The sequence below is a fragment of the uncultured Desulfosarcina sp. genome (genome assembly GCF_963664155.2).
Taxonomy (GTDB): domain Bacteria; phylum Desulfobacterota; class Desulfobacteria; order Desulfobacterales; family Desulfosarcinaceae; genus Desulfosarcina.
On sequence record NZ_CAXXXH010000001.1, the window covers coordinates 172,522 to 287,864 of the forward strand.

Consider the following 115,343-nt stretch of genomic DNA (forward strand, 5'->3'; position numbering starts at 1 on the left):
GCACACTGGGGTCATCCATCGGGAAAAAACTGATGATGGCCATCACGGGGTTTAGTTTTTGCGGTTTTCTGGCAGCCCATCTGGCAGGAAACCTTACCATCTATGGGGGCAAGGATGCCTTCAACGGCTACGCCGCCCATCTTCACGCGCTGGGGCCGTTGCTGACGGTGGCTGAACTGGGCCTGCTGACCTTCGCCCTGGTTCATGTGATCACCGGTCTGGCCCTGTTTCTTGGGAATCTCAAAGCCCGGCCGGTGCGTTATGCGGTAAACAAATCCGCCGGCGGCCGAACGGTCGGATCCGCCACCATGCCTTACACCGGTGTCGTTTTATTGGCCTTCATTATTTTCCACCTGATGAATTTTCACTTCGTGGATAAAACGAACACCACCATATTTAACATCGTTGCCAACGCCTTTTCCAATACCGGCTATGTGCTGGTCTACATTGTGGCCATGGTGGCCGCCGCCATCCATGTGAGCCACGGATTCTGGAGCGCCTTTCAGACTGTCGGCGCCAACCATCCCAAGTACATGCCCCTGTTTCGTACGGTGAGCATCGCCTTTGCCGTGGTGGTGGGCATTGGGTTCGGCTTTCTGCCCATTTACATTTTCCTGCTGGCCTGATGGGCCAATTGGCACGACGCCCAAGCTTCGGCCGCCTTTAAAACACATTACGGGGTTGCCCACCCCCAACCTGTCCAGAAAGGAAATACCATGGCACTTGACGCGAAAATACCCGGAGGACCGATTGCCGAGAAATGGGACCGGCACCGTTTTGAACTGAAGCTGGTCAATCCGGCCAACAAACGTAAATTCAACGTCATCGTTGTCGGCACCGGCCTCGCCGGCGGCTCTGCGTCGGCCACCCTGGCCGAGCTGGGTTACAACGTGAAGTCCTTCTGCATTCAGGATAGTCCACGGCGGGCGCACAGCATCGCGGCCCAGGGCGGCATCAACGCCGCCAAAAACTATCCCAACGACGGCGACAGCATCTGGCGGCTGTTCTACGATACGGTCAAAGGAGGCGATTTTCGAGCCAGGGAGGCCAACGTCTACCGTCTGGCCCAGGTGAGCAACGACATCATCGACCAGTGCGTGGCCCAGGGCATCCCCTTTGCCCGGGATTACGGAGGCCTGCTGGACAACCGATCCTTCGGCGGCGCCCAGGTGTCACGAACCTTCTATGCGCGGGGGCAGACCGGCCAGCAGCTGCTGCTGGGTGCCTACAGCGCCCTGATGCGCCAGGTGGGTGCCGGTAAAGTTGAAATGTTCCCCCGGCGCGAGATGCTGGATGTGGTGCTGGTAGACGGTCACGCCAAGGGCATCGTCGTTCGTAACATGATCAACGGGCAGGTGGAGCGCCATGCCGCCGACGCCGTGGTTCTTTGCACCGGCGGCTACGGGAATGTGTTCTTCCTCTCCACCAACGCCATGGCCTCCAACGTTACCGCCGCGTTCAGGGCCTATAAAAAAGGTGCCTTTTTCGCCAATCCCTGCTTCACTCAGATCCACCCCACTTGCATCCCGGTGCATGGCACCTTCCAGAGCAAACTGACCCTCATGAGCGAAAGCCTGCGCAACGACGGACGGGTGTGGGTGCCTAAAAAGCCTGGCGACACCCGCAAACCGGATCAGATTCCCGAGTCGGAGCGGGACTACTATCTGGAAAACAAATACCCCAGTTTCGGCAACCTGGTCCCCCGGGATGTCGCTTCCCGCAACGCCAAGGAGCAGTGTGACATGGGCAAGGGCGTCGGCGAAACCGGCCAGGCCGTCTATCTCGATTTTGCCGATGCCCTCAGCCGCGACGGCAGGGATGTCATCGCCAAAAAATACGGCAACCTGTTTCAAATGTACGAAAAGATCACGGCGGACGACCCGTACGAAACACCTATGATGATCTACCCGGCCATTCACTACACCATGGGCGGTCTATGGGTGGATTACAACCTGATGAGCACCGTCCCCGGGCTCTTTGTCCTCGGCGAAGCCAACTTTTCCGACCACGGCGCCAACCGGCTGGGGGCCAGCGCGCTGATGCAGGGCCTGGCGGACGGCTATTTCGTGTTGCCCTACACCATCGGCGGCTACCTGGCCGGCACCGCCAAGGCGGACGTCACCACCGGCCATAAGGCCTTCGATGAATCGGAAAAGGAGGTCACCGGCCGCATCGATCGGCTAATGTCCATCAACGGTAAACGGACGGTGGACGATTTTCACAAAACCCTGGGACGCATCATGTGGGAATACTGCGGTATGGCCAGAAACAACGAAGGTCTCGCAATGGCCCGCGGGATGATCCAGGAACTTCGCGCCGAATTCTGGGAAAATGTCCGGGTGCCCGGGACTGCGGCCGACTTCAACCAAAGCCTGGAGCGTGCCGGACGGGTGGCCGATTTTCTCGAATTCGGTGAATTGATGATCATTGATGCGCTGGCGCGTCAGGAGTCGTGCGGCGGACATTTCAATGAAAAATTCGAAACCGAGGAGCACGAGGCCCTCAGAGATGATGACAATTTCTGTCATGCGGCGGCATGGGAACATACGGGGGACGGTCAGGAACCTGTACTTCACAAAGAACCCCTGGTATTTGAAAACGTCAAACTTACGCAAAGGAGCTACAAGTGACAAAGACGATTAATTTGACACTGAAAGTGTGGCGCCAGAAGGGATCCAAAGACAAGGGACGATTCGATACCTATCATGCCGAGAACATATCCACCGACATGTCCTTTCTGGAAATGCTGGATGTGGTCAACGACCAGTTGACGATCGACGGCAAGGAACCCATTGCCTTCGATCATGATTGCCGGGAAGGCATCTGCGGCATGTGCGGTTGTGTAGTGAACGGACGGGCCCATGGCGCGGAAAAGGGAACGACCCTGTGCCAGCTGCACATGCGCCATTTTAATAATGGCGACACCATCGCCATCGAGCCCTTCCGGGCCAGGGCCTTTAAGGTGATCAAGGATCTCGCCGTGGACCGCAGCGCCCTGGACAAGATCATCCAGGCCGGCGGTTATGTTTCGGTCAACACCGGCGGCGCCCAGGATGCCAATGCCATCCTGGTTCCCCAGGAGGTGGCCGATCTGGCCATGGATGCGGCCCAGTGCATCGGCTGCGGTGCCTGTGTGGCATCTTGCCCCAATGCCTCGGCCATGCTCTTTACCAGCGCCAAAATCTCGCAGCTGGCACTGCTGCCCCAGGGAAAACCCGAGGCGGCCAAACGGGCGCGCAACATGGTCCGGACCATGGATGAGCTGGGTTTTGGCAACTGCACCAACGAAAGGGAATGCGAAGCCGAATGCCCCAAAGAGATCTCCATCACCAATATCGCCCGGCTGAACCGTGAATATTTCAAAGCCGGGTTCTTCTCCAGATCGATGTAGCCAGCGTCGAATCGCAATGGATTGAAGTCCAAGGTTCTGCCGGGTTGGCGGCCCGTCGGCCGCCAACCCGGCAGAACCCATTCTTTTCCCCAAAGCCTGCCCCGAATTGACCTGCCTTTCCTGTTTGTCTTTTGAAACGCTCAATTCTCGCGAATTCATCAGGCATCCCACCGAAGTTGTATTTTCTTAATTTTGGATATCTTAAAAACACCTAAAGTTTTTCACGGGGTTGCGGATATAAGTTCATAGAAAATGCTCGGTGGTTTCTCATGAACGCAAAATGATCGAAATTGAAGGATCATTTAATCGTTGGTAACGCCGGTCACAAACCGGATTTCAACTGGTTGGGGGCATCCGCCCTGGGCCTGTGTTAGGAAATAATAACTTGAAATAAAAAGATAAAATTATTCACAGGCAGGTTTTCGGACAAGACGCTATCATTTTTTGGTAAAAGGAGCATACCATGACCATTCAGGACGACGAAACTTTACAGATGTATCTGGAGGAATCCATCGAGCATCTGGCGGATATCGAAACCGATCTGCTGGCCATCGAGGAGGCCGGCGCCGACATCGATGAAGATCTCGTCAACAAAGTATACCGGGCCGCCCACTCCATCAAGGGAGGCGCCGGATTCATGGGTTTGACCACCATCAAGGACCTCACCCACGAGATGGAAAATATCCTCGGCAAAATCAGAAGTCGGGAGATGGTTCCCACGCCTGAAATCGTCAATGTGCTGCTCATGGCCTCCGATACCCTCAAAGCCCTGATGAACGATGTGTTCACCAGCAACGATGTGGACATCTCGCAGCATATCGATGCTCTCCAGGCAATCGCCGAAGGCAAACCGCTACCGTCGGCACCCGCCGCGTTGCCGCCGGATGCGCCACCTGTCCCGGAATCGACGGCGGATGTGGAGGCCGGACGGATTTCTGAGAAGGAACCGGAAAGCAAGATAGAAATGGTGACCGTCGCCTCCGCTGATAACCGCGTTGCCATCGATGCGGACCGCACCATGATAGAAGGCCTGATGAACGAAGGCAAATTTGTCTACCTGGCAAACATCGACCTGATAGCCGATGTGATAGACAAAGGTAAAAAACCCAGTGCAACCATCGAAGAGATGGAACAAACCGGCACCCTTATCGCCTGCAGCACGTCCCCTGACAGGGTCCGGTCCATGAAGCTGAAAAAAGGACAGGCCGCGGATCCGCTCATTGTTCTGTTTGCTACGATCTTAAAACCTGAAGATATCAATGTCCTGTTTGAAATTCCGGACCATCAGATCCATCAGGTCATGCCGGATTTGGCCGTCCAGTGCCTTGGGCAAAAATTAGCGGCCGATGTGACGGCAGACGACACACCTGAAGCGGTGAGTGCCGTCAAATCGGATCCGATGCCCGCAGCCGAACCGGAACCGACCGCATCCCTTGCGCCGGTGGAGATTCCTGCGCAGGTGCAGCCGAAAACGACCGGCAAGAAATCAGAAACAGAAACCAGCCTGCGCGTCCATGTGAGTCTGCTGGACCAGTTGATGACCCTGGCGGGCGAATTGGTGCTCAGCCGCAATCAGCTGCTCCAGTCCATGAGTTCAGAAGATCACCGGGGGTCTGAAATTGCCGGTCAACGTATTGACCTGATCACATCCGAGCTTCAAGAAGCAATCATGCTCACCCGGATGCAGTCCATCGGCAACGTATTCAATAAATTCCCGAGGGTAGTCCGTGATCTCTCCCAGACACTTGGGAAAAACGTGGACCTGCACCTGGAGGGCAAAGACGTCGAGCTGGATAAAACCATCATCGAAGCCATCGGTGACCCGCTGACCCACCTGGTGCGAAATGCCGTTGACCACGGCATCGAGATGCCGAACGTCCGCAGAGGTGCAGGGAAGAATCCGGTGGGAAAAATTTTCCTGAAAGCCTACCATGAAGCCGGCCAGGTAAACATCGAGATTTCCGATGACGGCAAGGGATTGGACGGCCAGGTGTTGACCCAGAAAGCCTTGGAAAAAGGATTGATCAGCGAAGATCAGGCCAAGGTCATGTCCGAAAAGGAAAGGACCAATCTCATCTTTCTGCCCGGTTTTTCCACGGCCGAAAAGGTCACCGATGTATCCGGCCGGGGCGTGGGCATGGATGTAGTCAAAACCAACCTGGACAAGCTCGGCGGCATCATCGACATCGACTCGGAACTGGGCAAAGGGGCTACGATCCGAATCAAACTGCCCCTCACCCTGGCCATCATCCCCTGCCAGATTGTCATGACCGGTCAGGAGCGCTATGCCATTCCCCAGGTCAACCTGGAGGAGCTGCTTCGAATTCCCGCGGACCAGGTGAAAGACCGGATTGAACGGGTGGGCGATGCGGAAGTGGTCCGTCTCAGGGGAAATCTGCTGCCGTTGATCAAACTGGCCAATGTGATCGACACCGATGCCATCTACGTCGATCCGAAAACCGGCAAGAAGCGATTGGATCGACGAAAATCCATATCAGACAGGCGGTCCAAAGAGAGTCCCCTTATCGCCTCAGCAGAGCAATACACCCAAGAGAGGTCCCCTGGAGAAAACGGTAGCCAGGAAACCGATACCCGGCAACCGGAAGATCGTCGGTATCATGCCGCCAGCGCCCTGAATATCGTAGTCGTGTCTACCGGTGCCATGAAATACGGCCTGGTGGTGGATGAGCTGCACGACTCGGAAGAAATTGTCGTCAAGCCATTAGGCAGAGATCTTAAAAAGTGCAAGGGTTACGCCGGTGCCACCATCATGGGAGACGGCCGCGTCGCTCTGATTCTGGATGTGGCCAACCTGGCCCAGATGGCCGGCCTGACCTCCATCGAAGGTTCTTCTCGAGCAGCGGAAGTGATACAGGAGAACCTGCGTTCCATCCGCGAACAGAAGGATCGCCAGTCCCTGCTGGTTTTCCGTAGCGCAGAAAACGAGCAGTTCGCGACACCGCTTAACATGGTGGAACGAATAGAAAAAATAAAGGCTACCGATATTGAATCCGTAGGAGGCAAGCGCGTCATCCGTTACCGCGGCAGCAGCCTGCCACTGTTTTCGGTTGACGAAGTCGCCATGGTCCAGCCCCTGGCCGACGTTGAAGACCTGCTGGTCATCGTCTTCATCATCAACGGCAAGGAGATCGGTCTGCTGGCCATCGGTCCGGTGGATGCCATTGAGTTTTCGCTGGATGTAGACGGCCGGACCTTGAAGCAGGCCGGCATCATGGGCTCAGCCATCATCAACGACCACACGACCTTAATGGTGGACGTGTACGAGATCGTTCAGACCTTGAATCCACAATGGTTTGAAAACATGGAAGCGGCAACCAATGACAAAGGCGAGGCCGCCAAAATTCTTTTCGCCGAAGATTCGAATTTTTTCCGCAACCAGGTAAAAAGCTACATGGAGGACGAAGGATACGCGGTGATCGAGGCAGAGGACGGAGCCATCGCCTGGGACCTGTTGCAGAAACATGCCGATGAGATCTCGCTGGTGGTGACCGATATCGAAATGCCGAATATGAACGGATTCGAACTGACCCGGCGTATCAAAGCAAACAATGCCTACTCCCATCTCCCCGTCATCGCACTGACCACATTGGCCGGTGAAGAGGATATCGAGAAAGGACGTCAAGTGGGAATAAGCGACTATCAGATCAAGCTTGACCGGGAGAAATTGGTCCGCAGTATCTACGGATTTCTAACCAGCATGTAAGCAATAGGGGCATAACCAATCCCGCTTGCCGGTTGCCGACCGCTACGACGCACCGGCAACCGACGCGACCGTTGATTGGACAAGGAGACGTGTGATGGAAAGACCGGAAGGAAAAAAAATGGCAAGTCGAACCGTTGAAATGGCCACTTTCTATGTAGGCAAAGCCCTTTGCGGCATGGACATTCTCAATGTACAGGAAATCAACAAACTGATGGACATGACAACCGTTCCCCAGGCACCGGAATATGTGATGGGGATCCTGAATCTGCGGGGACAGATCGTTACCATCATCGATTTGGGTAAGAAGCTCAATCTGGGGGAAACCGAGATGGGCGACACGAGCAGGAATATCATTGTCAACTCTAAAGACGAGTATATCGGCCTGCTCGTCAGTCGCATCAGCGATGTGGTGGAAGCGGATTGGGACAAGGTGGAACCGCCGCCGGCTAACATCGGTGGTGTCCAGGGTAAGTTTTTCAAAGGGGTATTCAAAACCAAAGAACGCCTTATCGGCATTTTGGATGTGGAAAAGGTGCTGGATAATGAAAAATAGACAAACTGTCGTCAATCCTTTTGGATTTTCCTCCTCAGGGGATATCCAGTCTTCAATGAGGACAGCGCGCCGATGATGAATCGCAAACCGCTGCGGGTCATGGTGGTGGATGACACCGTCCTGTACCGCAAAATAGTCAGTGATACGCTGGCCACACTTCCCGGCGTGGAAGTGGTAGGCAGCGCCCACAATGGGAAAGCCGCAATAGCCAAACTGGCCACCCTGAAGCCCGACCTGCTCACCCTCGACATCGAAATGCCGGAGATGAACGGCATCGAAGTGCTGGATCACATCCACCGGCATGCCCCGCATATCGGGGCCATCATGCTCAGCACGTTGACCCATGAGGGCGGCGCAATGACCATGAAAGCCTTGGAACTGGGGGCATTTGACTTTATTCCGAAGCCCCAGACCGGCACCATGGCCGAAAACCGGGAAAAGATCGAATCCGCCATCGCCCCCATGATCCGTGCCTTCCAGAGAAGTGCCCGAATCCCCGGAATATTGAAAACCGCTTCACGACCGGGCAAAACAGCCATCACCCCGGCGTTCGAAAAATCGTCGGCATCGGCATTGAACACGCTGCGTACGCCGTTCAAGCATTCCAAGTCGGAAATCATCGCCATCGGAATTTCCACGGGCGGCCCCAATGCATTGGCCAAAATGCTGCCCATGATTCCCGGGGACATAGGGGTACCCCTTCTGATTGTTCAGCATATGCCGCCGATGTTTACGCAATCACTGGCCAACAGCCTGGCGTCCAAATGCGCAATTGCCGTGAGAGAGGCCAAACAGGGAGACCCCCTGCTGCCCAACACCGCTTTCATCGCACCGGGTGGCAAGCAGATGAAGATCGTCGCCGGGGCAGATGGAAAAAACCGTATCATCAAAATCACCGACGACCCGCCGGAAAACAGCTGTAAACCCAGCGTAGACTATCTCTTTCGATCCGTGGCTCACCACTATGTGGGCCGGTCCACCGGCGTGATCATGACCGGCATGGGATCGGACGGGACCCAAGGTCTAAAACTGTTGAAAAAAAACGGGGCTACGATCATCGCCCAGAACGAGGCGACCTGTGTGGTGTTCGGCATGCCGAAAGAGGCGGTGGAAACCGGTCTGGCGGATACGGTTCTGCCGCTGAATCAGATTGCCGACATGATCGTAAAAACCGTACGCGTGGGTTAATCCGCACTATCTGAAGGAATAGGGCCGCCGCCGGCCATTGCGGCAGGAAAGAACATGGTAAAAATCAAACCGGAAGAAATTAAGGTTCTCTCCAACTACATTTATAATGTATCGGGCATCACCATTGATGCGTCTAAAGCCTATTTGCTGGAGACCCGGTTTGGCAAACTCCTGGATGAGGAGGGCTGCAAATCCTACAGTGAGTTTTACCACAAAGCTAAATCAGACACCCGAAGAATGCTGGAAAAAAAGATCATCAATGCCATCACCACCAACGAAACGCTATTTTTTCGCGACACCAGCCCATTTGACCTCTTAAAACATAAAATCCTGCCGGATCTGATCGATGTCCGTTCCGGCAAAGGAACCCGTCCGGGAATCACCAATCTGAAAATCTGGAGCAGTGCCTGCTCCACCGGCCAGGAATTATACAGTATCGCCATCGTCATCAAAGAACTCCTTGGCAATAATGGCACCCATAAAACGACCCTGATGGGCACGGACCTTTCCGACGCCGCCGTTGCCCAGGCCAGTGCCGGCACCTACAACAAGTTTGAAATCGAACGGGGACTTCCCCAAGAAAAACTTCAGCGTTATTTCACCCCGGCAGGTGGAAACTGGAAAATAAAGGATGAGATCCGCGCCATGGCCTCCTTCCGGCACATGAACCTGATGCAGCCGTTTGTGGGATTAGGCAAATTTGACATCATTTTTTGCCGGAATGTGGCGATTTACTTCACCCTTCAGGATCGCAAAAAACTGTTCGACAAAATTGCCGACGTACTGGAGCCCGACGGGTATCTGCTTATCGGCTCCACCGAATCGCTGACCGGGATCTGTCCGCGATTCATCCCCAAGCGTCACTTGCGATCGGTTTACTATCAGTTGCAGTGATAGCAGGATGAATGGTGGAGGCACCGACCCTATTGTCTGGACGGCTTAACCAGGGAGAATGATCAATGACATTTCTTAAGATTCTTGTAGTCGATGACGATCCGGTTACCCGGACCCTGTTAACCAAACGGTTGATCCATGAGGGGTACACCATAGATACCGCCGAGGATGGTCGGGTTGCCATCGAAAAACTCGCCCGGCAGTTTTACGATGTGGTGCTCACCGACCTGATGATGCCGGGCGGGGTGGATGGCATCGGGGTATTGGAAGCAGCCAAACGGATCAACATCAAGACCGAAGTCGTCCTGATCACGGCCCATGCCTCGGTGGACAACGCCATTGAAGCCATGAAAAAGGGTGCGGTGGACTACCTGCAAAAACCCATCAATTTCGACGAACTGTTCCTGCGGCTGGATAAAATCCGCAATCTGAAAATGCTGGTCAAAAATGCCAGCGATCTTCGCGAAGCCATGGATGTCACTGAAAAGACCTCCGCCGAGACCATCCAGGATCTGGAGATCCTGGTGACCGAGTTAAACGGACGATTGTCTGCCATCAGGAGCACCCTGCTTCAGTCGGACATGGCCCCGGAATCCAGGATTCGCCAGGTCCTTGATGGCCTGGATGAAAAATAGTATATCGGTGCCGGTCCAAAGCCTGATGGCCGGATCCGGATAATCCATCATCCCCACAGCGAATCCCGCCGGCCATGCCCGAGACTTCTCCTGCGATCGTCTATAGCCCGATATCGCACCGGCTTCCCACTCCTGATGATGGCACTCCATACCCTACCGTCATGGTATGCCTGCCACGAGATTCCGAATGCATGCAGGTCCGGTTTAATCTTGACGACAGGTCTTTTCCCATTAACAATCGGACTAAAAAATGATAGGGATCCCCAGCAGTCGACCGACGGTCTCCCCTCTTCCAAAGGTTACCCATGGACACCATCACTATCTATATCGATCGGGTCATTTCGTTTTTCGGCACCGAGGCGTCCCTGTCGAAAAGTTGGGCAAACGCTCTCTTAACCCTGCTTGCCGCCTTGATTTTGTGGCTGGTCATCAAACGAATCCTTGCCACTTTGGGAAATAAGGTCGGTCATTTCAAGCTCATTCAAGTGCGCAAAGAATTGTTCGTCATCCTGCAGAAATCGACCGGTCTTCTGCTGATATGGCTGGTGGGGGTGATGTGGATCCGGCTGTTTCATTTGAGCGTGGTCGAAAAGATGTTCCACGCTGTCTTCATCATCGTTGCCGCGACACCTGTCAAATCGCTTCTTCTTATTCTTTTGGAATACCTGGAACGCAACCTGGCCAAACGCACGGAAACCGCTATAGACAACATCGTTATCGATCTGCTCAATAAGTTTTCCGGCGCCATTGTTTATGCCACGGCAGCGGTCATCGCCCTTGATGTGCTTGGCGTAAACGTGATGCCCTTTATCGCCGGTGCCGGTGTTATGGGGGTTGCCGTAGGTTTTGCCGCCAAAGACACCCTGTCTAACCTCATCGCCGGAATCCTGCTCATCATCGACCGGCCCTTCGAAATCGGGGATCGCATCGAAGTGTGGAGCGCGCCGGCCGGCAGCGCTTCGTGGGGAGATGTCATCGATATCGGATTGAGGGCCACCCGCATCAAAACAACGGACAATATCGTGGTGATCATCCCCAACAACGAAATCATGACCCGGGATATCGTCAACTACACGATCATCTCTTCATCCATCCGGGTGCGCGTCAATATCGGTATCGCCTATGATGCAGACATGGTCAAAGCCAAGGCGTTGATCGTTCAAGCGGCTCAGTCGGCCGACTGGATTCTGCCCGAACCGGCACCCAAGGTGGTGGTGCGGGATTTTGGAGAGTCATCGGTAAGCCTTCAGCTCAGAGTATGGATCAAGGATGCCCGCAAACGCATGGATACGATCTCCTATATCACCGACACGGTGAAAACCCTGTTTGACGAAAACGGCATCGAAATCCCCTTTCCCAAGCGGGACATCACCATAGTCGACCGTCACGCCGGTAAACCCTTTAGACAGAAAAAAGAGGACGAAGCCCCTTGATTATTCCACAATATCAGCGTATTTTTTTTGTTTTTAGATTTTTCAGGAAGTCTTTGATCGGAATGCAGCCATGAAACTACCTATAAAAACGGCGGCCGAGGCACTTAATCTTCCCGTGTCTACGATTGAACGATGGATCCGCCAGGGAAGAATCCCGATCCAACGCAGCGGCACCGATGTGGTCTTTTCACACGCGGCATTGGAAAAATGGGCTGCAACGCATAATCTGCCCTTTTCACCAAACGGTGATCCGGCCGATGATCACTTACCGGAAGCCCTCGAATCCCTGGTTTTAGCAATGCAACGGGGAAAGGTCTGTCATCGGGTTGCCGGAGATGATGCCGCTGCTGCATTGAGATCGGCAGTCGACTGCATCGACTTTCTCGCCGAAGATATCCGGGAGGAACTTTTGGTAAAACTGATGGAGCGCGAACGGTTGGCGTCCACCGGTATTGGCAATGGTATCGCTATCCCCCACCCCCGGGATCCGCTTTCTCGGCCACCCGAAACGCCGGTCATCACCACCTGTTTTCTGGAAATGCCGGTAAAATTCAACGCTATTGACGACCAGCCGGTGTTTGTCTTCTTTTTACTGATCAGTCCGACGGTCAAACATCACCTGCACCTGCTTTCCAGACTTTCCTATTGCATCCGGGACAGGGCATTTGTGAGCTTTTTAAACCAGCGCCCCGACGCAGTGGCGCTCTATTCGCGTATTGCCGAGTTTGAAAAACAGCTCGACGCCCTTTGATTACCGTGATTTTGAATAATCCATACCCCGGGATAAGCAACACCTCCCGGACCGACTTGATTTTCTATCCGGATCGGCGCCCTTCGCCACCGAAGAATCCTCCTGAGAACAGAACCAGCGACGCCCCATGACACGCCTTTTTAAAAAATTAAAATACCCGGGCAGTTGGTCCCTGTTCAGGTCCGATGACCGTCTGCTGCTCATACTCTTCGCCATTGTCGTCGGCATCTGCAGCGGTCTGGCAGCCCTGATTTTAAACCGCAGCCTGGAAACCATGCTGGAGTGGCTGCAACACTATCGGACTTACTGGTGGGCCATTTTCCTGCCGGCAGCCGGAGCGGCCCTCTCCTCCTTGTTTCTGGAAAAAATCGTTAACGAAGGCGCCGGCCACGGTGTCCCCGAAGTCATCTACGCCGTCTCCCGATATGGGGGGCTGATGCGCCTGCGATCCAGTTTTTCGCGATTGATCTCAAGTTGTCTGACCATCGGCAGCGGCGGATCCGCCGGACCTGAAGCCCCGGTGGTGATGAGCGGAGCAGCCATTGGGTCAAACATCGCCCAAGCCTTTTCACTCAACGACCGCCAGCGGGTGGCACTGGTGGGATGCGGTGCGGCAGGCGCAATCGCCGCCATCTTCAACGCACCCATATCAGGAATGGTGTTCGCCATCGAGGTCATTCTCGGCGAGTGGAGCACCATGAACATCATCCCCATCGCCATTGCCGCAGTGGCTGGTACCGAGGTGAGCCGTCTGCTCAAAGGAAACCAGATCGCCTTTGCACACAGGGATTTCAACATCCACTTCAACGATATTCTGGCCTGTGTGGGACTGGCCATATGTTGTGCGCTGGCCTCCATCCTGTTGACCCGGGCGCTGCGGTCTATCCATCACGTGTCCAAGGATGTTGCCCTGCCCAAGTGGGTCCGTGCCGCCATTGGCGGCAGCATGGTCGGCGCTATCGGTTATTTTCTGCCGTATGCTCTCGGCGAAGGCTATCATGCCATCCGCACCGCCATCGAAGGGAGTTTCTCGGGCGGACTGCTCCTGGTGACACTAATCGCCCTGGTCAAGATTCTGGCAACTTCGCTGACCTTGGGATCGGGCGGTTCCGGGGGTATCTTTGCCCCCTGTCTGGTCATCGGCGCATTCGTAGGGCTGAGTTTTCATCGGTTCCTGGCAGCAGTTTGGTCCTCCGCACTTTGGGTCAACGAGGGCTGTTTTGCCCTGCTGGGTATGGCCGGCCTGATCAGCGGTATCCTTCAGGCACCCCTCACGGGCATTTTCCTGATCATTGAGATAACCGGCGGTTACGGCGTCATCCTCCCCTTGATCGTCGTCTCAGCAATTTCCACCACGCTCTGTCACTATCTGGAGCCGGCTTCCTTTTACTTGAAGGACCTGGTGGAGCAGGGCCAATTGCTCCGTCCGGGCACCGATGCCCGGGTGCTGACCGACCTGAGCATACAGGAGCTTTTGGAAACCGACTGTATCTGCGTTCACCCCAATATGCGTCTGGCGGACTTCATTGGCATTGTCAAATCCTCCCACCGCAACTATTTCCCCGTGGAAGATCAGCAAAATCAACAATTTGTGGGAATGATTCACCTGGATGACATCCGGCCCTACCTGTTCGATCCAGCCATGCACCACGCCGTGCTGACCGGCCAGCTGATGAACACTCATGTAAAAACCGTATCCCTGCATGATGACCTGTCCGAAGTCCTGCAGAAAATGGATGAAGGACGCATTTTCAGCATGCCGGTGGTTTCGGACAACCGCTTTCTGGGCATGATATCCAAAGCCACCCTGCTGGACCAGTACCGAAAAGAACTGATGGTGCAGACCGGCCGATTTTGAGAGGGAAACACGTGTCGGACCCGGATAAGGACCGAGGAAAGAAAAAAGGAGAAACAGGCATGGCACAAAAATTACTTCATATATTCAGAAATACGCCGCTGGGCAGAGAGACCCTGCTCCAGTCCATCTATTTCTGCCAAAAGATGGGCGTGCTGCCAACCATTTATATTCCAGAATTTACAAAATTTTTAATGTATTTCGAAAATGAGGTGGTTCAGGTGGATCTGGATCCATCGTACCTCAACGATCCGGACACCGCCGCCACGCACGCGGAGCAGCTGCTGCAGAAGGCAAAGATCAAGCCCGAGCTGCTCACGCCGAAGAACTATACCGCCTCCACCTTGCCTGACATTCCCACCAGTTTCGAGTTCATGTGCTGTCCGCGAAGCATCAGCGATCTTTCCTCGAAGATCGGCCTGGGCTATATCGGCCCGCGGGTTCGCCGCATCATCCAGGCGGCCCGGTTCCCGGTGCTCATTACCAGCCCGGTATACAAACCCTGGCAGAATGTCGCCGTCTTTTTCGGTGGATCCGCCAACGCGGTCAATGCCCTCCGCCTGGGGATCCGGATCGCCAAAGCGACAGGCATGCGCCTCGACATCTACACCCAGGTGGGAGGGAAAAAACCCTCGGAATACCGGGCCGTTGTCCAGGAAAAAGGCCTGGAAAAGCCGCTGGAAAGTATTCTGGGTCAATGGAAGTTCTTCGAAAAGGGCCGCTTCGAGGACAATTTGTACGAAGTTCCCCACGACGCCCTGGTCGTTCTGGGGGCATACGGCCATGGGATTATCAGAGATATCATGTTCGGCAGCATGATGGAAAAGATTCAGTCCACCATCTCCAATAATCTGCTCATCGCCGGTCCCAGATACACGATAATCGGATGAAGACCGGCGTTTCATCTGGGCTGCGCGCACTTAAAAAACAAATAAACCTCCCGACGGCCATCGTAGCCGTCGGGAGGTTTATTTTTTTAACATTCGGATGGTGAACCGACCGCGTTTTACATCAATACTTCATGTACTCCTGCGGTGTGTTTTCAGCAATGAACTTGGTCGCATTGTAAAGGCAGGTCCGGATGGCTTTTTCCATGGGCGTTTTTGCGTATCCGCCCAAACCGCCACCCATACCGCCGCTGCCACCAAAGCCGGCCAGCGCCGCCCCGAGGTTCACATCCTTGGCCACGCCTTCCACGCGAGTGGCCGCCAGGACCTCAGAGGTATGGGTATCGACGATACGGATATCCATGGCCATTGAAGATTTGCTGTAAGCCCCTCTAACGGCGCCAAACAGCGCCGAGGCCTGGCCCAGCATTCCGCCGCCCCCAAGGCCGCCACCGCCGCCGGATGTGCCCGGTTCCCATCCGGTGACCGCACCCATCACCAGAAGATCCGCCCCCTTGACGCCGCCTTTGGTAACACCGGTCTTGTCAGTATATCCCGATCCGGAAAGCGCCATTTCGCTTTTCAAAGAATCCAAATTCTGGCGCTCCAGCACCCGGTACCGTTTGGTCTGAACCATGGCCGTGGTAAGCATGTCCCGCAGGCCGGTGGAATATCCGGAGCTTTCGGAGGAGGAGATGGTCATGGTCTGGCCGCCAAAACCGATTTTGGTGGTGCTGCCGCTCTCATCGACCTTCCATTCAAAATCCGCCACGGCTACCCGGGCACGCGGGCCACTGTATGGGGGGAGTCCCATTTCTTCACCCGTATCGGTTTTTGCCTCGGGTTTGACCATGCTCTCCATGCACCCGCAAAAGGTGAGCAGAACCAAAAGGGAAAGCAGAATTCTCAACATCGCCTTCTTGTCCATCGCATGTCCTCCATGGGTTTTTACAACTGTTTGTTTTGCCATAAAAAAAACCGTAATCAGGCATTGTTTACATTTTGTTGCATAATTCTTCCAAGGTGTCAAGGCGACGTTTGGACAATAGGGAAAAGGTCTTGCATATCCCCATCGATTGTGCTCCATTTACTGGCAACACTATCCAAAAATAGCTGTCTGTCAGGAGAAAATCATGAATCGCGATTCAGCGACACCGGCCATGAGCCAGAAAATATTTTCCATGAAGCTTGGTGTTGAAACGGTGTCTCTCTACCTGTTGTGCTGCGCGGTGGCCGATGCGGGAGCAACGATCACCCGATCAACGCTGCAGGAGAAATGGAACGGCAACCGGACCGCCCTTGAACAGGAACTGCGCCGGCTTGAGGGCAGAAATATCTTAAGCAGCCATGACGAAGAGGCGCAAGAGGAAACGGTGTATCGAATGGTGGATGAGAATAGATGGCGTTGACAACTTCGGTGCCCTTCCCGTTTTTGACTCCGATCTACCGATCATTTTATCAGGGGGGTCATGAGTCAAGGGCTTTTTTCACACATTCGAGAATTTTTTGATCCGGTGCGTCAGCATCCATTCCCGGGCAGGATGACGCCATGGCCTTCCAGTTGTCCACATCTATTAGAATGCTGCGGATAAAGGGCCACTGCCGGCACATTTTCGGCTTTACCGGATGGATGGTGCACACCTTGTCCCAAAAGATACAGTAGCCGTTATCCCCCTGCGCGATCAGTCGTCTACCGCCTGACTGGCGGGTATAGTGCGCCACAAACCAATCCGCCGAAACCCCCAGATAACACGAAATCGTATCGATGTCCGTTCCTGACAGGTAAGTCCCGCCATATCCCTTGCAGCATTCGCCGCACTGGGTGCAGACAAACAGCGCTTCGCAGGTCCCGTCATCATATCCCATGGCGGCTCTCCATCGCACGCTTCAGCGTTACCTGGTCCACATATTTTAAATCTCCACCCATGGGCACCCCCGATGCGATACGGGTCACTTTGACCGGCATAGGGGCCAGAATCCCGGCAATGTATGCAGCCGTCGATTCCCCTTCCACATTGGTTCCGGTAGCCAAAATGATTTCCCGTAAATCTTCTTTTTCCACACGGGCCACCAGTTCTGCAATTTTAATATCATCGGGCCCGATCCCATCCATGGGCGAGAGCCCCCCCCCCAAGATATGGTAGCGTCCCCTAAAAGCACCGGACTTTTCGATGGATGCCATGTCGGCCGGCTGTTCCACGACACAGATCAGGCCGCTTTCACGGGAGGGGTCATTACATATCCGGCAAAGGACATCGTCACTGAGGGAATAGCACCGGGAGCACAGTCGCAGCCTTTTTTTCAGTTCCACAATGCTTCTGGCAAGTTGATGGGCAACTTCGTCAGGTTGTTGAAGAATATGCATTGCCAACCGCTCGGCGGTTTTCTGGCCAATGCCGGGCAGTCGGGCCAGGCTTCTGATCAGTGTTTTGATTGAGCCAGGGTAGTAGTCCATCACATCAGGCCCGGAATTTTCATTCCGCCGGTGAGTTTCCCCATCTCTCCTGAAACCATCTCCTGGGATTTTACCAGTGCATCATTAACTGCGGCAAGAACCAGGTCCTGGAGCATCTCCACATCATCGGGATCCACGACTTCCTTTTCAATCTTAATCGAAACGATCTGCTGAGCTCCGTTGGCCACCACCTTGATCATACCGCCGCCGGCTGAGGTCTCAATGGTTTTAATAGCCAATTCTTCCTGCATGCGCAGCATCTTGGATTGAAGTTTCTGGGCCTGCTTCATCATATTTCCCATGCCCTTCATAGGCTTTCCTCCTTTCTGATTTTTATTTCTTCTATTTTCCCGCTGAAAATCTCTACCGCATCCGCCACCAACGGATGATTGAGCAGTTGCTGTCTGATGTCATCCGCCTTCCGTTTCGCCGATGTCGCATGCTTCTCATCCGTGTCGCCGCTGGAAAAGTCGACATGGACCCCCTTGCCGGCAAGTTCGCGGCAGGCAGCGTCGATCACGGGCAGATTCTTTTTAACCAGGTTCATCGAGTAGTCGTTGTCACGTATCCTCACCGTAAAAGCCTGTTCCGACACGGATATCAATTGAGACCGGGAAAGCGCCGCGGCAATGGACGGTTTGGTTTTCTCGATATGGGCAATAACCGAAAGCCACTCTTCTTGGCCAGGGTCATGAACATCCGGCCGACCCCCATCTGGATTACCGGGGGGTTCATTGCCTGCGGATTCCGGTCCAACGGCAGTGTCATTTGCCATTGGCATGCGGTGTCGTTCGGCCGGGGGAGGGATGGCGGCGCCCCCATAGCCGGACTGAGCCTCGACGATACCAGACACCGGCTTCAGGCTCGGACCGTGCAAAAGACTGTCCAGCCGTTCAATCAACCGATCAATGGGCAAGGCCGGTGTGATTTGTTGAATCTTGAAAAAGGCCATCTCGATAGCCAGCCTGGGCTGGGCGGCATACCGAACGCTGGATTCGGCGTTAAACAGCAGGGTGAACACCTGATCGATAAAAGTTATTGGAACCCCTTCCACCTGAATGGCCAGGGTTTCAATTTCGCTGGGGGAAAGATCCACCAGCATGTCGGGGCGGGCATTCATTTTTATCAGCATCAGATGGCGAAAATGCATCAACAGGTCTGCATAGAAGCGCTTCAAATCCTGCCCGTTTTTATAAACGGTGTCGATGGCGGCCAATGTTCGAGAGATATCTCTGGAAAAGGTTGCATCGGAAAGATCGAAAAGCACCTGACGATCCATCCCCCCCAGCAGATTCAACACATACTCATCGTCCACCTGACCGTCTCGGCAGGCCAAAATCTGGTCCAGCAGGCTCAGGGCATCTCGCATGCTGCCGCCTGATTCACGGGCAATGGTCCACAGATTATCCGGAGAAATGGACACCGCTTCGTGGCGACAAAGCGCTTCCATTTGCTGCGAAATGGCGGCAATATCGATTCTCCTCAGGTCATGGCGCTGACAGCGCGAAAGAATCGTAATGGGGATTTTGTGGGCCTCGGTGGTGGCGAAGAAAAACAATACATGGGCCGGCGGCTCTTCGAGGGTCTTGAGCAGGGCGTTGAAGGCAGCAATGCTTAACATGTGGACTTCATCGATAATGTAAATCTTATAGCGGCTGTGAGCCGGCATGTATCGACTGTTGTCCCGGAGTTCCCTGACCTGGTCCACACTGTTGTTGGAGGCGCCGTCGATCTCGAACACATCCACACCACGGCCGGCCGTAATGTCCTTGCAGGAGCGGCAGGTATTGCACGGTATCGGTGTCGGTCCGGATTCACAGTTCACGGCCTTGGCCAGTATCCGGGCAATGGTTGTTTTTCCGGTCCCCCGGGGTCCGGAAAACAGCATGGCGTGTGCCACCCGGCCGCCACTGATGGCATTTTTAAGGGTCCGGGTGACGTGTTCCTGTCCGACCACCTCCTCAAATGTCTGTGGCCGGTATTTTCGTGCTAAAACCAGATAAGCCATTTTACACAGTTCCTTGAACGCTGTTTTGCTGCCTTAAGTGTATCCCATGCGTCGTCGGGTGGCAACCCACCACCTCCCGGGCACCGTCTGTCAGGGGTCGGGAAAAGCAGTCTGAAAAAACGGATATCTGTGAAGTGGGGTGGGACAGGTCAACAAGGTTGTGGCGGAGAGAGAGGGATTCGAACCCTCGGTGCCGCTATAAACGACACACACGATTTCCAGTCGTGCTCCTTCAGCCAACTCGGACATCTCTCCGCATAGGGCAGACAAAACTGAACGCTGCTGGTACGGGGCCCTCTCTCAATAAGGCGGGCGCCTGGAGCGCTCTCCCCGAACCGTGAAGAGAACCGGCAATGGCGGAGAGGGTGGGAGTCCACCTGAACCCCACTTTCCAGATCCCCGTCAGCTCCCGACTATCAATGATCGGGCTCTTACCAGCACTCCAAAAACTCCACAAAAAGTACACTTGTTTACCTACAGTGTAGTTTTGAAGTGGACTTATGTAACTGATCATGGGTTTGGTGTCAAGCTCAGAAAAAAACAGAGCCCCTATTTTCCTAAACAGGAGTCCTGCCTTCTCCAGACTTGATCTGGTATCATTTTCGGGGTGTGTGCGCCTCTAACCTAGTAAGGTCTTGCCCATCCTGCCCATCACTGAATTTCCCCCGAAACAGTGGACACCGAGTTAAGCCGCAAGCGGAAAAGTTTCGTATTGCTGCGGCGTTGCATAATCAAGCACGGAGTGACGTCTTTTTCGGTTGTAGAAGATTTCAATATAGTAAAACAGGCTGCTGACAGCTTCGGACCGGCTAAGGTACCGGTGATGATTCACCCATTCGGTCTTAAGCAGATGAAAGAAGCTCTCAGCGACAGCGTTATCGTAACAGTTTCCTTTGCGGCTCATGCTGCAAATCATGCCATGCTTGGAAAGCAGTTTCTGGTAATCACCGGAAGCGTACTGGCAGCCTTGATCCGAATGATGCATCAACCCCGGTGCTGGGGCTTGTTGGTCCAGTGCCATCTCAAGTGCATGTAATGCAAGCTGACGGTTCAGCCGGGATGAGGTGGCCCAGCCGACAATTTTGCGGTTAAACAGATCGAGCAGAACGGCCAGGTACAGCCAACCCTGTTGGGTGTGGATGTAGGTGATATCACCAACCCAGGTACGATCCGGAGCATCCACGGTGAACTCCTGGTTCAACAGGTTTGGTGCTACCGGCAGGTTGTGCCGGGAGTTGGTTGTGGCTTTGAATTTCTTTTTGATACGAGACCGGATACCGGCTTCACGCATGATCCGGGCGACACGGTTTTTACCACAGCGAACGCCATCATCGGTAAGATCCCGGTGTATCTTGGGTGAACCGTAGATGCCATGGCTGGCAGCATGCAGGACACGGATCTTGTCCTCTAAAGCCCGGTTTTCAATGCTTCGACGGCTCTCCGGACGTCTGAGCCATGTATAAAAACCAGAGCGGGAGACCTTGAGCAACGCGCACATGCGGCCTACCTTGAACGTCTCCCGGTGGGCAGAAATGAATCGAAATTTCATTTCTGATCCTCCGCAAAGTAGGCCAGCGCTTTTTTTAAGATATCACGCTCTTCTTTAACCCGGTCCAGTTCACGTTGAAGATCTTTGAACGCCTGGTCTTCAGGATTTCGCTTCCCTTTTCCGGGGAAGGCGTTTTGAGGATCATCGGCCAACTGCATTTTCCAGCGACGTAGGACACTGTATTCGATACCCAGATTTCTGGATGCTTCGGCGATACCGTATCCCTTTTCAGTGATCAGCGCTACGGCCTCCTTTTTAAATTCTCGGCTGTAGCTCCTTCTTTTTTTCTTTGACATTGGAACACCTCCTGTTGCCCATATACATTGGGCTTTTTGAGGTGTCCACTAAATTGGGGTAAATGCACACCTCCCCTGCCCTCTAAGCCAACTTCCAGAGCTCATCCTGAACTGTGGCTTGTGAGTCAGTCCGCTCAAGGAATCACCAGATCGGGCAATAGATCACAGACAGCGAACTTCCTGAAACTGCGGACGTTGAAAATTGGTATGTATGACTGGTGATGAGTTGGAGTTATCGCAACTTATTGACATCATAACATTTTATAGATAACCATTTACAAATCTGGATTTTGACTTGGGCATTGGCAGGCAGGCTTAAAACCATCTATTTACAACATTTGACAATATGTGGTGACGGGAAATAAAATCAATGTATCTTCATTGACGTTGAGAATCAGGCGTTTTATGGGCAGCGATTCTGTCGATATTTTCCAGATTTCAATATCCAGACGTAGTACTATTGACAACATCAAAACGAGAGGAGGAATCCATGGTTATGTTTGTTGTAAAATGGGACGTTCTACCTCAATCGGTTGATAGTTACGCTGAATGGGCTAAATCATCAATACCTAAGGAACTCTCTATCCCCGGAGTCACTGAGTTTAGAGCATATCGCCCGGCCACAGGATCATCTCAAGTTGTAGCAACTTATGAATTTAAGGATATGGAATCTTGGGCTTCATGGTATTCCAGCGATGATATTCAAAAGATTTTTGATGAGCTGAGACAATACACAACCAATGTGTTCACTGAATTATGGGGTCCTTCACCAGTTGTTCCTGAACCCATCAGGCCCTATAAATACAAGTTTTAAAGATTTAGTGATTGCCACTAAACGGCGAATAGATTGCTGGCTCCGTTTATTCTCGAGATAAGTATTTCAGCCAAGTATGAGTGTATGGTCATGTTTTTTCATTTTGGGGATCTATGCCCTGCGGAATAGAGTTTTTCCTATCCCAATGAAGGAGCGCTATAAATGATACTATTTCCTTGTAGAGGTGAAATAAAAGAACTTGGGGATGATGCAAGAACGAATGCATCTGGTTCATTTTCTCGGCTATCTAAAGGTCTGACGCACTATAAATTGTCCGGCCCTTCAGATGGTAAAGTTGTGGTCCTAATACATGGAATTGGTGGTCCTTTCGGCATATGGTCAAAAATTGTAGATTCATTAACCAGCCATGGATTTAGAGTTTTACAATATGACTTATACGGGCGAGGTTATTCTGATCGTCCTGATTTGAATCACGATATCGATCTGTATATCAACCAGCTTGATGATATTATTAAAGAGCTTTCGATAAAAATTCCGGTTACACTCGTTGGTTGGTCACTCGGCGGTATGATAGCCATCAACTATGCAGCAAAGTTTCCCAAAAAAACTGATCAACTCGCACTAATCGCACCGGCAGGTATCGCGGTATCAAAACCCATGATCGCTAATATTCTTACAATCCCGCTGTTGGGCGAAATATTGATGTCTCTTTTTGGACAATCGTTCGTTATAAAATCTCTTCTTAAAGGATTGTACAGAAAGGAACTTGAGGATGATTATCGTATCCTTTTAAGCGAACAAATGCGATATAAAGGGTATCTTCGATCATTCCTTTCTACCCTCCGACACTGTGTTTTTAAAGATGCAACAGAGCAATATCAAATCGTAGGAAATTTAGAGATTCCTGTCTTGCTTATTTCCGGGTCTGAGGATTCTTTTATAACACAGCATTCACGTAGCAGAATCCGTGAGCTTATTCCTACTTCAAAATTCAGCGAAATCTCAGGCAGCGGGCACTTGCCAGTCTTTGAGAAACCAGAGGAAGTTAGCCATATCTTGATAAATTTGATCTCCTCTTCCTAACGATGATTACAAGCATCAAGGACCAAGTTCATAAGTACCTGATTTAGCCACATACGTTAAAACCGAAATAGGTCTCAGAACCGGTACAGATACATTGGGATTATCTTTATTTCGCTAAATTTGTCCATACCGGTGATTCGTTGCAGTTATCGCAACTTATTGACATCCTATCATTTTACAGATACCCATTTTCTTATCTGTATCCGTACCAAATTATCGGTGACCGGACAGAAGCCCAGCTATCAAAATGTTTGACAGGGCTGACCAACACAAACTATTCTCAATGAATCACAGATTTTTTCACGAGGAGTGATTGCCCGTCATTGGTTTCAGCCAGGATATTCTCGAAAGGTGGCTCCAGGTGACAGATCCATCCGGTACGAATAAAAAACTTATCGAAGAGAACGCCTTTTTAAAGATGAAACTCCAGGAACTGGAGCAAGGGGAATCTGAGCGCAAGCAGATGAAAGAGGCGCTGAGGGAGAGCGAAGAAAATTATCAAACATTAATTCAAAAGATTCAGACAGCTGTAGTTGTTCATGGACCGAATACGCGAATATTGACCTGCAATCCCATAGCACAAGAGTTACTGGGACTGACCGAAGCTCAGCTGCTTGGGAAAACAGCGATTGACAAAGACTGGCATTTCTTCAACGCGGATGGAACCGTAATGGATGTTGAAGAATATCCGGTCAACCAAGTTATTGCAACGCGCCAGCCGCTAGGGAACTTGGTTGCTGGAGTGCACCGTCCTAATAAAGGGCTGGAAAATGATGTGTGGGTTTTGATTAATGCAAACCCAGTGATTGTTAATGGTCAAATAGTTCAAGTAATCGTGACATTCGTCGACATCACCGAGCGCAAGCGCGCGGAGGAGGCGCTGCGTGAGAGCGAACGGAAGTATCGCAATCTTTATCATTACGCTCATGTCGGTCTCTTCGAGACAGGCATGTTAGATGCGAAGATCATCGCCTGCAATCAGCGATATTGTGACTTGGCCGGATTCCCTACCGTCGATAGCGCGATCGGTATGGATACTATACACCTTTATACCAATCCTTCAGACCGTGAGGAATTAAAAAAACTCTTGCGAGAACAAGGATATATAGCAGATCATGTGTTACAGTTAAAAAATCGTCTGACCGGTGAGACCTTTTGGGCAGAGTTCAGCGCCCGGACAAATCCATCCAGTGATGTCATCGAGGGAACAATCATTGACATCAGCGAGCGTAAGCAGGCCGAGGAGGAAAGGTTAAGGCTACAGGAGCGACTGAGTCGCGCCGAGAAGATGGAGTCCTTGGGAATTCTGGCAGGTGGTGTAGCCCACGATCTCAACAATATCCTCGGCATAGTCCTTGGCTATGCTGAATTGCTCCTGCTTAAAGAAAATAAGATGAGCGCAATCAGGGCAGAACTTGAGGCGATTATGAAAGGAGGCAAGAAGGCAGCGGCGATCGTCGACGATCTGCTTACCCTTGCCAGGCGCGGGGTTCCCGGAAGGGAGGTTCTGAATCTTAACAAGGTCGTCTCCGATTTTAAACAGTCACCTGAGTTTACGAAGTTATCCTTTAACCATCCCTTGGTAAAGATCAAAACCGATCTTGAGCCTGACCTGCTGAACGTCTCCGGCTCTTCCTTACATCTCAGCAAGTCTGTATACAATCTGGTTTCTAATGCAAGCGAAGCAATGCCGAAAGGCGGTCTCGTCACCATCAAGACGACTAATCAGTATCTGGACATGCCGATTCACGGCTATGACAAGATTTCTGAGGGAGACTATGTTGTCCTTTCTGTGTCCGATGAAGGGGAAGGTATCCATGCAACTGATATAAAACGGATCTTTGAGCCATTTTATACGAAAAAAATCATGGGGAGAAGCGGAACGGGATTGGGGTTGGCGGTTGTCTGGGGTACGGTGAAAGATCATGATGGCTACATCAACGTACAGAGCAAAGAGGGAAAAGGAAGTACATTTAAAATTTATCTCCCTGTGGCGAGGGAAGAATTATCCGCCGAACATGTTGCCGTAGCAATTTCTGAATACATGGGGAAAGGCGAATCTATCCTTGTCGTGGATGATGTCAAGGGACAGCGGAGAATTGCAACTCTGATCCTTGAAAAATTAAATACGGTTCTCTATGAAGCTCCAGTTGTCAGGAAATACTCAGAGATGGGGTCCACATCCCACGGAATCTCTGGCCAGGATATCCGGGGCGTCTTCAGCACCTGTTGAACGATACGCATGAACTTTTTGCCAATGCTCTTCGATTTGCGGCGATTGAAGCGAAACACATACTCGTCAAGATAGTTTTGGAGGTATTTCGGTTCGAATCGTCCCTGGTAGGTTCCTCTGATCAGTCGTTTGATCAAGGTCGTTACCAAATGGACACCATATAGTTTTTCGTAATCCTTGCTTTTGCTTTGGTTCGTTATCTCGCGTCGATACTGATCTTTATCAATGATATTATAGCTTTGCCAATCGTCCGTAGCGATGGTCGAACCGGGCTCGATATTGTCGAGGATGAAGGTTTCCAATGAATATCCTGAGCAATCCAGGGCGACATGCAAACGAATGCGACCCATTCGTTTTTCGATGTCTCACCGTTCCACGGCAATCGCAACAATGGATTTGCCTTCAGCCCCCCGGCCCCGTTTGCCTGGGCTTTGCCCCCCGATGAAAAACTCATCGACCTCGACGCGGCCGGAAAGCTTTTCGCGCTCGTGGCGAATGGTACAGCGACGAAGCTTTTGAAGCCAGGTCCAGGCGGTTTGATAACTGCCAAAGCCCAGCAGTTCCTTCAGGTTCACCGCATTGATGCCGGATTTGCGAGTCGTGAACCACCACATGGCTTTAAACCAGTAGGTGATCGGTTTTTTGGAACTGTCCATGATCGTTCCGGCCGTCAACGAATGTTGATGTTCGCATTGGGTGCAAATATACAGGTTTCTTGAACTCAACCAGTACCGTGTGTGGCCACATTTTTTGCACACAAAGCCATCGGGCCATTTTTGTTGGAACAGATAATCGAAACAGGCATCCGGTTGTGAAAAACGTTGATCGAATTCGATTTCGGATTTCGGGAAATCCTCGGCAATGGTAAAATCGGTCATGGTGGCGGCCTCCTGTTTTGGGTTATGAGGCCACATTACCGCGGGGCTGTGACAGATACGGTCACAACCAATCAAACTGGAGCTTCATAGAGAACCGTAAAATTAAATTACAGCGTCTCGAGTGTACAAAGTGGTGAAGAGGCAGTGGATTTTTTGAAAGCGCACAAGGTTGACTTGATAGTTCTGGATATGATCATGGACCCCGGCATGGATGGACTGGACACATATAAGAGTGTGCTTGAAATAAATCCGCAACAAAAGGCGATTGTCGTCAGCGGTTTTTCTGAGTCTGATCGAGTAAATGCCAGCGGCGTTCTAAAACTGTTTTCTTCCTGGCGGTTTGAAATAGTCCAGGTCCTTCCCCGTCCATTTTCTTCCATAATGTAAATTTTAAACGATCTTCTTCTCTTTTTCTTCTATCATTTTCTTGCCGCACCCGATTATTCAAATCGATCTCAATTCCTGTATCATTGGTACGCAGGAGGGCTGCGACCGATGCCAGGGATTAAGCGTAAAAAATGTTGTCATTGCCATATCTTATTCGTTCCCGATCCTCGAAATAGAGATAGACAACGCTACTGCCGCCAACCTGAATGCCGCAAGGCCAGCAAGGCTGCCAGTCAGAGGCGATGGCTCCAAAAACCAGACAACCGCGATTACTTTAGCGGGCCGGAGAATGTGCAACGGGTCCAACGCTGGCGAGACGACAACCCTGGCTACTGGCTCCGAAAACCAAAAATCACCTCCGATGCGTTACAAGATCCCTTGATCCAACAAACTCTTGAAACAATTGATAATAATACCGATTTTGCAGACAATGCGTTACAAGATCTCTTAACGCGACAACCTTCCGTATTAATTGGCATTATTGCCCAATTAACCGGGTATGCGTTACAAGATGACATCGTCATGGCCGCCCGTCGCATGCAACAATTCGGCAACGATATCCTTAACCCCCAATGTGAAGGAGGCCGCCATGGTAGCCAAACAACCCATTTGCCCCGACCGTATCCGTAGAACACCCAAACGGTTCAGTTGGCTCGATCACCGCCTGGTCAGCGACCACTATATTGATCGCTGTACCCATGCTGCTGCGGCGCTGTACCTGTTTCTGGTCACCGTAGCCGATGCCAGGGGGATGAGCTATTACTCTGCCCGAACCCTGGCCCAGCGTCTGGCCATGGATGAGCACACCTCGGTCCGGACCCGGGACGAACTGGTCGACATCGGCCTGATTGCCTATCGAAATCCGTTGTATCAGGTCCTGGCCATCGATGCCGAACCAATCAGGCAGACCGGCACCCTCCAATCCGTTGAACAGATTTTCAAGCACCTCGGGGAGGGCAGACAATGATCGATTACGCCCTTTTCAGCAAAATCAGGCATCTGAACCAACACGACGGGTTGACCGCCCGACAGATCGCCCGGGAACTGGCCATGGACGTGAGAACAGTCAAAAAATGGCTCGACCAAACGCGGTTCAGACCCAGACAAAGTTCCCCGCGAGCCAGTAAGCTCGATCCTTTCAAAAGCGATATTGTCCGTCTGCTCCAAGCCCATCCCTACACGGCAATCCAGCTTCTTCAACGCCTGCGTGAGCAGGGCTTTAAGGGCGGGTATTCCATCGTCAAGGAGTATGTCCGCAAGGTCAGACCGCCGAAGACCCGCGCCTTTCTCACCTTGTCGTTTGCTCCGGGGGAGTGTGCCCAGGTGGACTGGGGTTCCTTTGGTGCGGTTAATGTCGGTTCCACCCGCAGACGACTGAGCTTTTTTGTCATGGTCCTTTGCTACAGCCGTATGATGTATGTCGAGTTTACCGTCTCCCAAACCATGGAGCATTTTTTGGGATGTCATCAAAACGCCTTTGAGTTCTTCGGCAGGGTTCCCCAACGAATCATGGTCGACAATCTTAAAAGTGCCGTGCTCAAGCGCATTGTGGGAACGGCGCCGGTGTTCAACCCCAAATACCTGGACTTTGCCAATCATTACGGTTTTACCATCGCGGCCTGCAATGTGGGCAAGGGCAATGAAAAAGGGCGTGTGGAAAACGGTGTCGGCTATGTAAAAAAGAACCTGTTGGCCGGATTGGATATCTCCGATTTTACCGCGATTCATCCGGCAGCCCGGCACTGGCTCGACACGGTGGCCAACGTGCGCATCCACGGCGAGACCCGCGAGCAGCCGATTGTGCGTTTCGAAAATGAGCGGGCCTATCTCAATCCGTTGCCCCATCACCGGTTCGACATCGCCACCGTCTCCCAGGTCCGGGCATCGAGCCAGTTCCGCGTGGCACTCGATGCCAACCGCTACTCGGTGCCGGCCGAGTATGCCGGCCGACAACTGACGTTGAAAACCTATCCCGATCGGATTTGCCTTTATTATGACAACAAGCTGATTGCCCGCCACGCTCGCAGCTATGACCGCCATCTGGACATCGAAGATCCGGATCACCCCAAACAGCTTTTGCTCTGGCGCAAGAAGGCCCGTGAACAGAAAATCGTGATGCGCTTTCTCTCCTTGTCGCCCCAATCCGCGCTATACTATCAAAAGCTCGAACAGCGTCGCATGAACCCCTATCATCATGTGCAGAAAATCGTCGCCCTAAGCGAAATCTACAGCCCAGAAGCCGTCGCCAGAGCGTTGGAAGACGCTTTTACCTTCCAGGCGTTCTCCTGTGAGTATATTGCCAACCTGCTCGAACAGCACACACGTTGTCTGCCAAAACCCGGCGCTTTGCATCTGACCCGCCGTGAAGATCTGTTGGACTTGACGGTGGAATCGCCCGATTTGAGCATCTACCAAAAGGAGAGACCATGACTGACACGCAACTGCCGGACCCTCCCCTTGAACTCAACCTCAAATACCTGAAATTGCCGTTTATGCGTGAGCACCATCATCCGCTGGCCCAAAAAGCCGCCAAAAACAGTTGGTCGCACGAAGACTATCTGGAGAAACTGGCCGACGGCGAAGCGGCGTTGCGAAAAGATCGTTCCACCAAACGTCGCATCAACCAGGCACGCTTTCCGGTGATTAAAACGCTGGATCAGTTCAATTGGACATGGCCAAAAAAAATCAACCGCCTTCAGGTTCAGCAACTGTTCCGGTTGCAGTTTGTCAAGCAGTCGGCCAATGTCATTTTCTTGGGTGGCGTGGGACTCGGCAAAACCCATTTGGCGTCCGCCTTGGGCTACGAGGCCTGCCTCAAAGGATATACGGTGCTGTTTGCCACCGCCATCGATGTGATCAACACGCTTTCCGCGGCCCAGGCGGCGGGAAGAATGAAACAGGAACTGAAAAAATATACTCGCCCATCACTGTTGATCCTCGACGAACTGGGCTTTTTACCCATCGACAAGGCCGGAGCCGACCTTTTGTTCCAGGTTATCAGTCAGCGCTATGAACAGGGCGCCTTAGTAATCACGTCCAACCGCGCCTACAAGGACTGGCCGGAAATCTTCAACAACGACAGCACGCTTACGTCGGCCATTCTCGACAGATTGCTGCACCATGCCGAAACCGTTCTCATCCAAGGAAAAAGCTTCCGGATGAAGGAACAAATCGAATTATGATGGTTGTGTAAAAACGTAGCCGGGCTCACTCGAAATGGGTTCCGGCAACTGAAATCCTCATTGGTTGGATCATGCAATTTGAAATCGCCAAAAATAGAACATTTTCAGACCGCCGCTAACAAGTAAAGGCTGTCCAGTCACTCGGTGCAGGTGCCTATGTAAAAAAGCCCTATGTAATCGAGAAACTGGGACTGGCTGTAAAGAAAGAACTTGATCGGATCACATGAACACAGAGTGGGAAGAAAAAATGACAGATTTATTATTTTGCATCCCCCAGCTAACCATGAGCCATCACTGTAGGATCTTTGAGCTACCTGACCAGCCCACAGCAGCGGGGGGGGGAATGCTGGCCGATGAATTGTTTTAACTTGGCCTTGTCAGAGGTATCATAACCAAGCCAACTGAGAGCCCCATCAACCTCATCCGAAAAAACTTTCACCTTCAGATTGATTGTAGCTATTATCCGAGCAAACACTTCAGCGAACTGACCCAGTAAATCTGTGTTAACCAGAATTGCCAGCAGGAAGTCTCTATCTTTAGACCTATCCCTTTCAAGCGCAGCCATACGGATAAGCCCATTAACTGTTATGCTATCGGCGTTTCGGGTATGCCGAAAATCCAGCAACTCCCTAACATGATTCAGCTTTTTTGTTTCAACTTGAAAGGCCAGAATGTGGACAAGGTAATCATTATCATCAATGGTACCAGCAGCTTGAGAAAGGACAAAGTTGAGCTTTTCGTGTATGTGTCGTGTGAAGGACATTGTATTTCCATTTTGTTGCTGAGGGCTTAGAGGATGGAGCTATTTTAGCACCCTGAAACAGCGTTTTCAATCATATGGTTGTTTACTGATTACCGGCCTATAGTTGAACTGTTCACCACGCTCCATCTTCGATAGCATAACAAAAGCCACTTTCATCCATCACCATTGGTCTCTGAGCGCCACCTCCATCTTCAACAACGCCTGGGACGATCTCAAGGGCGAGGAAGTCGAATGTCCGAACTATCAAATCCACATTGGTTTGCCGGCGGGACTCGCCGCGGCATGAAATTGGATAAGAGCCATGTTCCGACCGCCTTTTATGAAGACCGGAAACAGGCAGAGGATGAACTATTTAGGCTTTCCGAGAAAGGTGAAGGATTCGCGCTGTTCGAATTGGCCGGCTATGTGGTTGAATCCCAGGTAACCGTTAGGGCCTGCCATATTGAACGACCTGATGATATACCATTTTAACGCGACGTAACCCAAGGGAGCAGGAACCTTATTCTGCCAGTATTTGACAGTGCCTTTTTTCTTGGATATTCTCAATATATCATCACTATTTATTTCCGAAAATTTCTTTGTTAAACTATTAAATAGGGGTGGTTAAAATGAAGCTTGTTATAGAGCCCAATAAAATAGAATGGTGGTTGTGGACTATTACATTGGCTTTAATCATTGCTGCCTTGTTAGGATGGCACCAAGGGTACTATTTGGTTATGATTATTAGTGCCGCACAGGTTTTATTCTTTTGGAATCGATTCAAAAGTTTTCTCGCTTTTGATACACAAGTAAGAATTGCGTATTTCGTATTTACCCTTATAGGTTTAATAAAAACAATTCGGTTTCCATTATACATCCTTCTGTTTATAGGCACCTTTATGGTTGTAGCCTTTAACCGTTGTGGAATTGCGATTGTTCTAAAAAAAATGCCATGGAATGAACGATAAATAGTTGATATCCAAGACGGTCAATTCTGACAAATTAAAAAAAATATTTCTATTGTGCACTAAAACTTACCGTGGGGAGTGCTACTACATTGAAAAGTTTCGGATTTGAATGGGTCTGCGATTCGGAAAAATAATCACAGCAGACCAAATCGTTGTGCTGCATCGCTAATTATGACAATATTTCGGCAAAAAATGGGGTAACACTTTTTCCGGTTTGCGGATGACGATCATCCGGTTTCTCTCCATCCATTTTCTGGCAGCCACGCGCCATGCGGTCGGATCGATTCCATTCTTGCCGGCGCGTGCAGAGATGTCAACGGCCAGATCGAAAATCCAGTCATAGGCCTCCTTTCGCTGACGTTTGGTGCGGCGCAATCGTGAAGAAGAAAAATAGGCACGGCAGGCATTCTTGCCGGACAGGCTGCGCCGGGGACGATGATTCCATGCATGGGCCGCGTTGTCCACTTGCAGTTCCAATTCCCGATCGGAGTCGGCCGCATGTTTCCATGTGCACAGCCAGGTTTTCAGTTCCCCCTGGCTGTGTTCGATAGCCCCGTTATAACTGGGGGTGTAATAGGGGCTGTTGATGGGGATGACCATGTGTTCCTCAAGAACGTCGTTGACCGAAGCGTGATTCAGGTTGCCGGCGTTGTCCCGCTTGATAAACAGCGGCGGACCGAACCGGCCGAAGTGCCGAGACAGGTGGCCGGCGATTTCCTCCCCGCAGGGCTCATAGGCGCTGGTCAGGGGAGCGAACTTATACCGGGAACACAGGTCCTGGACGTTCTGAACGTAACAATCCCGGTATTCCAGGCCGTCCATGGCCCAGGCCAGATCCGGCCGCAGCCACTTAGCCTGGCACTGGCAGGCGGCTTTATCCTTGTTTGTATCTGTGCGAACCGCTTTCACCATGGCGTTGAACTCCCGGCGCGAGATCCCATGCCGGCAGGCCTCGTACAAGTTGCCAGTGCCGGCCGTGCGCTTGCGGCCATGGGGCAAATCTTCAATCTGCTGTCTCAACGCACCCAGGTCGATGGGCTGGATTTTTTTAGCGCCCGGCTTTTGCACCGGCTTCCTGCCATCATGGATGCGCCGCTTCCAGCGCATGTAGCTGGGCAGGCTCACACGGGTCATGGGCACCAGCCGGGCTACCGGCACGCCGTATTCGGATTTTAAGGTTTCTATTTGGGCCACCATGTTTTTGATCTGCTCATTTTTTTTTCTTCCGGTCTTTGGACCGGATGCGAAGGTCGAAGGCGATGTCCTTTAAAATCAATTTCTGTTCGAGCAGTTCCTTCTCCCGGCGAAGGCTGGCCATCTGTTTTTCGAACATCGCCCGGGCCGGGGCTTCCTCCTTCTCCGGCCGGCCCGGCACCTGGTCGGACAGACCGTCGAGCAGCGCGGACAGCCCCCGCTGCTCCCATTTGTAATAGGTCTTACGGGACGCCCCCAGCTGCCTGGCCGCCGCGGCGGCCGTCATCAGACCGCAGCGCACCTTCATGATCAGTTGCGCCCGCAACCGGGCCTGGTCCTGCGGTTTTCTTTCCATAGGCTAATTGGCCTTGCTCTGGATGGTTTTCAGACGCTTTTCCAGTTTGACCAGGTTGCCGCCCGACAGCTTCCTGTCGATCAGTTTCTGCAGCCGGGGAGGCAGTTCCCGGGTCGTCTGGGGCCGTTTGGGAGACAAGGCGGCGAGCATCCCCTCCATGGCCTGGTTCTGCCATTGATCCAACAGCGCCCAGCTGACCGACATCTCCCGGCAGACCTGGGTCATTTTCTTGGTTTCCGTCCAGACGGACAGTACGGCGGTGATTTTCTCTTTCGGGTCGAATACCCGGCGGGTTCGCGTTTTCATGAGGGGAGTCCTTTCCGGCATCGTAGACCAGTTCTTTTTCATCGTCCACCAGCATCTTGACCTTGCCCTTTTCGGCGCGGATCACCACGCTCTGGTCCCCCAGGCGGCCCACCATGTAAAACGGGTCGCGGGGTTTGCCCCTAAGGGCCAGTTCCAGGGCGTTCTCCTCCACGCCTTGTTCCAGGGTTTGCTTCAGGGCCGTATCGATCTCGAAGAACCGGTCGGCCGGACATAGGCCGCCGATGCCCTGATGCGGGCGCTTGTAGTTGTAATACTTGACCCAGAAGGCGATCCGGCCGGCGGCATCTTCGTAGCTGGTGAACTGGGCCCGCTGCAAAAACTCGCTCAGGATGCTTTTCCAGAAGCGTTCGATCTTGCCCAGCGTCATGGGATGGTGCGGACGGGACCGGATGTGCTTGACCCGATCCTTGGCAAGCTCCTTTTCGAAGCGGGTGGTGCCCCGCCAATTGGTGTATTGTCGGCCGTTGTCGGTGAGCATCTCCTTGGGCACGCCGTATTCGCCTACGGCCCGGCGATAGGTCTCGATGACATTCTCCGCGGTCTGGCTGCGGTAAAATCCCAGGCCGATGATATACCTGCTGTAGTCATCCAGATACCCGATCAGGTAGGCGTTTTTACCCGCCAGGCGAAAGGTCAGGATATCGCTCTGCCACATCTGGTTGGGCCGGGCCCGTTCGAAGAAGCGGGGCTTGGCCGGATTCTTTTTGGGCTTTGTTTTGACCGGGGTGGCAAGCCCCTGGTCCCGCAGGGTGCGCTGCACCGTACTGGGGCTGGTCCGGACCAGGAAAAACCGCTTGAGAGTATCGGCAATGCGCCGGATCCCGTAACCCGGATGTTCCTTCTTCAGATCGACGATGCTCTGGGTGACGGCGGCCGGCAGCTTCGATCCGGATGGTTTGTGAACCTTGTTCAACAGGCCCTGTTCCCCGTGCTGCCGATACCGCTTACACCATTTGTAAACGCTGTAATCGCTGATGCCGAACTGCTCGGCAATCAGGGGCGCCGGGTATCCGTCCTCCAGGTACAACTTCACCACTTTGAGGCGTAGTTCGAAAGGGTATGGTGCCGCGGATCGCCCCCGCTTGCCCCTTTTCTGCGGTTTTCTTTTGCGGTGAGTTCCCATGAATAACACTCCTTTCTCCTTGTTTTCTAGTTACCGGAGTGTTACCCATTTTTTGCGAAATCAGATTGTCAGAAATTGGAAATTAGGACAGGAGTTATCAGCAAATTGTGTTGTCTAATGTAACTTGGAAAACACCCTAAGTAGGCCGCAACGCTTCATCAATTATAAGGCAGAATCAGAAATGAGTCTGCCTTTTTTGATTACCGCCAAATTCCTGCATTTTGGGTGCCTATTACGTGTGATCTCCGAATGTAACCATAAGCTACTGTAGAATTTTAGGATGTTGGGATTATTGATAGGTTTCCCATGTCTCGCCTGACTTGGGATTAGTAAATGGATACATTGCATTTCGACAGGGTCCGAAAACGTGTATTTTTGTCTATCGGACAATAATGAGTGTGATCTATGCAGGTGACCTGCAATTTACATCGAAGAATAGATATAGGAATCCATTGCATTCGGATAAATAAAGAAGGGCCATTTCTGGCCCTGTCTTCATGTGGTAAGCATTCTTAATTATTTACTATGATACATAAAAAATTGATCAGAATTACTTTAGAATTGCCTCTAATTGATGTCCATCGGTCTGATAGGGTATTCCTTGCTGCTCAGCTATGACTTCAAATGATTCGAGTTGACTGCCTTGCAATATAGAACCAACCCCATTCAGCAATTGCAGATCACCATTATAGAATAACATCAATGCAAAGCCCGCCAATGCTTCGTCGACGGTAAACTGACAATGTCCATAACGATTGATGGTTATGTTGATATGCTCCGATAAAAGTGATCCATTGTTCAACGACTTTAAATTGTATAGGAATTCATGGAAGTATGGCACCTGCTGGTCTTTTGTCGTATGCATTGTGATCAGCGGTATTTCTAAATAACCGCTTGTATTATAAGAGTCTTCCATTTCATTTAGTGCTTCCGTGTCCGCTTTGAAACGTTTCACACGCCAGTTCAGTCTGAAATCATTTGCAGATCCGGAATACCATTTCAGGTGATTATCAAACGGCCAACCGCCAAGATGTTCTTCGGCATCCTGTAAGTTGAGTATCGCATATCTCAGGACGTCTTTTGCTGAATTCAGCATCGTGTCCATCGGATCGGCGGTGTCATAGGGTAATCTGGCAACTCTAATCCATTGTAATGATTTATTTGTGTCGACCAATAACAATGGTACTATTTTATCATCGAAATAGTCATCCCACTCATCCGGCTCAATTATTCCATAAACACCATCTTCATACACATTATTGAATCTTCCGTACCCGGGAATCTGATTCGGGAAAAAATACTCGAATGTCACTCTGGCATCGCCAAGATAGTTGATCTGATACGGGAAATCTCCAACCGGACCGCATAGAGCACATCCGGCGTCAAAAACATCCGGATAATTCTCGGCTAAAAGCGCTGTGATCAAGCCACCTTCTGAAGCACCGACAATATATACCTGTTCCGTCGGATCTTCATCCTCCATAACATCAGCGATATAGTCATTAAACTTTTCGACAAGGTCAAGAATGTCCGCCACCCCCTCTGGAACCGCAAGTCCTGTTCGGCTATAACTGTTTGTGGCAAAAGCAAACCCCATTCCTGTCAATAAATCTGGGATGCAGACACCGTCAAAACACAGTTGATCCAAAGGAATCCCGACATCAGTACCGGCATCCTGAAATCCATGTGCCCAAATCACCAATCTTTCATTCCACGGCACCCCTTGAGGGGGCATTACAATGCAATATTCTCCAAGGCCTTGTTTGCCAGATACTGTGCAATTAAGTGTGTACTCGCCATATGCTGTCCCATACAGCGATACAAGAATGGTCACTGAAAATAAAAACCAACGCATTGAAATTCTTAATGGTTTCATAGTCCCTCCCTTTGTGGTTTGTTATTTTTTGTTGTAATAATTTTTTTCTGGAAAAGGATTCATCATCCTTAAGCAATTGTTACTTAAATAAGGTGGGGTTATTGCCAAATTGAGATCAAAAGAAATACCATGGAGAGGGATTGCCGATATCAGAACAAATCAGGTTTTATCAGTAGCCGATCAACTCAATTTTAGTGGTGTCCCCATTGATTTTTCACCTGATCCACAGGTCAAACTTCAAGGAAAACCAGTCTTATTTTTTCAGCAGGATAGAAAAATTTGAGCCTGAGCTATCAATAGGAAACTTCAGATAAGCGCAATTTCATATAGGATCAAGCCGGAGTTGAGATTTAAATGCCACAGGCGGAAGAGCCTGATTTAAAAAATTACCAAATGCAGAAGGTTGTGTCAAATATTAATCTGTAAAAACGATCAGTTGCATACCACAAAGTGGCAATTTATAGCTTGGCGGTAGGGACAATTTTAATGGGTAGCCAATGTGATGATAGATTGAGTCCCTTACCTAAAAGCACCCATCGTCAAATGTTGCAAATAGATGGTTCTGGCAGGTCAGTCGGAATTCCGGTCAAAATAAAGATACGTAAATGGGTATCTGTAAAATAATAGGATGTCAATAAGTTGCGATTACTCCAACTCATCACCAACCATACATACCAAATTTCAACATCCGCAGTTACCGCAAATACGTTACTTGTTGAGATCCGCTGAGAGACTATTTCCCCCCTACCGCCATCCGACTAATCAACCCATCTTTTCGCGCGCTGCCCCGGGTAGTCCCATGATAATAAGCCGCAGCCGTGACGGTCATCGTCCCCAGCGAGCCGACCAGTGAATATACGATGGCCTTTTTGGCCTCCGGCAGGGGAGTCCCGAACACAGAGGCGATGCCCGGGGCCACGGCCCGCACCAATTGTTTCCAGTCGAATGCCATCGGTCGTCTCTCCTTGATTAAAAATGCTCATAAATGGTTAGATGAGCCAGATTGATTCCGATCATCTCCGCCATGAATGCCTTGAACGTGTCCCCCGAATTAAGGACCGCCCTGAAGAGGCCTACAACCAGCTGCGCCTTAACGCCATGGTCAATGGTCGGAGCCATTTTCTCGAATGGTTCGAAACGTACAACGACGAATGGGTGGAATTCTTCGACGAAATGGCTTGCGATGGTCCTACGGGTTTGGTCGACATCATCGTGAATCTCCACGACCTGCTGAAAACGTCCATGGAATTCGCTGAATCCGTTGGTTTCATCGATCAATGGATTGAAACTGGATCCGGCCGGCTGGACGATTATCTCAATTGGCTGGCCACCTACAATATCAGCGATGAAGTGGAACCGGAAAACAAGGGCCTGCAGATCATGACCATCCACGCGGCCAAGGGGCTCGAATTCCCATCGGTGATCATTGCCGGCTGCAACGAGGGCATCTTGCCGAGCCCTCACGCAATCAAGGCCGGCAATTTCGAGGATGAACGGCGCTTAATGTATGTGGCCATCACCCGGGCCCGTGACAATCTCATGCTGACGATCCGGCCCGAGGCAAAGGAATACCATGGAAAAGTCATGGTCAACCCTGAAAGCCGGTTTGTTAATGAGGCTTTAAGGGATTAGCGAGGCAATCACGAATTGACACTTTCGGCAGCCATACAGTATTCTTTCGGGTTAAACCTACCTGGGGGGATATATCTCATGCCGACGCTATGGGGAAGCGTATCGTTTAACCGGCAGCAAGGGGCATGGTGCCTGCGCGGAACATGGCAGGGGCAGCGCCTTTATTATTCCGAGTATTACACAGCCATCGGTCCAAAAACGTGCGAGACTGAGCATGAGGCCAAGTTGCTGCAGTCCTTCATATCCAATGAAATTGCCAACGGCACGTTTGACCCGCGGCGATACAAAAAAACCAAACCCATCCACCTGAAAAAGTATGCCGATGCCTGGCTTGAACGGATAAGGCCAACCATCGAAAAGGGTACCTATGATCCCTACCGGGCAGCCATAAAATGGATAAAAGAAATCCTTGGCGATGTGTTCCTTTCTGATCTGAACTACAACCATTATATAAAGCTGTGGACCGAGATAAAACTTTCCAAAAAATACCGCAAAAACATCCTGACCACCATGTACGCTATGATGGAGGATGCACGCCGGTCCGGTGATGTGAAACAGGTCCCTGAAAAGATAGTCTTCAAGGGCAAATTCTCTATACCCAAAAAACTCAAGGAGGGTGTCGACCGTTCCACTCAGGAGAAAATCATCGACCAGATACCGGCCAGGCACCGGCCCATATTCCAATTTTTGGCCATCACAGGCGTTAGGCCATCGGAAGCCAGGGCTTTAAGGAAAAAGGACATTTACCGCGAACGGGGAATTATCAAGATCAAAGTCGCGTTTGGCAGGGATGGCAAGGTCAAAGAAGTCAAGCAGAAAGAGGAACGGGAAATCCCCTTCTATGAAGCCCTGATTGATGTATTCTCAGCGGCTCAGCTATCCATATCTGAATTCGTATTCATCAACCCCGATACCGGCAAGCCCTACTCCAAAAACATCAACCGCGATATTTTCAATCCAGCTGCAAAACGGGCAGGCGTGAGCATCAAACTGAACAACTTCGGCCGGCACAGTTGGGGCCAACAAATGCCCGACAAAGGCATCGATTTCAACATCATTTCGAAAGGCCTCGGTCACTCATCCGTTGAAACCACCAAGTCTCACTATGCGGATCCAAGCATGCAAGTTTTGAAGAGTGCTGTTGATGGTGACAGGGTGGTTAAAATCGATCGGGCGAAAGGCGAGTAGTGTTGCTATTCATTTGCAGATCATTACCACTTTTTTCAGACATTAACCTACCGAATTTATTGGGAATGAGTGGCGGAGAGGGTGGGATTCGAACCCACGATCCCGCTTTTGGCAGGATACCGCTTTTCGAGAGCGGGGCCTTCAGCCGCTCGGCCACCTCTCCTTTCCCCTCACTGGCACCAGCATAAAGAAGCAACCGATATCCTTTTTGCGCTTTGTTTGTCAACCCTCAAGTTTCTCTTTGGCAAAGATTGGCAGGCCACCCAAAAAAACACACCAAGGATTATTCTTGAACTGATAAGGTTACTTATAGTATTGAATTCGATTCGGCATCCGACTTGTCTAAAAAAGAAAGGATATGCTTAGCAATGGCTACCGTTAAGCCCTTCAGGGGCGTTCTCTATAATCCGGAAAAAATTCCGGACAGTGCAACTGTCACGACACCGCCTTATGATGTAATTTCACCAGACGAGCAGGCGTCCTTTTATGAAAGGCACCCCAACAATGTCATCCGCCTGATTCTGGGGCGGGCCAAAACGAGTGACAGCGCCAAGGACAATCCCCACACCCGGTCGGCAGGCTTTTACCGGCAATGGATTTCGGAAGGCATCCTCAGACAGGATGACCAGCCGGCCCTGTATCTCAAGTCCATTACCTACGTCCACGAAGAAAAAACCATTACCCGCTATGGTTTGATTGCGCTGGTCGGCCTCGAACCATTCGAAAAACGCATCATTCTCCCTCATGAGAAAACTTTTTCGAAAGTCCGGTCCGAAAGACTCGAGTTGATGAAGGCCACCCATTGCAACTATTGCCCGATCTTCTCATTGTACCCGGATGACGGCGGCCTTTTGAGCTCTCTCGAACAGGCCGTTGACAAATCCGCACCCCTCATTGATTTTAGGGACGATCAGGGCCACAGGCACCAGTTGTGGCGAATCCTCGATCCGAAGATTCACCGCCGGGTAGCCACGGCGATGCAAGACAAGCGGCTGTTTATCGCCGACGGCCACCACCGCTACGAAACCGCCTTGAACTTCAGAAAATATCTTAAGGAAACGGATCCCTCCTTCAGCGACCGGCATCCGGCCAACACCGTCCTGATGTACCTGTGCAGCATGAGCGATCCGGGATTGATCATTCTTCCCGCCCACCGCCTCCTTAAGGCGGTCAGCGCTGAGGACCTGCAAAAGGCGATGGCAAAATTCCGGACTTACTTCGAGGTTACCGAACACCCCTTTGCGCCTGGCGATCGCCAACGGGTTGAACGAGAATTTCTGGTTGCCCTCAACGATGCGGAAAACCGGCAGTGTATGGGGATCTATGCCCACCAATCGCCGATTTTCTATTTGCTGACCCTCAAGTCCGGCGTCATGGACCAACTGTTTGCTGATGAATTGGATGCATCGCTGCGGCTGCTGGATGTAACCGTGCTGACCCGCCTGGTGTTTATGAAAATTCTGGGATTTGACCAGATGCGACTGGACAACGAACAGCTTATCGGTTACGCCAGCACGGCGGATAAGGCGCTGCAGTCAATCGATAACGGCACCTATGATGTGGCATTTATCCTCAATCCCACCCGGATCGAACAAGTTCAAGAGGTCGCCCAGAAAGGATTGATCATGCCCCGAAAATCTACATACTTCTATCCAAAAGTGAAATCGGGGCTGGTAATGCACACACTAATGGAATAGGCAATCTTCCAGGCTATCCCGTCCGGCACCTCCCATGCCGCAATTCGGGTCGCTCAAGCGGAGAACATTGTTTCAACGGCGCGGGTATATGTACCATCCTCATGGTAAAGGAAAAGCGGCGGGCCGGCTTCAAGCCCCGGTCGCCCGCCCTTGATCCCGGAAACCGCAACCAACCGGGCCGGCGACGTCGATTTGGAGTGGATCATCGTCAAATTTTTGGGCTCAATACCCGACGACCGCATGGCCGCCACAAGATCCACGGCTCGAACGGATGGGTAAATAATGGAAAACCGTCCGGACCTTCGCAGCATTCGCCGGGCAGTCAGCAATACCGTTTCCAGGTCGACCTTCAATTCATGCCGCGCCACGGCCTTCTGACTGTCGGCATTAATCCTGCCGCTGTCCAGTTTTCGGTAGGGCGGGTTGGTCACTACCAGGTCAACCGGTCCACCGATATCCGCCAGTGACAAATGTCCAATATCCTTGTCCACAATACCGACCCGGTCGGCTACGCGGTTGTCCGCCACATTCTGTCGGGCCAGTCGGGATAGAGAGGGTTGGATCTCTACGCCAATCACTCGGATTTCCGGATGCCGGAACGCCAGCATAATGGGAATCACACCGCAACCGGTTCCCAGGTCCAGTACGGTCTCACCGGGCGCCGGACAGACCAGATGGGAAAGGATCACCGCATCAATAGAGAACCGGTAGCCTGAGCCTGGTTGATTCAGGACGATGGTGCCATTAAAAAAATGATCGCGGGTCAGCAGTTCCATGGTACGAATTATCTCCCCTGGCTCAATGAGTTTGCAGCAGGCAACGTAAAGTATGTTCACAACGGCGCACATCAGGCGACAAAGGGGCAGCCGGCAAGCCGGTGCCCGGTTCGGGGGAGTGTTACATCAGACCGACTTTGAATTTAATATCCTCGATCCGTTCGCTTTGAAGGCCGTGGTTCAGCTTTCCCAGGAGTTCTGCTTTCAAAAACTGCAGCTGATGGAGCCACGCGGAACTGGACACATGCACCAACAGAAGCGATCCCTTGACGGCAAAGGGTTTTGCATTGTCTGAAATCGGCGGCCCCACCACTTTTTCCCACACATGGACCAGTTGCAGTATACCTCCACCGCTGTCGGACCGGCATTGATCGAGAATGGATTCCAGCACTCGGCCAATGGGTGTGAACGTGCTGTTCGGCGGACGTTTTTTCTCCATGCCGGATCGATCTCCTCTACAACTACGGTAAAACAGCATTGCACAATGATTGGGCCATATAATTTGGTATAGAAACAGTCCTCCCGGAAGTCAACACAAACCCACAGCATTCGGTTCGAAGTGAACCAGATGGGTGCTGGCCTTTGATTTCCCTTGACTTAGCAGGATGTCAATCTTAAATTACCTTACATTTGAAAATCGTCTAGGGCCAGCTATAATTCATCTTTCCGCCAACCGTCAAATTCCACCCGGCATAGATGGGCGTTACTTTTCGACACAATAAGGCGATGAGTAAGCCCATCGATCCTGAAAGCGGCGGCAAGAACCATGTTAGCATCACCACTACACAAGGATAAAAAATGGCTTGGGATTGGGAAAAGTTAAACCGCCAGCACCAACAACAACCTGGCGGCGTTCCTCCGCAAATGGATGATATCATTAATCAGTTGAAAAAAATCAGGCCTCCGGGCGGTTCGATGCTGATTATTGTTGTCATCGCCGTACTGATGATCGGTTACTCTGTCTTTTTTACCATCGAGTCCGGTTCGGTTGGGGTTGTTCAGCGATTCGGCAAGTTTGTCCGGATCGCCGAACCGGGTCCTAACTTCAAAATGCCCTTCGGCATCGAGAAAGTTACCAAGGTTCGCCAGGACCGCGTCTACAAGGAAGAGTTCGGCTTCCAGTCCGATCGTAACGAAAATGATGGCGGGTATGTTTCGGCCTCGGACACGGCCAACATTTCCCTGATGCTCACCGGCGACCTGAACGTGGCGGTCGTGCCGTGGATCGTTCAATACAAAATCAAGGATCCATACAACTACCTGTTCAAGGTAAAAGATGCCAACGGCCTGCTGCGCGACCTTTCTGAATCCAGCATGCGACTGGTGGTCGGGGATAGAAGCATCAACGAGGTGATCACTAAACGCGATGAAATCGCCGTAGAGGCGCAGCGGGTCCTTCAGGAGGAACTGGACCAATGGGAGACGGGGATCAACGTGGTCACCGTTGAGATGAAAAAAACCAATGTGCCCACACCGGTGCAAGCCTCTTTCAATGAAGTCAACCAGGCCACGCAGGAAAAAGAGAAGATGATTTACCAGGCCCGCGAAGACTACAACAAAGCTATTCCGGCTGCCAAGGGTGAGGCGGAACGCACCATCAAAGCCGCCGAAGGCTATTCGCTGGACCGGGTCAACCGGGCCCAGGGTGATGCGGCCCGGTTCAAGGACCTCTATAAGGAATATGCCAAGGCCAAAGACGTGACCAAGCGGAGGCTGTATCTGGAGTCGCTGAAGGAACTGCTGCCCAAGATCAGCCGGAAATTCATCGTGGATGCCGACCAGAAGAACGTTCTGCCTCTCTTGAACCTCGGAAACAGCGGTGGTGAAACAAAATGAAAGCAAAAATATTGCTGGCTATCGCCGGTGCGCTGGTATTGATACTGTTTATCTGTGCTTATACCGTGGATGAAACCGAACAGGTCGTGGTCACCCGTTTCGACAAAGTCCAACGAACGGTGACAACACCGGGACTCAATTTCAAACTTCCGGTTATCGAAAAAGCGCTGGTTTTTCCTAACAACCTTCAGGAATGGGATGGGGACCCTGGGCAGATCCCCACCAAGGACAAAACCTACATCTGGGTGAACACCTTTGCCCGCTGGAAGATCGTTGACCCCGTCCTTTTTTTCAAGACGGTGGGATACGTAAGCCGCGCTCAGCAGCGGCTGGACGAAATCATCGACCCCACGGTTAGAAACTTCATCACCTCCAACCGCCTTATCGAAGCGGTTCGAAACAGCAACCGCGAATTGGACACCTTCGAGGATCTGGGCGATGGGACAGATCAGGAAACGGAGAAAGACAAACCAGTCAGATTTTCTCAGGTGTTTGTCGGCCGCGACAAGATCGACACCGGCATCCTGAATCAGGCCAAGCCCAAACTGTCCAATTTCGGCATCGAACTGGTCGATGTCAAGATCAAACGGGTCAACTATGTCGAAGAAGTCAGGAAATCCGTCTACGACCGGATGATTGCCGAGAGAAAACAGATTGCCCAAAAATTCAGGTCCGAAGGAAAAGGAGAAGCCCAGAAAATCCTGGGTGAAAAGGAGCGGGAATTGAAGCGCATCGAGTCGGAAGCCTACCGAACCGCCCAGGAGGTTAAGGGTAAGGCAGATGCGGAATCGACGAAGCTCTATGCGGAAGCATACGGGCTGGATCCTGAATTTTATTCCTTCGTGAAAACGCTGGAAGTCTACAACGAGGCGCTCTCCGAAAACAGCTCGATTATTCTGTCAACGGACTCTGAGATCTTCAAATACATGAAGGGTTACGAGGGGAATACGGTGGGAAGGCCTTAGCGACATTTTAATCAAAAGGAAACAAAAGCACCGACGCGCGTGGTGTCGGTGCTTTTTATTGGTGTCCATCACAGAAGGCCGAAGGTATCATTATTTACCCTTTCTTCTCTGATGCCGCGTGCGGGCCAACAGCTTTCGGTGCTTATGCTTGCGCATCTTTTTTCTTCTTTTCTTGATCACGCTGCCCAACTGATCACCCCCATTCATATTAGAGTATCTGGATAAACCCGTTCTTTTATACCATCGCACTTTTGTTGTCCATATTTTTTTGATTTCCATCGACGATCAGCCCCCATAGGAGGAGACAGGAAGTTCGACGTCTCAAAATCATGAACGAAACGGTCTTTTTCTGTCACCGCCCCGCCTGATTAAGCCATTGATCCTTGAAAAGGGGTATGCTACAGGAATTTCATGAAAAAAAAGACTGTCATCTCCACATTCAGGGACGATGAATTGACGATTGTCAACAATGCCGTGGCCATGGCCGAGGAGTTGGTCAGCAACCATTATAAAATGTCGTCAACCCAGTGGCTGCGCCCTAAATTCGATGTCAAAACCCTTGCCGACCTGGCCGAGGATGAAATCGTCAACGGCCCCTTTGCCCAAATCATTCGATACGAAGGCAAACTGAAAAATGGGGTGTTGGGATCCAGCACATATGACTTCTATAAAATCTGCATTCAGGATCATGCGATCCTTGAAATCCTCAGGAAGCGTCCGGAAATCGCACTTTCCCCGTTCGCCCTGTATGTGGTCACCCATGAGTTGGTCCATATCGTTCGTTTCAGCCGTTTTCTCCAAAATTTTAATGCCAGCGATATGGAAAAACTCATCGAAGAGCGTCGGGTACACGGGATCACCCACGACATTCTCGATCCTGTGAAGGCCCATGGACTAGGTGCTGTGCTTGATTATTACCGCACTTGGCGCACCCCCTTCGACGGTTTAAAAACCATCCCCTGATTTTCGTCTGCATTTTCTTGACAAGCACGAAAAGTGACATATATTAGTGCAGTCAATTCGACTGAATATCCAATTTTATTTAATTTTTGCACTATGTTACAGGGGAGATAGAACCATGCCGCTCTACGAATACCAATGCACGGAGTGCGGAGAAATCGAAGAGGCGATCCAGAAATTTTCAGACGCCCCGTTAACCACTTGCAGGCATTGCTCGGGAAAGCTGAACAAACTGATTTCCCAGAGTAGCTTTCACCTTAAAGGAACCGGTTGGTATGTAACGGATTATTCCAAGAAAACAGCGGCTGCAGCCGACAGCAAAAATCCTGAATCAACAACGGTCGCCGATAAGAAAAGCAGCACCGGCGGTTCGGACGCCAAAACAACGAAGGCCGATGATTGATTGCCCGGCTCCGAATGACAAGCGCTCGGTATCATCCAATGGCATCGATGATTAAAGCGGCAGTGGAAAAAAAGAGACTCGTGGTTCCCCCATATAAAAAATAACATCCACTCTTTACAAATCATGACGTGTGATTAGATTATTGAATCTTTCGTTTTCCTGAAAAAAATCAGCATATGCGATGACATTTGTTAAACGTCAGGTTACGTGGACCGACCTATTTTAAATAGTTGTGAGGCTTTGCTTTTTTTAGGTGTTCAACACAAGTTCAAAACAAAAAAAGGAGAGAAGGAAAAATGAAACTCAGACCATTGCAGGATCGAATTCTGGTGCAGCGCGTCGAAGAAGAGACCACAACCAAAGGTGGCATTATCATCCCGGACACCGCCAAGGAAAAACCGGCTGAGGGGAAAGTTATGGCTGTAGGAAATGGCAAAGTGGGTGATGACGGCAAGCGTGTGGCACTGGAGATCAAGGTCGGCAACCGGATTCTTTTCGGAAAGTACTCCGGCACTGAAGTAAAAATCGACGGTGAAGAGTATCTCATTATGCGTGAAGACGACGTGCTCGGCGTCATTGAGTAACAAATATTCCACTAACGTTAGACAGGGAGGTTATGAAACATGGCTGGTAAAGTAATTAAATATGATATGAAAGCCCGCGAAGCAATGCTCAACGGCGTCAAGGCGCTTGCCGATGCAGTGGTTGTCACCTTAGGCCCCAAGGGCAGAAACGTCGTTATCGATAAATCATGGGGATCGCCCACCGTGACCAAAGACGGCGTCACCGTAGCCAAGGAGATCGAACTGGAAGACAAGTTCGAAAACATGGGCGCCCAGATGGTCAAGGAAGTGGCCAGTAAAACCAGTGATATGGCTGGAGACGGAACCACCACCGCAACCGTTCTCGCCCGTGCCATCTATGAAGAAGGCCAGAAGCTCGTCGCTGCAGGTAACAACCCCATGGCCATCAAACGCGGCATCGACAAGGCTGTTGAAGTAGCCGTCAAAGAGCTTCACAAGATGAGCAAACCGACCAAGGATCAGCGTGAGATTGCTCAGGTGGGAACCATTTCCGCCAACAATGACGAAACGATCGGCAACATCATCGCCGAGGCCATGAACAAAGTCGGCAAAGAAGGTGTCATCACCGTTGAAGAAGCCAAGGGCATGGAAACCACCTTGGACGTGGTTGAAGGTATGCAGTTCGACCGCGGCTACCTCTCCCCCTATTTCGTAACCGATCCCGAGAAGATGGTAGCGTCTCTGGAAGATCCCTTCATTCTGATCAATGAGAAAAAAGTCAGCAACATGAAAGATCTGCTGCCGGTACTCGAGCAGGTGGCCAAGATGGGCAAGCCGCTGATTATCATCGCCGAAGATGTTGACGGCGAAGCGCTGGCGACCCTGGTCGTTAACAAGTTGCGCGGCACCCTTCAGGTGGCTGCCGTCAAAGCCCCCGGGTTCGGTGACCGAAGAAAAGCCATGCTGGAAGACATTGCCATTCTCACCGGCGGTCAGGTGGTTTCCGAAGACCTTGGAATCAAGCTGGAGAGCCTGACCCTGGCAGATTTGGGAAAGGCCAAACGCATCTCAATCGATAAAGACAACACCACCATCGTTGATGGTGCCGGAGCGCGTTCCGCACTGGAGGGTCGTGTCAAACAGATCCGTGCGCAGATCGAGGAGACCACCTCCGACTATGACCGGGAAAAATTGCAGGAGCGTTTGGCCAAATTGATCGGTGGTGTGGCCGTGATCAATGTCGGGGCAGCCACCGAAACCGAAATGAAAGAGAAAAAAGCCCGCGTTGAAGACGCACTCAATGCGACCCGCGCTGCGGTCGAAGAGGGCATCGTCCCCGGCGGTGGCGTTGCCTTGGTCCGCACGCTTCCCGCACTGGACAAAATAAAAATCAAAGCCGACCAGAAATTGGGTGTCAAGGTGGTCATGCGGGCCATTGAAGAGCCGCTGCGCCGCATCGCCTCCAACGCCGGCTACGAAGGCAGTGTCGTTATCGATAAGGTGAAAAACGCCGAAGGTGCGATGGGCTACAATGCGGATACCAACACCTATGAAGATCTCATCGCAGCCGGTGTTATCGACCCCACCAAAGTGGTTCGCTTCGCGCTTCAGAACGCAGGCAGCGTGGCGTCGTTGATGCTGACTACCGAAGCCATGATTGCTGACAAGCCCGACGACAAATCAGCTGACCCGATGGCTGGCGCCGGCGCCGGCGGCATGGGCGGAATGGGCGGAATGGGCGGAATGGGCGGAATGATGTAGCCAATCTCCCTGCGCCACCCCTCGAACAAACGGAAAAGCCTCCGCATGGTTGATCATGCGGGGGCTTTTGTTTTCCTCCACTGCCATGTAAACTCTTGACAACACGCCATTAATCAGGTTACTGAAATCAAAATAAAAGTTGCAATAGATACATCTATGACACCCAAAAGATGAGGTATCTGATGAATTGCAGAATGAATTCAACCGTTCTTTTTTCCGTTTTTCTGCTCCTGTCCCTGCTCTTTTCAGTGCCGTCAACGGCAGCGGACAAAATTGATGTGGTCGAAAGCGAGACGGGGTTTTATTACACCATCCAGAAAGGTGATACCCTCTGGGATCTGTCAAAACACTTTAACGATTCTCCCTGGCTGTGGCCGGAACTGTGGGAAGGAAACGATCAGATTACCAATCCTCACTGGATCTTCCCCGGCGAACGGATCCGCCTTTACAAAAAATCAGGTTCTCAGGCCATTACGCAAACCGATGTTGTCCAGCCGGTAGCCGTTGCGCCTGTAAAACCCGTAAAGGGGGAAAAAACAGCTGCACCGTTTTTCATGTACACGTCCATGGACCGTGTCGGATTTATCAGGAATCCCCCCGTATCTCCCTCGGGTACTATTTTTGAAGTCGAAGGAAGAAAAACCCTGATCAGCGAGGGGGATACGGTTTATATTCATCCTGCAGACCGTGCCGCAGAAGGAATTCTCATTCCCGGAAGCCGGCATACTGTTTTCAGGTATATGAAACCGACGGAGGAACGCGATTCAACCGAAACCATTGGAACCCAGCATTATATTCTGGGCATCGTGGAAGTGACAAAAAAAGAGCCGGATATGGTCCTTGCAAAGGTTCTGAAGTCCTTTCGACCCATTCGGGTGGACGATCTGCTGATGCCGTTCAGCCAGCGGAATTCCAAAATTGATCTGAAACCGAGCGTCCCCGGTATCGATGGACAAATTATCATCTCTGAAGATCATACAGATTTAACCGGTGACTATATGCTGGCTTTTATCGATAAGGGGCGCACGGACAACATCCAAGTCGGCCAGCAATACAGCATTTACAGTAAAAAGAAAATAGTCCTGGAAAAGAATGGGATCAACGCAAAAAACCTGCCTCCTGTTGACTTTGGCACCCTTCTCGTCCTGCATACAGAGCAGACCACCTCTACGGTAATTATTACCAGTGCTGCAAAAGCCATCGTCCCGGGAGAACGATTCAGAACGCCGATCAATTAAAAACAGCCAACCTGAAATAATGCCGGAAGATAACGCCTGCCCCTCCGGGGCAGGCGTTTTTTTTTATGCGTCTAAGGGGAAACAGCTTAATCATCACCCAAAATCGCTGCTGGAGGTGACGCGAAGTACTTCCTGATAGGTGGTGATGCCCTCCATCAGTTTCTCAATGGCGCTCTCGCGCAGGGAGGACATACCCTCCGCCCGTGCCGTTTCCGTCAGGGCAGCCAGATCAGCGTCCGGTACGGTCTGGGCTTTGACGGCATCGGAATACGGAAGCACCTCATGGATGGTGGTTCTTCCCTGATAACCGGTGCCTCTGCATTTCTGGCACCCTTTGCCATGGAACAGAGAGAGGATACCCGATTTTCCGGTTTCCAGCCCCAATGCCTGGAGTTTGGCCGCGTCTATTTCAATGGGCGCCTTGCAGGCATTGCATATTTTTCGAACCAGCCGCTGAGAAAGAATACCCCTGAGCGTCGCCTGGATCAGAAAGGACGGAACCCCCAGATCCATCATCCGGACAATCGATGACGGGGCATCGTTGGTGTGCAGGGTCGACATCACCAGATGCCCGGTAAGCGCCGCCTGGATGGCGTTTTCCGCCGTTTCCAGGTCCCTGAGTTCTCCAATCATGATAATATCGGGATCCTGCCTGAGAATGTTGCGCATAATCGACCCGAAGGTAATTCCCACCTGGGGCCTGACGGCAATCTGATTGAAATCTTCATGCACCATTTCTATGGGATCTTCAACAGTGGTGACATTGACCTTCGTGGTGCTGATTTTCCTGAGTGTGGAGTACAGCGTGGTGGATTTCCCGCTGCCCGTGGGACCGCAAACCAGAACCAGGCCGTGGGGATGGGAAATGATCTGGTTGTACTTTTGCATATCCACCGATGAAAAACCCAGACACTCGAGATCCTGGAACAATACATCCGGATCCATAATCCGCATGACCACCTTCTCACCGAAGGCCACGGGAACGGTGGAGACGCGAATCTCCACTTCCACGTCTTTCTTGCCGGTCTTGATGCGCCCATCCTGGGGCCGTCGCTTCTCGGCCATGTCCAACCCGGCCAGGTTCTTGATCCGACTGATAATTGCCGAGTGGACATTTTTGGGCAGCTTATAGACCGTGTGCAAAACCCCGTCAATCCGCATTCTGACCAGGCTGACTTCCCGCTTGGGTTCGATATGAATGTCACTGGCCTTCTGGTCGAATGCATAAATAAACAGGTGATTGACGGCATTGACCACGTGATGGTCGGTGGGCGGCAGCTCGTCTGCGGTCTTAAGTTGGGTATACCGCTCCAGATTGCCCAGGTCCACAACGGGCCCGGAAAACTGATGTTCGGCCGCCGCAATGGATCGTTTAAAGCCAAAAAACTCTTCGATCAGCTTGATGATGTCCGAGCGGGGGCTCACTACGACGTTGACCTGCATCTGGCAGGCGCGGGTGATATCCTCGAACACTTCGAGGTTAAACGGATTCGGTGTGGCTACGGTAAGTTTTCCCTGGCTGACCCCCACAGGCAAAACCAGGTGGTTTTTAGCAAATGAGATGGGGATGGTCGTGGTGACGACATTCAGGTCAAGCTTCAGGGGATCGACCTTGACAAAGGGAATTCCCCAGCCTTCCGCAAGGGTATGGAAAATGGTGTCTTCATCCAGAATTTTGGACGGGTCATCTTTGCGCTTCAGGTTCAGGGCCACGATGGCATCGATAAAAATAAACGGCTTGTCCCGATTCTCATTGACTGTGGCCTCGCCTTGGTTGACGCGGCGCCGCTCGAACTGTTTGATCAGTTCAAAACGGTTGCCGTAAAGGTCCCGTGCCTGCTGGAACGATATCAAGCCCTTTTTCTCAAGTGCAGAAAGGAGGTGTTTCTCCGACAGTTGATCGCTCACGTGAATATCCCCCCGCACTTAAACTGAATCCCAGTTGGCGGTGGTGATGCTCCGGATAACATTTTCGATCCACTCCATGGTTCGGACCACGGATCGTTGGTTTTCCTGAGTACCGCTGAATTCGGACAACTGAAAGCCATACTCGCTAATTTGCCTGAGCAGGCCGACATCATCGCGCGTCCCTACCCGTCCAACACCCCGGACAATAATTTTCAGGTGCTGCAGAAATACCGGCAGGTAGGTTGCCGCTTTAAGGTTCCGATAAATTCCCGCTTTCGGATCGCCATATTCGTTCAATGCCGAGATCAGGATCAGGTGTGCCGTTTTGCCCGACAGCAGGGAAAGAAAAATGAAAATCTCTCGTTCGAGAAACAGCAGGTGGCGGACGGAAGGGGTCTGTTTGCCGGGTGTGGTTGCGTTTAGAAGCGCAACCATTTTTTCATGGATCGTAACCACCTTGCTGGAGAACCGGTACTCCACCGAATCAATCCGAAACTGGGCATAATGCACCACGTCCCTTTCCAACCCATTGCGGACATTTAGGACCTCCTCCGGCGTCATTTCGATATCGACATCAAGCTCCTTGTTGTATGTCCTGAGCAGGATGTTGGCCAGCATGATTGCATTCCGGTCCGAGGGTTCCACCCTGTCGGGATGCCGGCAGAAATCGGCCAGCAAAAAACGCAGGGCGTGTTTGGGCCGCTTGATGCGGCTGATCAGATGCTGCAGGGCATTGAGGAAGGAAACCCGATTGGCCCGGCCTTTCAGCGCCTTGAAATAACACCATAACAATTCGAAGGCATGGTTACCGTGCCTCGCCAATTCATCGATCATCGGCTCGAATGTCTTTCGGATGAAGTTTCCCTTCCCATCAAACAGCTTTTGGATCAACAGGGTTATTTTTTCTGTATCATGGAGAGGAATCTTAAAGGCATGGGAGACTGCCTGAAGGTTTTCATCATTGCGGCGTTTGACCAGCCGATCGATAACCATCAACTGCCGTTCCGTTTCACGGCTCTCTTTCCCCAGAGACAAAATCGTCAGAAGTTCACTATTTACGGTGCCGATCATGGTTGACTTGCCATCGACATGCACCTGTATGGCATCCCGTCGCACGGTAACGGCGTCCAGGGCCTCGCCATCAACCTTGTAAATCCCTGCCCGAAAAATATTCGCCAGAAGATTCACCATCTTGTGGAAGGCAACCTTATTTTTCAGGGCATTCAGGATCAAGCTGTAGGTATGCAGCTGTTTCAAAAAGGGTTCTGCCCCCATACCGTCGAAGTCGTTCAGAATGGCGACTTTCGCATCATCGTGTAGTTTCCGATCCTCGGTCAACTCCTGATGAATCAGCTGGAGTGCCTGTTCCTTCAGGTTGTTTACATTGGTGTCTCTGGCAGGATCGATGTCAGCGGATAAGAATCTGCTGTCCTTCATTCTTTATCTCCATCTGATTTAAGTCGCCAATGCTTATAAATACCTGCACACATTGGCCATACGACCGAATGGCTTCCTTATGGTCCTGAAAGGTAAAACAAACTCGATTAAAACAGCAACAAAAATATTTCCATGAATGCCCGGCCGGAAAGGTGGATGCCGATCCAAGAGCATGGGGCCATTTGTTTCTCGACAAAAGGATCATACCCTATCTGCCGCGCCTCTCTGTCGAAGGTAGACAAGGAAGAGGATTAGGGTTGTCTGTGAGGCGGAAACTGAAAAAGGATCTTGTCTACGGTTTTTTGGGCTGCCGTGGCAGCGTCCTCGGGAGTCTTATAATTTCTCAGCCGGTAGGTACCCACCCCCCGCCATACCAGATCGCCGGTATCCGCAGAATGGATGTCGATGGTCAGACGGCTCTCGTCAAATTGCCGGATGCACGTTTCTGTACCGACACCCCCATACCAAGGGTGATAGAAGCTTCCCACGCCCACTGTCGAGTAATAGGTGTCGCTTTGAATTTTCTGCTCGATGCTCAGATGATAGGTCAGATAAAAATCGGGCTTCCCCGGAGAAGGATTGAGGTTTCGACTTGCCAGATGATTTTCGACGGCATGGCGAATACGTTTATCCAACAGGGGGTTGTCGACGCGGATATCTCCGGTAGCCGCCTGCACCGGATCCCGCCATTGCCAGGTGCCGTATCGCGACAGATCTGCATGCGGATCATAATCCTGGCTCACCTGAACAGTGGTGCAGCCGGTCATGGCCAAGACGACCACCAGCAAGGTATTGAGTATCAGCGGTCTCATAGAATCCTCCATTGTTCATAGAGCGGCCATCCCCAAACGCATGTCGGCTCAGTCGAATTGCCGATTCCTCAGCTCACGCTCCCGCCAGTTGTAGAGTTGGCTGTTGGTCTAAACACGAATCGGTCACGATTTTGAGCCGAGTCCATTTATGGGCATGGTTGTGACGATTATTGTAGTGATATAATCAAATTTGTGCCCATCGGCAAGGTCACTGTCGTGACGATGGACCGATTGACAGCATCATGGTCAAGAGGTAATATTTTTTCAGCCCTCCGTATGGGAGCGCTACCATTACGGTGATCGGCCTACCCGTGCAAAAGGGGATGGAAAAGAGGAAAACCCGGTCATCATGGATTTTTTCCTAAACCCCTGGCAAGGATCTATTCGGTCTTAAACGATGAGAGATGAGGAACGTGCCATGAAATCCCTTCATGTCAATTTCAATGAAGCGACCCAGGCCATTGATCCCCTTGACGATGTATCCCCGGAACCTTGGGATGGGGTATGCGAAAGGTTCGATAACGATGTTCGGCGAATCAAGTCCGTGTCAGACTCAAAGGGCTATAGCGCTCTTTATGCGTGTTATGATGAAAACAATCAGCCCGTTTACTATTTGGTGGAAGAAGGCGATGAACTGACAAAATTGCGGCAACGAACATTTCTCGGCAAACTTGGACGGCCGCAGACGGCAGGGCCGTTGGAAAAATAAACTGGCACCTAAGTGCCCCTGTTCGTAAATACGATGACGCATCGAGGTGAGCCGGAGGCAACCGTCTGCCAGGCAGAAGTAGATGTCGTTTTTGGTGAAAATCCGGTATGTGGGCCCTCCGGGAGGGGTTAACCCCGGTGGCTAAAATCAGTTGCCATTGATTTTGCTTCGCAGTTTTCCCGAGCATTTGAAGGTGACCACCTTGCGCTCACGCAGAGTCAGGTCCGAACCGGTGGCCGGATTTCTGCCCCGGCGCTTCTTTTTTTCCTTCACGCAAAATTTTCCAAAACCGGACACCAGTACATCGTCTCCATCTTCAAGAGTACCCTTGACGATCTCGAGGAGCGATTCAACGGTTTCAATGGACTTTTTTTTCGTAAAACCCAGGTTGTTCACCTTTGCGACAATGTCGTTTTTGGTCAATGCCATAGCACCTCCTGAGGGAAATGGTTGCCGGGTACGGATGTCCGAACTGAATCGGATCACGGAGCACGATCCGGAAACTCCCGGCCGTTGGTTTCTTTTGTATCTCCAGGGATCATCCGGGCCACCTTGTCCATAATCGTATCCACCTTGCTCATTATCTCCTCAATTTCGGCTTTAAGCGCTTCATCATCTCTTTCGGTCATTTAAGAATTCCTTTTTTTGGAGGACAATCCGCGTTGAAACAAAAAAAGTCCCAGTTCAATTCACGAATCGGAACCTGGCTACTGTTTAGGAATACCTTTGGGGTCAGCGCGGGTAGTTGCCGTGGGCATAAAGATAGTCATAACAATATGCCTGGTATTCGAGATCGCGGGCAGCACCCGCCTCCTGGTCGAAATCGACGGTTTTCTCCAGACGCGCCAGCCATCTCGTTTTTGCATAATCATAAAGGACTTCCCGGATCAGTTCCGGTGTTTCGCTGACCTCCGGGTTGTTTTTGACGAACAGGATTACGGTATCGATCACCGCCTTGACATTGCGGATATATTCACTGTCGTCGAGACGATACTCGGTGGAAACATCCTGGAACTTTCCCAGCAGCGCCTTGGCCATGCCTTCTACGGCATCGATACAATTCATTGGTTCCCGATCCTGTGCCCCCTGACCCGGGTCAGGGTATCCTTGGAATATTATTCAACATTGAATTGCAGCTTTGTTCAATAATATCATACAGCTATTAGAAATATACGCAAGATCGGAGGATGTCAAGTTCATATGATGCAATACCCCCGGATCCGAAATCAACGAACGGGCAGTAAATAATCAGATAGCGGTCGCCATGTTCGGCAGCCACCGTAAAAGAGAAGACGCGGCTACCGATCAGCCAACACCGTATCGATCTCGTCCAGAAAACGGCTGCGGGGGTTGAACTGGCCTTTGCGGTAACTGGCGGACGTGATAAAAAGACAGCGCTCCGCCCGGGTCACCGCCACGTACATGAGTCGACGCTCCTCCTCCAGATCTTCGGCACTGTCCATGGATCGCCAGTGGGGGAACAACTGCTCTTCGCACCCGATCACGAACACCGTGTGAAACTCCAGACCCTTGGCTCCATGCACGGTTGAAAGGTTGACACCGGCGGACTCCTCTTCATCATCCTTGTCCTCGCGGACCAGGGCAGCTTCTTCCAGGTAGTCCACAATCGTCTCTTTCTGTGAGGCGGCATGGATCAATTGATCGATGTTTTCCTGGCGGGCGGTGAAATCCATGGAATTGGATCGGGTGTAATTTTCCAGATGGTCCATGTACCCGGTGCGGGCAATCGTCAGGCGGATGGCTTCATCGGGCCGCAGATCACGGATTTCATCCAGCAGCGCCAGCAGATCTTTCAGGGAATGGTAGAGTTTGGGGGTAAGCACGCGTTGGGCCACCGCCAGCCGGGCGGCCTCCTTCAGGCTCATGAGTCCGCTGCGCATCTGGGATATCTTTTTGATGGTCCCCGGTCCGATGCCCCGTTTGGGGGTGTTGAGGACCCTTTCGAAGGCGGTATCGTCCTTGTCAAACACCGCGGCGGTGATGTAGCAATTCAGGTCAAGGATCTCCACCCGGTCGAAAAAACCCTTGCCGCCCATCATGTGGTAGGGAATGTGCGCCCGGCGAAACGCCTGTTCGAAGGGCAGGGAGCAGAACTTGGTGCGATAGAGCACGGCCATCTTCTCATAGGGAATACTCATCCGGACCATACTGCGAATCTTGTCCGCCACCCAGCGGGCCTCCTCCTGGTCGGTATAGAACTCATGGGTCTCCACCACCCCGCCCTCCTTGTCCGAGAAGCAGGCCTTTTCCATACGGTTTTCATTATGGCCGATAACCCGGTTGCCCAGCTGCACGATTTCGTCGGCCGAGCGGTAGTTCTGTTCCAATCGGAAGATCCGCGCGCCTTTGTACTTGCTTTCAAAAGAGAGAAAATGGCTGACGTTGCTCATCCGGAACGAGTAAATGGACTGCCAGTCGTCGCCAACGGCAAAAAGGTTCCCGTTCTTAAGCAGCAAAGCGGTGATCTCCTCGTTCAGGTCGTTGGTATCCTGGTACTCGTCGCACAAAATGTACTGAAATTGGGTCTGGTAGCGCTGCCGGATATCCACATGGTCGCGCAACAGGTTGCGGGTCAGGAGCAGGATGTTGTCAAAATCCACTGCATTGGCTGCTTTCAGTCTCCCTTCGTACCGCTCGTACACATCGACCAGACGGATGTTGCCCTGCCGGGGGTGACTGTCGAAATAGGCACCGGGGTGGCCGCTGTTTTTGGCATTGGAAATCTGCCCGAGCACGGACAGGGCATGCTTTTTATCATAATTAAGGCCCAGCAGTACTTCTTTCACCGTCTTTTGCTGATGGTATGACGTAAACACCTGGAGGGGCGGATGAAAATCCAGGAGGTGGCTGTGTTCCTTGAGAATCTGAAAGCAGGCGGAATGGTAGGTCCGCACCCAGGGAAAGCGCAGGACGCCCATGCCGGTCATACGAATCAGGCGGCCCTTCATTTCGTCGGCCGCCTTGTTGGTGAAGGTGATAGCCAGAATCTGTTCCGGAGGCATGCCCGACTTCACCAGATAGGCGAACTTGGCGGTCAGGGTTCGGGTCTTTCCCGATCCGGCACCGGCCACCACAAGTGCTGGGGAGTCGGTGTGTTCGACAGCGGCTTGCTGCTGAGGTGAAAGCTGCATGGATCATATCTCCTGCCACTGCTGGGGTTGCGAAACAACCGACACCGCGGCAATGGTTAAAATGAACGAGGATCGCAAACGGCGGTTGCAAAAGCGATGCGGGTTGCGCTAATAAGGCGCCCATCGGCGGGCTTCCGCTGCACCGGATACCATCCCGTGCCGGATTTAAAAAAAACGGGTTCCCGCAAGGCAGATGAGGGAACCCGGAACTGGCATTGGAGCCACCGCGCGGAGTCGAACCGCGGACCTACGCATTACGAGTGCGTTGCTCTACCAACTGAGCTACGGTGGCGTGTAACTGTCCCGCTGATGTTGAATTAAGCATTATAACAAACAATCTAATATGCTTATACAATATCAGCTGCATTACCAGCTGAGTTACGCCGGCTGAAAAATAGAAAGATCACCTATAGCGTTTATGGATCAAAATCAAGAAAAAAGTGCATCGGATATGCTGATCCGGACCATTGCCGAGCGCACCGGTTCCCTTGTGATTTCCGGTATAAGCAGCAGCGCCGGTGCCCGTCTGGCGGCCGGCGTCAGACGGGCACTCAAGTCGCCCGTGCTGGTGGTGGCCGCGTCAAGCAAAGCCGCCGAACAACGGCAGGCGGAAATCGATTTCTTTTCCGGGGAAACGGATTCCTCCACGGTTCTATTTCCCGCCTATAATATTTCCCCGTTCAAATTCATGTCCTACCATAACGAAACAGCCGCCCGTCGCATCCGGGCGCTCTATGCCATGATCGAAGACCATCGGCCGCGGACCATGGTCACCACAGCCGCGGCCCTTCGCCAGCGACTGATTCCAAAGTCCGTGCTATCGGACTTTGCGGAATTGATCATCGCCGAAGAGGAGATCGAACCGGATCGCCTGGTGGCCAAACTCGCAGCCGGCGGGTATACCCGCAGCGTGGTCGTAGAGGAACCCGGGGATTTTTGCGTCCGCGGCGGTATCATTGACATTTTTTCGCCCCTTTATGACAACCCGCTTCGCATCGAATTGTTCGGCGACTTTGCAGAAACCATTCGTTTTTTTTCCCCCGCCAGCCAGCGCAGTCTGGAACACGTTCATGAAGCGGTAATTCTGCCAGCCAGGGAAGTGACCCTGGAAAAGGCCCGGCTGGATGTTATCCTCGGCCGGTTCCGGGCACGGGCGCTGGAACAGGAACTGCCGCACACCACGATCCGGGACATCGTTCAACGCATCAAGGAGCAGGGAGTGTTTCCCGGCATCGAAAACCTCACCCCGCTGATCTACGACCGCATGGACACACTGTTCGACTACCTGCCGGGAAACACGGTCATCATCGCCGAGAATAAGTCCGATCTGGCCCAGGCCGCTGAAAAAAGTGCGCAGCTTGCGCAGGTAAACTATGAGAAAGCATGCAGCGAAAAACAGCTATGCGTAGAGCCGACAGACCTGTTTTTAAGCTGGGAAGAAATCAGTGCCGAACTGACCCGTCGCGAGGCCGTCTTCCTGGCGCCGATACCGGTGACCGGCACCGGTGATCGCCCGGCCGTCCACGCCGATATTACCGACAACAGCGACCTGGTGCTCGCCATGGAGCAAGGGAGAAAAACCGACCAGCCGGCCTCCCCCCTGCTTCGGTGGATTGCGGAGCAGCGGGATGCGGGCCGCACCATGGTAATGGTCTGTGAAACCGATCGCCAGGCTGGCCGCCTCGCCTCAATTCTGGCTCCTCATGGCATCGAAGCGGCCACCGGCCAGCCGTTCCCGCAAAACCTTCGTCCGGGTCGACTGTTCATCTGCCGGGGCAGCCTGTCTGGAGGATTTATCTGGCCGACAGACGGCCTGGCGGTGGCTACGGAAGCAGAAGTTTTCGGCCCCCGGGCCAAGCGCCCCAGACGCAGCGCGACAACCGTACGAAACGAGCTGCTGGCTTTCTCCGACTTGAAGCAGGGAGACCTGGTGGTCCACGACGAGCACGGCATCGGTCAGTACGAAGGACTGGTTAAACTGAGCCTGGAAGGCACCGTCAACGACTTCCTGCTCATAGTCTACCGGGATGATGACCGCCTCTACCTGCCCGTAGACCGCATGGGCCTGATCCAGAAGTACATGGGGGTGGAGGGCATGATGCCGGCCCTGGACAAAATGGGCGGCCGGTCCTGGGAACGGGCCAAGGAGAAAGTACGCCGGTCAGCCGAGAAAATCGCCGGGGAACTGCTTAAGATCTACGCCCAACGCAAGGTCAACGAAGGACACGGGTACGGTGCAGCCGACAGCCATTTTGCCAATTTCGAAGCGGACTTTCCCTACGAGGAGACGCCGGACCAGCTCAAAGCCATCGAAGATGTACTCGAGGACATGCACAACTCCACCCCTATGGACCGGCTGGTATGCGGAGACGTAGGGTATGGAAAAACCGAGGTGGCTCTGAGGGCCTCCTTTCTGGCCGTCAGCGAGGCCAAACAGGTGGCCATGCTGGTGCCCACCACGGTGCTGGCCGAACAGCATTACGCCACTTTTGTCCAGCGCTTTGAGGCCTACCCGGTGAAGGTGGCCTGTCTGAGCCGCTTCCGGTCACGGCCCGAGCAGCGCCGGATCGTAGAAGAGATAAAAAAGGGAACCGTCGACATCGTCATCGGCACCCACCGGCTGCTCCAAAAGGATGTCACCTTTGCAGACCTGGGGTTGTTTATCCTCGACGAGGAGCAGCGCTTCGGTGTCCGCCACAAGGAAAAGCTCAAACGGCTGCGAACCACCGTGGACGTGCTGGCTCTCACCGCCACCCCCATCCCCCGGACGCTTCATCTCTCCATGATGGGCATCCGGGATATCAGCGTCATCTCCACACCACCCGAGCAACGCCATGCCATCATCACCTATGTGTGCGAGTTCGACGACACCGTGGTCAGCGAGGCCATCCGCAATGAACTGGCTCGGGGCGGCCAAATTTTTTTCGTACATAACAACGTCAACACCATCGATCGCATGGCCGCCTATCTTAATGAAAGCGTACCCGAGGTCCGCCTGGCCGTAGCCCACGGGCAGATGGCCGAGGAGGATCTGGAGGCGGTGATGATGCGCTTCATGGACCGGAAAATCGACATGCTGGTGTGCACCACCATCATCGAATCCGGCATCGATGTGGCCACGGCCAACACTATCCTGGTCAACCGGGCCGACCGTTTCGGCCTGGCCCAGATCTACCAACTGAGGGGCCGGGTGGGCCGGTCGGACGAGCAGGCCTATGCCTACCTGTTTATTCCCGAAGAAAGCCGGTTGGGAAAAGATGCCCAAAAACGCCTCAAAGTACTCATGGAACACAGCGATCTGGGGTCCGGTTTCCAGATTGCCATGAACGATCTGAAAATCCGGGGCGGAGGGGCGATTCTGGGCGCATCCCAATCCGGCCACATTGCCGCCGTGGGGTATGACATGTTCCTTAAACTCATGGAAGAGGCCGTCGCCCAGATGAAAGGAGAGCCTGTAACCGAAGGACTGGAACCGGAGATCAACCTGCCCATGTCCGCCTACGTGGCCGAGGACTATGTGCCCGATATCGATCAGCGGCTGTCCATCTACCGCCGGCTGGCTAAAATGAACGAGCTCAAGGAGATCACCGCCATGAAGGCTGAACTGGCGGATCGTTTCGGGCTTCTTCCCGAAGAGACGGAAAACCTGCTGCTCAAGATCATGTTGCGGGTATTGTCCGTCCGCGCCGGGGTCAAGCGCCTGGACCTTTACGGCCAACAGTTGTGCCTGGCATTCAGCGAAACCCACCAGCTTCGGCCGTTAGGGATTGTCCAGATGCTCACCACAGGCAAACAACCCTTCCAATTTACTCCGGACCACCAGTTTAAAGCTACTCTGGCCAAAGGGACTGCCCGGGCCATGCTGGCCCAGACGAAAAACATCTTGATCGAAATAGCGCAACATGTTAATTCCTAAAGGCTTATGAGAACCATATTTGGAAAATTTGCAATAAGTTATACTCATGACGGAAAATCGGCGAAGCGATGCTCGCCACCGGCCGCGAGCCATGTGTGGGGCATCGTCTGCTGCGCAACGATGATGGCGATTGCAGGGGCGGGGTGTTCCGGACCGGACAGCCCATCGCCGCAGGATGCCGTGCTGATCCGCACCGACCAGGAAACCGTCACCCAGGCCCAGTTCGAACGCGCCTTCGAGGCCGCCCGGATAGCTTACAGTGACGACCGTTCGGTGGATCCCCAGATAATTGAAGATGCACGCCTGCGCCTGCTGAATCAGATGACTGAAGAGGTGATCATCGACCGGCGGGCCAAGGAGTTGGGCATTTCCCTGGATGACAACGAACTGGAGGCCGCGATCCAGGCGATTAAAAAGGACTATCCGGAAGACGAATTCGAGCAGATGCTGCTGGAAAGCGCCATCCCCTACTCCTTGTGGAAGGATCGGCTTCGGGTGCGCCTGCTCATGGAAAAAGTGGTAAACCGGGAACTGGTTCAGCCGGTAAATATAACCGTAGAGGACATTGAAGCATATTATAAAGCCCACGAAAACGACTATGCCGTTAATGATGAAAACCCGCCGGAGATGGAAGAATTGAAACGCCGCATCGTTGAACAACTCCGGCTCGAAAAGGTGGAAGCGGCCTACCCGCAATGGATGGACGGGCTTCGAGCGCGTTATGGGGTCGAGATCAACTGGGAGTTGTGGGAACAGTCCCGACACCCTGACGCCGAATCCAACGGTCAGGAAAAGGAATAGCGGCCTTGAAGCGAAATTTGTCTTTGGGAATTCTGATAGGGATGTGGGTACTGGTTTTCGCAACCTCGGCCACGGCTTCGGCAGCGTCTGAAGTGCTGGACCGGATCGTGGCGGTGGTCAATGAAGACATCATTTTGCTGTCTGAGCTCAGGGAGCGAATGGAACCCTATGCCCAGCGCATCCGCCAACAGGGATTCGACCTGGACAAAGAGCGGCAGATGATCTTCAAGGTTCGCGAGGAGATGCTCAACCGCCTGGTGGATGAAAAGCTCACCGATCAGGAGATCAAACGAAACGATATCCAGGTGGATGACGCCGAAATCGACAGCACCATCGAACGCATCAAAGCGGCCAATACCTTTACCGATGAAGACCTGCGCCGCTTTCTGGAACAGGATCAGATGACCATGGAGCAGTATCGGGAAAAAATCAGAGAGCAGGTCCTGCGCACCCGACTGGTCAATTACCAGGTCAAATCCAAGATTGTCATCACCGAAGAAGAGATCCGAGCTTACTACGACAGCCATCCCGAGGTTTACGGCGGAAAGCTTCGCTACCATTTGAGAAACATCCTGATGCGGGTGCCGGATTTTTCTACCGATGCCGAAAAGCAGGCCCTAAGGGAACAGATGCAGCAGATTCAATCACAGATTGAGGCTGGAAAATCCTTTGCCGATCTTGCCCGGACATACAGCCAGAGCCCGGCTGCTGCCGACGGGGGTGATATTGGCGAGTTTGCCAAAGAAACGCTTTCTCCCCAGATCCAGGCAGCGCTCGATGGGTTGGCCCCGGGAAAGGCCACAGCCATTCTGGACACGGACCAGGGGTTTCAGCTCTTTTATGTGGAGGCGGTCAACCGGACCGAAGGGAAATCCCTGGAAAACGTAAGGGAAGAGATCCACCAGAAGTTGTATGCCGAAGTGGTGGATAAAAAATTCCTCACATGGCTGGAGGATCTGCGCAGTCGCTCAAGCATCAAAATCATCAATTAGCATCGGAAACGTAAGGATAAAATTCAGGATCCTTGGATATAGCGGTTCTTCTATATGGAATCGGAAACAAATCAGGATTCATTCGGCGGCTATCTGAAAGGCTTCCGGGTGAAACAGGAATTGGCGATCCAAACGGTCGCCGAAAAAACAAAGATCGCCGTCCACTGCCTCAAGGCCATTGAAGAAAATGCCCATGACCGGCTTCCTCCGCAGGCCTACGTCAAGAGCTTCATTCGGACATACGCCCATGCCGTGGGGGCCAATGCCGACGTCGCAGTCGGTCTCTACCTGTCGGAAGTGGAGCAACAGGAACATGCCAAGCAGCAGAGCCTGAGACGGCGGAAAAAACTGGGGGCGGTCCGCCGGGCAATAATGGCTGTGGGTGTAATCATCAGCATTCTGCTGCTGCTGCGATACAGCGATTTTTTTATGGATCCGGTACCCACGCCAAGCACCGCGGCGCCGAAACCCAACGCCCTTCCCGAGCCTTCTGCCACCGGGGTCGAGACAGCCGACGGGAGCCTCCCGTCTGTTGCAAGGACGAAGGACAAGCTCAAACTCAAGGTTATCGCCGTGAAACAAACCTGGTTGAAGGTCATTGTGGACGGACAGAATGCCCGGTCCTACAATCTTAAGCCCGAGGACCGCCTGGAATTGGAAGGGACCCACAACTTCAACCTGATGATTGGCAATGCCACCGGACTCCAGATTTTTCTGAATGAGCAGCCGGTGAAGATCTTCGGGAGCAGCGATCAGGTAGTAAGCCTGAAAATTCCCTGACCCGGGATAAATTCCAACCGATTAACCGCAAAAACCCAGTTGACGTAATCCTTTGAGGTAAATCGTTGCGGAGTTTATTTTTATCTCCCTACTTTAATATAGAAAATTCCCCATGCAGCAGGATCGACAAAAAATTCTGACCATCAGCGTCAAACGGCTGTTGCGGCGGGGCGCCACCAGCCGGCTGCACAAAATTGTCAACAAAACCCATGGCGCGGATCTTTCCATTCTGTTTCGGAGCCTGTCGCTGCAGGATCAGCGACTGCTATTCGACATGATCGACGATGTAGAGCAAAAGGGGATCCTCTTCAGCGAACTGGATGAGGACATCTTCGTTGAACTTATCGACGGCATGGATCCCGATGAAGTCGCGGCCATTTTGGAAGCCATGCCCAACGATGACGTCGCCGACCTGCTGAATCAGCTCCCCGATGAGACCGCCAGCAGCCTGCTCAAACGCATGAAGAAAGAGGGATCCGACGAGGTCGAGGACCTCATGCGCTTCGAAGACGATACCGCCGGGGGTATCATGAACCCCGACTTTATCGCCCTGAACCAGGAGATCACCGCAAAAGAGGCCATAGAACGTATCCAAAAAGAGTTTGCCGATGTCGAGATGCCCTTTTATCTCTACGCGGTGGACGAATACGGCAATCTGGTAGGGGTCTGCTCCCTGCGGCAGCTGGTGGTCGTCAAACCCCAGACGCCCCTGAAATCCTTCATGACTACCGAGGTCCTTTCCGTGCAGACCCACATGGACCAGGAGGAAGTGGCCAAGCTGGTGGCCCGCTATGACATTCTGGCCGTACCGGTGGTGGACGAAAGCAATCGGCTGGTGGGTATAGTTACCGTGGACGATGTCATCGATATTTTCCGCGAAGAAGCCACCGAGGACATCCTTAAGATGGCCGGTGTAGGCGAGGAGTTCATTGAGACCCAGAGCATCTTCAAAAGTTCCCGCATCCGCCTTCCCTGGCTCTTTGCCAGCTGCCTGGGCGGGATATTCGCTTTTTACGTGATCGGCCAATTCGAGGACAGCTTGAGCAGGATCACCTACCTAGCCGCCTTCATCCCGGTGATCATGGGCATGGGCGGTAATATCGGCACCCAGTCCTCCACCATCGTGGTGCGCGGACTGGCCACCGGGCGGCTCAATATTCGCGACGTCTGGTCGGTGGTGGGCAAAGAGCTGAGCGTAGGCTCTATCCTTGGACTGGTCTATGGCCTGATCATCGGATCGGTGGCCCAATTGCAGTACAGTACCTTCATGCTGGCACTGGCGGTCTGCCTGGCGGTCGTCTGTTCGATGTCCGTCGCCGCCTTGGTGGGATCATGCGTGCCCATGCTGCTGGCCCGGATCAATATCGATCCGGCGGTTGCCACCGGGCCCTTCGTGACCACCGCCGTCGATATCATCAGCGTCTACTTTTACTTTACCATCGCCACCGGATTTCTCGGCGTCTGAAACCATGACCAGCCTGAGCACACCCGCCATCCTGCTGCGCCGGATCGAGTTTGGGGACTACGATCTCATTGTCACCCTGTTCACCCTGGCACAGGGAAAAACTAGTGCCATTGCCAAATCCGCCAAAAAGAGCGTCAAGCGCTTTCCCGGGGTGCTGGAGCCCTTTTCCCTTCTCAACGTGGTGCTGGCCCGAGGCAGGGGAAAAGGCATGCCGGTGCTCCAGGAGGCATCTCTCGAAGATCCGTTTTTCAAGATCCGTGAAAATATCATCAAAACCGCCTACGCCAGCTATTGGTTGGAGTTGATCTATCTGTGGATGGCCGAGGAAGAACCCCAGGAATCCCTTTACCGGCTGACGTCGCATGTGCTGGCCGAACTCAACCGGGGAGAAACGCCCGTTGAGGTGCTCAGCATCCTGTTTCAGATGCGCTTTTTATCACTGGCGGGATTTCGCCCCAATTTTGACCACTGCCATGCCTGCAAAACCTGCCTGGACCAGATCCGGCATGCATCGGTGGTTTCGGATCCATCCAAAGGGGGAATTGCCTGTCCGACCTGCGGGATTCCCGCCAACGGCCGGTTGAAGATTTCCAAAGGCACGCTGAAACAGCTCATGTGGACCGACACCGGCAATCTGGAACGGGCCGCCCGCATCCGGTTTGCGCCGACGGCCATCTCCGAAGGACTGAAATTTCTGGAAGCCTTCGTTCCCTTTCACATCGGCAAATCCCCGAAAAGCCTGAAAGTGCTTCGGGCCGTGAGGCATTCAATCAATGGCAGGAAAAACCATGACACCGCAAACAAACGACCTGCATCTGGGTAATATCGGGCCGCTGCTGGAAAGCCGCCCCATCGACGCATCGGCGCCCTGCCGCATCGATTTCGGGGGAACCCTGGACATCAGCAGCTTCCACTATCCGTTGAGGCACCTGGCGCCATCCACGGTTAACATCGCCTTGGACCAACGCACCACCGTCAACCTGCGCCCGACCCTTAGCGATCGGATATACGTCTCATCAGCGGGCGTCGCCGACGCGGCATTCAACCCGTCTGAGGCTCCCTACGATCATCCCCTGGGGCTCATGTTTGCCGTGGCGGACTATTTCGGCGCCAGGGGGGTCCACATTCACATCCAGTCCACCTCGCCGCCCAGAAGCGGACTGGGGGGATCGTCGGTAGCTGCCGTGGCCCTGATTGCCGCTTTTTCCAAAGCGCTGGAAGGCATCGGCAAAAAGGGCATCTCCCGGGACCGGATAGTGCTTCTGGCCCACGCCATCGAACAGGGCGTGGCCGGTGTGCCCTGCGGCCTCCAGGATCAGTTAGCCGCCGCTTTCGGCGGGGCCAACGCCTGGACCTGGCCTGCGGATCCCGGCCTGCCGCCTTTCGCCCGAACCCCTCTGTTGGAGGAGGCAGCGCTTCGGCACCTGGACCGCCAGCTGCTGGTGGCGTACCTGGGCGTCACCCATGTATCCAAGGATGTCAACCGGTCATGGGTCAGACAGTTTATCAGCGGAAACTGCCGTGAAAAGTGGCGCGAAATCATCCGATTGACCCGGGATTTTGCCGCAGCGATCGCCCGCGGGGAGATGCAGGCGGCCGCCGACGCCATGAACCGGGAAACGGCCATTCGGAAGGCCATGACCCCCCAGGTGCTTGACGACATGGGCGACCGGTTGGCGGAAGCCGCCATCGACGCCGGTTGCGGCGCCCGGTTCACCGGCGCCGGGGGTGGCGGCTGCATGTGGGCCATCGGTGCAGCCGATGCCGTAGCCGCCCTGAAGCCGGTATGGGCAAAGATTCTGACGGGGCGGCCCACGGCCGGATTGCTGGCTTGCCGTGTGGACACCCGCGGGGTCATGGTGACACCCCTTTAGATGCCAACGGTCAGAAAAAGGGGCCTGCGCCCGGGACAACGTGGGGCTTGTTAAACCCTACCGATAATGGTACGAAAGGCCCTTATAAAAAACAGTATCAAGTCTGGAAATCCCGATGGATCGTAAATTTTATCAACCGTTTGGCTATCGATACGGACAGTCGAGGAAACACGCATGAATTTTCAGGATGTAATTCTCACGTTGAACAGATTCTGGGGGCGCAAGGGCTGCGTGGTGGTTCAGCCGTATGATCTGGAAGTGGGCGCCGGCACCTTTCACCACCATACCACCTTAAAAGCCTTAGGTCCGGAGCCTTGGGATGTGGCTTACGTCCAGCCCTCCCGGCGACCCACCGACGGCCGCTACGGAGACAACCCCAACCGTCTCCAGCATTACTACCAGTATCAGGTGCTGCTCAAGCCATCTCCCACCAACGTTCAGCAACTCTATCTGCAGAGTATGAAGGCCCTGGGCGTGGACCCGCTGGAGCACGACATCCGTTTCGTGGAAGACGACTGGGAGTCGCCAACCCTGGGCGCTTCCGGCCTTGGCTGGGAAGTGTGGCTGGACGGCATGGAGTGCACCCAGTTCACTTATTTTCAGCAGGCCTGCAGCATGGAGCTGTCGCCCATATCCGTTGAACTGACCTATGGTCTGGAGCGCATCGCCATGTACCTTCAGGGCATCGACAACGTCTACGACCTGAAATGGAACGACACGGTCACCTACGGTCAGGTCCACCACCAGCAGGAGGTGGAACAATCCACCTACAACTTCGAGAAGGCCGACGTGAGCATGCTGCTGGATCTGTTCAACCGGTATGAAGCCGAGGCCAAGCGAATCATCCAAGAGGATTTGGTGCTTCCGGCCTATGAATTCACCCTTAAGTGCAGCCACACCTTCAATCTGCTGGACGCCCGCGGTGCCATCAGTGTCACCGAACGGACCGGATACATCGCGCGGATCCGCAACCTGGCCAGGGCATGCGGCATGGGCTACCTGAAGCAGCGCGAGGCCATGGGGTTTCCGCTCTTGAAGCAGAAGGGATGATCGAAGGCTGTCTGGACGGATTGAATCAACATTGAACGCGAACGCGTGATCGAGGTGAATATGGATACCCTACTGCTTGAAATCGGCGCCGAAGAAATTCCGGCGGGATATATCCGGCCGGCGCTGGATGCCATGGCCCAGAACCTGCTCAAACGGCTGGATGATGCCAACATCGGCCACGGCCAGGCCTACACCTGCGGAACGCCCCGGCGACTCACCCTAATCGTGGAACAGGTGGCCCCCAAACAGGAGACAGTGACCGAAGATCTCCTGGGACCACCGGAAAAAATCGCTTTCGACGGTCAGGGCAACCCCAGCATGGCGGCGGTAAAATTCGCCGAAAAGACCGGCGTTGCAGTCAATCGGCTCAAGGTGGTCACCACAGACAAAGGCCGCTACCTGAGCGCACGCAAAACCAACCGCGGGCAGTCCACCGTCAAACTCCTTAAAACCATCCTGCCGGAAGTAATCCTGGCCACTCCCTTTCCTAAGAGCATGCGCTGGGCCGATCTCTCCATCCAATTCGCCCGGCCCATCCAGAGCATCGTGGCGCTTTACGGCACCCGCGTGGTTTCCTTCAGCCTGGGCGGCCGGATTAAAAGCGGCAGACAGTCGCTGGGCCACATGTTCATGAGTCCGGGAAAGGTGACCATCCCCTCCCCTGAAGCCTACGTGCAGACCATGGCCTCAGTCAACGTGGTGGTGAATATCGCCGAACGCCGACAGATGACATCAGCGGTCGTAACGGCTGCGGCGGCCACCATGGGCGGTCGGGTGCTGCCGGACGAAGAGCTGCTGGACATTGTCACCAATCTGGTAGAAATCCCCATCGCCACAGCCGGTCGGTTTGACGACATCTTCCTTGAAGTCCCCAAAGAGATTCTCATCACGGCCATGCGCGAACACCAGAAATACTTCGCTGTGATCGACATGGAGAACAGGCTTTTACCCGGTTTTATCGCCGTAAACAATACCCGCACCCGAGACATGGACCTGGTGGCCACCGGGCACCAGCGCGTGCTGCGGGCCCGGCTCTCCGATGCCCGCTATTTTTATACCGCCGATGTCAAAGTGCCGATGGAGCGCTGGGTGGAAAAGCTCAAAGGCGTGCTTTTCCAGGCCAAGCTGGGCAGTATGTTCGACAAGGTGATGCGCGTACAAGCGCTGGCCGGCTGGTTGGCCGATGCCGTCAACCCGGCCGAGAAGGAGAAGGTGACCCGCGCGGCATACCTGTGCAAAGCCGACCTGGTGAGCCAGGTGGTGGGCGAATTTGCCAAACTCCAGGGGATTATGGGACGAATTTACGCCCAGGCGGCCGGTGAGGCACCGGATGTGGCAGTGGCCATCGAAGAGCATTACCGGCCCACCCATAGCGGCGGGCAGTTGCCGGAGACGGAAACCGGCGCCCTGCTGTCCATCGCCGAAAAAATCGACTCCATCTGCGGATGCTTCTCCGTCGGCCTGATTCCCACCGGCGCGGCGGATCCCTATGCCCTTCGGCGTCAGGGCATCGGCATCCTGCAGATCATGCGCAGCCGCAAAATCAACATTTCTCTTAGCGAACTGGTGGAAAAAGGAGTTTCCCTTTTTGCCGACAAGAGCACCGAACCACCCGCCCATACCACCACCGCCGTGTTGACTTTCCTTAAAAACCGTCTCTCGCGGCTGCTGGCCGACGAAGGCTTGTCCAAGGACATCATTGCCGCGGTAACCAGCGTTTCGGCGGATCGCATCCCCGATGTGGAACGCCGGGTGGGTGCCCTGGAAAAACTCAAAGGCAAACCCGGCTTCGAACCTCTGGCCGCCGCCTTCAAGCGGGTGGAGAACATCCTCAAAAAAACAACAGAAACCACCACGGCAACCGTTAATCCGGCCCTTTTTGCCCATGCGTCGGAAGGCACTCTGCATTCGGCCTGTCAGTCGATAACCACCCAGGTGGACCACCTCATTGATCAGGGAGATCTGGACAGCGCCCTGGGCGCCATCGCCACCCTGCGTGATCCGGTGGACGCCTTTTTCGACGGTGTCATGGTCATGGCCGAAGACGATGCCGTCCGCCGCAACCGGCTGGCCCTGTTGGCCTCCATATCGGCCGTATTTGAACAAATAGCTGATTTTTCACAGATTTCCACGTGACCCGGACTCGCCGGGTCAATTGAGGAATAGGGAATTTGGGAATTGGGGGATTGAAAAAGGATCGAAACGGTTTCAATTCCTCAATTCCAGCATCCCTCAATCCCACAATTCTATTTTCAGGAGGAACCGATGCCCTTTGATCCAAGCAAAGACAAGGTGCTTAAAAAATGGAAGTGCCCGGAGACCGGGCTGTTGATTACCATCAACCGCTATGACCAGGGAGAGGCCAAGGTGCAGATCGGCCCCCGCATTCTCAAGAAACAGGACGGCAGCGACCGCGCGCCGGTGAAGGCCGGCCGTCTGACCACGGAAGACATCCTCTGGCTATATGACATCATGGATGAGATCAAGGACGAACTGACGGACCTGCAGCGGCCGACCTGATGCGCTGACCTGCCACGACAACTGCCATCGAGCGGCCGCCGGGCAGTCTGGATGCCGCCGCCCGATCCTTCACCTGCATAGAAAGCCGAATGCCTGACCGCCGTGCCATCGTAAACCCCGTGAAAGGGAAAAAGCCGCCCGAAACCGGCCGCTTTGCCATTATTGCGGCCACTGAGACGGACCTGCGCCTGCTGGCCCGCCTGGCGGAGCCACCGGTGGTTGAACAACGCAAGCTCTACATGAGCAGCCTTCAGGTACATGCGAACGACCAGCAGCGATTCACGCTGGTAGGACCGCTGGTCGGCGCCCCCTATGCCGCCATGATCGTAGAATCCCTGGGTGTCTGGGGAGTTCAAAAGATCCTCTTTGTCGGCTGGTGCGGTGCCGTTTCCCGTCGGGTAAAGGCCGGCGACATCATCGTGCCGGACAGCGCCATGGTCGACGAGGGGACCTCGGGTCACTATTGCGACCCCTCATGCCGGGTGGCGTTGCCCTCCCGACCCCTGGTGCACCAGGCCCGGAAGGCCCTGCAACACCATGGGGCCGAGTTTCACGACGGTGCAGTCTGGACCACCGATGCTATTTTCCGCGAGACCGTGGAAAAAGTGAAGCACTATCAGGCCAAAGGCGCCCTGGCCGTCGAGATGGAGCTTTCAGCCATCCTCACGGTTGCCGGGTTCCGGGAAATGGAGGCAGCGGGAATTCTGGTCGTATCCGATGATCTCTCCGACTACCAGTGGCGTCCCGGTTTCAAGACCCCCGCCTTTAAATCGGCCCGAGAGAGCGCCTGCCAGGCGGCGCTGACGATGATCAGGTGTTGAGGAGGTCAGTCTGAAGGTTGACATGAGCGGCGATTACGCCACGCTTTTTTACCCACAATCGCAAACATTCCCTTGAAGATGAGCCAAGAAACCATAGACGAACTGGTCGACTTGCTGAATGCTTACAACCAGGCTTATCGCCGGGGTGTCCCCATCGTCAGTGACGCCGAATACGACACGCTGGTGGAGCAACTGCGCGCAATCGCACCGGACCATCCGTTTTTGCAGGTTGTGGAACCGGAGCAGTTCACCGGACGGCAGGAGGTACGCCATCCCACGCCTATGCTCTCCATTGAAAAAGCCTACACGCGGGAGCAGTTGGAACGCTTCGTGGCCCGGGTACAAAAGGAAGCCGACGCCCTGAGCGTGGATTCGGTGAACTTCAGGCTGACCCCCAAACTGGACGGCCTGGCCGGCCGGGATGACGGCATCGTCTTCGCCACACGGGGAAACGGAGAAGTGGGGTACGAAATCTCCAATGCCTTTGCCAAAGGGGTAGTCCCCATCGGCGGCCGCGGCCAGGGAATGGGAGAGATTGTGGTGGTGAAAAGCTATTTCGATGAACGCATGGCCGAATTTTTCGAACACCCGCGCAATATGGTGGTGGGCATCATCTCTTCGGATACGCTCAATGAAAACGCCGCAAGCGCCTTGGAGGCCCGGATGGTCCACTTCGTCCCCTATACTCAGACCGCTTCCCTAGTTGTTGACGGTCGCCGGCTGGTGGAAGAGACCCGGCTCCTGGTCCGTGACCTGCTGAAAGATGTGGACTATCCCACCGACGGCGTTGTGGCCGAAGTGACGGATGACCGGCTAAAGGAGCGGATGGGAGCCACCGCCCACCACTACCGCTGGCAGATCGCCATTAAAACCAAAGGTGAGACGGCGCAGACGACGGTAACCGGCATCCAGTGGCAGGTAGGCCGCACCGGCAAGGTCACACCGGTGCTGGAAGTCGATCCGGTATCGTTGTCGGGTGCCACCATCCGCCGGGTGTCCGCCCATCACGCCGGAAATATCCGCAATTCCGGTATTGGCATCGGCACTCGCATCGAGGTCATCCGCAGCGGTGAAGTCATCCCCAAACTGGAAGCCGTTCTGGAAGTCCGGGGAGAAGTAGAGCGGCCCAAAACTTGCCCCTCGTGCAATACACCGCTGGTGTGGCAGAACGATTTTCTCAAGTGCACCAACAGCGCCTGCCGGGCACAAATCGAGCAGCGCATCAGCCACTGGTTCCGAATTCTGGGCAATGCCGACTGGTTCGGCATCAAGACCATCCGCAGGCTTGTCGACAACGGCCATGACAGTCTGGAGGCGGTCTACCGGCTCTCCGAGTCGGATTTCGCAGACATGGGGTTCGGACCGGTTCAGTCAAAAAACCTGGCCGAAGCCATCACCCTCAGCCGCACCAAACCGGTTGAGGACTGGCGATTTTTGGCCGCTTTCGGCATCGCAGACCTGGGTACCGGAGACAGCCGCAAGCTGCTGGCACACATACCGCTGGAAAATGTCGTGAAGATGGATCGGGCGGCCATCGCCCGGATCAAGGGCTTCGGCGACAAGACCAGCCAGAGCATCGTGGAAAGTATCGACACCCTGGCCGGAACCTTTCGCCACATGCTTGATCTGGGCTTCAATCTCCAGCGTACGCCCCTATCGTCGGAGCAGGAGGCCATAGTCAGTCCCATTGCGGGAAAAGGTATCGTTTTCACCGGAAAAATGATTCACGGCTCCCGGGAAGCGATGCAGGCGGGAGCCCGGGCGCTGGGCGGCAAGGTGCAGACCGCCGTCAGCGGCAGCACCGACTATCTGGTTTGCGGTGAGCGCGTCGGAGCGTCGAAGATAAACAAAGCCAACCGGCTGGGAGTGACCATTCTAACCGAGAGCCAGTACATGACCCTGGTCACCGGGAAGTGAACGGCCACAAACAGAAGATGGCTTCCATGACCCGTCGGCGTAAACGATCCGCCATCATCCTTGCCGCCGGCTACTCCCGGCGCATGCAGCGATTCAAGCCCTTGTTGCCCCTGGGCGGGCAAACGGTGCTGGAAAGGGTCGTCTCCCTCCATCGCAGCATCGGCGTGACGGACATCCGCGTGGTGACCGGCTTTCGTTCAGAAGCCATCCGGTCTGCGCTGACCTCCCTGCCGGTAATCGTGATCCACAACCCGGTGCATGATACCGGCATGTTTTCCTCGGTGCGGGCCGGCGTCGGCACACTTCCGGAAGATATTTCATCCTTCTTCGTTCATCCGGTGGATATCCCCCTGGTTCGCCCGCACACCCTGGCGGCACTGATGGATGCTTTCGACGAGAACCCGTCACCAGTGGTCTATCCGGTGTTTGATGATACACGGGGGCATCCCCCGCTGATCCATGGGGAGATGAAGACAGCGATTCTTTCCCATAGCGGCAACGGTGGGCTCCGCAATCTGCTCAGTCGCTTCGATTCGTCGGCGCGGGAAGTCCAGGTGGCCGATGAAGGGGTGCTGCTGGACCTCGACACCCCGGACGATTTTCAGCGCCTGTCAACCCGGTTGGAAGACTCTGCTATTCTCAACCCCGCCGAGTGCCGGGTGCTCATGAAAAAAGTGTGCATGCTTCCCGAAACGGTAATCGACCACTGCCGGCAGGTGGCGCGCGTGGCCGAAGTGCTGGCAAGGGCCGTCAACGGCAGCGGCAGAGCCATTGATGCATCCCTGGTACAATCCGCCGCCCAGGTTCACGATTTAGCCAGGCTGGAGCGTAACCATGCCGCCGTCGGAGCCGATCTGCTGGATGCCATGGGATATCCCGCCATGTCGGCCATCGTGGCGGTCCATATGGATATCGACGTTTCAGCGGATTCCCCGATAGATGAAGCCCAGATCGTTCACCTGGCAGACAAGCTGGTTGCCGGCAATACGGTAGTGAACCTGCTTTTGCGGTTCGAGGCGAAAGAGAAAAAATATGGCCGCGACCCGAAGGCGTTGGCGAAAATCAGACAGCTGCGGCGTTCGGCCTTTTGTATCCAGAAGAAAATCGAGCAGGCATTGGGGAACACGATACCGATCATTTTAACGGAGGCCGGAATCATCGATGGGAGTCGACCATGCAAAACACCCTGAAGCGCTGGCTCGATAAAGGTGATGGGAAAAAAATTCTTCTGCTTCGCCACGGAGAGGTTCAGATCGACGGTAATAATGCCAAACGCTTCATTGGACAGGTCGATTTGCCGCTCAGCGACAGGGGACGCCGCCAGGCCAAATACTGGCATGAACAGCTCTCCGATATCCCGCTGGCACAAATCATCTCCAGCGATCTGTCCCGCTGCATGGAAACCGCCGGCATCATTGCCGGCCATCGGTCACCAGGCGTTGCTCCGCAGGCCGGGCTCAGAGAAATTCAATTGGGCCAATGGGACGGATTGACCTTTCGCCAGGTCAGGGAGCGCTGGCCCGATGCCTTTAGGCAACGCGGTATGCAAATTGCCGGTTTCCGACCGCCGGGGGGAGAAAGCTTCCTGGACTTGCAGCAACGGGTGGTCCCGGTGTTTGAAAAAGCGGTGGATCATGCCGGCATGAACATCTTGATCGTGGCTCACGCCGGTGTCAACCGCATGATTCTGTGCCATCTGCTGGACATGCCGCCGGGAAATCTTTTCCGCCTAGCCCAGGACTGGGGTGCCATGAACCTGATTGAGCGGCAGCCGGCCAACGGGTTTAGGATTCAGTCGATAAACCTGCTGCCCGGTTAACGCCATGCCGGCTCCTTAAAACGACGGGCTCGGGAGGCAACATCGATTTTAATCGTGCGCGGACGGTTTGACCATTCCTTGTTCCTGCCTTAGTTTAATTTTTATGTCAGTTTAGCGCCTTGGCAGTTCCAATGCCACGGAAAGCCCTTCCTGGCCGGGCAGGCTTACGGCAATAAATAAGCGCGCAAAATAGGGTTGGATGGATTATTATTTTCTTGCCGCCGCCTTGATTGTCGCCCCGATAAATGAGGACCGATGAAATCCTTCAAGCTGATACAGCCCTACCTGATCGCCAACCGTACCAGCATCCTGTTCGGCCTGTTGTGCCTGATCGTGGTGGATCTTCTCCAGCTTTTCATCCCCCGCGTCATCAAGCGGGCGGTGGACGACCTCACCTTCATGCAGGTGGATCGCAGCACCCTGTTGGATTATGCCCTGATCATCCTGAGTCTGGGGATGTGTATCGGTTTTTTCCGGTTTTTCTGGCGCCGCTGCCTTCTGGGCACCGCCCGCAAGACCGAAGAATTGCTGCGCAACCGGCTTTTCTCCCATATCCAGACCCTGTCGCCGGCCTACTTCGACCGGATGCGCACCGGCGACCTCATGGCCCACGCCACCAACGACATCCAGCAGGTGCGCATGGCCTCCGGAATGGGACTGGTGGCCCTGAATGACGCCTTGTTTTTAGGATCGGCGGCCATCGGCTTCATGATTTACATCAATCTGGAACTGACCCTGTACGTGCTGATTCCCATGCCCCTGATCGTTTTGGGCACCCGTTATTTCAGCCGGCGCATGCACCGCCGCTACCAGCGCGTACAGGGTGCCTTCAGCGAACTCACCGAAGCGGTCCGGGAACGCTTTGCCGGTATCCGCGTCGTCATGGCCCATAACGCCCAGGCTGCCCAAACCAGAGAAATAACCCGGATCTCTATGAGGTATGTTCGGGAAAACATCGACCTGGTGAAGGTCACCGCCGCATTTTTCCCGCTGATGATGCTGCTCACCAACCTGAGCCTGGCCATCGTCCTGTTTCAGGGCGGCCGCCAGACCATTTTCGCCCGAATCACCCCCGGCGATTTTGTGGCATTCATCAGCTACCTGGGCCTGCTCACCTGGCCCATGATGGCCCTGGGCTGGGTGACCAATCTTATCCAGCGCGGCCGGGCCTCCCTGGACCGGCTGGACGGCATTTTCAGCACCCGGCCCGAACTGGCCGACCCTCAGGACCCCATTTCCATTTCCGGGTTTGATCGAAAGCTGACCTTCGAAAACGTCTGTTTTTCTTATGACCCGAGTCGGGGCAAAGTTCTCGACCGCATCGATCTGGAACTTAAAAAGGGTCAGACGGTGGGCGTGGTGGGACCGCCGGGTGCCGGAAAAACCACGATGATGCTTTTATTGATGCGCCTTTACGATGTGCGCTCAGGCAGCATTCGCATCGACGGAACAGACATCCGGAAATTGAAGATCAATACGCTGCGATCACTCCTGTCCATTTCTCCCCAGGAACCCTTTCTGTTCGCCGGCACCGTTCGGGAGAATATCATTTTCGGCGGCAAAGGGATAACGGAGGCGGACCTGCAACGGGCAACGACCCTGGCAGCGCTGGACAGCACCATCGAAGAATTGCCCCACGGGTTTGACACGGTGGTCGGGGAAAAGGGCGTAATTTTATCCGGCGGACAGAAACAGCGCGTAGCCCTGGCAAGGGCACTACTCAATGACGCCCCCATCCTGGTTCTCGACGACCCGGTGAGCCAGGTGGACACGCACACCGCCGCCCGCATCGTAAACACGCTGCGGACAATGGCCGGAGAGAAAACCCTGATCATCATTTCCCACCGGCTGTCGGCTGTACGTCATACGGATCAAATCATTGTAATGGAAAGGGGGCGGATCATCACCGCAGGCAGCCACGCGCAATTGTTGGCCGCCGGCGGATATTATGCCCGGGCCTGGGGGCTCCAGGAACTCGAAGATGCGATTTGACTACGGCTACGACGAAGAGCAGCGACTGGGGAAGCCCTATGACTTGAAACTGCTTCGCCGCGTCCTTCCCTATGCGGCCTCCCACCGGGTCAAGCTGGCTGTTTCCGTAACGTTGGTGGTGGCCATTACGCTCCTGGAGTTGTCGGTCCCTTACATCACCAAGGAGATCATCGACCGCCATATCGTTCCCCGGCACCGCATCACCGGCGATGCAGGCAGTGCTAAAAATAACGGTGGGCAGTCGCTGTCAGTTGACCTGAATGATCCTGTCGCTGCCGAGGTGGTTGACCGGCAAAAAAAATGGTTTCAAATCCGGGGAGACCATGCGGAAATCCGGATGACAGACCTCGACCGTCTCGACCGGTCCAGCTTGAGCCGGTTGCGCCACACGGATCTTTCGGGCCTGCTGCGCTTCTCCGGTCTCTTCATGGGGGTGGTGGTGGCCATTTTCATTTTCACCTTTATCCAGAACCTGATCATGGAAATTGCCGGCCACCGCATTATGCACGATCTGCGTATTGACCTTTATCGCCACATCCAGGACATGCCCCTGCGCTTTTTCACCCGCAACCCCGTGGCCCGGCTGGTGACCCGGGTGACCAACGACATCCAGAACATGGACGATCTGTTCACCTCTTTTATCTCCATGGTGTTCAAGGATATGTTTCTGCTGGCGGGCATCGCCATCGTGCTGCTTGCCATGGATTGGCGCCTGGCGTTGCTGACCTTTGTCGTCCTGCCCCTGGTGGCGGCAACGGCATTCGTATTTTCCCGTAAGGTTAGAGACGTATTTCGGGAGTTGCGCATCCAGGTGGCCCAAATCAACACCCGTTTTTCCGAAACCATCGCCGGCATCAAGGTGATCCAGACGTTTCGCCGGGAACGGGAGAACTTCGATGCATTTGCCCGGCTGAATCACGACAACTACCTGGCAGGCATGCGCCAGATCAACATCTTCGCCGTGTTTATGCCCATCATCGAAATGCTGGGCGTTACCGCCATCGCCATCGTGATCTATTTCGGAGGCGCACATGCACTGGACCAGCGTGTGAGCATCGGGGTGCTGGCAGCCTTCATCGCCTATATGAAAATGTTTTTCCGTCCCATACGGGACCTGGCGGAAAAGTACAACATCCTGCAAAATGCCATGGCTTCCGCAGAACGGATTTTTCTGCTCATGGACACCCGGACCAACCCTTTATCCGAGCCACCCGATGTTCAAATTCCCGGGCCGCTGGAACGCATCCGTTTTGCGTCAGTATCCCTGGCCTACAACGAAGGCGAATCCGTTCTAAAGGACATCAATCTGACGATCAATGCCGGGGAAACAATCGCCATTGTCGGTGCCACCGGCTCAGGCAAGACATCGCTGGTGAACCTGCTAGTGCGCTTTTATGAGCCCTCCGCAGGATTCGTATCCTTTAACGGCATCGACTGCAGGCTGATACGGCCGGATGTGCTGAGAAAACGAATTGCCCTGGTCATGCAGGACCCGTTCCTGTTCACCGGCACCTTGCAGGCGAATATCTTCTTTGCGGCCAACGGCCTTTCCCCCCAGCAGCAGGCGAATATCATTGATGCATCCCGCTGCCGGGATCTGGTCGCCCGCTTCCCGGACGGACTGGATACCCTTATCTCGGAAGGCGGCGCATCCCTGTCCAGCGGCGAACGCCAGCTTATTTCGGTTGCCCGCGCCTTTTCAGCAGATCCGGAGTTGATCATTCTCGATGAAGCTACCTCCTATGTGGACTCTCAGACAGAAATGCACCTGCAGGAGGCCATCGCCAACCTCATGCGCGGCCGCACCTGCGTGGTGGTGGCCCACCGCCTCACCACCGCCCGCACCGCCGACCGGATTGTGGTGCTCAACAACGGCGTGATGGTGGAAACTGGTGATCATGCGTCTCTGATGGCACGGCAGGGTTTTTATTACCGGCTCTATCATCTTCAGGACAGCGGATCCTGAGGGGCTTCGACATCGGCTTCAAGGCTTCGTATTATATAAATTTTTCAATATGTTAATCGTCTTTTTAATGTGGCTTCCAGCGGCCACATAAGTCTTGCCAAAATCGGTTAGGCATGTTAGGTTAAGCGCGTTTTTCTGGTTCCCGGAAAAATGTCGAGGATTCAACTCTTACATCAATTCGATTGTTTTTTATCATATGACCCAACAGTGCAGCGGCATCTGGTAATGGATCATCAGTGCCCCCCATCGTTAATCATTAACTAAAAGGAGGATTGGATAGATGGCTTACGATGCGGTTAATATGGCGGACTGGCAGATATCTGAAGCAGCTGAAGAAAATATGCCGACGCCGGAACAATGGCAGGAGAAGCTGGGGCTCCAGAAAGATGAAATGCTTCCCATGGGGCGTCTGGCAAAAATCGACTTCCTGAAAGTAATCGACCGACTGAAAGACAGACCCGACGGGAAATACATCGAAGTCACCGCCATCACCCCCACCCCGCTGGGTGAAGGCAAAAGCACCACCTCCTGCGGACTGATGGAAGGCCTTGGGAAACGTGGCGTCAACGTGGGCGGCGCACTGCGTCAGCCCTCCGGCGGCCCCACCATGAACGTCAAGGGAACCGCGGCCGGCGGCGGCAACTCCCTGCTGATCCCCATGACCGAGTTCTCCCTGGGCCTCACCGGCGACATCAACGACATCATGAATGCCCACAACCTGGCCATGGTGGCCATGACGGCCCGCATGCAGCATGAGCGCAACTACAACGACGAACAGTTGGCCCGCCTCACCGGCATGCGCCGCCTGGACATCGATCCTACCCGCGTGGAAATGGGCTGGATCATCGACTTCTGCGCCCAGGCCCTGCGCAACATTGTCATCGGCCTGGGTGGTCGCCTTGACGGCTATACCATGCAGTCCAAGTTCGGCATCGCTGTGGGCTCCGAGTTGATGGCCATCCTGGCCGTGGCCACCGACCTGGCCGACCTGAAAGAACGCATCAACAATATCACCGTGGCCTTCGACAAGAGCGGCAAGCCGGTCACCTGCCGCGACCTGGAAGTGGGCAACGCCATGGCCGCCTTCATGCGAAACACCATCAACCCGACCCTCATGTGCACCGCCGAGTACAACCCCTGCTTCGTGCATGCCGGCCCCTTCGCCAACATCGCCGTGGGCCAGAGTTCCATCATCGCCGACCGCGTCGGCCTGAAGCTGTTTGACTACCATGTCACCGAGTCCGGTTTTGCCGCCGATATCGGTTTCGAGAAGTTCTGGAACGTGAAATGCCGCTTCTCCGGCCTGAAACCTCACGTTTCCGTCCTGACCTCCACGATCCGCGCCCTGAAAATGCATGGCGGTGGCCCCAAGGTCGTTGCCGGCAAAGCCCTCGACGATGCCTACACCAAGGAGAACCTCAAGCTGGTGGAACAGGGATGCGAGAACATGGTCCACATGATCGGCGTGATCCGCAAAGCAGGCATCAACCCGGTGGTCTGCATCAACCGCTTCTACACCGATACCGATGCCGAATGCGCCATCGTTCGCAAGGCTGCCGAGGCCGCCGGTGCCCGCTGCGCTGAGTCAAAACACTGGGAAAAAGGTGGCGACGGCGCTCTGGAATTCGCCGACACCGTTATCGAGGCCTGCGAAGCGGGCAACAACTTCGACTTCCTCTACCCGTTGGAGATGAAGCTGCGCGACCGCGTGGCGACCATCGCCAAGGAAGTCTACGGCGCCGATGGTGTGGATTGGGCACCGGAAGCCAATGCGAAGGCCGAAATGCTGGAAAACGATCCCAAGTATGCCGATTTCGCCACCATGATGGTCAAAACCCACCTCTCCCTGAGCCACGACCCGGTCAAAAAAGGTGTGCCCAAGGACTGGCGGCTGCCCATCCGCGACGTGCTGATTTACTCCGGCGCCAAGTTCCTCTGCCCCTGCGCAGGCACCATCAGCCTGATGCCGGGAACCAGTTCGAACCCCGCCTTCCGCCGCATCGACGTCGATCCGGCAACGGGAAAGGTGACCGGTCTGTTTTAAACCGCACCGACAGCTTAAACAAGTATCGGCCCGGGCGTTTCGCCCGGGCCTTTTTTATTGTAAATCATTGACAAAAATCGAAAAACACACTTAAGATGGGGCAAATAAAAACCGATATGCCCACGGGGAACCGATGGAAAAAATCACCGACGACACCATACGCCATACAATCGGGTCCACGCTCATCGAAACCTTCGACGCCATGATGTCCATGGCCTTGGAAATGGAAGGCGATGGCGTGCCCGCCGGCCTCGACAAGGACCGGATGGTGGGAACCATCCATTTCGGCGGTGAAGTGGTAGGGGTGATGAGTTTCAATCTATCCGAGGCATTCGCCCGAAGCGTCACTGCCGCCATGCTGGGAATCGAAGCCAATGAGATAAAAAGTAATGAGGAAATTAATGACGTCATCGGAGAGTTGGCCAACATCATGGCCGGGAATCTGAAGACGGAATTTCTCGACGCCGATCTCGCCTGCGTCATATCAACGCCGTCTATTACGTTCGGAAGCGATTTCAAAATCGACCCGGTAGATATCGCCCCACCTTTAAATTTAACGTTCCGGCACCAGGATGAATATGTACTGGTAGAATTATGCGCCAGGGAGGAAATCGGCGCCAAAGAAGATATTATGAGCGATCTGTCCAGCGATGTCATCATGGAGCGGGTCGCCGGGGTGGACATCAAGACAGCCATCGTCAACTCCGTTATCGACGTCTTCTACACCATGCTGGACATGGAAGTCGAGGCCATTCAGCAGGTCCCCGACTCCTTTACCGAAGAGATGCGAACCGTAGGATCGGTTACCTTCGCCGGCGAGGTTGACGGCATGTTCAATATCCAGGTCAATGATAGTTTCGGCAAGGAGATGACAGCAGCTATGCTGGGCATGGAGGCCGAGGAGGTCGAAAGCAAGGAAGAGGTCTACGATGTCATCCGCGAAGTGAGCAATATCATCGGCGGGAACCTCAAGTCCAAATTTGTGGATGCAGGGCTTTCCTGCGTGTTATCCACCCCCTCCATCACCAACGGTCGCGACTTCAAAGTGAGCCCCACCAACGTCATTACGCCTGCCCGATTTCTCTTTTCCCATAAAGATAGCATCATCATCGTTGAAGCCGGTGTCAAACGGGAAAAAGCGGCTGCCGTTGAAAAAGAAGATGCAACCGCAGAAGAAAGCGCACAGACGAAAAAGATCCAAACCGTTTTATCGGCCGACACCGGCAGCGAAATGGATCAGTTCAAAAACCTCGGTCTCGTCATGGATATTCCCCTTCAGGTCACCGTTGAACTCGGACGTTCCCGAAAACGGATAAATGATGTACTCAAAATGGGAGCAGGCTCAGTGGTGGAGCTGGAACAGATGGAAGGAGAACCGGTTGACATCCTGATCAACCAGACATTGATCGCCAAGGGTTTTGTGGTGGTGGAAAAAGAGAAGTACGGTATACGTATCAGTGAAATTGTCAGTCGTAAGGAGCGGATGAAGAGCATTCGCTGAACCGCGAAAGCAAACTTATTCCCCGTCGCTTGCGGCTTGCCGCAGGGAAAATTCAATTAGGTTCGGACAAAACGGCCTGTACCGGATCAATTCATCTTCGTGGGAGACACCGCCCCTTCATAAATGACCAGATCCATTAACCCCATCTCCTCAGCAGGGATCCGTTCTTCCAGAAGTTCAAGCAATCGTCCCTTTCTGATTTCGAAATCGGGCATCAACGATACCCCGTCAATCGACAGATCAACCGTTGAATAACTATCCATAGGGTTTTCTGTGCGGTTGAGCATGTTGATGGCGGAATCCCAATCGTTGAGCCGAAGTGCTGTTTTGACGATCTCTTGGAGCTCTTTCACATTTCCCGGCCACCGGTGCGTCTTCATCATTGCCATGTGCGCAGCCGAGGGATAGGTAAATCCATCCTGGTGTTCACTCCGAGCAAAACGGTTCAAAAAATAGTCAACCAACGGCGAAATGCGCTCCGGGCTATGGTGAAGCGGTGGGATATGAATGGACAAACCACTCAACAATTCACAAAGTTTTGGATTAAAGGTTCCGGCCGCCACGCAGTCCTCCAACGGTCGAGTGGAGGTAGAAAAAATCAGCAGCCCTCCCTTTGTCCTGCTTGATGAAAAGGGGGATGATTGAAACTTCCGATTGACCAGCGCCAACAGGCTGCCCTGCAATGCCATGTCCATCTCATCGACGGAATGCAGGTACAGCACGCCTTGGTAGAAAAGCCTGAACAAATTGAAGCTGCTGACGTTCTTACGGGGAGCAACCTGGTTGAAGCAGGGGGTGTTACCGTTCCCGTCGGGGACGGAAAGCATGGGACAGTTCACTTTAATGAAGGGGGTCCCGCGGTGGGGAGAGCGGTCATACAGCAGCCTGACCATGGCCTCCTTGCCCAGCCCCTTCTCCCCGGATAAATGCAACCCCAAGCTGGCATTGCCCATCGTTTCGATGATCGTGTAAAAAATGCCTGCATTATCGGTATTAAAAATTGGCAGTATCACCTTTGGATCTCTTTCCCGCAATGAACGTTGGGCTAAATAAGTTTTACAAGGCCTTTTCCCGGCCAGCGGACCGGTCCCGACGTCTGCCGGGTGCTTGAGAAAACAGGGATTGTATTTCAAAGTACTTCCGACCAGCGGGTGGTCTCACCACGGTTGCTAAAATGACGGGATTCCGATTAAAAAGCAACCCTCATTTTACATTTATAAAATACGTATTTATTTACGTACTGAGAGAATCTTCAATTGATCAAAGAAACTTCCTTGATCACCTGACCACTGCTGTAAAAAGGCCCTGTCAGCGGAGAACGCTGGAAGGGAGAAACCCACCGATGAGGTGCCTCGGAAAAAATGTGGGTGGATTCGGTTCGATGAAACCCACCGGATGACTGTTTTCTTGACAGATGATGCCAAACGTGTTTTTGACGGTTTCGCAATAACTGGCTGTTTCGCGCTCACCGGATAGGCAATGCCGATATTTTTTTAGCGCGCCGGCTATAATCCAAATTCAGGCATGGAACCCTGTCGTTCATCATGCCATCGCGACAAAAAAGGAGAGATAAATGAAAATCCTGGTCGGTTATGACGGGTCCAATTCGGCCAAAGATGCCTTGGCTCTGGCAAAAAAGCACGCTACCGCATTCGATGCAAAAGTAATCATCGTTTCATCGCTGACCGGCGGAAGCGTCACTCACGCCGTAGAAGTTGAACATGCCACCGAAAATCTGGAATCGGCAAAAAAAATGGTTGACGATGACGGCATCGCGTGTGAGACCAAACTTCTGGTGCGCGGTATGACCCCTGGAGAGGATCTCGTCGATTATGCCAAGGAAAAGGCGATTGATGAAATCATCATCGGCATCAAACGCCGTTCCAAGGTGGGCAAGCTGCTCTTCGGATCCAACGCCCAATATGTAATCATTAAAGCCCATTGCCCCGTTGTCACCGTTAAATAATTATGATCGGGGCGGAGTTTCTCTCCGCCCCGATCCAATGATATTCGCCAGTTGTATTTAAAAGGACGCCCCGTGATCATCGCCGGCCTCACCGGAGGCATTGCCACCGGTAAATCGACGGTCTCCAGATTCCTTTCCGAAGCTGGTGCCCTGATCATCGACGCCGATAAAATTTCCAGGGAAGTCGTCAGTCAGGGTACCGCCGGCTACAATGAGATTCTCTCATTTTTCGGACGGACGATTCTTCTTCCCGACGGGGAAATTGACCGCAAACGCTTGGGTGAGATAATTTTCAATGACCCGGAGAAAAAAGCGCACCTGGATGCCATCGTTCACCCGCGGGTCTTTGAACGGTCAGCGGAAATGATCGCTCAAATTTCCACCCAGACACCCGACGCGGTGGTAATCTTGGATATCCCGCTGCTTCTGGAGGCGGACATGGGAAACGATCTTGCAGAACTCATTGTTGTTTATGTCCCCGAAATCCTTCAGTTGAAACGACTCATGAAGCGTGACGGTATCGATGAGCAAGCCGCCATGGCACGGATTCGTTCCCAGATGCCCATCGAGGAAAAGCGTAAACGAGCCACTGTTGTCATTGACAATAGCCGCACCCTGTCCGATAGCCGGAGGCAGGCGCTGGCGGTTTTTAACCGCCTGAAGCAAAGGTCGAAAAATGGCACGGAATGAGACACATGGCCGTTGCAACCTTTTTCAAAACCGATCAACCCGTTTACCTCGTGGTTGTTATCATCCACGGCCCGGTTTAACCGACCGTTTTCGTTTGACACTTTTTCTGTCCTGCCTTATATTGGTTTCCGTTTGAGAGGCTAATTCAGATTGACACCTGAACACGACCCCGCCTGAGGCGAGATGACGCGTTTTAAGCCGCCCGATGGTCGTTCCATCTTGCCTTATTTATGAATCCTCGTTTCGGCAAATTGGAAACAATGCCCAAGGCATAAGCAATAAATTGGTTGGTTCCGCCCGCACACTGGTTAACCCGGAGGCAGTCTGGCATCCATGCGACACAATTTGACGAGCCGGAAACGGCTTTATGAACAGCACCTGCACACATTGAATGAAATATCCCAGGCCCTCGGTGAAAAGGACGGATATACCCAGGCCCACGGCCACCGGGTTGCCCTTTATGCCATGCGTTTAGCCCGGCGGTTGGGGTTTTCCCCGCAAGATATCCGCAACATCGGCATCGGCGGTTTATTTCATGATGTGGGCAAATTGGCCTTGAGCGATCGAATTTTCACCAATCGGGAGACCCAACTGCCCAGTGATCTCCAGCAGGAAGTCCGCTGCCACCCGCTGATCGGTGCCGCCTTTCTCAAGAACATCGACTTTCTGAAACCGGCTGTTGATTTTGTGCTGTTTCACCACGAGCGGGAGGACGGCAATGGATATCCCTTTGGCCTCAAGGCTGGAGAAATTCCGCCAGGCGCAAAAATTGTCAGTATTGCGGACTGCTTTGATGCGGTTACCACGGACCGGCCCTATCAGAAAGGGCAATCGATTGCATCCGCCTATGAAATCCTTCGTGAAGGTTGCCGCCGCTATTTCTGTGAAGAGTACGTAGAGACATTTATCGAAGAGATTGAAGAGAACGGAATCATTCCGGACACCGGCCCCGATCCGCAACTTGCTGACAAACTGGTTCGGTCGGCCGCCAGCTGCAGCGTTAGGCAAGCCAACACCTAACCCACTATTATTTTAATTCAGTTCGATAACGGACCGCGTGCGGTCTATTTTTTTTGGTTAAACGAGCAAAGACGAAACGCATATGGATCGACATTTTTTGGAAGAACTCGGAAAACGGCGGACCTTCGGCATCATCAGCCACCCGGATGCGGGGAAGACCACATTGACGGAAAAGCTGCTCATGTTCGGCGGCGCTATCCAGATGGCCGGTGCCGTGAAGGCCAAACGGGCTGGACGCTACGCCACCAGCGACTGGATGGCTATCGAAAAAGAGCGCGGCATCTCAGTGACCACATCGGTCATGAAATTTAATTACAGCGGTTTCGAAGTGAATCTGTTGGACACACCCGGCCACCAGGATTTTTCCGAAGATACCTACCGTGTGCTCACCGCCGTGGACAGCGCCCTCATGGTAATTGACAGCGCCAAGGGTGTGGAGCCCCAGACTGAAAAACTCATGGAGGTGTGCCGCATGCGCAACACCCCCATCATGACCTTCATCAACAAACTGGACCGTGACGGGTTGTCTCCTCTGGATATCCTTTCGGATATTGAAGAAAAACTCCAAATCGAATGCGCACCTCTCTCCTGGCCCATCGGTATGGGTAAGCGTTTTCGAGGGGTTTACAATCTGTACCACCGGCAGCTTCACCTGTTCAGCCCCGGCGGGCAGACCCGCCACCAGAATGGAATCCTGATTACCAACCTGGCCGACCCCCGCCTGGATGAAATGCTGGGCAGCCAGGCCGGGGAATTGCGCAACGATGTGGAACTGTTGGAGGGAGCTGCCAATCCCTTCGAACTGGACCAGTACCTCAAGGGCAGTCAGACGCCGGTATTCTTCGGCAGTGCCATCAACAACTTCGGTGTGCGGGAACTATTGGATGCCTTTGTGGAAATGGCCCCGTCTCCCAGGGCTCGGCCGACCACGACCCGCGAGGTCTTGCCCGAAGAGGATGCCTTCTCCGGCTTCGCATTTAAAATACAGGCCAACATGGACCCCGCCCATCGGGACCGCATCGCCTTCGTGCGTATCTGTTCAGGCAAGTTCACCCGCGGGATGAAGGTGTTTCAGACGCGCATCGGCAAGCAGGTCACCTTGGCCAATGCCACCATTTTCATGGCTCAGGACCGCGCCCATGTCGATGAGGCCTACCCCGGTGATATTATTGGTGTCCACAACCATGGCACCATCAGCATCGGGGATACCTTCTACGAAAAAGAGCCGCTCAGTTTCACCGGCATTCCCAACTTCGCACCGGACCACTTCCGCCGGGTCCGCCTGAAAAACCCCCTCAAAGCCAAGCAGCTCCTTAAAGGGCTGACGCAATTGGCCGAGGAGGGCGCTGTCCAATTCTTCCGTCCATTGCTGGGGAACAATTATATCCTGGGTGCCGTCGGCATTCTTCAGTTCGACGTGACCATGGCCCGGCTAAAAACCGAGTACACCGTCGATGCCGACTACGAACCGGTGACCTTTGCCGCCGCCCGGTGGGTGACCAGCAACGACAAAAAAAAACTGGCTGCTTTTGAAAAAGAAAAGTATGCGAGCCTGGCCCATGATTCCCAGGGGAAACTGACCTACCTGGCTGCCAGTTTGTGGCGCCTTGAAAATGCTATTGAGGAGTGGCCGACGATCAGTTTCCATAAAACCCGCGACCTGGCAACTTGAAACTGCCGTCAGCCTGGCTGGGATGGCAATCCCAGGATTGCGAAAAAAAATAATTGCACAAGGCTAACGAATCCGGTCGCTGCCGCCGGAGATAGTGTCGGAACCATCAATGGAGAGGAGGTATGATCTGAGGTTGGACCGCTTTTTCTTGATACCCAATTTCCTTCGAATGGTATAGCGGACCGCCTCGATGGTTCGGGCGGACAGCCCCAGGATCAACGCGACGTCCTTGGTGGTCTTTCCCTGTTTGACCAGGTTGGCCACCTGGATTTCAGAGGGCGTGAAATTCAGGAAATGCCTGGACATGCTCCGGGACAAGGGAGAGATGATTTCGTTGAGATTGGACTCCACCAGGTCGAGATAGACCCGCTGGTACTCATCCATCCGACTGGCCTTGAGCTTTTCCAGGTATGGCAGGATCAGGCTCTTGGCGTTGGTCAGCATTTTCTCTTCCATTTCCATGCGATCGACTTCACGCTTTTGCAGAAGCACCTCTAGGGCTGTATTGACTTCGGACAGGCTTTCGGTTTTCTCCTTCAACTCCTTTTCCCTGGCTTTCAGCGCCGCAGTGGCTTCCATCTCCTTGGTGATGTCCAGAATTATACCGTTGAAAAACAAGCTATTTTCGGTTTCGTCGGATACAGCGACGGAAATGATGTGCAGCCACCGCCACCTCTTTCCCGTGTCGTCGTGAATCCGAACCGTTTCATCCAGCCTGTGGGTGTCGAGCATCTTGAGTCCGGCGGCCAGCAGGCGTTCCCGGTCATCCGGACGGAGCATCTTGAGCCAGGATTGAAAATCAGGCACCTGGGTCGGGTCGACAATTTCCGCAATGGAAGGGCTGATAAAAACCCGCCAGGGCTGGTATGGGGTGTCTGGCCGGTGGCGCAGGCGGAACAACACGAAGTTGGAGGCGCTTTCCATGAAGGAACGCAGGTGGCGTTCGCTTTCTCTAAGCGCCGTTTCCGCCGCCACCTGAGCATCGATATCCCGCAGCACGGTTACCCGGACCTCGCTTCCGTCGATCCGGATCATTTTCCCCTGAATCATCACATGAAACCGGGTGCCGTCCTTTTTCACGGCCACGGCGTGGTAAGGGGCTTCGTAACCGGAAAGCATGTGTTCCCTGACCCGTGCCTGATAGTCCGGTGCGATGACATCCGTACCGAAAATGCCGATCAACTCTTCGCGGGGCGTGTCAAACATGATGGATGCGGTGCGATTGGCGTCGATGCAAACCCCCTTACTGGAAATGAACACCGCTTCAAAGGTGGCATCGGACAGGGCACGGTACCGCTGCCGGTTCTCTTCCAATTCGGTTTCTGTATTCATCAGCCTGCTGATTTCCTGGATCTGGACAAGGAAACAACAGGAGGCCCCTTCCTTATCGGCAACAATAGAGAGATTCAACAGCCCTCGGATGGCTTTTCCAGCCTGGTGGCGGCATACGAGAGAGATCTGGGCGTGGCCTTGTTTGCCGGTCAAAATATCTTGATATAATTCAGAAAGCCGGCACCACTGGTCCGGAGCCATGATGTTTTCCAGACGACGGTCCAGAAGATCATTTTCCGAATAACCGAGCAGGGTGCAAAAGGCTGAATTGACCTTGATGAAACGACCGTCGAGAAAGGTGACGGCTATTCCCGTGCCCGCCTGATGAAATAGGGCACGAAACAGCGGGTCTTCATTCTGAAACGGGTCGTCCGGGAAAAGTTTCGGCAGGTCAGGCCGGGGATATCTTTTCATTTTCCCCTGTTTCTACAGGTTGGTTTCAGAAATGGTTGTCGTGGGTGAACCCATGGGGTTCACGGCGTTTGGGGGCGTTCCCCACTTTTGCGGGATACCCCAATGGAATCAGGGTGACCAGCTCAAATCCATCCGGAACGTTGATCACCACCTTGGCCCGGTCATGGTCGAACAGGCCGACGATGACTGTCCCCAATCCCAGATCATGGGCCATGAGGCAAAGGTTCTGTGTGGCCAGACCCAGGTCATACATCATCCACTCACCAAACTTGGTGGTCTTGAGTCCCTTGTAATAGCCCGAGATTCCGGTTTTGGCACACAGGGCAAGCAGCACCGGAGCCTGAACAATGGCATTGGCGGCCGGATTTCCTTTCGGTGGAAGGGTTGCCTGGAGCTGCGCCTTGATGGCCGGATCCCGGATCACCACCACTTCCCAGCACTGGCAGTTGGTCCATGACGGGGCCCACCGGAGGGCTTCTATTATCTGATTCACCATCGCCTCGGAAACGTCGCGGGCATCGTATTTGCGGATGCTTCGCCTGCCTCTAATAATCTCTAATAAATCAGCCACCCTTTTGGCTCCTTAATAAAAACCCGCCTTTTTCCCGATGGTTCTACAGTTCCGGGACTCCGATCAACCGATATTGAATTGACCCGACTCGATATAGGGCACATCTTCAACATCGATGGCGTGGACGATGGCTTGATTCAGCCTTTTTTTCATCTCCGCCACCACTGGACGTCTTTTGTTGATGGCCATGGCGAAGGCCATGGTTTCCTCCATCAGGGTATCGATGGTGCAGGCCTTTTGAACAATATGATGGTCCACGCATTGGTCTGCAGTCAGTCTGACACCGGTGTACTCCATGTACTCCACCATGTACATGGGCATGGCTTTTTTCAGCAGTTCGTTCATCCCCGGCAGAAAAGGAATACCCAGATCCACTTCGGGGAAGCAGAAAAAGCCGCGATCCGATCGCATAAAACGGAAATCAAAGGCACAGCACATGATGGCACCGCCGGCGAAGGCGTGACCGGAGATTCCGGCCACAGTCACCAGGGGATAGGTGACGAGGCGTTTAAACATGCGGTTGAGCAGGTAAAAGTATTCTTTGGCCAGGGGGATGTCTTTTTTTTGAATAACCGGGACCAGCCATTCCAGGTCGATTCCGTTGGAGAATATCTTTTCATGGGCGGAAGTCACCACCAGGGTGGTCGCATCGGTGGCACTCTCGATTTCATCGAGGACGCCTAAATAGCGGTTGAGAAAATCCGGATTGAACCGATTCTCTCCGTCGTTCAGGGTAATCGTGGCCACATGCTCATTTACCGCGTACTCCACCAGTGTCATGGTCTGCTCCTTGGGATGCGTCGAACGTTGGTCATGGATGGGAATCTATTTCCGGCAACCGCAATATCTGCCTGGCGGCGCTGAAGTTTATCTCCTCGGATTGGCGTTCAGTGCGTTATAGCAAGACAGCGTCGGAGCTGCAAGGAAAAGAATGCGGCTGATGGGCACATTCAAGCGGGTCTTCAAGGATTGGGGGTGAAAGGAATGGATAACGGCTTGGCGGGAAACAAAAAAAAGGCGACCGGTAGCGGGTCGCCTTTCAGTTAAAATAGGTCCGGTTCAATCAGGAGCAACAAGAACCTTTGGTACCGCAGCTGGTACAGCCGGCGCCGAAGTCAATTCCGCACTCCAGCTTGAAGCCGTACTGATGAAAATCCACCTTGATGGGCTGGGCTTTCTCCAGAAATTCCGTGTTCACGATAAATTTAAAACCGTCAATGTCAAACGCCTTGTCCGTATCGGCTAGCTCATCCAGAGCCATGGCCAGGCCGGGGCCCCCTCAGCCGCCTTCGTTGAGGAAAATCCGGATCGGTTTGACATCTTTCCCCTTGAAATACTCGGCAATCTGCTGAACTGCCGGCTGTGTGACTTCAAGCATGATACCCTCCTTGAAAATAAAAAATCGGTCCGAACGGTTTCAGGACCGGAAACCCCCTATTGGTTTCAGGTGTGAAACTTAACCATGTCCATCGGGTTTGTCAATCCCAATTCCGACCGGTATCGACAAGGGATATACGAACGCCGGGTCCATTGCTTTCCGGAAGAACGGAATTTTCATAGAATCCTCGTCTCCTTTGCATTTGGCGACAGGGACACTATCCTAACCGGTCGGATAGATAACGGGTGTAGATGTCAAAATCCGCTGCCGAAAAGAGCGTGAAGATCACTTTCTCGGGCACATCATGGGTATCTATAAAGGTTGCGCAGACATCCACGGCAATTTTACTGGCGTCGGCAATGGGATAACCATAGACCCCGCAACTGATGGCCGGAAAGGCCAGGGTTCGGATCCCGTGATTCATGGCCAACGCCAGGCTGTTGAGGTAACAGCCGGAGAGCAGCCTGCTGTCCTCAGGCCGGCCCCGGTATATCGGCCCCACGGTGTGAATCACATATCGGGCCGGCAGTCGGTAGCCCTTGGTTAAACGGGCTTCACCGGTGGGACACCCGCCGATGGTACGGCATTCGTCAAGCAGTTCGGGTCCAGCGGCACGATGAATGGCCCCATCCACACCGCCGCCACCCAACAGCGACCTGTTGGCCGCATTGACGATGGCATCCACAGCCAATTGCGTAATGTCGCCCTGCCATACTTCCAGTCGGTCTTTCAGGGACATGCGTCGGCCTCCGACAGTAGAATGAAAAAAACCTCGGTTAAAGGTCGTAAAGGGTTTCATCCCGCAGGGGAACCCGTCTGGCGGCTGAAGCTCCCTTCCCCTTTTTTCCCGGAATCACAAACGGGTCTTCACCTTCAAGCAGGTCACCCATCTCTGCCTCGAGTTGCTCCGGGTCTTCGCCGCGCTCCATGCGCCGCAAGGCTTCTTCCATGCCCGCACCCAGTTCCATACCGGTCATGTCGGTAAGTTTTCGCATGAGATCGGCGGCCTGACGCGGATCGTCTTCGTTGATCCGGTCCGCTTCGCTGGCCAGCATCTGCATGGCCTTTTCCATCTTGCCCTCGTCAAAGGCCATCTCTTCACCCTCACCGGTCTCGCTGGCCTTCCCGGTAAAGGCAAAGGCGGACATCTGCCGCTCCAACGTACAGGTTCTGCATCTTGGACATTTCGGTTTTTTGGAGGTATTGATGGTTCTGGAAAAGAAATTGAAAAGAGTATTGCAGTCCGGACAGTAAAATTCATAGATCGGCATAGTTTCTCCGCATTCCGCCTGTTGTTGCATGCTAATAGCTTGTTTATGCAATAAAAGAATCAAAATGGAGCGATCAGAATAATAGAACGCCAATCCGATGATGTCAACGGGTTCAACGGCTATGACAAACAGTTAATGCTTGGATTTAATATAAATATATCGGACTGTTGACATATATCAAATAGATATTCCCCACCGGTGTAACCGGTTGACTTGGTACCGGCCTTCTGTTATGGCAGCCTCGAACAAAAAAACCGATGAAAGGAAACCCAATATGGAAAGAACCTTGTCAATCGTAAAACCCGACGGCGTGGCCCGGGGCGTTATCGGCGAAGTGGTCAAACGGCTGGAAGCCAAGGACCTGAATATCATCGCTATGAAAATGATCCACATGACCAAGGCCCAGGCCGAGGGATTTTACGCCGTGCATCGTGAGCGGCCCTTTTTTGGCAGCCTCACCGATTTCATGTCTTCCGGTCCGGCAGTGGTCATGGTACTCGAGGGAGAAAATGCCATTGCCCGCTATCGTGAACTCATGGGCGCGACCAATTACAAGGACGCGGCCGAAGGCACCATCCGTCGCGATTTTGCCACCGATATCGAAAAAAACGTAGTCCACGGCTCCGACGCCCCGGAAACCGCAGCGTTTGAAATCGGCTATTTTTTCAATGCCTTTGAAATCAACGCCCGATGACAGTCGGCGTCACCCGTGACAACATTACCATCGTCCTGCAGCGACCCCGATATCCCGAGAATATCGGGTCCGCAGCAAGGGCCATGTGCAACATGGGGTTTAGCCGCCTGATCGTAGTGGAACCCGACATCTGGGACGAAGCGCGCATTCGGCGGCTGGCCACCCACGCAGCCGCATCCGTGGTAGACACGGCCCAGCGATTTGATTCACTGGTTAAAGCCCTGGCGCCATTCGGTCATGTGGTCGGCACCACCGCCCGGTTGGGAGGCCTGCGCCCGGTAATCAAGTCCCCTGAATTCCTGGCACGAAACCTCATTTCCATTTCGAAAATCAATCCGGTGGCCCTTCTCTTCGGTCCCGAAGATCGCGGTCTCACCAACGACGACCTGAAACACTGCCACCAACTGGTCAACATCCCCACCGTGGACTTCACCTCCCTGAACCTGGCCCAGGCCGTCATGGTGGTTTGCTACTGCCTGTCCACTGCTGGTCGGACCAGCCTCCCCGCCCATACCCCCCGCCTGGCCAAGCGTATTGAACTGGACCAGATGTACGAGGAACTGACCGCGTCACTGGTTCAAATCGGATACATTAACCCGGAAAACCCCGACTACTGGATGGCCCGTATCCGCCGGTTCTTCTCCCGATTGTCGCTGCGTGCCGGTGAGACCAGCATCATCCGCGGCGTCTGCCGCCAGATTCACCGATACGGGGACAAGCGCTATACCGACGGTTTGGAAAACGGCGGCAACACCCACGCCTGACGATCAGTCGTCCCCAAGGGTCCACTGCGCATGACGATTCCACGGTCCAAAATTAATCGATGGGTAATGCAGGCCGGAATTTCTTTTTCATGATGGGAGACAACGATCAGTCCGGTTGTACCACCGTGGCCGATCCGCTCCAGCAGGCTCAGGACCGTGCGGCGGTTTTCCGGATCCAGACCGGCGCATGGTTCATCCAGAATCAACAGCTTCGGTGATTTCACCATGGACCGGGCGATAAGGATCATCTGCCGCTGACCCTGGGAAAGCCGGTTGAACGGGGTTTGGGAAAGCGCTGAGAGATCCATCTGGGCCAACCGCTGTCGGGCAGTTTTTATCTGTTCGGCATTACAGTGACGATACAGGCCCACCGAGTCGAAGAAGCCTGAGCAGACCACATCCAAGGCAGACATCCGCTTCTGGTATCCGCTGGCCAGATCGTGGCTGACCACGCCCAACCGTTCCCGGATCTCCCACAGGGTTTGTGCGGTCCCCCGATCCTTGCCGAACAGGCGGATCCGGTTGGCATACACCTGCAGGCAGTCGCCGGTGATCAACTTGAGGATCGTCGATTTACCGGCGCCGTTGGGGCCGGTGACGGCCCAGTGCTCGCCATCGTTCACCGACCACGTGAACCGGTCCAACACAATGGTGTCGCCATAACGAACCGTTACCGCCTTCATGTCTATCAGTGGTTCTGACGAAAAGGACCGGCTGGCTTGGCGATCCACAGAACGACGGTTGGTGCGGCGAATGTTTGTCTTTTCACACGCGAATGCCGACTCGGTATTAAACGAGAAAGAAGGCTTGTCGACGGCACCGGCAACTGCGATCCGCCCCCTATCAATGGTGAGTACATGGGTCGTGGTGGAAAGCATCTCCTCGGGACGGTGGGTGATCAGCATAATAGGCAGGCCTGATGCCGCCAGCCGATCAAACATACCCATCAAACCCTGCCGACCCGAACGGTCTAGGCCTTCGAAAGGCTCATCCAGGATCAGCATCATAGGGCGACGGATCAGTTCGAGGGCTACCAGCACCCGGCTCATCTCTCCGGTGGAAACGGCCGAGGCCGGCTTATCCAGCAGGAATTCAAGATTGAGGCGTTCGGCAATATCCGCCAGGCGGATATTCATGTCGGATGGCGGCAGAAGGCCGGCAAGTCGGCGACAGATCAGTCCTCGGACAGTTGTGGCGTCATTGAAACGGCCGGCAAAGCCTCTTGCGTGGTCCAGATCTCTTTCCCGGCGCCAGAAATCGCGCCGGGAATCACTGGCGACGTAGGCAATTGCATCGATGGGCGAAAGGCCGCCAAAGGCATGATAATGGATTTTTCCCTGGACAACCGGCAAACGTCCGGCGATGGCCTTGGCCAGCGTGGTCTTGCCCGCCCCGTTGGGGCCGACCACCGCCCACTGCTCGCCGGTGTTGATCCGCCATGACGATCCGTTGAGCAGCCAACGGTCCCGCAGCCTGACGGCGATATCATCCACGGTGATCAGGGGCGTGGTCATAACCAAAATGCCGCTAAGAATCGACGACGGCTTATTGGCCGTCGTTAAGGTGACGGGCGACGGCATCACCCATTTCCCGGGTGCTCACCGCACTGCCGCCGGCGGCGATGTCGGGTGTCCGGAAGCCCGCTTCCAGCACATGCGCCACAGCGGTTTCCACAGCGTCGGCAGCATCGGACAGATTCAGGCTGTAACGCAGCATCAAGGCGGCGGAGAGAATCTGGGCAATGGGGTTGGCAATGCCCTGCCCGGCAATGTCCGGGGCGCTTCCGCCGGCCGGCTCGTAGAGACCGAACCCGCTTTCGCCGATACTGGCCGACGGCAACAGGCCCATGGAGCCGGTGATCATGGCGCATTCGTCGGAAATGATGTCCCCGAACATATTGCCGCACAGCAGCACATCGAACTGGTGGGGGTCTTTCACCAGCTGCATGGCGGCATTGTCTACATAGATGTGGCTCAGGGTCACATCCGGGTATGCCCGGGCCGTCTCGCTGACCACCTCCCGCCACAGCACCATGGTGGTGAGCACATTGGCCTTGTCCACCGATGCCACCCGCCGGCTTCTCATCCGGGCGGAATCAAAGGCGGCCCTGGCAATGCGCTCGATTTCCAGGCGGGTGTAAACCATGGTATCGAAGGCGCGCTCGTTTGGTCCGCTGCCTTCCCGGCCTTTGGGCTGGCCGAAATAAATGTCGCCGGTCAGTTCCCGGACACACAGGATGTCGAACCCGTCCCTGACGATTTTTGGATGAAGGGGGCTGGCGCCGGCCAAGGCGGGAAAAACCTTTGCCGGGCGAAGGTTGCAAAACAGGTTGAAGTGCTTGCGCAGGGGCAGCAGGGCGCCCCGCTCGGGCTGCTGTGCCGGGGGCAGCGTTTCCCACTTGGGCCCGCCCACGGATCCGAAAAGAATGGCATCGCTGTCCTCGCAAAGACGCAGGGTATCTTCGGGCAGGGCTCTACCGTGCCGATCGATGGCAATACCACCGACATCGGCCGGGGTATAAGCCAGTTGAAAAGCGAATTTTTCCTGAGCGGCGTCAAGCACCTTGAGCGCTTCCTCCATCACTTCGGGACCAATGCCATCTCCAGGTAAAACGGCAATCTTGAACATTTGCAACCATCCAGATTCATTTAAAATGTTAGTGACCGGCGGCGATCATAAAAGGTTGCCCCCAGTTTGTCAACCATCGAAGAACCTACCGTGGATAGACTTAAGGCGATCATGACGGGGGGAGGATATCGGTGTTATTCTGCCCCAATAACCCCCAACCCTTCAATCAACTCATTCCCTATGGGTTGAGTTCCTGGCTGCGTTTTTTTAACAGCCAGTCGATGGCATCGGCCGGGTCGGGCGGTTCCGATGGAGGCGTCGCCACCGCGGCGGCAGGCGGCACGGATGTTGGGGCGGTCTTCGCGGCTGGCGTTGGGCGGGTAGGGCCGTCGACGGTTTCCGGGAATCTGAGGTCCGGGGGCCGACCGGGCATGCGCAACCGGGGTTCGACGGCCAGGGGCGTTTTCTCCGTCTCGGGAAAGGGGTGGCGATCAACCGTTGCCATGCCTGGATCGGCCGTCTGGGAGGCATCGACAACCGGCTGTTCCGATCCGGACGGCTCGCCGGTAATGGGGAAATAGGTTCGATAGGTTTCACGGACCCACTGCCTGGCACGGTCTTTCACCAGATCCGGCGTAAAATAAACGACGCCGCCCAGCACCAGCAATACCACAGCGACGCTGAACACGCGCGCTGCGGTAAACCACGGCCAGCGCTCTTTTTGTATGGGCCGATACCGGGTCTTAGGCGCCGGGGCCCGGATATTGTTTTCCGTTTCCGCTGGCGATTCATCCACGGTAAACGATATTCGCTCACGGCATTGGTTGACAATCTTCCGGTTGATGGTCCGCTTAGCCACCTGGGAGGAAAAAAACATGGCCAGGTCGCAGATGATATTGATCTGCCGGGGAAACCCTTTGGAAAACTCGAAGACCTCTTCCATGGCCGCGCTGGAGAAAATTTCATAGGCGGCGCCGGCGGTTTTCAGGCGGTGGCGGATGTACTCGCAGGTTTCGGCCCGATCCAACGGATCGATGTTGTAGGTAATGGTAATCCGGCGCATCAGCGCCCTGTTTTCCGGCTGGAGCAGGATGCTGTTGAATTCGTTCTGCCCCACGAAAAAGATATTAAGCAGTTTGACGTCCTGCCGCTCGAGATTGGACAGCAGGCGGATCTCCTCCATGAGGTCGTGCTTGAGCCGTTGGGCTTCATCGATGAGTAGCAGGACCGATTTTCTTTCTTCATGGGCATCGTTGAGAAACCGGCTGAAGGGCTCTAAAAAGTCGCTCTTGGTTCGTACTTCGATGGGGAGCCCGAAATATCGGGAAACCATGCGGTAAAAATCGTACTTGCTGAGCCCCGGATCGGGAATTTTAGCGGTGTAGGCCTTGCCGTGGATGTCCTCCACCAGCCGGTTGATCAATGTGGTCTTGCCAGTGCCGACATCGCCGGTCAACAGTAAAAAACCCTTATTGTCCATTACACCGTATTTGAGTGTGGAGAGGGCCTCGCGGTGCTTTTTACCCATCCACAGAAAACTGGGATCCGTGGTGATCTGAAAGGGCTTTTTATTCAGGCCAAAAAAGGATTCATACATGGTCGTTTCCGTTTCGGCGGGTCAGGGGCGAAAGACCGCCTCGATGGCATCGGCCACCGGGTTGGGCTTCCGGACAGGCGATGATTCGGTTTCTGCTTCGATGGTGGCAGGCGTGTAATTTTTCACGCAGGTATACTGTTCCCACCCATTCACCGGTTCGTTCAGATCCACCGAATTCCATTTGGGATGGCCGTTGAATCGAAGCCAGTCCAGGTTTTCCGAGATCAACCGGGCGACATTCCCGATGGTGTCGCAATGGTGGTTGCGGAAATCGTAAGCCACCAGAACAGCCTTGACCGACACGGTATCCACATCGGCCACCTGCCAGGGGTAGGTGCCCGCGGGAATCCGGGATGTCGGGTAGAAGGCACGTATTTTGTCATCGGTGATAGGAACCAGGTGAAGCGCGTCTGAAACGGAAACCTCCAGCGCCAGACGTTCCACAGGAAATCCGTCTACGGTTATCATGGCATCGAGGCTGCCCGCTTTAAGCGCCTCCAGAGCCAGGGAATTACCGATGGCCATCATCTGCCGGGGCCGGACACCCGAAATCTCAAAAAGCAGCCGGCTGGTCAGATAGCTGCCGCTCTCTAAGTTGCCGATGGCCACCCGCTTGCCGTCAAGATCGGTAAAGCTGTGGATCTCCTCTTTGCCAAGGAGGTGAATCTCCTGGTTGTACAAAGGAAAGACCCATTTGATTTTTTCTGCAATAAACTTGAGCCGTGGGTCGCTTTTTACCTTGGCCACAAAGGCCAGCACGTCGGACTGCACCAGCCCCAAATGATTGCCGGGGCGCTGGTAAACGGCGTAGATGTTTTCGACAGACCCGTTCGAATTGAATACCGCCAGATGAATGTTGTTAAGCTTGACCAGCGTTTTTATATCCATGCCGATCTGATGTGCGGTGCTTTTCACGTCCCCGGTGATGATACCCAGAAAGTCCTGTTCATCCTCGGCCGCCTTGGCAGGCAGGGAGCCAATCAGGACCATCACCATCAACCACGCCATCACGATTACGCGTTTGTCCATGGACCATGCCTCTTTGCCGGAATCGCTTTACCGGCGGAAGGATCGCTCATCATTTCAGATTCGGGATCGAAAGTGCCGCCAACGCCGGCATGTCGTTGTGCTGGATATTGAGTGGTTGATGATAGAAGAGTCAAAATCCGGAGTCAATATTAAAACCAGCATTAAACCCAGCTCTCCGGTTGCATTAAATAGCAGACGGATGGTTGAAGCGGCTTAACGATCTTTTTGGGCCGGGGCGGCGTCATGCGCGCTGCCGGCCGCCGGTTGGCTGCATGAATCGGAGATACTGCAGCAGGTGCAGCCGCAGTTACAACCGTCCTTTTGCCTGAATCCTTTATAAAAGATCCGTCCTACATAGACGGCAGCAGCAGCGACAATCACAATGACAATCAATGTTTCCATCATTTTATACCTTTGTATTGCTTGGCGTTGGGGCCGATGCCAGTAATCGGTGCGAAGGCATCAGTATCCGAGGGCAGTACCTGCCTGGTAGACCGCCACGGCCAGAAAAAAGGCCAGGGATGTGTTGAAAACCATGGAAAATGCGCCCCATTTCCACGAGGATTCCCGGGCAATACAGACCACCGTGACAAAACAGGGGGCGTAAAACATCACGAAGATAATCAGGCTCCAGGCGGTAAGAATGCGCCACCCCGGTTCGGCGGCCAGCTTGGCAGCCAGGGAATCCGTGGCTTCGACGTCCACCGTACCCAGTGAATAGGCGGTGCCCAGGGTGGAGACGATCACCTCCTTGGCTGCAAAACCACCTATCAGGGCAATGTTGGTGCGCCAGTCGAAGCCGGCCCAGCGGGTGACGGATTCGATGCCGGTGCCAATGCGGCCGGCCAGCGAGTGGCGCAGGGCGGAACCCGCCTGCCGGGCATTCACGGCAAGCAGGTCAGCCTTCAATTCAACGGCGGCAGCCGAGTGGGGCGCCCCCCCCGTTGCTGTCTCCAGTTCATCAACCGCCTGAGGTGACGCCGCCGACACGATCTCGCTGCGCTGGGCGTCATAGGTTTCAATCTGCGCATCCGGCAGGCGCGGAAAGGTCATGGCTGCCCAAAGCAGCACAGAGATTCCCAGAATCACCGTCCCGGCCTTTTTCGCATACTGCCAGGTCCGTTCCCAGGTATGAATCATCAGCCCCCGGAAGGTCGGCAGGCGGTAAGGCGGCAATTCCATGACAAAGGGCGTGGACGCACCTTTGACCACGGTCATCCGCAGAAACTTGGCCGCCAGCAGGGCGCCGCCCCAGGAGATCAGGGTGAGCGTAAACATCATCCATGCCCGGCTGTGGGGAAAAAAGGCGGCGATGAGCAGGGCAAATACGGGCAGCTTGGCGCCGCAGTTCATGAACGGCGCCGTAAGCAAAGTGGCGATCCGCTCTTTGGGGGACCTCAGGGTCCGGGTGGCCATCACGCCGGGGACTGCACAGCCGCCGGCAATCCCGCCGGAAACAATGTAGGCCATCACCGAACTGCCATGCAGCCCGAAAATCTGAAACACCCGATCCAGCATGAAGGCCACCCGCGCCAGGTATCCCGAATCTTCAAGCACGGCAATGCCGAAGAACATGAACATAATCAACGGTACGAAACCGAGCACACCGCCCACCCCGTCGATAACGCCGGAGACGATTAGTGACCTGAGCAGGCCGTCGGGCAGCGTCGCGGACACCAGATCGGAAAGCCATTCAAAGGCCTTCTCGCACCAGGCGACGGGCAGTTCGCTGTAAGTGAAAACAAATTGGTACAAGCCCATGAGTACCAAGAGCATGATGATGGGTCCGGCAAAACGGTTTACCAGGACTTTGTCGATGCGGTCGGAGAGAAATAGCCGGTTCCGATCATGGAGTTCCTTGATCACTCCCTGCTTGAGCATGGAACTGATGAAGCCGTACCGGTGATCGGCGATCATGGCTTCCGGATAGGTTTCCAGGGTCTCTTCGATGTGCGCGCCCACCTTTCGGGTGACGGTCTCCAACTGGTCGGCGATCTGCGGGTCTGTTCCCCTTCCCTTTTCAAGAATCTGTTCGTCGTTTTCCAGATACTTGATGGCAATCCAGCGCGACGGGTACAGGTCCGTAAGAAAATTCCCCCCGGTGATCACCTTTTCCATCTCCTGGATGGCGGTTTCCAGATCGGAGCCATAGGAAACCCGCAGGGGTTGAGGACCAGGCGCGTCGGCAACCGTTTCCACGGCATCCATCAGGGTCTTTTTCCCAAAACCGGAACGGGCTACAATGGGGACGACCGGCACCCCGAGCAGGCGGGAGAGTTTCTTATGGTCGATCTCAATGCCCCGCCCCCTGGCCACGTCGATCATGTTCAAGGCCACGCAGGTGGGAATACCCAGTTCCAGGAACTGGATGGTCAGGTAAAGGTTGCGTTCCAGATTGGATGCGTCGACGATGTTGATCGTCACCCGGGGGCGTTCGTTGACCAAAAAATCACGGGCCACCACCTCTTCGACGCTGTAGGCGGTGAGTGAATAGGTGCCGGGAAGATCCACGATATGCATATCGTGGCCGTTTTGCACATAGCGACCTTCCTTGCGGTCCACCGTAACACCGGGATAGTTGCCCACATGCTGCCGGGAGCCGGTAAGGGCATTAAAAAGGGTGGTCTTCCCGGCGTTGGGATTGCCACCCAGTGCAACGCAAAAAGTCATTGTTATCCGTTTACCTCGACGTCGATGAGATCAGCTTCATTATTTCGAAGGGTAAGGGTAAAGCCCTTGAGCCGCAATGCCACCGGATCGTAAAGCGGTGCCCGGCCCTGAATCTTGATTGCGGTACCCGGCACCAGGCCCATATCCCGGAGCCGACGCCCCAGTTCACCGCCGACCTTGACGCTGGCGATGGTTCCTTCCTGGTTAACCCGCATGTTACGAATGTTGATCGTTGGCATTGGAGCTCCAAAATACATAAAAAATTATAACCTTCGTAAAAAGTTAGGTAGTCCAAACTTTCAAAGGTGTCAATAGAAAAATACGGGACTCAAATGCCTGAAGTCGGAAACTGGATCCGGCGTTGGATGTCCCCACCGTTCGCCGACTTCAGTCCTCTGTTCTCTGTTAACTGGCCCCACGGGTCAATGACTGCACCCTCAGGTGCTGCCGGCACAGGGTTCCGGTGCATCGATGGCCGGGGTCCCTGTTGCCGACGCGTCGCCGGTCGATCCCGGTCTTAAAATGCGGTCGCGCATAAACCGCCACACCGGCTTCACCGACAAAACCAGGATGAGGATGGCACCGGTCAGTTCAACCGCATGCGGTATGGCTTCTCCGGCCTGTCCCACCATGGACCGCGCCGAGACGCCCATGGCGGCATAAATCCAGTCCACCAGCAGACCGAAGCCCACGGCGCAAATCGCAATGGCTGCCAGATAGATGCCCGTGGCCCGTTTTCCCAACATCCGGACCAGCACGGTCAGGGAGGCGGCATTCGTGGCCGGCCCGGTCATCAGGAATACCAAGGCGGCACCGGGGCTGACACCCTGCAGGATCAGGGTTGCGGCAATGGGTGTCGACGCCGTGGCACAGATATAGATGGGAATACCTGCCCCCAGCATGATCAACATGGCGCCGAAACCGCCGCCCATGTACCGGCTGAAGAGCGATTCAGGGATCAGTACGGTTATGATTCCGGACAGCAGCAGGCCGAACAGAAACCACACGGCCAAATCCCCCCACACATCGGTAAAGGCGAAACGGAAACCGGCCGATATTTTTTCATCAAAACGGTGGTGGTTGCGATGGACTTCCGGTGAGCAGTTTTTTCCATCGCAGCAGCCGTCCACCGGGCAGGAAAGGTCCGGCACGATGGAGCGGGCCGGTTCTGGATTTCCCAGCAGGTTCTCGGTGATGCCGGCGGCAAAGGCAGTGAAAAAGGCGGCCACCGGCCGCACCACGGTCATGATGGGGTCCATCAAGGCATAGGTGATGGCAATGGAATCCACGCCGGATTCCGGCGTTGAAATCAGAAACGAGGTCACGGCGCCGTTGCTGGCCCCCTGCTTCTTCAAAGCGGCCGCTGCCGGCAGCACGCCACAGGAGCATAGCGGGATGGGGATACCCAGGAGCGAGGCCTTGAATACCGACTTGAAGCGGCCCCGACCCAGATGCCGGGAAACTGAACCCGGGTTGAGAAAGACCCGCAGCAGACCGCTGACGAGAAGCCCGAAAAGGATGAATACCGACGATTCGAGCAAGAGGTTCCAGGATTGGAGTAGAATGTTGAGCAGCAGGTTCATTGTTTATCGTCCCTATTAGATAGCCATTGGAAAGCCGACCACATCTGGAACCCGCTCCACTCCTTTTCCAATGCCGTAATCCCTTAATTCCCAACTTTGTTATCTGTTTTGAAGGGCCGGAAAGCATGCGAGTGATGACGGCTTGTCAGGCCTTAACACTTACGATTCCCCGATGTGGGTCAATCCCACGGTAACCAGATCCAGCACATGGGCGTCGTCCAGAGAGTAGTAAAGGATCTGCCCGTCACGGCGGGAACTGACCAGGGATAGTTCCCGCAGGCGCCTGAGCTGATGGGAGACGGCTGATTCGCTCAGGCCCACGAAAGCGGCGATGTCGCAGACGCACATCTCCCCGCCCCGCAGGGCCAGAATGATCCTGAGCCGCGTGGGGTCGCCCATGATCTTGTAGGTCAGGGCCAGCCGCTCCAGGTCCTTTTCCGCGATGGTCTCGGCCCTTGCACGGGCCACCCGCTCCAAATGCACCACGCGCACATCGCAGGTTTCATTCTGGCACGGGACAATCGCCTTATTTTTAACCATTCGATCTCCTGTCGGATATTTATATGTATATATGCTCATATATAAAATCTATTGCGGGTTTGTCAAGCATCTGATGGCGATGTATCAGTGCGGGTAACCGTCAAAACGGCAGTGAGGTTCTTGCAAGTCATGCCCGTTAAGTGGGAGGTGTTCAAAAAGTTCGACTAACCATTGATTAAAGACGGGGAATCAAACCCTTTTTTAGGGCCATATGAACCATCGAATAGGCGCTTCATTTGAGATGACTGACGGGAAAGGAATTCTCTTTTGCCGTTCATGCAACATCGACGTCTTGCGGTGCAATCACAGCACCGGTGCTTTATTTGCCCTTGTACACCGGTTCCCGTCTCTCCTTGAAAGCCCGGGGGCCTTCCTGGGCGTCCTGGCTTAAGAAGACCGGGATGGAAAGCTCCATCTCCCGGGCTAGGGCGGCAGGCACATCCTTTCCCGAGTTTTCCAGGACCGCTTGCTTTACCGCGGCCACGGCCAGGGGCCCGTTTTTGGCGATGATGGCGGCATAGCGTTCAGCCGCTGCCATCACCTGATCCCGAGGCACCACCTGGTTGATGAAACCATATTCCATGGCCTGCCGCGCATCGATCAGTTCGCCGGTGAGCAACATCTCCATGGCCCGGGCATAGGGCATCTGGCGCGCCAGGTGCACGGTGGAGCCGCCGGCCGGCACAATGGACCACTTGACCTCCTGAAGGCCGAACCGGGCATTTTCCGCGGCGATCCGGATATCGGTGTTGTAGAGAATCTCGAACCCGCCGGCGATGGCATTGCCGTTGATGGCGGCGATCACCGGTTTGGTCAGCGGGAAATCCCGCAACAGCGCCTGCTGGGCCAACAGGGGGTTGGCCTGAACCTTTTGATCGGCATCGGTTATCGCCTGGCGGGCTCCGGTCCACAAGGGAATCAGTTTGCCCAGGTCCGCTCCGGCGCAGAAACTCTGTTCGCCGGCCCCGGTGAGAATGGCGCAGCGCAGTTCCCGGTCCTGGCTGAAATCCTGCCAGGCGTCCACCAGTTCGACCACCGTCTCCGGATCGATGGCGTTGTGGGACTGGGGGCGGTTGAGGGTGATGTAAGCAATATGATTTCTCTTCTCATAAATCAGTGCCATGGGGGTCTCCCGTGCTTGTTGGGTTTATTGGATTTGTTGAGTTCAAAGTTTCACCATTCACCGTCCTCAGTGTCCTACGAAATGATCCATGCCCCGGTTGACGCCGGTCAGGGCCACCAGCCGGTCGACCCAGGATGCGGGCAGCACCTTGAACATAGGCAGCAGCTTCACCATAAAGGGCATTTTCAGGTAGTCCTTTTCCCGTTTCACCGCCTCGATGATCGTGCGGGCGACGTCGCGCGGCTGCAGCAGCGGATTGAACAGCGGCGGTGTGAATCCGGCAAACATGCCGGTGTCGATCACCGACGGGCAGATGCAGGAAACCTTTACGCCGGAGCAGCCGAATTTTTTCATCTCCATGCGCAGGGCGTCGGAATAGCCTACCACGGCAAACTTGGTGGCGCTGTAATCGGCAAGCAGAGGCACGGCCAGCAATCCCCCGGCCGAGGCGAGGTTGACGATGTGTCCGCTGTTTCGGGCCATCATATCGCCGAGGAACTGGCGGGTCATCCACATCACCCCCAGCAGGTTGATGTCCACGATGCGGCGCAGTTCCGCGTAGGAGACTTCGGCCGCGGGTTTGCCCACCACGATGCCGGCGTTGTTGACCAGGATATCGATGGTCGAAAAATCCTCGCCAATCCGGGCGGCCACCTGCTCGACCATGCGGGGATCGGCGACATCGCATTGGTACCCCCGGATATGGAGGCCTTCGGTTGACAGCGGGTCCACAACCGCCTTCAACGTCTCGCCGTTGAGATCGAGAATCGCCAGGTTAGCCTTTTCACGGGCAAACCCAATGGCCATCTCCCGCCCGATGCCGGCGCCGCCGCCGGTGATTACCACGTTCTTGCCTGCGAGCGATTTCATCGTTCAGGGCTCCCCAAATGAGGCGTAAAAGAGCCGCGCGGCTTCCACCGGAGAGAATCCCATGGCAAGGAGAGCGTCAGATGGAAGCCGCGCGGTACAACCGTCTTGAGCAATGGGCTCAGCCGATCTCTATGGACATTTTCAATGTATAGCGGGCAAAAATCTCCGCGATCTTCTCCTGGATCTCTTTTTCCGACGCCCCGGCGGCAGGCGTCACCCGGATGGCCACCCGGGTACCGTAAAGCTTGTCTTCGCCTGCGGAGACGGACACGTCCTCGGCCATCCCACCCAGGGCCGTCAGTTCTTTTTGATAGATCTTTTCGATCACATTCCAGCGCAGGGCCGGCTTGAAAATCTTGCCCACCGGCGTCAGGGGTAAGGTTTCGATGATATAAATGGCTTTGGGCACGGCGGCTCGCTCCCCGATATTCTTTCTCGCGTAGTCAAGGAGCTGCGCCTCGGTCATCGTACTGCCGGCCGCCAGTTGCACGTAGGCCACGGGCACCTCGCCGGCATGGGGATCGGGTTGGGGAACGGCTGCCGCCACCTGGACATCGGGCAGCCGGTACAACACCTCTTCGATGCTCGCCGGATCGATGTTGTGACCGCCGCGAATAATCAGTTCCTTTTTGCGGCCGGTCAGCCAGAAGTAGCCATCCGCATCCATACGCCCCAGGTCGCCGGTATTGAACCAGCCATCCTGGACCCAGATGCCGTGGTTATGTGTTTTCTCAACATAGCCCTTGAACACGTTGGGACCGGCGATGGCGATGGCACCGATCTCACCCACCGCTGCATCCCGCACATAACCGCCATTCTCGTCAACGATGACGACCTTCATCTGCTGGTAGGGCATGCGGATGCCGATGCTGCCCACTTTGCGCTCTCCCTCCCGGGGGTTGATGGACGAGGCGCATGCCCCTTCGGTGAGCCCGTATCCTTCAAGCACTTTCATCCCCGTGTGGGACTCGAACCGTTTGAACATCTCCACGCTCAACGGTGCCGCCCCGCAGATGGCATACTGCAGGGAAGCGATGTCGGCATCGCCCACCGGAATATCCATGAGCGTAGCCAGCACCGTGGGAACGGCCGAAAAGAAGTTAGCCCGGTAACGTTCCACGATCTTGTAAAAGTTTTTAATGATCGACGGGTCCCGGTATCCTTTGGGTGAAAGCATGACCACGTGGGCACCCAGTGAAAATGGGGATATGCCGGTAACCGTGGTACCATTGACATGAAACAAGGGCAGACCGCAAAGCACCGTCGTGTGGCTGCCCATGCCGCCCATGGTCCGGATCATCCACCCCATGACCACTTCGTTGAAATGGGTTCGGCGGGCCAGCTTGGGCGTTCCGGTGGTACCGCCGGTGTGATACAGGGACGAGACATCGTCAGAGGCAATGGTTCTGACAAAGGCCAGGCGATCGCCGGGATACTTCTCTATCAGCTGATCGAAGCGGTGGACGCGGTTGCCGTCGCCCGGCCCCATGACACAGATCACATGCTCGAGTGTGGGAATGTCGTCCTTGATGGCGACGACCTTCTGCCAGATGTCGCTCCCCGGAAGTTCCCCCAGAGCCACCAGCACCCGCGTACCGGCCGCCCGGCAGATATCCCGGATCGTGGACGGCTCCAGCAGGGGATTGATGGGATTGACGATGCCGGCTGCTTCCGCACCCCAGAGCACATAATGCGTCTGGGGGAGGTTGGGCAACAGATAAGTCACCACGTCCTGCGGTCCGATGCCCAGATCGTGGAACATGTTGGCGCATCGGCGAATGTTGCGGATCAGGTTTCCGTAAGTGATCCGCATGGGTTGGTCCCAGGTGTCGCCGCTCATCAGAAAGCTGATGGCCACCGCTTCGGGATTGATGGCGGCCCCTTTTTCTAAAACGGCATAGGTGTTGGATTCCGCCACCCGGTCCTGAAACGGGACCGTTTCAATGGCCTCGATATCCTTCATTCCTGCAACGGCAAACGTTTCCGCCATAGTGTCCTCGTGGGGGATAGAGTTGTTGGGTTTGTTGGGTTCCACCGTTAATCATCGCTTGATTTTGAATCAAGTTATAATCCTGAATAAGCTTCAATTGATTGTTGACTTTTATTAGATAATCCCCTAAAGGAAGTCAAGTTGTTTTTGAACTTAATTATAATTTCGAACATACTTCATTCTTTGAACTTTCATTGCGCAGATTTGAGCGATTGGCGAGGGATTATGCGTAACGCAGAATCGGGCGTTTTTCGGCACCGAATGCCATAACCCCTTCGTGGGAAGGGCGATACAAGGGAGCTGCCATGGAAAAGACCATCAATCACGTCTTTCGAAATCGAACCCGAACGTACCAAAACCGCCTGGCTGTGGAAAAAAAGCGCAACGGCCGCTGGGACAGGGCTTCCTGGATCGAGTATTATGATCGCTCCCGTGCGGTGGGACTGGGTCTGGCCGCCCTTGGGGTTGAAAAGGGTGACCGGGTGGCCCTGCTCTCCGAGAACCGCCTGGAGTGGCTCTACACGGATATGGGCGCCCTGGGCATCGGTGCCTGCCTGGTACCCATCTACACCACCCTCACCGATGAAGAGGTCGCCTACATCGTCGATAACGCCGGGGTCAGGGTGCTGGTGGTGGAAAACCCGCTGCAGGTGGAGAAAGCCCTTTACGCGGCAGACAAATGCCCGTCCCTGGAAACGATCGTGGTCATGGATCCCGACACGCCCAGCCTTTCAAACCTGATTGCTTTCGCTGAATTGATGCAGACCGGCAGGGACGCTCACCAGGCTGACGCGAAAGCCTTCGAAACCATGGCCGACCGCGTGTCGCCGGAGGATCTGGCGACCATCGTCTACACCTCGGGAACCACCGGTGTACCCAAAGGTGCCATGATCACCCATAAAAATGTCATGGCCGTCATCGGTGCCCTGGATCGGATCAGACCCGAATTTGCCAACGATACGGACCAGGCAGTGCCCTTTCTGCCCTTGAGCCACGTGTTCGAACGGGCCGCCGGTCATTTTTACGGCATGTATAAAGGAATCACCTCCTCGTATGCCGAAAGCGTCAACAGCGTGCTTGACGATTTTGGTGAGAAACGCCCAACGATTATTCTTGCCGTTCCACGGGTATGCGAGAAAGTATATCAGAAGATCCTCATGCAGGTGGAACAGCAACCCCCCTGGCGCCGGAAGATCTTTGACTGGGGGCATGCCATCGGCGCGCGCATCTCGACGCTGCGGGAAGAGAAAAAGCCCGTGCCGACGCTGCTGAAGCTGAAGTACAAACTGGCTTTCGCCCTGATTTTCAAGAAGCTGCGCCAGGCGCTGGGAGGACGGGTGCGATGGATGACCGCTTCCGGTGCACCCACCGCCCGGGACATCGTACTCTTCTTTAACGCCGCCGGAATCCAGGTGGTGGAAGGCTATGGCATGACCGAATGTTTTGCTCCGGCCACCATGAGCAACCTGGCCGATTATCGTATCGGCACAGTGGGAAAAGCGCTGCCGGGGGTCGAGATCAAGCTTGCCGACGATGGCGAAATCCTCATCCGCGGGGACAATGTATTTAAAGGCTATTGGAAGATGCCGCAGGAAACCGCCGAGGCATTTACCGACGACGGATTTCTGAAAAGCGGAGATATCGGGGCATTTGATGATGCCGGTTTTCTGACCATCACCGACCGTAAGAAAAACCTGATTATTACCTCCGGCGGCAAAAACATCGCTCCCCAGAAAATCGAGAATCTGTTTTTAAGCGATCCGCTGTTCACCCACTTTATCGTTATTGGCGAACGGCGAAAATTTTTAAGCGCCCTGCTGACCATCAACCTGGATCAGGCCCAGCTTCTGGCCGAAAGGCAGGGCATCGCCGTCGACGCGCCCACCGACCTTCTGGACCATCCGGAATTTCTCCAAATTATCGAGACTCACGTGGCCGAACGAAACAGCCACCTGGCCCGGTTTGAAACCATCAAGCGTTACCGGATCATCAAAAAGGAGTTCTCCCAGGAAACGGGAGAACTGACCCCATCCATGAAAATCAAGCGCAACGTGATCCATGAACAGCACGCCGATCTGATCGCGTCCATGTATGCGGATGCATGATTTCAAGGAGACTGTCGGATGAATAATTCACTGAAACACATCGAACCCATGGTCCACCACAGCCAGATCAGCGTACCCTACACCTGGTGGGCAGGCGACACAGCCGGGCGCTTTCTCAAAACCCTGCGCGACGAGCAGACAATCATGGGGACCCGTTGTGAACACTGCGCCCGCGTCACTGTGCCGCCGCGAAAAACCTGCCCGGCCTGTTTTACGGAAAACCAAACCTGGACCGCCGTTTCCGACCAGGGCACCGTGGTCGCTTTCAGCGTGGCCAGACGGCAGCTGGCGGCCCTTGTCAAAAAGGTTCCGGTGATCTTCGCCCTGATCCGGCTGGACGGTGCGGACACGGCGCTGCTGCACACCATCGACCGGGTCGATCCCGCGGCGGTCACCATCGGCATGCGCGTCCGGGCCTGTTTTTCCTGGGACGCGGGGGCGACAATCATGGCCATTTCCCACTTTGTGCCGACAAACTAACTTCTACCCATGACCTTGAATTAATGAGGACCCCTATGGATAGCGCAGCAATTGTAGGCGTAGGTATGACCGCCATCGAAAAAAACAAGATTCGCGACGGATTTGCCGACATGGTCTGGGAGGCGGTCAATCTGGCCCTGGCCGACGCAGGCATGACCATCGACGACATCGACAACGTGGTCACTACCTCCAACGACTTCTGGGACGGGCGAACCATCAGCTGCATGGCGGTGAGCGATGCCAGCGGCGCCCGGGAAAAAAATGTCTCCTGCGTGGAAGGAGACGGCACCTTCGGCGCGTTTTACGGGCTGGCCCGAATCCTTTCCGGTTCCTACGGCACCACCCTGGTAACAGCTCACAGCAAGGGCTCGGAAAGCGTCTCCAGCCTCATCACCAATGCAGCCTTCGACCCGATCTACCAGCGGGCCATCGGCATGGACATGGTCAGCGCCTGCGCCATGCAGGCCAATGCCTACATGCACCGCACCGGCACCACGCCCGAACAGCTGGCTCGGGTGTCGGTAAAAAACCACGGCAATGCCCGCCACAACCCCAAGGCCCAGCTGCCCATGGCAATAACCGTGGAAGAGGTGCTGGCTTCGGAGATGATCTGCGACCCGCTCCACAAGCTGGACTGCTCACCGGTCTCCGATGGCTGCTGCGCCATGATCATCGCCGCCAAAGACCGCGTGGGCACAGCGTCCAAGCCACCCGTGTGGATCAAGGGGGCGGCATTTTGCACAGATGCCTTTCACCTGGGAGACCGCGACCTGTCCCGGGCAGCCGCCCTGACCCGGGCCGCCAAAAAAGCCTTTGACATGGCCGGCATCACCGATCCGGCCACCCAGGTCCATGTAGCCGAGCTTTACGACGCCTTCACGTATCAGGAACTGATGTGGCTGGAGGCCATGGGATTGTGCGCCGATAACCAGGCGGGACATCTTTTGGAAGCCGGTGTGTTTGATATCGACGGAACGCTGCCGGTCAACGCCTCGGGCGGCCTGATGAGCGGCCACCCGGTGATCGCCGCCGGTCTGATCCGCATGGCCGAGGTGGTCCGCCAGCTGCGCGGGGAGGCCGGTGGCGCCCAGGCAAAGGATCCCACCGTGGGCGTGGCCCAGGGCGTCAACGGATTGTGCGGCCAGTCGCACTGTGTGTGGGTATTGAGTGCCGAGTCCTGAGGACGCGAGACAGAATTCCATATTGAAAAATGAAAGAATCTGGAATTGAGGCATTGCACGTAGCCGCTTGAAAAGAGGAGAAACCATGGGCAAACAACGCGTAGCCGTCGTGGGCACCGGACAGACCTTTCACAAAAGCCATCGCCCCGATGTCAACGGCCAGGAACTGATCAACGAGGCGGTTGGGCGGGCGCTGGTAGATGCAGACCTGACGATCCGCGATATCGATGCCATCGTCATCGGCAACATGGACCACTTCGAAGGAATCAACTATGTGGACTGCTGGAGCGTGGACGGCTCCGGCGGATTCATGAAACCGGTGATCAAGCTCACCACCGGCGGCACTACCGGCAGCACCCTGGCCATCGGCGGCTATCACATGGTCGCTTCAGGCCTGTTTGACCGGGTGCTGGTCATCGGCTGGGAGAAGAATTCGGAGTCGGACACCACCGGCGCCATCACCACGGCCTTCGATCCGGTCTGGGACCGCCTGGTCTTCGCCGGGGCCATCTCGGGGCTGGCTGCCGAAGCCCAGGCCTACATGGCCAGATACAGTGCAACGGATCGGGACGGGGCCCGCGTGTCGGTGCGGGACAGAAAACACGCCTGCAACAATCCCTATACCCAGCTGCGCAAGGAGGTGACCGTCGACGAGGTACTGGCCTCGCCCATGCTGGCCGACCCTATTCATCTGCTGGATGTCTGTCCGCGCTCCGACGGCGCCTGCGCCGTGATCATGGCCGGCGAGCACATCGCCGAAAAAATCACCGCCACGCCGGACTGGATCTGGGCCACGGCCAACCGCCACACTTACACCTACCTGGGAGACGCCAACTTCGGCCGATTGGACTCCCTGGCCGCCGCCTCCCGGGAAATCTATGCCAAAGCGGGCATCCGCGAGCCGGCCAAGGAGATCGGGGTTATCGAATTGTACCAGCCCTACTCCTTTGCCGGTATCATGTGGATCGAGGACCTGGGGCTGACGGGATATGGCCAGGGAGCCGAGCTCGTCTGGAGCGGGGCTACGGACATGGACGGCGAGATCCCCATCAACCCCTCCGGCGGGGTGATTGCCTGCAACCCCATCGGCGCCACGGGCCTGATCCGCTGCGCCGAGGCGGCGTTGCAGATAATGGGCAAAGCCGAAGGCCACCAGGTGCCGGATGTGGACCTGGCACTGAGCACCGGCTTCGGAGGATGTTTCTGGTCGGACATCCTGCTCCACGGCCGCAGGAAACCGGATTTCTGAAAACAGGACTCCATATAAAGGGATTCAGGAGTGGGGGGATCAACCGACCGGCCCAACTCCATTCAGCCAAGCAGACCAACAACCGTTCCCAACGATTTTAACGTTCAGCACCCCATGGAGAAAATCATGTCGGATACGGAACATGTCATCATCGAATCAGGTGCGGCCCGCCAGCCTTTCAATTATGCCGTCGGTCTTCACGGAAGCCGATTCCTGCAGGAACTGAGAGACCACCGGCGGTTCATGGCCGTCAAATGTCCCCGGTGCGGGAAGGTGTACATCCCCCCACGGCGGGTGTGCGGTGCCTGCTTCGTGGAGATGGATGAATTTGTGGAGGTGGGGTCGCAGGGAACCATCGGAACATTCACCATCCTGCGCTATGCCTTCATCGACCCGGAAACCGGCGTGCAGAAACCGGTACCCTATGGCTATGGTTTTATCCGGCTGGATGGCGCCGACACCCTCTTTCAGCATTATATCGACATCCAGGATGAATCCAGGGTGAAAATCGGCGCCCGGGTGGAACCGGTCTTTGCCGATGAACGCAAAGGGACCGTCAAGGATATTCGCTGCTTTCGAATCATCGATTAGAAGCCATCATGCTCAACCCCTTCAGACGGTCCTTCATGCTGCCCGGAAAACTGGGCGCCTGCCTGGTCACCGGAACGGAGAAAATTCGTTGCGGATACGGCAACGGCGACTGCCTGCTGCTGGATTTGCGTCATGGAATCTTTGCCGTGGCCGATACTTCCGAACGATTCCCCCAGGCATCCCGGCTGCTGCTCGAAGGGCTGGCCGCAACGGTTTGCCAAAAGGGCCCGCCGGAGGATGAAAACGAATTCAACAGCCTGCTCAGCCAAGTCTGGTCCAACCAGCAATTTATCCACAAAACCACACTGAGTTGCGTAGTTCTGCTGGAAAACGGCGCCGGTCCAACGGCCATGGTCAGCAACAACGGCGATTCATCAGTAACGATCCTGGCATCCGACAGCGGTGCGGTGCGCTACAGGACAGTGGCGGACATGAATTTTGCCGGCCGCAGCACGCGGCCCAACCCGGCGGTGACCCATTCCCTGAAAGGCACCCCTACCGCCATCGTGCTGGCCACCGACGGAATAACGGATCTCGGGAAGATACCCCTAAATGGATTGTCCGATCCACCCCATCGCATAGGGGACCGGATCGCCGGCCGGCTCCACCGCGGTAAGGCCAGGAGGGAAATCGACGATATTGGTGCCGTCGCCCTCACGCCGGACATCATGAACGATGCCACGGGAGACATCATCATCATGGGGGGAACCCTGCCGGGCGTGGAAACGACCTTCGCCCAACGCAATGGCTGGAGAACGGCGGCGGATCGCTGGGCCACGACCATGGCCTGGAAACCC

At 54.3% G+C, this 115,343-nt stretch carries 107 protein-coding genes, 3 tRNA genes and 3 pseudogenes (2 of these 113 only partly in view); 65 read left to right on the plus strand and 48 right to left on the minus strand.

The features are described from left to right. The 12 genes from ACHZBS_RS00840 to ACHZBS_RS00895 form a co-directional block, all read left to right on the plus strand. Positions 1 to 626: the 3' portion of a succinate dehydrogenase cytochrome b subunit gene (locus ACHZBS_RS00840; RefSeq protein ID WP_319404646.1), read on the plus strand. It extends 16 nt beyond the left edge of the window; the window shows 626 of its 642 coding nt (coding positions 17-642); its start codon lies beyond the left edge, outside the window; its stop codon occupies positions 624 to 626. Positions 627 to 716: 90 nt separating this feature from the next. Further along, the gene (locus ACHZBS_RS00845; protein ID WP_319404647.1) at positions 717 to 2,630 is read left to right on the plus strand and encodes a fumarate reductase/succinate dehydrogenase flavoprotein subunit; all 1,914 of its coding nucleotides are present in this window, start codon (positions 717 to 719) and stop codon (positions 2,628 to 2,630) included. Positions 2,631 to 2,638: 8 nt separating this feature from the next. Next, the gene (locus tag ACHZBS_RS00850; protein ID WP_394708029.1) at positions 2,639 to 3,391 is read left to right on the plus strand and encodes a succinate dehydrogenase/fumarate reductase iron-sulfur subunit; all 753 of its coding nucleotides are present in this window, start codon (positions 2,639 to 2,641) and stop codon (positions 3,389 to 3,391) included. A 463-nt stretch (positions 3,392 to 3,854) separates the two neighbouring features. Next, positions 3,855 to 7,115: a chemotaxis protein CheW gene (locus ACHZBS_RS00855; RefSeq protein WP_319404649.1), complete on the plus strand. Its 3,261-nt coding sequence runs from the start codon at positions 3,855 to 3,857 to the stop codon at positions 7,113 to 7,115. 94 nt (positions 7,116 to 7,209) lie between these two features. Further along, a complete protein-coding gene (locus ACHZBS_RS00860; RefSeq protein WP_319404650.1) occupies positions 7,210 to 7,668 on the plus strand; it encodes a chemotaxis protein CheW in 459 nt (152 codons plus the stop codon). A 72-nt stretch (positions 7,669 to 7,740) separates the two neighbouring features. Continuing rightward, a complete protein-coding gene (locus ACHZBS_RS00865) occupies positions 7,741 to 8,856 on the plus strand; it encodes a chemotaxis response regulator protein-glutamate methylesterase (protein ID WP_319404651.1) in 1,116 nt (371 codons plus the stop codon). Positions 8,857 to 8,910: 54 nt separating this feature from the next. Continuing rightward, entirely contained in the window at positions 8,911 to 9,750 is an 840-nt protein-coding gene (locus tag ACHZBS_RS00870; RefSeq protein ID WP_319404652.1) for a protein-glutamate O-methyltransferase CheR, read from the plus strand. Positions 9,751 to 9,815: 65 nt separating this feature from the next. Continuing rightward, complete coding sequence (locus tag ACHZBS_RS00875; protein ID WP_319404653.1) at positions 9,816 to 10,385, plus strand: response regulator; 570 nt, start codon at positions 9,816 to 9,818, stop codon at positions 10,383 to 10,385. 305 nt (positions 10,386 to 10,690) lie between these two features. Next, positions 10,691 to 11,818: a mechanosensitive ion channel family protein gene (locus ACHZBS_RS00880; protein ID WP_319404654.1), complete on the plus strand. Its 1,128-nt coding sequence runs from the start codon at positions 10,691 to 10,693 to the stop codon at positions 11,816 to 11,818. 70 nt (positions 11,819 to 11,888) lie between these two features. Further along, a complete protein-coding gene (locus tag ACHZBS_RS00885; protein WP_319404655.1) occupies positions 11,889 to 12,569 on the plus strand; it encodes a PTS sugar transporter subunit IIA in 681 nt (226 codons plus the stop codon). Between the two features lie 127 nt (positions 12,570 to 12,696). After that, positions 12,697 to 14,427: a chloride channel protein gene (locus ACHZBS_RS00890; RefSeq protein WP_319404656.1), complete on the plus strand. Its 1,731-nt coding sequence runs from the start codon at positions 12,697 to 12,699 to the stop codon at positions 14,425 to 14,427. A gap of 59 nt (positions 14,428 to 14,486) precedes the next feature. Further along, entirely contained in the window at positions 14,487 to 15,314 is an 828-nt protein-coding gene (locus ACHZBS_RS00895) for a universal stress protein (RefSeq protein ID WP_319404657.1), read from the plus strand. A 121-nt stretch (positions 15,315 to 15,435) separates the two neighbouring features. Here ACHZBS_RS00895 and ACHZBS_RS00900 read toward each other — a convergent pair whose 3' ends face one another. Then, positions 15,436 to 16,239 carry a CsgG/HfaB family protein gene (locus ACHZBS_RS00900; RefSeq protein WP_319404658.1) on the minus strand — a complete coding sequence of 268 codons (804 nt, stop codon included), beginning with the start codon at positions 16,237 to 16,239 and terminating at the stop codon, positions 15,436 to 15,438. Between the two features lie 205 nt (positions 16,240 to 16,444). Here ACHZBS_RS00900 and ACHZBS_RS00905 point away from each other — a divergent pair, with 205 nt between their 5' ends. Beyond that, positions 16,445 to 16,720, plus strand: coding sequence for a hypothetical protein (locus tag ACHZBS_RS00905; protein WP_319404659.1), 276 nt, complete (start codon positions 16,445 to 16,447; stop codon positions 16,718 to 16,720). 58 nt (positions 16,721 to 16,778) lie between these two features. Here ACHZBS_RS00905 and ACHZBS_RS00910 read toward each other — a convergent pair whose 3' ends face one another. The 7 genes from ACHZBS_RS00910 to ACHZBS_RS00940 all read right to left on the minus strand — a co-directional run bounded on the left by ACHZBS_RS00910 (position 16,779) and on the right by ACHZBS_RS00940 (position 21,619). Next, positions 16,779 to 17,177 (minus strand): YkgJ family cysteine cluster protein, encoded by a 399-nt coding sequence (locus tag ACHZBS_RS00910; RefSeq protein WP_319404660.1) that lies wholly within the window; start codon positions 17,175 to 17,177, stop codon positions 16,779 to 16,781. Further along, entirely contained in the window at positions 17,167 to 17,766 is a 600-nt protein-coding gene (gene recR, locus ACHZBS_RS00915; protein ID WP_319404661.1) for a recombination mediator RecR, read from the minus strand. Before recR ends, ACHZBS_RS00910 begins: the two co-directional genes overlap by 11 nt. Continuing rightward, positions 17,766 to 18,077 (minus strand): YbaB/EbfC family nucleoid-associated protein, encoded by a 312-nt coding sequence (locus tag ACHZBS_RS00920; RefSeq protein WP_319404662.1) that lies wholly within the window; start codon positions 18,075 to 18,077, stop codon positions 17,766 to 17,768. Before ACHZBS_RS00920 ends, recR begins: the two co-directional genes overlap by 1 nt. Further along, complete coding sequence (gene dnaX, locus ACHZBS_RS00925) at positions 18,074 to 19,774, minus strand: DNA polymerase III subunit gamma/tau (RefSeq protein ID WP_319404663.1); 1,701 nt, start codon at positions 19,772 to 19,774, stop codon at positions 18,074 to 18,076. The genes ACHZBS_RS00920 and dnaX overlap by 4 nt, the downstream gene beginning before the upstream one ends. A gap of 161 nt (positions 19,775 to 19,935) precedes the next feature. Next, positions 19,936 to 20,029 (minus strand) — tRNA-Ser (locus tag ACHZBS_RS00930). 430 nt (positions 20,030 to 20,459) lie between these two features. Then, the gene (locus ACHZBS_RS00935; protein WP_319404664.1) at positions 20,460 to 21,323 is read right to left on the minus strand and encodes an IS3 family transposase; all 864 of its coding nucleotides are present in this window, start codon (positions 21,321 to 21,323) and stop codon (positions 20,460 to 20,462) included. After that, positions 21,320 to 21,619 (minus strand): transposase, encoded by a 300-nt coding sequence (locus ACHZBS_RS00940; RefSeq protein ID WP_319404665.1) that lies wholly within the window; start codon positions 21,617 to 21,619, stop codon positions 21,320 to 21,322. Before ACHZBS_RS00940 ends, ACHZBS_RS00935 begins: the two co-directional genes overlap by 4 nt. Positions 21,620 to 22,109: 490 nt before the next feature. Here ACHZBS_RS00940 and ACHZBS_RS00945 point away from each other — a divergent pair, with 490 nt between their 5' ends. The 3 genes from ACHZBS_RS00945 to ACHZBS_RS00955 all read left to right on the plus strand — a co-directional run bounded on the left by ACHZBS_RS00945 (position 22,110) and on the right by ACHZBS_RS00955 (position 25,710). Further along, positions 22,110 to 22,433 (plus strand): antibiotic biosynthesis monooxygenase, encoded by a 324-nt coding sequence (locus tag ACHZBS_RS00945; protein WP_319404666.1) that lies wholly within the window; start codon positions 22,110 to 22,112, stop codon positions 22,431 to 22,433. 162 nt (positions 22,434 to 22,595) lie between these two features. After that, positions 22,596 to 23,477: an alpha/beta hydrolase gene (locus ACHZBS_RS00950; RefSeq protein ID WP_319404667.1), complete on the plus strand. Its 882-nt coding sequence runs from the start codon at positions 22,596 to 22,598 to the stop codon at positions 23,475 to 23,477. 361 nt (positions 23,478 to 23,838) lie between these two features. Continuing rightward, positions 23,839 to 25,710 carry a PAS domain S-box protein gene (locus ACHZBS_RS00955; protein WP_319404668.1) on the plus strand — a complete coding sequence of 624 codons (1,872 nt, stop codon included), beginning with the start codon at positions 23,839 to 23,841 and terminating at the stop codon, positions 25,708 to 25,710. Here ACHZBS_RS00955 and ACHZBS_RS00960 read toward each other — a convergent pair. After that, positions 25,614 to 26,624 (minus strand): annotated as a pseudogene (locus tag ACHZBS_RS00960) (IS1595 family transposase). The gene ACHZBS_RS00955 and the pseudogene ACHZBS_RS00960 sit on opposite strands and share 97 nt — an antisense overlap. A gap of 108 nt (positions 26,625 to 26,732) precedes the next feature. On the opposite strand from ACHZBS_RS00960, the pseudogene ACHZBS_RS00965 reads away from it, so the two are divergent. Continuing rightward, a pseudogene (locus ACHZBS_RS00965) lies at positions 26,733 to 26,828 on the plus strand (hypothetical protein); the annotation flags it as partial. Positions 26,829 to 26,859: 31 nt separating this feature from the next. On the opposite strand, the gene ACHZBS_RS00970 reads toward ACHZBS_RS00965, so the two are convergent. Further along, positions 26,860 to 27,036 carry a hypothetical protein gene (locus ACHZBS_RS00970; protein WP_319404669.1) on the minus strand — a complete coding sequence of 59 codons (177 nt, stop codon included), beginning with the start codon at positions 27,034 to 27,036 and terminating at the stop codon, positions 26,860 to 26,862. Between the two features lie 47 nt (positions 27,037 to 27,083). On the opposite strand from ACHZBS_RS00970, the gene ACHZBS_RS00975 reads away from it, so the two are divergent. From ACHZBS_RS00975 to istB, 4 genes are read left to right on the plus strand one after another with little or no spacing between them, the layout of a single operon-like run. Next, positions 27,084 to 27,605, plus strand: coding sequence for a hypothetical protein (locus tag ACHZBS_RS00975; RefSeq protein ID WP_319404670.1), 522 nt, complete (start codon positions 27,084 to 27,086; stop codon positions 27,603 to 27,605). Beyond that, positions 27,565 to 27,942: a helix-turn-helix domain-containing protein gene (locus tag ACHZBS_RS00980; protein WP_319404671.1), complete on the plus strand. Its 378-nt coding sequence runs from the start codon at positions 27,565 to 27,567 to the stop codon at positions 27,940 to 27,942. Before ACHZBS_RS00975 ends, ACHZBS_RS00980 begins: the two co-directional genes overlap by 41 nt. Beyond that, positions 27,939 to 29,405 (plus strand): IS21 family transposase, encoded by a 1,467-nt coding sequence (istA, locus tag ACHZBS_RS00985; RefSeq protein WP_319404672.1) that lies wholly within the window; start codon positions 27,939 to 27,941, stop codon positions 29,403 to 29,405. The genes ACHZBS_RS00980 and istA overlap by 4 nt, the downstream gene beginning before the upstream one ends. Then, positions 29,402 to 30,157: an IS21-like element helper ATPase IstB gene (istB, locus tag ACHZBS_RS00990; RefSeq protein WP_319404673.1), complete on the plus strand. Its 756-nt coding sequence runs from the start codon at positions 29,402 to 29,404 to the stop codon at positions 30,155 to 30,157. Before istA ends, istB begins: the two co-directional genes overlap by 4 nt. A 310-nt stretch (positions 30,158 to 30,467) precedes the next feature. Here istB and ACHZBS_RS00995 read toward each other — a convergent pair whose 3' ends face one another. Beyond that, a complete protein-coding gene (locus ACHZBS_RS00995) occupies positions 30,468 to 30,920 on the minus strand; it encodes a hypothetical protein (protein WP_319404674.1) in 453 nt (150 codons plus the stop codon). 231 nt (positions 30,921 to 31,151) lie between these two features. Between ACHZBS_RS00995 and ACHZBS_RS01000 the strand changes: the two genes are divergently transcribed. Then, positions 31,152 to 31,391: a hypothetical protein gene (locus ACHZBS_RS01000; protein WP_319404675.1), complete on the plus strand. Its 240-nt coding sequence runs from the start codon at positions 31,152 to 31,154 to the stop codon at positions 31,389 to 31,391. A 137-nt stretch (positions 31,392 to 31,528) separates the two neighbouring features. Further along, positions 31,529 to 31,867, plus strand: a complete 339-nt coding sequence (locus tag ACHZBS_RS01005) for a hypothetical protein (RefSeq protein WP_319404676.1) — start codon at positions 31,529 to 31,531, stop codon at positions 31,865 to 31,867. 165 nt (positions 31,868 to 32,032) lie between these two features. Here ACHZBS_RS01005 and ACHZBS_RS01010 read toward each other — a convergent pair whose 3' ends face one another. The 5 genes and pseudogenes from ACHZBS_RS01010 to ACHZBS_RS01030 all read right to left on the minus strand — a co-directional run bounded on the left by ACHZBS_RS01010 (position 32,033) and on the right by ACHZBS_RS01030 (position 36,742). After that, positions 32,033 to 33,064: a hypothetical protein gene (locus ACHZBS_RS01010; protein WP_319404677.1), complete on the minus strand. Its 1,032-nt coding sequence runs from the start codon at positions 33,062 to 33,064 to the stop codon at positions 32,033 to 32,035. A 13-nt stretch (positions 33,065 to 33,077) separates the two neighbouring features. Continuing rightward, positions 33,078 to 33,347: a leucine zipper domain-containing protein gene (locus tag ACHZBS_RS01015; RefSeq protein ID WP_319404678.1), complete on the minus strand. Its 270-nt coding sequence runs from the start codon at positions 33,345 to 33,347 to the stop codon at positions 33,078 to 33,080. A gap of 72 nt (positions 33,348 to 33,419) precedes the next feature. Continuing rightward, entirely contained in the window at positions 33,420 to 33,764 is a 345-nt protein-coding gene (locus ACHZBS_RS01020) for a transposase (RefSeq protein ID WP_394708030.1), read from the minus strand. Positions 33,765 to 33,948: 184 nt separating this feature from the next. After that, positions 33,949 to 34,866 (minus strand): annotated as a pseudogene (locus ACHZBS_RS01025) (IS481 family transposase); the annotation flags it as partial. 550 nt (positions 34,867 to 35,416) lie between these two features. Beyond that, positions 35,417 to 36,742 carry a hypothetical protein gene (locus tag ACHZBS_RS01030; protein WP_319404680.1) on the minus strand — a complete coding sequence of 442 codons (1,326 nt, stop codon included), beginning with the start codon at positions 36,740 to 36,742 and terminating at the stop codon, positions 35,417 to 35,419. A gap of 109 nt (positions 36,743 to 36,851) precedes the next feature. Here ACHZBS_RS01030 and ACHZBS_RS01035 point away from each other — a divergent pair, with 109 nt between their 5' ends. Next, positions 36,852 to 37,025: a hypothetical protein gene (locus ACHZBS_RS01035; protein ID WP_319404681.1), complete on the plus strand. Its 174-nt coding sequence runs from the start codon at positions 36,852 to 36,854 to the stop codon at positions 37,023 to 37,025. 450 nt (positions 37,026 to 37,475) lie between these two features. Here the strand turns inward: ACHZBS_RS01035 and ACHZBS_RS01040 are convergent, their stop codons facing one another. Next, positions 37,476 to 37,694 carry a hypothetical protein gene (locus ACHZBS_RS01040; RefSeq protein ID WP_319404682.1) on the minus strand — a complete coding sequence of 73 codons (219 nt, stop codon included), beginning with the start codon at positions 37,692 to 37,694 and terminating at the stop codon, positions 37,476 to 37,478. A gap of 41 nt (positions 37,695 to 37,735) precedes the next feature. Between ACHZBS_RS01040 and ACHZBS_RS01045 the strand changes: the two genes are divergently transcribed. Together ACHZBS_RS01045 and ACHZBS_RS01050 are read left to right on the plus strand one after the other, a co-directional pair. Continuing rightward, complete coding sequence (locus ACHZBS_RS01045; protein ID WP_319404683.1) at positions 37,736 to 38,374, plus strand: 3'-5' exonuclease; 639 nt, start codon at positions 37,736 to 37,738, stop codon at positions 38,372 to 38,374. A gap of 78 nt (positions 38,375 to 38,452) precedes the next feature. Continuing rightward, positions 38,453 to 39,562, plus strand: a complete 1,110-nt coding sequence (locus tag ACHZBS_RS01050; RefSeq protein ID WP_319404684.1) for a site-specific integrase — start codon at positions 38,453 to 38,455, stop codon at positions 39,560 to 39,562. 70 nt (positions 39,563 to 39,632) lie between these two features. Here the strand turns inward: ACHZBS_RS01050 and ACHZBS_RS01055 are convergent. After that, positions 39,633 to 39,725, minus strand: a tRNA-Ser gene (locus ACHZBS_RS01055). A 205-nt stretch (positions 39,726 to 39,930) separates the two neighbouring features. On the opposite strand from ACHZBS_RS01055, the gene ACHZBS_RS01060 reads away from it, so the two are divergent. Continuing rightward, positions 39,931 to 41,259 carry a DUF1015 domain-containing protein gene (locus ACHZBS_RS01060; protein ID WP_319404685.1) on the plus strand — a complete coding sequence of 443 codons (1,329 nt, stop codon included), beginning with the start codon at positions 39,931 to 39,933 and terminating at the stop codon, positions 41,257 to 41,259. Between the two features lie 53 nt (positions 41,260 to 41,312). Here ACHZBS_RS01060 and ACHZBS_RS01065 read toward each other — a convergent pair whose 3' ends face one another. Beyond that, a complete protein-coding gene (locus ACHZBS_RS01065) occupies positions 41,313 to 42,035 on the minus strand; it encodes a methyltransferase (RefSeq protein WP_319404686.1) in 723 nt (240 codons plus the stop codon). A gap of 121 nt (positions 42,036 to 42,156) precedes the next feature. Beyond that, the gene (locus ACHZBS_RS01070; protein WP_319404687.1) at positions 42,157 to 42,474 is read right to left on the minus strand and encodes a DUF721 domain-containing protein; all 318 of its coding nucleotides are present in this window, start codon (positions 42,472 to 42,474) and stop codon (positions 42,157 to 42,159) included. Positions 42,475 to 42,950: 476 nt separating this feature from the next. On the opposite strand from ACHZBS_RS01070, the gene hflK reads away from it, so the two are divergent. Next, positions 42,951 to 43,871: an FtsH protease activity modulator HflK gene (gene hflK, locus ACHZBS_RS01075; RefSeq protein WP_319404688.1), complete on the plus strand. Its 921-nt coding sequence runs from the start codon at positions 42,951 to 42,953 to the stop codon at positions 43,869 to 43,871. Next, positions 43,868 to 44,836, plus strand: coding sequence for a protease modulator HflC (hflC, locus tag ACHZBS_RS01080; protein WP_319404689.1), 969 nt, complete (start codon positions 43,868 to 43,870; stop codon positions 44,834 to 44,836). Before hflK ends, hflC begins: the two co-directional genes overlap by 4 nt. A gap of 90 nt (positions 44,837 to 44,926) precedes the next feature. On the opposite strand, the gene ACHZBS_RS01085 is transcribed toward hflC, so the two are convergent. After that, complete coding sequence (locus tag ACHZBS_RS01085) at positions 44,927 to 45,025, minus strand: 30S ribosomal protein bS22 (RefSeq protein ID WP_073474648.1); 99 nt, start codon at positions 45,023 to 45,025, stop codon at positions 44,927 to 44,929. A gap of 222 nt (positions 45,026 to 45,247) precedes the next feature. Here ACHZBS_RS01085 and ACHZBS_RS01090 point away from each other — a divergent pair, with 222 nt between their 5' ends. From ACHZBS_RS01090 to ACHZBS_RS01110, 5 genes are all read left to right on the plus strand, one after another. After that, a complete protein-coding gene (locus ACHZBS_RS01090) occupies positions 45,248 to 45,799 on the plus strand; it encodes a hypothetical protein (protein WP_319404690.1) in 552 nt (183 codons plus the stop codon). Positions 45,800 to 45,914: 115 nt separating this feature from the next. Further along, the gene (locus ACHZBS_RS01095) at positions 45,915 to 46,199 is read left to right on the plus strand and encodes a zinc ribbon domain-containing protein (protein WP_319404691.1); all 285 of its coding nucleotides are present in this window, start codon (positions 45,915 to 45,917) and stop codon (positions 46,197 to 46,199) included. 296 nt (positions 46,200 to 46,495) lie between these two features. Beyond that, positions 46,496 to 46,783 carry a co-chaperone GroES gene (gene groES, locus ACHZBS_RS01100; protein WP_319404692.1) on the plus strand — a complete coding sequence of 96 codons (288 nt, stop codon included), beginning with the start codon at positions 46,496 to 46,498 and terminating at the stop codon, positions 46,781 to 46,783. A 39-nt stretch (positions 46,784 to 46,822) separates the two neighbouring features. Further along, positions 46,823 to 48,484, plus strand: a complete 1,662-nt coding sequence (groL, locus tag ACHZBS_RS01105; RefSeq protein ID WP_319404693.1) for a chaperonin GroEL — start codon at positions 46,823 to 46,825, stop codon at positions 48,482 to 48,484. A gap of 194 nt (positions 48,485 to 48,678) precedes the next feature. Then, on the plus strand, positions 48,679 to 49,722 hold the full coding sequence (locus ACHZBS_RS01110) for a LysM domain-containing protein (protein ID WP_319404694.1): 1,044 nt from the start codon (positions 48,679 to 48,681) through the stop codon (positions 49,720 to 49,722). 93 nt (positions 49,723 to 49,815) lie between these two features. Here the strand turns inward: ACHZBS_RS01110 and ACHZBS_RS01115 are convergent, their stop codons facing one another. The 3 genes from ACHZBS_RS01115 to ACHZBS_RS01125 all read right to left on the minus strand — a co-directional run bounded on the left by ACHZBS_RS01115 (position 49,816) and on the right by ACHZBS_RS01125 (position 53,879). Further along, positions 49,816 to 51,630 carry a GspE/PulE family protein gene (locus ACHZBS_RS01115; protein ID WP_319404695.1) on the minus strand — a complete coding sequence of 605 codons (1,815 nt, stop codon included), beginning with the start codon at positions 51,628 to 51,630 and terminating at the stop codon, positions 49,816 to 49,818. Between the two features lie 18 nt (positions 51,631 to 51,648). After that, the gene (locus tag ACHZBS_RS01120) at positions 51,649 to 53,067 is read right to left on the minus strand and encodes a hypothetical protein (RefSeq protein WP_319404696.1); all 1,419 of its coding nucleotides are present in this window, start codon (positions 53,065 to 53,067) and stop codon (positions 51,649 to 51,651) included. A 251-nt stretch (positions 53,068 to 53,318) separates the two neighbouring features. Further along, positions 53,319 to 53,879 carry a DUF4136 domain-containing protein gene (locus ACHZBS_RS01125; RefSeq protein ID WP_319404697.1) on the minus strand — a complete coding sequence of 187 codons (561 nt, stop codon included), beginning with the start codon at positions 53,877 to 53,879 and terminating at the stop codon, positions 53,319 to 53,321. Between the two features lie 418 nt (positions 53,880 to 54,297). Here ACHZBS_RS01125 and ACHZBS_RS01130 point away from each other — a divergent pair, with 418 nt between their 5' ends. Next, a complete protein-coding gene (locus ACHZBS_RS01130) occupies positions 54,298 to 54,588 on the plus strand; it encodes a hypothetical protein (protein ID WP_319404698.1) in 291 nt (96 codons plus the stop codon). A 147-nt stretch (positions 54,589 to 54,735) separates the two neighbouring features. Here ACHZBS_RS01130 and ACHZBS_RS01135 read toward each other — a convergent pair whose 3' ends face one another. From ACHZBS_RS01135 to ACHZBS_RS01155, 5 genes are all read right to left on the minus strand, one after another. Next, entirely contained in the window at positions 54,736 to 55,017 is a 282-nt protein-coding gene (locus tag ACHZBS_RS01135) for an integration host factor subunit alpha (protein WP_319404699.1), read from the minus strand. Positions 55,018 to 55,070: 53 nt separating this feature from the next. Then, positions 55,071 to 55,217 (minus strand): hypothetical protein, encoded by a 147-nt coding sequence (locus tag ACHZBS_RS01140; protein WP_319404700.1) that lies wholly within the window; start codon positions 55,215 to 55,217, stop codon positions 55,071 to 55,073. A 103-nt stretch (positions 55,218 to 55,320) separates the two neighbouring features. Then, positions 55,321 to 55,653, minus strand: a complete 333-nt coding sequence (locus tag ACHZBS_RS01145; RefSeq protein WP_319404701.1) for a hypothetical protein — start codon at positions 55,651 to 55,653, stop codon at positions 55,321 to 55,323. A 233-nt stretch (positions 55,654 to 55,886) separates the two neighbouring features. Then, a complete protein-coding gene (locus ACHZBS_RS01150) occupies positions 55,887 to 57,740 on the minus strand; it encodes an ATP-dependent helicase (RefSeq protein WP_319404702.1) in 1,854 nt (617 codons plus the stop codon). A 216-nt stretch (positions 57,741 to 57,956) separates the two neighbouring features. Continuing rightward, positions 57,957 to 58,032 (minus strand) — tRNA-Thr (locus ACHZBS_RS01155). Positions 58,033 to 58,158: 126 nt separating this feature from the next. On the opposite strand from ACHZBS_RS01155, the gene mfd reads away from it, so the two are divergent. The 18 genes from mfd (at position 58,159) to fliN (ending at position 83,198) form a co-directional block, all read left to right on the plus strand. After that, a complete protein-coding gene (gene mfd / locus ACHZBS_RS01160; RefSeq protein WP_319404703.1) occupies positions 58,159 to 61,656 on the plus strand; it encodes a transcription-repair coupling factor in 3,498 nt (1,165 codons plus the stop codon). Positions 61,657 to 61,662: 6 nt separating this feature from the next. Continuing rightward, complete coding sequence (locus ACHZBS_RS01165; protein WP_319404704.1) at positions 61,663 to 62,457, plus strand: SurA N-terminal domain-containing protein; 795 nt, start codon at positions 61,663 to 61,665, stop codon at positions 62,455 to 62,457. Between the two features lie 5 nt (positions 62,458 to 62,462). Further along, positions 62,463 to 63,449, plus strand: a complete 987-nt coding sequence (locus ACHZBS_RS01170) for a SurA N-terminal domain-containing protein (RefSeq protein WP_319404705.1) — start codon at positions 62,463 to 62,465, stop codon at positions 63,447 to 63,449. A 54-nt stretch (positions 63,450 to 63,503) separates the two neighbouring features. Continuing rightward, on the plus strand, positions 63,504 to 64,229 hold the full coding sequence (locus ACHZBS_RS01175) for a RodZ domain-containing protein (RefSeq protein ID WP_319404706.1): 726 nt from the start codon (positions 63,504 to 63,506) through the stop codon (positions 64,227 to 64,229). Positions 64,230 to 64,341: 112 nt separating this feature from the next. Continuing rightward, on the plus strand, positions 64,342 to 65,694 hold the full coding sequence (gene mgtE, locus ACHZBS_RS01180) for a magnesium transporter (protein WP_319404707.1): 1,353 nt from the start codon (positions 64,342 to 64,344) through the stop codon (positions 65,692 to 65,694). Between the two features lie 4 nt (positions 65,695 to 65,698). Next, positions 65,699 to 66,517, plus strand: coding sequence for a DNA repair protein RecO (recO, locus tag ACHZBS_RS01185; protein ID WP_319404708.1), 819 nt, complete (start codon positions 65,699 to 65,701; stop codon positions 66,515 to 66,517). After that, on the plus strand, positions 66,483 to 67,568 hold the full coding sequence (locus ACHZBS_RS01190; protein WP_319404709.1) for a galactokinase: 1,086 nt from the start codon (positions 66,483 to 66,485) through the stop codon (positions 67,566 to 67,568). The genes recO and ACHZBS_RS01190 overlap by 35 nt, the downstream gene beginning before the upstream one ends. Before the next feature lie 174 nt (positions 67,569 to 67,742). Next, entirely contained in the window at positions 67,743 to 68,618 is an 876-nt protein-coding gene (gene glyQ / locus ACHZBS_RS01195) for a glycine--tRNA ligase subunit alpha (protein WP_319404710.1), read from the plus strand. Positions 68,619 to 68,678: 60 nt separating this feature from the next. Next, the gene (gene glyS, locus ACHZBS_RS01200) at positions 68,679 to 70,754 is read left to right on the plus strand and encodes a glycine--tRNA ligase subunit beta (protein WP_319404711.1); all 2,076 of its coding nucleotides are present in this window, start codon (positions 68,679 to 68,681) and stop codon (positions 70,752 to 70,754) included. A 129-nt stretch (positions 70,755 to 70,883) separates the two neighbouring features. After that, complete coding sequence (locus tag ACHZBS_RS01205; RefSeq protein ID WP_319404712.1) at positions 70,884 to 71,138, plus strand: hypothetical protein; 255 nt, start codon at positions 70,884 to 70,886, stop codon at positions 71,136 to 71,138. Between the two features lie 89 nt (positions 71,139 to 71,227). Further along, positions 71,228 to 71,959, plus strand: a complete 732-nt coding sequence (locus tag ACHZBS_RS01210) for a nucleoside phosphorylase (protein WP_319404713.1) — start codon at positions 71,228 to 71,230, stop codon at positions 71,957 to 71,959. Between the two features lie 78 nt (positions 71,960 to 72,037). Then, on the plus strand, positions 72,038 to 73,876 hold the full coding sequence (locus ACHZBS_RS01215; protein WP_319404714.1) for a helix-hairpin-helix domain-containing protein: 1,839 nt from the start codon (positions 72,038 to 72,040) through the stop codon (positions 73,874 to 73,876). A gap of 26 nt (positions 73,877 to 73,902) precedes the next feature. Continuing rightward, positions 73,903 to 75,066: a DVU_1551 family NTP transferase gene (locus ACHZBS_RS01220; protein WP_319404715.1), complete on the plus strand. Its 1,164-nt coding sequence runs from the start codon at positions 73,903 to 73,905 to the stop codon at positions 75,064 to 75,066. After that, a complete protein-coding gene (locus ACHZBS_RS01225) occupies positions 75,051 to 75,695 on the plus strand; it encodes a histidine phosphatase family protein (RefSeq protein WP_319404716.1) in 645 nt (214 codons plus the stop codon). Before ACHZBS_RS01220 ends, ACHZBS_RS01225 begins: the two co-directional genes overlap by 16 nt. A 255-nt stretch (positions 75,696 to 75,950) precedes the next feature. Beyond that, positions 75,951 to 77,687: an ABC transporter ATP-binding protein gene (locus ACHZBS_RS01230; protein WP_319404717.1), complete on the plus strand. Its 1,737-nt coding sequence runs from the start codon at positions 75,951 to 75,953 to the stop codon at positions 77,685 to 77,687. After that, complete coding sequence (locus ACHZBS_RS01235; protein WP_319404718.1) at positions 77,677 to 79,653, plus strand: ABC transporter ATP-binding protein; 1,977 nt, start codon at positions 77,677 to 77,679, stop codon at positions 79,651 to 79,653. The genes ACHZBS_RS01230 and ACHZBS_RS01235 overlap by 11 nt, the downstream gene beginning before the upstream one ends. Before the next feature lie 280 nt (positions 79,654 to 79,933). Beyond that, complete coding sequence (locus ACHZBS_RS01240) at positions 79,934 to 81,697, plus strand: formate--tetrahydrofolate ligase (RefSeq protein WP_319404719.1); 1,764 nt, start codon at positions 79,934 to 79,936, stop codon at positions 81,695 to 81,697. Between the two features lie 133 nt (positions 81,698 to 81,830). Further along, entirely contained in the window at positions 81,831 to 83,198 is a 1,368-nt protein-coding gene (gene fliN / locus ACHZBS_RS01245) for a flagellar motor switch protein FliN (RefSeq protein WP_319404720.1), read from the plus strand. 86 nt (positions 83,199 to 83,284) lie between these two features. On the opposite strand, the gene ACHZBS_RS01250 is transcribed toward fliN, so the two are convergent. Next, positions 83,285 to 84,211, minus strand: a complete 927-nt coding sequence (locus ACHZBS_RS01250) for a sigma 54-interacting transcriptional regulator (protein WP_319404721.1) — start codon at positions 84,209 to 84,211, stop codon at positions 83,285 to 83,287. Between the two features lie 560 nt (positions 84,212 to 84,771). On the opposite strand from ACHZBS_RS01250, the gene ACHZBS_RS01255 reads away from it, so the two are divergent. From ACHZBS_RS01255 to ACHZBS_RS01270, 4 genes are all read left to right on the plus strand, one after another. Continuing rightward, positions 84,772 to 85,164: a universal stress protein gene (locus ACHZBS_RS01255; RefSeq protein ID WP_319404722.1), complete on the plus strand. Its 393-nt coding sequence runs from the start codon at positions 84,772 to 84,774 to the stop codon at positions 85,162 to 85,164. A 72-nt stretch (positions 85,165 to 85,236) separates the two neighbouring features. Then, positions 85,237 to 85,854, plus strand: coding sequence for a dephospho-CoA kinase (gene coaE / locus ACHZBS_RS01260; RefSeq protein ID WP_319404723.1), 618 nt, complete (start codon positions 85,237 to 85,239; stop codon positions 85,852 to 85,854). A gap of 333 nt (positions 85,855 to 86,187) precedes the next feature. Continuing rightward, entirely contained in the window at positions 86,188 to 86,874 is a 687-nt protein-coding gene (locus tag ACHZBS_RS01265) for an HD domain-containing phosphohydrolase (RefSeq protein ID WP_319404724.1), read from the plus strand. An 82-nt stretch (positions 86,875 to 86,956) separates the two neighbouring features. Then, positions 86,957 to 88,546, plus strand: coding sequence for a peptide chain release factor 3 (locus ACHZBS_RS01270; protein ID WP_319404725.1), 1,590 nt, complete (start codon positions 86,957 to 86,959; stop codon positions 88,544 to 88,546). Positions 88,547 to 88,609: 63 nt separating this feature from the next. On the opposite strand, the gene ACHZBS_RS01275 is transcribed toward ACHZBS_RS01270, so the two are convergent. The 6 genes from ACHZBS_RS01275 to ACHZBS_RS01300 all read right to left on the minus strand — a co-directional run bounded on the left by ACHZBS_RS01275 (position 88,610) and on the right by ACHZBS_RS01300 (position 93,512). Beyond that, positions 88,610 to 90,292: a PAS domain S-box protein gene (locus ACHZBS_RS01275; protein ID WP_319404726.1), complete on the minus strand. Its 1,683-nt coding sequence runs from the start codon at positions 90,290 to 90,292 to the stop codon at positions 88,610 to 88,612. 25 nt (positions 90,293 to 90,317) lie between these two features. Further along, on the minus strand, positions 90,318 to 90,863 hold the full coding sequence (locus ACHZBS_RS01280; protein WP_319404727.1) for a nitroreductase family protein: 546 nt from the start codon (positions 90,861 to 90,863) through the stop codon (positions 90,318 to 90,320). 63 nt (positions 90,864 to 90,926) lie between these two features. After that, positions 90,927 to 91,643 (minus strand): enoyl-CoA hydratase/isomerase family protein, encoded by a 717-nt coding sequence (locus tag ACHZBS_RS01285; RefSeq protein WP_319404728.1) that lies wholly within the window; start codon positions 91,641 to 91,643, stop codon positions 90,927 to 90,929. A 283-nt stretch (positions 91,644 to 91,926) separates the two neighbouring features. After that, positions 91,927 to 92,124 (minus strand): hypothetical protein, encoded by a 198-nt coding sequence (locus ACHZBS_RS01290; RefSeq protein WP_319404729.1) that lies wholly within the window; start codon positions 92,122 to 92,124, stop codon positions 91,927 to 91,929. A gap of 334 nt (positions 92,125 to 92,458) precedes the next feature. Further along, positions 92,459 to 92,980, minus strand: a complete 522-nt coding sequence (locus ACHZBS_RS01295) for an O-acetyl-ADP-ribose deacetylase (protein WP_319404730.1) — start codon at positions 92,978 to 92,980, stop codon at positions 92,459 to 92,461. Between the two features lie 37 nt (positions 92,981 to 93,017). Beyond that, on the minus strand, positions 93,018 to 93,512 hold the full coding sequence (locus tag ACHZBS_RS01300) for an FmdB family zinc ribbon protein (RefSeq protein ID WP_319404731.1): 495 nt from the start codon (positions 93,510 to 93,512) through the stop codon (positions 93,018 to 93,020). 274 nt (positions 93,513 to 93,786) lie between these two features. Between ACHZBS_RS01300 and ndk the strand changes: the two genes are divergently transcribed. Together ndk and ACHZBS_RS01310 are read left to right on the plus strand one after the other, a co-directional pair. Further along, positions 93,787 to 94,206 carry a nucleoside-diphosphate kinase gene (ndk, locus tag ACHZBS_RS01305; RefSeq protein WP_319404732.1) on the plus strand — a complete coding sequence of 140 codons (420 nt, stop codon included), beginning with the start codon at positions 93,787 to 93,789 and terminating at the stop codon, positions 94,204 to 94,206. Beyond that, on the plus strand, positions 94,203 to 94,970 hold the full coding sequence (locus ACHZBS_RS01310; protein ID WP_319404733.1) for an RNA methyltransferase: 768 nt from the start codon (positions 94,203 to 94,205) through the stop codon (positions 94,968 to 94,970). The genes ndk and ACHZBS_RS01310 overlap by 4 nt, the downstream gene beginning before the upstream one ends. Here ACHZBS_RS01310 and ACHZBS_RS01315 read toward each other — a convergent pair. The 12 genes from ACHZBS_RS01315 to ACHZBS_RS01370 form a co-directional block, all read right to left on the minus strand. Beyond that, a complete protein-coding gene (locus tag ACHZBS_RS01315; protein WP_319404734.1) occupies positions 94,928 to 96,550 on the minus strand; it encodes an ATP-binding cassette domain-containing protein in 1,623 nt (540 codons plus the stop codon). The two genes, ACHZBS_RS01310 and ACHZBS_RS01315, sit on opposite strands and share 43 nt — an antisense overlap. Beyond that, on the minus strand, positions 96,516 to 97,598 hold the full coding sequence (leuB, locus tag ACHZBS_RS01320; protein WP_319404735.1) for a 3-isopropylmalate dehydrogenase: 1,083 nt from the start codon (positions 97,596 to 97,598) through the stop codon (positions 96,516 to 96,518). The genes ACHZBS_RS01315 and leuB overlap by 35 nt, the downstream gene beginning before the upstream one ends. A 178-nt stretch (positions 97,599 to 97,776) precedes the next feature. After that, on the minus strand, positions 97,777 to 99,135 hold the full coding sequence (locus ACHZBS_RS01325) for an AAA family ATPase (protein WP_319404736.1): 1,359 nt from the start codon (positions 99,133 to 99,135) through the stop codon (positions 97,777 to 97,779). 21 nt (positions 99,136 to 99,156) lie between these two features. Continuing rightward, positions 99,157 to 100,164, minus strand: coding sequence for a TAXI family TRAP transporter solute-binding subunit (locus ACHZBS_RS01330; protein ID WP_319404737.1), 1,008 nt, complete (start codon positions 100,162 to 100,164; stop codon positions 99,157 to 99,159). Positions 100,165 to 100,377: 213 nt separating this feature from the next. Continuing rightward, a complete protein-coding gene (locus ACHZBS_RS01335; protein WP_319404738.1) occupies positions 100,378 to 100,569 on the minus strand; it encodes a FeoB-associated Cys-rich membrane protein in 192 nt (63 codons plus the stop codon). Between the two features lie 57 nt (positions 100,570 to 100,626). After that, on the minus strand, positions 100,627 to 102,834 hold the full coding sequence (feoB, locus tag ACHZBS_RS01340) for a ferrous iron transport protein B (RefSeq protein WP_319404739.1): 2,208 nt from the start codon (positions 102,832 to 102,834) through the stop codon (positions 100,627 to 100,629). 2 nt (positions 102,835 to 102,836) lie between these two features. Then, a complete protein-coding gene (locus ACHZBS_RS01345) occupies positions 102,837 to 103,073 on the minus strand; it encodes a FeoA domain-containing protein (protein WP_319404740.1) in 237 nt (78 codons plus the stop codon). Positions 103,074 to 103,271: 198 nt separating this feature from the next. Then, positions 103,272 to 104,417, minus strand: coding sequence for an SO_0444 family Cu/Zn efflux transporter (locus ACHZBS_RS01350; RefSeq protein WP_319404741.1), 1,146 nt, complete (start codon positions 104,415 to 104,417; stop codon positions 103,272 to 103,274). A gap of 159 nt (positions 104,418 to 104,576) precedes the next feature. Next, positions 104,577 to 104,957, minus strand: a complete 381-nt coding sequence (locus tag ACHZBS_RS01355) for a metalloregulator ArsR/SmtB family transcription factor (RefSeq protein ID WP_319404742.1) — start codon at positions 104,955 to 104,957, stop codon at positions 104,577 to 104,579. Between the two features lie 319 nt (positions 104,958 to 105,276). Then, the gene (locus tag ACHZBS_RS01360) at positions 105,277 to 106,080 is read right to left on the minus strand and encodes an enoyl-CoA hydratase-related protein (protein WP_319404743.1); all 804 of its coding nucleotides are present in this window, start codon (positions 106,078 to 106,080) and stop codon (positions 105,277 to 105,279) included. Positions 106,081 to 106,146: 66 nt separating this feature from the next. Further along, positions 106,147 to 106,950: an SDR family oxidoreductase gene (locus ACHZBS_RS01365; protein ID WP_319404744.1), complete on the minus strand. Its 804-nt coding sequence runs from the start codon at positions 106,948 to 106,950 to the stop codon at positions 106,147 to 106,149. 118 nt (positions 106,951 to 107,068) lie between these two features. Further along, entirely contained in the window at positions 107,069 to 108,940 is a 1,872-nt protein-coding gene (locus ACHZBS_RS01370) for an acyl-CoA synthetase (RefSeq protein ID WP_319404745.1), read from the minus strand. Between the two features lie 305 nt (positions 108,941 to 109,245). Between ACHZBS_RS01370 and ACHZBS_RS01375 the strand changes: the two genes are divergently transcribed. From ACHZBS_RS01375 to ACHZBS_RS01400, 6 genes are all read left to right on the plus strand, one after another. Then, positions 109,246 to 111,045 (plus strand): long-chain fatty acid--CoA ligase, encoded by a 1,800-nt coding sequence (locus ACHZBS_RS01375; protein WP_319404746.1) that lies wholly within the window; start codon positions 109,246 to 109,248, stop codon positions 111,043 to 111,045. A gap of 18 nt (positions 111,046 to 111,063) precedes the next feature. Beyond that, the gene (locus tag ACHZBS_RS01380; RefSeq protein WP_319404747.1) at positions 111,064 to 111,525 is read left to right on the plus strand and encodes a Zn-ribbon domain-containing OB-fold protein; all 462 of its coding nucleotides are present in this window, start codon (positions 111,064 to 111,066) and stop codon (positions 111,523 to 111,525) included. 35 nt (positions 111,526 to 111,560) lie between these two features. Further along, positions 111,561 to 112,706, plus strand: a complete 1,146-nt coding sequence (locus ACHZBS_RS01385) for a thiolase family protein (protein WP_319404748.1) — start codon at positions 111,561 to 111,563, stop codon at positions 112,704 to 112,706. A gap of 85 nt (positions 112,707 to 112,791) precedes the next feature. Next, the gene (locus ACHZBS_RS01390; protein WP_319404749.1) at positions 112,792 to 113,955 is read left to right on the plus strand and encodes a thiolase family protein; all 1,164 of its coding nucleotides are present in this window, start codon (positions 112,792 to 112,794) and stop codon (positions 113,953 to 113,955) included. A 126-nt stretch (positions 113,956 to 114,081) separates the two neighbouring features. Next, positions 114,082 to 114,546, plus strand: coding sequence for a Zn-ribbon domain-containing OB-fold protein (locus ACHZBS_RS01395; RefSeq protein ID WP_319404750.1), 465 nt, complete (start codon positions 114,082 to 114,084; stop codon positions 114,544 to 114,546). Between the two features lie 8 nt (positions 114,547 to 114,554). Next, on the plus strand, positions 114,555 to 115,343 hold the 5' portion of the coding sequence (locus tag ACHZBS_RS01400; RefSeq protein ID WP_319404751.1) for a hypothetical protein. The gene runs 57 nt beyond the window's last position; the window shows 789 of its 846 coding nt (coding positions 1-789); the start codon lies at positions 114,555 to 114,557; its stop codon lies off the right edge, out of view.

Bases quoted from the DNA above. Each gene is read 5' to 3' on its own strand.
- ACHZBS_RS00845 (WP_319404647.1), top strand. From the start codon at position 717: ATGGCACTTGACGCGAAAATACCCGGAGGACCGATTGCCGAGAAATGG.
- ACHZBS_RS00855 (WP_319404649.1), top strand. From the start codon at position 3,855: ATGACCATTCAGGACGACGAAACTTTACAGATGTATCTGGAGGAATCC.
- ACHZBS_RS00860 (WP_319404650.1), top strand. From the start codon at position 7,210: ATGGAAAGACCGGAAGGAAAAAAAATGGCAAGTCGAACCGTTGAAATG.
- ACHZBS_RS00865 (WP_319404651.1), top strand. From the start codon at position 7,741: ATGATGAATCGCAAACCGCTGCGGGTCATGGTGGTGGATGACACCGTC.
- ACHZBS_RS00870 (WP_319404652.1), top strand. From the start codon at position 8,911: ATGGTAAAAATCAAACCGGAAGAAATTAAGGTTCTCTCCAACTACATT.
- ACHZBS_RS00875 (WP_319404653.1), top strand. From the start codon at position 9,816: ATGACATTTCTTAAGATTCTTGTAGTCGATGACGATCCGGTTACCCGG.
- ACHZBS_RS00880 (WP_319404654.1), top strand. From the start codon at position 10,691: ATGGACACCATCACTATCTATATCGATCGGGTCATTTCGTTTTTCGGC.
- ACHZBS_RS00885 (WP_319404655.1), top strand. From the start codon at position 11,889: ATGAAACTACCTATAAAAACGGCGGCCGAGGCACTTAATCTTCCCGTG.
- ACHZBS_RS00890 (WP_319404656.1), top strand. From the start codon at position 12,697: ATGACACGCCTTTTTAAAAAATTAAAATACCCGGGCAGTTGGTCCCTG.
- ACHZBS_RS00895 (WP_319404657.1), top strand. From the start codon at position 14,487: ATGGCACAAAAATTACTTCATATATTCAGAAATACGCCGCTGGGCAGA.
- ACHZBS_RS00900 (WP_319404658.1), bottom strand. From the start codon at position 16,239: ATGGACAAGAAGGCGATGTTGAGAATTCTGCTTTCCCTTTTGGTTCTG.
- ACHZBS_RS00905 (WP_319404659.1), top strand. From the start codon at position 16,445: ATGAATCGCGATTCAGCGACACCGGCCATGAGCCAGAAAATATTTTCC.
- ACHZBS_RS00910 (WP_319404660.1), bottom strand. From the start codon at position 17,177: ATGGGATATGATGACGGGACCTGCGAAGCGCTGTTTGTCTGCACCCAG.
- recR (WP_319404661.1), bottom strand. From the start codon at position 17,766: ATGGACTACTACCCTGGCTCAATCAAAACACTGATCAGAAGCCTGGCC.
- ACHZBS_RS00920 (WP_319404662.1), bottom strand. From the start codon at position 18,077: ATGAAGGGCATGGGAAATATGATGAAGCAGGCCCAGAAACTTCAATCC.
- dnaX (WP_319404663.1), bottom strand. From the start codon at position 19,774: ATGGCTTATCTGGTTTTAGCACGAAAATACCGGCCACAGACATTTGAG.
- ACHZBS_RS00935 (WP_319404664.1), bottom strand. From the start codon at position 21,323: ATGAAATTTCGATTCATTTCTGCCCACCGGGAGACGTTCAAGGTAGGC.
- ACHZBS_RS00940 (WP_319404665.1), bottom strand. From the start codon at position 21,619: ATGTCAAAGAAAAAAAGAAGGAGCTACAGCCGAGAATTTAAAAAGGAG.
- ACHZBS_RS00945 (WP_319404666.1), top strand. From the start codon at position 22,110: ATGGTTATGTTTGTTGTAAAATGGGACGTTCTACCTCAATCGGTTGAT.
- ACHZBS_RS00950 (WP_319404667.1), top strand. From the start codon at position 22,596: ATGATACTATTTCCTTGTAGAGGTGAAATAAAAGAACTTGGGGATGAT.
- ACHZBS_RS00975 (WP_319404670.1), top strand. From the start codon at position 27,084: ATGCCAGGGATTAAGCGTAAAAAATGTTGTCATTGCCATATCTTATTC.
- ACHZBS_RS00980 (WP_319404671.1), top strand. From the start codon at position 27,565: ATGGTAGCCAAACAACCCATTTGCCCCGACCGTATCCGTAGAACACCC.
- istA (WP_319404672.1), top strand. From the start codon at position 27,939: ATGATCGATTACGCCCTTTTCAGCAAAATCAGGCATCTGAACCAACAC.
- istB (WP_319404673.1), top strand. From the start codon at position 29,402: ATGACTGACACGCAACTGCCGGACCCTCCCCTTGAACTCAACCTCAAA.
- ACHZBS_RS00995 (WP_319404674.1), bottom strand. From the start codon at position 30,920: ATGTCCTTCACACGACACATACACGAAAAGCTCAACTTTGTCCTTTCT.
- ACHZBS_RS01000 (WP_319404675.1), top strand. From the start codon at position 31,152: ATGTCCGAACTATCAAATCCACATTGGTTTGCCGGCGGGACTCGCCGC.
- ACHZBS_RS01005 (WP_319404676.1), top strand. From the start codon at position 31,529: ATGAAGCTTGTTATAGAGCCCAATAAAATAGAATGGTGGTTGTGGACT.
- ACHZBS_RS01010 (WP_319404677.1), bottom strand. From the start codon at position 33,064: ATGGTGGCCCAAATAGAAACCTTAAAATCCGAATACGGCGTGCCGGTA.
- ACHZBS_RS01015 (WP_319404678.1), bottom strand. From the start codon at position 33,347: ATGACGGCCGCCGCGGCGGCCAGGCAGCTGGGGGCGTCCCGTAAGACC.
- ACHZBS_RS01020 (WP_394708030.1), bottom strand. From the start codon at position 33,764: ATGAAAAAGAACTGGTCTACGATGCCGGAAAGGACTCCCCTCATGAAA.
- ACHZBS_RS01030 (WP_319404680.1), bottom strand. From the start codon at position 36,742: ATGAAACCATTAAGAATTTCAATGCGTTGGTTTTTATTTTCAGTGACC.
- ACHZBS_RS01040 (WP_319404682.1), bottom strand. From the start codon at position 37,694: ATGGCATTCGACTGGAAACAATTGGTGCGGGCCGTGGCCCCGGGCATC.
- ACHZBS_RS01045 (WP_319404683.1), top strand. From the start codon at position 37,736: ATGAGCCAGATTGATTCCGATCATCTCCGCCATGAATGCCTTGAACGT.
- ACHZBS_RS01050 (WP_319404684.1), top strand. From the start codon at position 38,453: ATGCCGACGCTATGGGGAAGCGTATCGTTTAACCGGCAGCAAGGGGCA.
- ACHZBS_RS01060 (WP_319404685.1), top strand. From the start codon at position 39,931: ATGGCTACCGTTAAGCCCTTCAGGGGCGTTCTCTATAATCCGGAAAAA.
- ACHZBS_RS01065 (WP_319404686.1), bottom strand. From the start codon at position 42,035: ATGGAACTGCTGACCCGCGATCATTTTTTTAATGGCACCATCGTCCTG.
- ACHZBS_RS01070 (WP_319404687.1), bottom strand. From the start codon at position 42,474: ATGGAGAAAAAACGTCCGCCGAACAGCACGTTCACACCCATTGGCCGA.
- hflK (WP_319404688.1), top strand. From the start codon at position 42,951: ATGCTGATTATTGTTGTCATCGCCGTACTGATGATCGGTTACTCTGTC.
- hflC (WP_319404689.1), top strand. From the start codon at position 43,868: ATGAAAGCAAAAATATTGCTGGCTATCGCCGGTGCGCTGGTATTGATA.
- ACHZBS_RS01090 (WP_319404690.1), top strand. From the start codon at position 45,248: ATGAAAAAAAAGACTGTCATCTCCACATTCAGGGACGATGAATTGACG.
- ACHZBS_RS01095 (WP_319404691.1), top strand. From the start codon at position 45,915: ATGCCGCTCTACGAATACCAATGCACGGAGTGCGGAGAAATCGAAGAG.
- groES (WP_319404692.1), top strand. From the start codon at position 46,496: ATGAAACTCAGACCATTGCAGGATCGAATTCTGGTGCAGCGCGTCGAA.
- groL (WP_319404693.1), top strand. From the start codon at position 46,823: ATGGCTGGTAAAGTAATTAAATATGATATGAAAGCCCGCGAAGCAATG.
- ACHZBS_RS01110 (WP_319404694.1), top strand. From the start codon at position 48,679: ATGAATTCAACCGTTCTTTTTTCCGTTTTTCTGCTCCTGTCCCTGCTC.
- ACHZBS_RS01120 (WP_319404696.1), bottom strand. From the start codon at position 53,067: ATGAAGGACAGCAGATTCTTATCCGCTGACATCGATCCTGCCAGAGAC.
- ACHZBS_RS01125 (WP_319404697.1), bottom strand. From the start codon at position 53,879: ATGAGACCGCTGATACTCAATACCTTGCTGGTGGTCGTCTTGGCCATG.
- ACHZBS_RS01130 (WP_319404698.1), top strand. From the start codon at position 54,298: ATGAAATCCCTTCATGTCAATTTCAATGAAGCGACCCAGGCCATTGAT.
- ACHZBS_RS01135 (WP_319404699.1), bottom strand. From the start codon at position 55,017: ATGGCATTGACCAAAAACGACATTGTCGCAAAGGTGAACAACCTGGGT.
- ACHZBS_RS01140 (WP_319404700.1), bottom strand. From the start codon at position 55,217: ATGACCGAAAGAGATGATGAAGCGCTTAAAGCCGAAATTGAGGAGATA.
- ACHZBS_RS01145 (WP_319404701.1), bottom strand. From the start codon at position 55,653: ATGAATTGTATCGATGCCGTAGAAGGCATGGCCAAGGCGCTGCTGGGA.
- ACHZBS_RS01150 (WP_319404702.1), bottom strand. From the start codon at position 57,740: ATGCAGCTTTCACCTCAGCAGCAAGCCGCTGTCGAACACACCGACTCC.
- mfd (WP_319404703.1), top strand. From the start codon at position 58,159: ATGGATCAAAATCAAGAAAAAAGTGCATCGGATATGCTGATCCGGACC.
- ACHZBS_RS01165 (WP_319404704.1), top strand. From the start codon at position 61,663: ATGAGAACCATATTTGGAAAATTTGCAATAAGTTATACTCATGACGGA.
- ACHZBS_RS01175 (WP_319404706.1), top strand. From the start codon at position 63,504: ATGGAATCGGAAACAAATCAGGATTCATTCGGCGGCTATCTGAAAGGC.
- mgtE (WP_319404707.1), top strand. From the start codon at position 64,342: ATGCAGCAGGATCGACAAAAAATTCTGACCATCAGCGTCAAACGGCTG.
- recO (WP_319404708.1), top strand. From the start codon at position 65,699: ATGACCAGCCTGAGCACACCCGCCATCCTGCTGCGCCGGATCGAGTTT.
- ACHZBS_RS01190 (WP_319404709.1), top strand. From the start codon at position 66,483: ATGACACCGCAAACAAACGACCTGCATCTGGGTAATATCGGGCCGCTG.
- glyQ (WP_319404710.1), top strand. From the start codon at position 67,743: ATGAATTTTCAGGATGTAATTCTCACGTTGAACAGATTCTGGGGGCGC.
- glyS (WP_319404711.1), top strand. From the start codon at position 68,679: ATGGATACCCTACTGCTTGAAATCGGCGCCGAAGAAATTCCGGCGGGA.
- ACHZBS_RS01205 (WP_319404712.1), top strand. From the start codon at position 70,884: ATGCCCTTTGATCCAAGCAAAGACAAGGTGCTTAAAAAATGGAAGTGC.
- ACHZBS_RS01210 (WP_319404713.1), top strand. From the start codon at position 71,228: ATGCCTGACCGCCGTGCCATCGTAAACCCCGTGAAAGGGAAAAAGCCG.
- ACHZBS_RS01215 (WP_319404714.1), top strand. From the start codon at position 72,038: ATGAGCCAAGAAACCATAGACGAACTGGTCGACTTGCTGAATGCTTAC.
- ACHZBS_RS01220 (WP_319404715.1), top strand. From the start codon at position 73,903: ATGACCCGTCGGCGTAAACGATCCGCCATCATCCTTGCCGCCGGCTAC.
- ACHZBS_RS01225 (WP_319404716.1), top strand. From the start codon at position 75,051: ATGCAAAACACCCTGAAGCGCTGGCTCGATAAAGGTGATGGGAAAAAA.
- ACHZBS_RS01230 (WP_319404717.1), top strand. From the start codon at position 75,951: ATGAAATCCTTCAAGCTGATACAGCCCTACCTGATCGCCAACCGTACC.
- ACHZBS_RS01235 (WP_319404718.1), top strand. From the start codon at position 77,677: ATGCGATTTGACTACGGCTACGACGAAGAGCAGCGACTGGGGAAGCCC.
- ACHZBS_RS01240 (WP_319404719.1), top strand. From the start codon at position 79,934: ATGGCTTACGATGCGGTTAATATGGCGGACTGGCAGATATCTGAAGCA.
- fliN (WP_319404720.1), top strand. From the start codon at position 81,831: ATGGAAAAAATCACCGACGACACCATACGCCATACAATCGGGTCCACG.
- ACHZBS_RS01255 (WP_319404722.1), top strand. From the start codon at position 84,772: ATGAAAATCCTGGTCGGTTATGACGGGTCCAATTCGGCCAAAGATGCC.
- ACHZBS_RS01265 (WP_319404724.1), top strand. From the start codon at position 86,188: ATGCGACACAATTTGACGAGCCGGAAACGGCTTTATGAACAGCACCTG.
- ACHZBS_RS01270 (WP_319404725.1), top strand. From the start codon at position 86,957: ATGGATCGACATTTTTTGGAAGAACTCGGAAAACGGCGGACCTTCGGC.
- ACHZBS_RS01275 (WP_319404726.1), bottom strand. From the start codon at position 90,292: ATGAAAAGATATCCCCGGCCTGACCTGCCGAAACTTTTCCCGGACGAC.
- ACHZBS_RS01285 (WP_319404728.1), bottom strand. From the start codon at position 91,643: ATGACACTGGTGGAGTACGCGGTAAATGAGCATGTGGCCACGATTACC.
- ACHZBS_RS01290 (WP_319404729.1), bottom strand. From the start codon at position 92,124: ATGGCTCTGGATGAGCTAGCCGATACGGACAAGGCGTTTGACATTGAC.
- ACHZBS_RS01295 (WP_319404730.1), bottom strand. From the start codon at position 92,980: ATGTCCCTGAAAGACCGACTGGAAGTATGGCAGGGCGACATTACGCAA.
- ACHZBS_RS01300 (WP_319404731.1), bottom strand. From the start codon at position 93,512: ATGCCGATCTATGAATTTTACTGTCCGGACTGCAATACTCTTTTCAAT.
- ndk (WP_319404732.1), top strand. From the start codon at position 93,787: ATGGAAAGAACCTTGTCAATCGTAAAACCCGACGGCGTGGCCCGGGGC.
- ACHZBS_RS01310 (WP_319404733.1), top strand. From the start codon at position 94,203: ATGACAGTCGGCGTCACCCGTGACAACATTACCATCGTCCTGCAGCGA.
- ACHZBS_RS01315 (WP_319404734.1), bottom strand. From the start codon at position 96,550: ATGCCGTCGCCCGTCACCTTAACGACGGCCAATAAGCCGTCGTCGATT.
- leuB (WP_319404735.1), bottom strand. From the start codon at position 97,598: ATGTTCAAGATTGCCGTTTTACCTGGAGATGGCATTGGTCCCGAAGTG.
- ACHZBS_RS01325 (WP_319404736.1), bottom strand. From the start codon at position 99,135: ATGTATGAATCCTTTTTTGGCCTGAATAAAAAGCCCTTTCAGATCACC.
- ACHZBS_RS01330 (WP_319404737.1), bottom strand. From the start codon at position 100,164: ATGGACAAACGCGTAATCGTGATGGCGTGGTTGATGGTGATGGTCCTG.
- ACHZBS_RS01335 (WP_319404738.1), bottom strand. From the start codon at position 100,569: ATGATGGAAACATTGATTGTCATTGTGATTGTCGCTGCTGCTGCCGTC.
- feoB (WP_319404739.1), bottom strand. From the start codon at position 102,834: ATGACTTTTTGCGTTGCACTGGGTGGCAATCCCAACGCCGGGAAGACC.
- ACHZBS_RS01345 (WP_319404740.1), bottom strand. From the start codon at position 103,073: ATGCCAACGATCAACATTCGTAACATGCGGGTTAACCAGGAAGGAACC.
- ACHZBS_RS01350 (WP_319404741.1), bottom strand. From the start codon at position 104,417: ATGAACCTGCTGCTCAACATTCTACTCCAATCCTGGAACCTCTTGCTC.
- ACHZBS_RS01355 (WP_319404742.1), bottom strand. From the start codon at position 104,957: ATGGTTAAAAATAAGGCGATTGTCCCGTGCCAGAATGAAACCTGCGAT.
- ACHZBS_RS01360 (WP_319404743.1), bottom strand. From the start codon at position 106,080: ATGGCACTGATTTATGAGAAGAGAAATCATATTGCTTACATCACCCTC.
- ACHZBS_RS01365 (WP_319404744.1), bottom strand. From the start codon at position 106,950: ATGAAATCGCTCGCAGGCAAGAACGTGGTAATCACCGGCGGCGGCGCC.
- ACHZBS_RS01370 (WP_319404745.1), bottom strand. From the start codon at position 108,940: ATGGCGGAAACGTTTGCCGTTGCAGGAATGAAGGATATCGAGGCCATT.
- ACHZBS_RS01375 (WP_319404746.1), top strand. From the start codon at position 109,246: ATGGAAAAGACCATCAATCACGTCTTTCGAAATCGAACCCGAACGTAC.
- ACHZBS_RS01380 (WP_319404747.1), top strand. From the start codon at position 111,064: ATGAATAATTCACTGAAACACATCGAACCCATGGTCCACCACAGCCAG.
- ACHZBS_RS01385 (WP_319404748.1), top strand. From the start codon at position 111,561: ATGGATAGCGCAGCAATTGTAGGCGTAGGTATGACCGCCATCGAAAAA.
- ACHZBS_RS01390 (WP_319404749.1), top strand. From the start codon at position 112,792: ATGGGCAAACAACGCGTAGCCGTCGTGGGCACCGGACAGACCTTTCAC.
- ACHZBS_RS01395 (WP_319404750.1), top strand. From the start codon at position 114,082: ATGTCGGATACGGAACATGTCATCATCGAATCAGGTGCGGCCCGCCAG.